This window comes from Novosphingobium lindaniclasticum LE124 (assembly GCF_000445125.1).
Classification (GTDB): domain Bacteria; phylum Pseudomonadota; class Alphaproteobacteria; order Sphingomonadales; family Sphingomonadaceae; genus Novosphingobium; species Novosphingobium lindaniclasticum.
In genome coordinates this window covers 1-107,993 of record NZ_ATHL01000050.1, presented here as the reverse complement: position 1 = coordinate 107,993, position 107,993 = coordinate 1, and the positions used below count along the sequence as shown (strand labels likewise).

The 107,993-nt window shown below is 63.9% G+C and carries 104 protein-coding genes, 1 tRNA gene and 2 pseudogenes; 70 read left to right on the top strand and 37 right to left on the bottom strand.

From position 1 onward, the window contains the following. Positions 1-48: 48 nt before the first annotated feature. From L284_RS31475 to tsaD, 5 genes are all read right to left on the bottom strand, one after another. Positions 49-663, bottom strand: coding sequence for a hypothetical protein (locus tag L284_RS31475; protein WP_021233316.1), 615 nt, complete (start codon positions 661-663; stop codon positions 49-51). A 183-nt stretch (positions 664-846) separates the two neighbouring features. Continuing rightward, positions 847-1,569 (bottom strand): OmpA family protein, encoded by a 723-nt coding sequence (locus tag L284_RS31470; protein ID WP_021233314.1) that lies wholly within the window; start codon positions 1,567-1,569, stop codon positions 847-849. Between the two features lie 88 nt (positions 1,570-1,657). Then, positions 1,658-3,181, bottom strand: coding sequence for a lipopolysaccharide biosynthesis protein (locus L284_RS31465; protein ID WP_021233313.1), 1,524 nt, complete (start codon positions 3,179-3,181; stop codon positions 1,658-1,660). Next, a complete protein-coding gene (locus tag L284_RS31460; RefSeq protein WP_021233312.1) occupies positions 3,178-4,182 on the bottom strand; it encodes an NAD(P)H-dependent glycerol-3-phosphate dehydrogenase in 1,005 nt (334 codons plus the stop codon). The genes L284_RS31465 and L284_RS31460 overlap by 4 nt, the downstream gene beginning before the upstream one ends. After that, positions 4,179-5,213: a tRNA (adenosine(37)-N6)-threonylcarbamoyltransferase complex transferase subunit TsaD gene (tsaD, locus tag L284_RS31455; protein WP_021233311.1), complete on the bottom strand. Its 1,035-nt coding sequence runs from the start codon at positions 5,211-5,213 to the stop codon at positions 4,179-4,181. The genes L284_RS31460 and tsaD overlap by 4 nt, the downstream gene beginning before the upstream one ends. Before the next feature lie 60 nt (positions 5,214-5,273). Here tsaD and hemC point away from each other — a divergent pair, with 60 nt between their 5' ends. Genes hemC through L284_RS31440 form a run of 3 tightly spaced genes read left to right on the top strand, consistent with a single transcriptional unit; the run spans position 5,274 to position 7,916 of the window. Further along, positions 5,274-6,218: a hydroxymethylbilane synthase gene (hemC, locus tag L284_RS31450; RefSeq protein WP_021233310.1), complete on the top strand. Its 945-nt coding sequence runs from the start codon at positions 5,274-5,276 to the stop codon at positions 6,216-6,218. Between the two features lie 8 nt (positions 6,219-6,226). Continuing rightward, complete coding sequence (locus tag L284_RS31445; protein ID WP_021233309.1) at positions 6,227-6,940, top strand: uroporphyrinogen-III synthase; 714 nt, start codon at positions 6,227-6,229, stop codon at positions 6,938-6,940. A gap of 1 nt (position 6,941) precedes the next feature. Next, entirely contained in the window at positions 6,942-7,916 is a 975-nt protein-coding gene (locus L284_RS31440) for a hypothetical protein (RefSeq protein WP_235054320.1), read from the top strand. 104 nt (positions 7,917-8,020) lie between these two features. Here the strand turns inward: L284_RS31440 and L284_RS31435 are convergent, their stop codons facing one another. Next, positions 8,021-9,265 carry an FAD-dependent monooxygenase gene (locus L284_RS31435; RefSeq protein ID WP_021233307.1) on the bottom strand — a complete coding sequence of 415 codons (1,245 nt, stop codon included), beginning with the start codon at positions 9,263-9,265 and terminating at the stop codon, positions 8,021-8,023. Further along, the gene (locus L284_RS31430; RefSeq protein WP_021233306.1) at positions 9,262-10,935 is read right to left on the bottom strand and encodes an alkaline phosphatase family protein; all 1,674 of its coding nucleotides are present in this window, start codon (positions 10,933-10,935) and stop codon (positions 9,262-9,264) included. Before L284_RS31430 ends, L284_RS31435 begins: the two co-directional genes overlap by 4 nt. Positions 10,936-11,032: 97 nt before the next feature. On the opposite strand from L284_RS31430, the gene L284_RS31425 reads away from it, so the two are divergent. Further along, positions 11,033-13,105, top strand: coding sequence for a protein-disulfide reductase DsbD family protein (locus tag L284_RS31425; RefSeq protein WP_031341742.1), 2,073 nt, complete (start codon positions 11,033-11,035; stop codon positions 13,103-13,105). Between the two features lie 103 nt (positions 13,106-13,208). Here the strand turns inward: L284_RS31425 and L284_RS31420 are convergent, their stop codons facing one another. From L284_RS31420 to L284_RS31375, 10 genes are all read right to left on the bottom strand, one after another. Further along, positions 13,209-15,287, bottom strand: coding sequence for an MGH1-like glycoside hydrolase domain-containing protein (locus L284_RS31420; protein ID WP_021233304.1), 2,079 nt, complete (start codon positions 15,285-15,287; stop codon positions 13,209-13,211). Positions 15,288-15,450: 163 nt separating this feature from the next. Continuing rightward, positions 15,451-18,279, bottom strand: a complete 2,829-nt coding sequence (locus L284_RS31415; RefSeq protein ID WP_021233303.1) for a TonB-dependent receptor — start codon at positions 18,277-18,279, stop codon at positions 15,451-15,453. 203 nt (positions 18,280-18,482) lie between these two features. Then, the gene (locus L284_RS31410) at positions 18,483-19,913 is read right to left on the bottom strand and encodes a glycoside hydrolase family 43 protein (protein WP_021233302.1); all 1,431 of its coding nucleotides are present in this window, start codon (positions 19,911-19,913) and stop codon (positions 18,483-18,485) included. Between the two features lie 101 nt (positions 19,914-20,014). Then, complete coding sequence (locus L284_RS31405) at positions 20,015-21,040, bottom strand: arabinan endo-1,5-alpha-L-arabinosidase (protein WP_021233301.1); 1,026 nt, start codon at positions 21,038-21,040, stop codon at positions 20,015-20,017. A 22-nt stretch (positions 21,041-21,062) separates the two neighbouring features. Beyond that, on the bottom strand, positions 21,063-21,695 hold the full coding sequence (locus tag L284_RS31400) for a 2-dehydro-3-deoxy-6-phosphogalactonate aldolase (RefSeq protein ID WP_021233300.1): 633 nt from the start codon (positions 21,693-21,695) through the stop codon (positions 21,063-21,065). Continuing rightward, positions 21,692-22,609 carry a 2-dehydro-3-deoxygalactonokinase gene (locus L284_RS31395; protein WP_031341741.1) on the bottom strand — a complete coding sequence of 306 codons (918 nt, stop codon included), beginning with the start codon at positions 22,607-22,609 and terminating at the stop codon, positions 21,692-21,694. Before L284_RS31395 ends, L284_RS31400 begins: the two co-directional genes overlap by 4 nt. Beyond that, a complete protein-coding gene (locus tag L284_RS31390; protein ID WP_021233298.1) occupies positions 22,606-24,171 on the bottom strand; it encodes an alpha-N-arabinofuranosidase in 1,566 nt (521 codons plus the stop codon). Before L284_RS31390 ends, L284_RS31395 begins: the two co-directional genes overlap by 4 nt. Before the next feature lie 25 nt (positions 24,172-24,196). After that, a complete protein-coding gene (locus L284_RS31385; RefSeq protein ID WP_021233297.1) occupies positions 24,197-25,123 on the bottom strand; it encodes a Gfo/Idh/MocA family protein in 927 nt (308 codons plus the stop codon). A gap of 3 nt (positions 25,124-25,126) precedes the next feature. After that, positions 25,127-26,131: an AraD1 family protein gene (gene araD1, locus L284_RS31380; protein WP_021233296.1), complete on the bottom strand. Its 1,005-nt coding sequence runs from the start codon at positions 26,129-26,131 to the stop codon at positions 25,127-25,129. Positions 26,132-26,212: 81 nt separating this feature from the next. Beyond that, positions 26,213-27,739 (bottom strand): aldehyde dehydrogenase (NADP(+)), encoded by a 1,527-nt coding sequence (locus L284_RS31375; protein WP_021233295.1) that lies wholly within the window; start codon positions 27,737-27,739, stop codon positions 26,213-26,215. Positions 27,740-27,926: 187 nt separating this feature from the next. Between L284_RS31375 and L284_RS31370 the strand changes: the two genes are divergently transcribed. Further along, complete coding sequence (locus L284_RS31370; protein WP_040712793.1) at positions 27,927-28,610, top strand: FadR/GntR family transcriptional regulator; 684 nt, start codon at positions 27,927-27,929, stop codon at positions 28,608-28,610. A gap of 115 nt (positions 28,611-28,725) precedes the next feature. Here L284_RS31370 and L284_RS31365 read toward each other — a convergent pair whose 3' ends face one another. Then, the gene (locus tag L284_RS31365) at positions 28,726-30,042 is read right to left on the bottom strand and encodes a sugar MFS transporter (protein ID WP_031341738.1); all 1,317 of its coding nucleotides are present in this window, start codon (positions 30,040-30,042) and stop codon (positions 28,726-28,728) included. Positions 30,043-30,220: 178 nt separating this feature from the next. Between L284_RS31365 and L284_RS31360 the strand changes: the two genes are divergently transcribed. The 3 genes from L284_RS31360 (at position 30,221) to L284_RS31350 (ending at position 34,176) form a co-directional block, all read left to right on the top strand. Continuing rightward, positions 30,221-31,372, top strand: a complete 1,152-nt coding sequence (locus L284_RS31360) for an aldose epimerase family protein (RefSeq protein ID WP_031341736.1) — start codon at positions 30,221-30,223, stop codon at positions 31,370-31,372. A gap of 21 nt (positions 31,373-31,393) precedes the next feature. After that, positions 31,394-33,193 (top strand): IlvD/Edd family dehydratase, encoded by a 1,800-nt coding sequence (locus L284_RS31355; protein WP_021233291.1) that lies wholly within the window; start codon positions 31,394-31,396, stop codon positions 33,191-33,193. A gap of 128 nt (positions 33,194-33,321) precedes the next feature. Next, positions 33,322-34,176 (top strand): SMP-30/gluconolactonase/LRE family protein, encoded by an 855-nt coding sequence (locus L284_RS31350; protein ID WP_021233290.1) that lies wholly within the window; start codon positions 33,322-33,324, stop codon positions 34,174-34,176. Positions 34,177-34,333: 157 nt separating this feature from the next. Here L284_RS31350 and L284_RS31345 read toward each other — a convergent pair whose 3' ends face one another. From L284_RS31345 to L284_RS31310, 8 genes are all read right to left on the bottom strand, one after another. Then, complete coding sequence (locus L284_RS31345; protein ID WP_021233289.1) at positions 34,334-35,080, bottom strand: sigma-70 family RNA polymerase sigma factor; 747 nt, start codon at positions 35,078-35,080, stop codon at positions 34,334-34,336. Continuing rightward, positions 35,077-37,158, bottom strand: a complete 2,082-nt coding sequence (locus L284_RS31340) for a flagellar biosynthesis protein FlhA (protein WP_052018350.1) — start codon at positions 37,156-37,158, stop codon at positions 35,077-35,079. Before L284_RS31340 ends, L284_RS31345 begins: the two co-directional genes overlap by 4 nt. Before the next feature lie 35 nt (positions 37,159-37,193). Further along, complete coding sequence (locus tag L284_RS31335) at positions 37,194-38,018, bottom strand: hypothetical protein (protein WP_031341732.1); 825 nt, start codon at positions 38,016-38,018, stop codon at positions 37,194-37,196. A gap of 110 nt (positions 38,019-38,128) precedes the next feature. Further along, positions 38,129-38,515, bottom strand: a complete 387-nt coding sequence (locus tag L284_RS31330; protein WP_021233286.1) for a hypothetical protein — start codon at positions 38,513-38,515, stop codon at positions 38,129-38,131. Further along, positions 38,512-38,820 (bottom strand): flagellar biosynthesis anti-sigma factor FlgM, encoded by a 309-nt coding sequence (locus tag L284_RS31325; RefSeq protein WP_021233285.1) that lies wholly within the window; start codon positions 38,818-38,820, stop codon positions 38,512-38,514. The genes L284_RS31330 and L284_RS31325 overlap by 4 nt, the downstream gene beginning before the upstream one ends. 111 nt (positions 38,821-38,931) lie before the next feature. Then, entirely contained in the window at positions 38,932-39,450 is a 519-nt protein-coding gene (locus tag L284_RS31320) for a flagella basal body P-ring formation protein FlgA (protein ID WP_021233284.1), read from the bottom strand. Then, positions 39,447-39,932 carry a hypothetical protein gene (locus L284_RS31315; protein WP_021233283.1) on the bottom strand — a complete coding sequence of 162 codons (486 nt, stop codon included), beginning with the start codon at positions 39,930-39,932 and terminating at the stop codon, positions 39,447-39,449. The genes L284_RS31320 and L284_RS31315 overlap by 4 nt, the downstream gene beginning before the upstream one ends. Beyond that, positions 39,929-40,594, bottom strand: a complete 666-nt coding sequence (locus tag L284_RS31310; RefSeq protein ID WP_021233282.1) for a MotA/TolQ/ExbB proton channel family protein — start codon at positions 40,592-40,594, stop codon at positions 39,929-39,931. Before L284_RS31310 ends, L284_RS31315 begins: the two co-directional genes overlap by 4 nt. A gap of 209 nt (positions 40,595-40,803) precedes the next feature. Here L284_RS31310 and flgB point away from each other — a divergent pair, with 209 nt between their 5' ends. The 13 genes and pseudogenes from flgB to L284_RS31245 all read left to right on the top strand — a co-directional run. Beyond that, positions 40,804-41,151, top strand: coding sequence for a flagellar basal body rod protein FlgB (gene flgB, locus L284_RS31305; RefSeq protein WP_021233281.1), 348 nt, complete (start codon positions 40,804-40,806; stop codon positions 41,149-41,151). Positions 41,152-41,153: 2 nt separating this feature from the next. Then, a complete protein-coding gene (gene flgC, locus L284_RS31300; protein WP_031341728.1) occupies positions 41,154-41,567 on the top strand; it encodes a flagellar basal body rod protein FlgC in 414 nt (137 codons plus the stop codon). Next, positions 41,564-41,872, top strand: a complete 309-nt coding sequence (locus tag L284_RS31295; RefSeq protein WP_021233279.1) for a flagellar hook assembly protein FlgD — start codon at positions 41,564-41,566, stop codon at positions 41,870-41,872. The genes flgC and L284_RS31295 overlap by 4 nt, the downstream gene beginning before the upstream one ends. A 21-nt stretch (positions 41,873-41,893) precedes the next feature. Then, entirely contained in the window at positions 41,894-42,706 is an 813-nt protein-coding gene (locus L284_RS31290) for a flagellar hook-basal body complex protein (protein WP_021233278.1), read from the top strand. 13 nt (positions 42,707-42,719) lie between these two features. Beyond that, positions 42,720-43,475, top strand: coding sequence for a flagellar basal body rod protein FlgF (locus L284_RS31285; protein WP_021233277.1), 756 nt, complete (start codon positions 42,720-42,722; stop codon positions 43,473-43,475). 12 nt (positions 43,476-43,487) lie between these two features. After that, positions 43,488-44,276: a flagellar basal-body rod protein FlgG gene (gene flgG, locus L284_RS31280; protein ID WP_021233276.1), complete on the top strand. Its 789-nt coding sequence runs from the start codon at positions 43,488-43,490 to the stop codon at positions 44,274-44,276. A gap of 2 nt (positions 44,277-44,278) precedes the next feature. Next, positions 44,279-44,950 carry a flagellar basal body L-ring protein FlgH gene (locus L284_RS31275; RefSeq protein ID WP_031341726.1) on the top strand — a complete coding sequence of 224 codons (672 nt, stop codon included), beginning with the start codon at positions 44,279-44,281 and terminating at the stop codon, positions 44,948-44,950. Beyond that, positions 44,950-46,086: a flagellar basal body P-ring protein FlgI gene (locus tag L284_RS31270; protein ID WP_021233274.1), complete on the top strand. Its 1,137-nt coding sequence runs from the start codon at positions 44,950-44,952 to the stop codon at positions 46,084-46,086. The genes L284_RS31275 and L284_RS31270 overlap by 1 nt, the downstream gene beginning before the upstream one ends. Beyond that, the gene (locus L284_RS31265; protein ID WP_031341723.1) at positions 46,083-46,385 is read left to right on the top strand and encodes a rod-binding protein; all 303 of its coding nucleotides are present in this window, start codon (positions 46,083-46,085) and stop codon (positions 46,383-46,385) included. The genes L284_RS31270 and L284_RS31265 overlap by 4 nt, the downstream gene beginning before the upstream one ends. Positions 46,386-46,388: 3 nt before the next feature. Continuing rightward, the gene (gene flgK, locus L284_RS31260; RefSeq protein ID WP_021233272.1) at positions 46,389-47,726 is read left to right on the top strand and encodes a flagellar hook-associated protein FlgK; all 1,338 of its coding nucleotides are present in this window, start codon (positions 46,389-46,391) and stop codon (positions 47,724-47,726) included. Positions 47,727-47,734: 8 nt separating this feature from the next. Next, positions 47,735-48,658 carry a flagellin N-terminal helical domain-containing protein gene (locus L284_RS31255; protein WP_021233271.1) on the top strand — a complete coding sequence of 308 codons (924 nt, stop codon included), beginning with the start codon at positions 47,735-47,737 and terminating at the stop codon, positions 48,656-48,658. 53 nt (positions 48,659-48,711) lie between these two features. Beyond that, positions 48,712-49,575, top strand: a complete 864-nt coding sequence (gene motA / locus L284_RS31250) for a flagellar motor stator protein MotA (protein WP_021233270.1) — start codon at positions 48,712-48,714, stop codon at positions 49,573-49,575. 36 nt (positions 49,576-49,611) lie between these two features. Next, a pseudogene (locus tag L284_RS31245) lies at positions 49,612-50,379 on the top strand (flagellar motor protein MotB); the annotation flags it as partial. Between the two features lie 74 nt (positions 50,380-50,453). Here L284_RS31245 and L284_RS31240 read toward each other — a convergent pair. Continuing rightward, complete coding sequence (locus L284_RS31240; protein ID WP_021233268.1) at positions 50,454-50,807, bottom strand: hypothetical protein; 354 nt, start codon at positions 50,805-50,807, stop codon at positions 50,454-50,456. 229 nt (positions 50,808-51,036) lie between these two features. On the opposite strand from L284_RS31240, the gene ahpC reads away from it, so the two are divergent. Both ahpC and ahpF read left to right on the top strand, forming a co-directional pair. Next, positions 51,037-51,603 (top strand): alkyl hydroperoxide reductase subunit C, encoded by a 567-nt coding sequence (gene ahpC / locus L284_RS31235; RefSeq protein ID WP_021233267.1) that lies wholly within the window; start codon positions 51,037-51,039, stop codon positions 51,601-51,603. Positions 51,604-51,739: 136 nt separating this feature from the next. Next, on the top strand, positions 51,740-53,329 hold the full coding sequence (gene ahpF / locus L284_RS31230; protein WP_021233266.1) for an alkyl hydroperoxide reductase subunit F: 1,590 nt from the start codon (positions 51,740-51,742) through the stop codon (positions 53,327-53,329). Between the two features lie 195 nt (positions 53,330-53,524). Here ahpF and L284_RS31225 read toward each other — a convergent pair whose 3' ends face one another. Continuing rightward, entirely contained in the window at positions 53,525-54,214 is a 690-nt protein-coding gene (locus tag L284_RS31225) for a DUF2490 domain-containing protein (RefSeq protein ID WP_031341720.1), read from the bottom strand. A 176-nt stretch (positions 54,215-54,390) separates the two neighbouring features. Beyond that, positions 54,391-55,212 (bottom strand): flagellin N-terminal helical domain-containing protein, encoded by an 822-nt coding sequence (locus L284_RS31220; RefSeq protein WP_021233264.1) that lies wholly within the window; start codon positions 55,210-55,212, stop codon positions 54,391-54,393. Positions 55,213-55,470: 258 nt separating this feature from the next. Between L284_RS31220 and L284_RS31215 the strand changes: the two genes are divergently transcribed. The 19 genes from L284_RS31215 (at position 55,471) to L284_RS31135 (ending at position 71,636) form a co-directional block, all read left to right on the top strand. After that, complete coding sequence (locus L284_RS31215) at positions 55,471-56,790, top strand: sigma-54 interaction domain-containing protein (protein ID WP_021233263.1); 1,320 nt, start codon at positions 55,471-55,473, stop codon at positions 56,788-56,790. After that, on the top strand, positions 56,787-57,158 hold the full coding sequence (gene fliE / locus L284_RS31210; protein WP_021233262.1) for a flagellar hook-basal body complex protein FliE: 372 nt from the start codon (positions 56,787-56,789) through the stop codon (positions 57,156-57,158). The genes L284_RS31215 and fliE overlap by 4 nt, the downstream gene beginning before the upstream one ends. A 5-nt stretch (positions 57,159-57,163) precedes the next feature. Beyond that, entirely contained in the window at positions 57,164-58,921 is a 1,758-nt protein-coding gene (fliF, locus tag L284_RS31205; RefSeq protein WP_021233261.1) for a flagellar basal-body MS-ring/collar protein FliF, read from the top strand. Next, complete coding sequence (locus tag L284_RS31200; protein WP_021233260.1) at positions 58,918-59,946, top strand: flagellar motor switch protein FliG; 1,029 nt, start codon at positions 58,918-58,920, stop codon at positions 59,944-59,946. Before fliF ends, L284_RS31200 begins: the two co-directional genes overlap by 4 nt. Further along, positions 59,939-60,625 (top strand): FliH/SctL family protein, encoded by a 687-nt coding sequence (locus L284_RS48695; protein WP_031341715.1) that lies wholly within the window; start codon positions 59,939-59,941, stop codon positions 60,623-60,625. Before L284_RS31200 ends, L284_RS48695 begins: the two co-directional genes overlap by 8 nt. Next, the gene (locus tag L284_RS31195) at positions 60,619-61,956 is read left to right on the top strand and encodes a FliI/YscN family ATPase (RefSeq protein WP_021233257.1); all 1,338 of its coding nucleotides are present in this window, start codon (positions 60,619-60,621) and stop codon (positions 61,954-61,956) included. Before L284_RS48695 ends, L284_RS31195 begins: the two co-directional genes overlap by 7 nt. A 3-nt stretch (positions 61,957-61,959) precedes the next feature. Beyond that, positions 61,960-62,385 carry a hypothetical protein gene (locus tag L284_RS31190; RefSeq protein WP_021233256.1) on the top strand — a complete coding sequence of 142 codons (426 nt, stop codon included), beginning with the start codon at positions 61,960-61,962 and terminating at the stop codon, positions 62,383-62,385. Positions 62,386-62,421: 36 nt separating this feature from the next. Next, a complete protein-coding gene (locus tag L284_RS0123895; protein ID WP_152524627.1) occupies positions 62,422-63,810 on the top strand; it encodes a hypothetical protein in 1,389 nt (462 codons plus the stop codon). Positions 63,811-63,834: 24 nt separating this feature from the next. Beyond that, complete coding sequence (locus L284_RS31185) at positions 63,835-64,425, top strand: flagellar basal body-associated FliL family protein (protein ID WP_021233255.1); 591 nt, start codon at positions 63,835-63,837, stop codon at positions 64,423-64,425. Between the two features lie 13 nt (positions 64,426-64,438). Then, complete coding sequence (locus L284_RS31180) at positions 64,439-65,341, top strand: FliM/FliN family flagellar motor switch protein (protein ID WP_021233254.1); 903 nt, start codon at positions 64,439-64,441, stop codon at positions 65,339-65,341. Positions 65,342-65,372: 31 nt separating this feature from the next. After that, positions 65,373-65,684 (top strand): flagellar motor switch protein FliN, encoded by a 312-nt coding sequence (gene fliN, locus L284_RS31175; RefSeq protein ID WP_021233253.1) that lies wholly within the window; start codon positions 65,373-65,375, stop codon positions 65,682-65,684. Continuing rightward, positions 65,684-65,980, top strand: coding sequence for a flagellar biosynthetic protein FliO (locus L284_RS31170; protein WP_021233252.1), 297 nt, complete (start codon positions 65,684-65,686; stop codon positions 65,978-65,980). The genes fliN and L284_RS31170 overlap by 1 nt, the downstream gene beginning before the upstream one ends. 5 nt (positions 65,981-65,985) lie before the next feature. Further along, complete coding sequence (fliP, locus tag L284_RS31165; protein WP_031341712.1) at positions 65,986-66,738, top strand: flagellar type III secretion system pore protein FliP; 753 nt, start codon at positions 65,986-65,988, stop codon at positions 66,736-66,738. Between the two features lie 24 nt (positions 66,739-66,762). Next, on the top strand, positions 66,763-67,053 hold the full coding sequence (locus L284_RS31160) for a flagellar biosynthetic protein FliQ (RefSeq protein WP_021233250.1): 291 nt from the start codon (positions 66,763-66,765) through the stop codon (positions 67,051-67,053). Continuing rightward, positions 67,050-67,832 carry a flagellar biosynthetic protein FliR gene (gene fliR / locus L284_RS31155; RefSeq protein ID WP_021233249.1) on the top strand — a complete coding sequence of 261 codons (783 nt, stop codon included), beginning with the start codon at positions 67,050-67,052 and terminating at the stop codon, positions 67,830-67,832. Before L284_RS31160 ends, fliR begins: the two co-directional genes overlap by 4 nt. Further along, complete coding sequence (locus tag L284_RS31150) at positions 67,829-68,968, top strand: EscU/YscU/HrcU family type III secretion system export apparatus switch protein (protein ID WP_021233248.1); 1,140 nt, start codon at positions 67,829-67,831, stop codon at positions 68,966-68,968. Before fliR ends, L284_RS31150 begins: the two co-directional genes overlap by 4 nt. A gap of 66 nt (positions 68,969-69,034) precedes the next feature. Then, positions 69,035-70,477: a flagellar filament capping protein FliD gene (gene fliD / locus L284_RS31145; RefSeq protein WP_021233247.1), complete on the top strand. Its 1,443-nt coding sequence runs from the start codon at positions 69,035-69,037 to the stop codon at positions 70,475-70,477. Position 70,478: 1 nt separating this feature from the next. Further along, positions 70,479-70,853, top strand: coding sequence for a flagellar protein FliS (locus L284_RS31140; RefSeq protein WP_031341711.1), 375 nt, complete (start codon positions 70,479-70,481; stop codon positions 70,851-70,853). A 180-nt stretch (positions 70,854-71,033) separates the two neighbouring features. Then, positions 71,034-71,636: a response regulator transcription factor gene (locus L284_RS31135; RefSeq protein ID WP_021233245.1), complete on the top strand. Its 603-nt coding sequence runs from the start codon at positions 71,034-71,036 to the stop codon at positions 71,634-71,636. A gap of 248 nt (positions 71,637-71,884) precedes the next feature. On the opposite strand, the gene L284_RS31130 is transcribed toward L284_RS31135, so the two are convergent. Further along, entirely contained in the window at positions 71,885-72,337 is a 453-nt protein-coding gene (locus L284_RS31130) for a hypothetical protein (RefSeq protein WP_052018348.1), read from the bottom strand. Positions 72,338-72,508: 171 nt separating this feature from the next. Then, a complete protein-coding gene (locus L284_RS31125) occupies positions 72,509-73,675 on the bottom strand; it encodes an aminotransferase class I/II-fold pyridoxal phosphate-dependent enzyme (RefSeq protein ID WP_021233243.1) in 1,167 nt (388 codons plus the stop codon). A gap of 741 nt (positions 73,676-74,416) precedes the next feature. On the opposite strand from L284_RS31125, the gene L284_RS31120 reads away from it, so the two are divergent. The 3 genes from L284_RS31120 (at position 74,417) to L284_RS47875 (ending at position 76,596) form a co-directional block, all read left to right on the top strand. Beyond that, positions 74,417-74,492: transfer RNA gene (locus L284_RS31120), tRNA-Thr, on the top strand. A 281-nt stretch (positions 74,493-74,773) separates the two neighbouring features. Further along, entirely contained in the window at positions 74,774-75,979 is a 1,206-nt protein-coding gene (locus tag L284_RS47240) for an HsdM family class I SAM-dependent methyltransferase (protein WP_081673925.1), read from the top strand. Next, positions 75,967-76,596, top strand: coding sequence for a hypothetical protein (locus L284_RS47875; RefSeq protein WP_152524626.1), 630 nt, complete (start codon positions 75,967-75,969; stop codon positions 76,594-76,596). Before L284_RS47240 ends, L284_RS47875 begins: the two co-directional genes overlap by 13 nt. Here L284_RS47875 and L284_RS31115 read toward each other — a convergent pair. Next, positions 76,507-77,349 carry a hypothetical protein gene (locus L284_RS31115; protein WP_021233241.1) on the bottom strand — a complete coding sequence of 281 codons (843 nt, stop codon included), beginning with the start codon at positions 77,347-77,349 and terminating at the stop codon, positions 76,507-76,509. The genes L284_RS47875 and L284_RS31115 overlap by 90 nt on opposite strands. Positions 77,350-77,478: 129 nt before the next feature. After that, on the bottom strand, positions 77,479-77,688 hold the full coding sequence (locus L284_RS31110; RefSeq protein ID WP_021233240.1) for a helix-turn-helix domain-containing protein: 210 nt from the start codon (positions 77,686-77,688) through the stop codon (positions 77,479-77,481). A 127-nt stretch (positions 77,689-77,815) separates the two neighbouring features. Between L284_RS31110 and L284_RS46835 the strand changes: the two genes are divergently transcribed. The 13 genes from L284_RS46835 (at position 77,816) to L284_RS31050 (ending at position 87,445) form a co-directional block, all read left to right on the top strand. Then, positions 77,816-78,121, top strand: a complete 306-nt coding sequence (locus L284_RS46835) for a hypothetical protein (RefSeq protein WP_021233239.1) — start codon at positions 77,816-77,818, stop codon at positions 78,119-78,121. Between the two features lie 3 nt (positions 78,122-78,124). Beyond that, the gene (locus L284_RS31100; protein ID WP_152524625.1) at positions 78,125-78,364 is read left to right on the top strand and encodes a hypothetical protein; all 240 of its coding nucleotides are present in this window, start codon (positions 78,125-78,127) and stop codon (positions 78,362-78,364) included. Positions 78,365-78,542: 178 nt separating this feature from the next. Continuing rightward, positions 78,543-78,935 carry a hypothetical protein gene (locus L284_RS31095; protein WP_031341708.1) on the top strand — a complete coding sequence of 131 codons (393 nt, stop codon included), beginning with the start codon at positions 78,543-78,545 and terminating at the stop codon, positions 78,933-78,935. A gap of 114 nt (positions 78,936-79,049) precedes the next feature. Further along, positions 79,050-79,298 (top strand): hypothetical protein, encoded by a 249-nt coding sequence (locus L284_RS31090; RefSeq protein WP_152524624.1) that lies wholly within the window; start codon positions 79,050-79,052, stop codon positions 79,296-79,298. A 212-nt stretch (positions 79,299-79,510) separates the two neighbouring features. Beyond that, positions 79,511-80,236: a helix-turn-helix transcriptional regulator gene (locus L284_RS47235; RefSeq protein ID WP_081673924.1), complete on the top strand. Its 726-nt coding sequence runs from the start codon at positions 79,511-79,513 to the stop codon at positions 80,234-80,236. Between the two features lie 361 nt (positions 80,237-80,597). After that, positions 80,598-80,939, top strand: a complete 342-nt coding sequence (locus L284_RS31085; RefSeq protein WP_152524623.1) for a hypothetical protein — start codon at positions 80,598-80,600, stop codon at positions 80,937-80,939. A gap of 92 nt (positions 80,940-81,031) precedes the next feature. Beyond that, positions 81,032-81,205, top strand: a complete 174-nt coding sequence (locus L284_RS48195; RefSeq protein WP_160172104.1) for a hypothetical protein — start codon at positions 81,032-81,034, stop codon at positions 81,203-81,205. A gap of 373 nt (positions 81,206-81,578) precedes the next feature. Beyond that, positions 81,579-83,159, top strand: coding sequence for an AAA family ATPase (locus L284_RS31075; RefSeq protein ID WP_021233232.1), 1,581 nt, complete (start codon positions 81,579-81,581; stop codon positions 83,157-83,159). Between the two features lie 172 nt (positions 83,160-83,331). Continuing rightward, positions 83,332-84,483, top strand: a complete 1,152-nt coding sequence (locus L284_RS31070; protein WP_021233231.1) for a tyrosine-type recombinase/integrase — start codon at positions 83,332-83,334, stop codon at positions 84,481-84,483. Next, positions 84,483-84,737 (top strand): hypothetical protein, encoded by a 255-nt coding sequence (locus L284_RS31065; RefSeq protein WP_021233230.1) that lies wholly within the window; start codon positions 84,483-84,485, stop codon positions 84,735-84,737. Before L284_RS31070 ends, L284_RS31065 begins: the two co-directional genes overlap by 1 nt. 116 nt (positions 84,738-84,853) lie before the next feature. Beyond that, entirely contained in the window at positions 84,854-85,240 is a 387-nt protein-coding gene (locus L284_RS31060) for a hypothetical protein (RefSeq protein ID WP_152524622.1), read from the top strand. Positions 85,241-85,373: 133 nt separating this feature from the next. After that, a complete protein-coding gene (locus L284_RS31055; RefSeq protein WP_235054319.1) occupies positions 85,374-86,726 on the top strand; it encodes a diguanylate cyclase in 1,353 nt (450 codons plus the stop codon). Positions 86,727-86,734: 8 nt separating this feature from the next. Next, complete coding sequence (locus L284_RS31050; RefSeq protein ID WP_021233227.1) at positions 86,735-87,445, top strand: hypothetical protein; 711 nt, start codon at positions 86,735-86,737, stop codon at positions 87,443-87,445. On the opposite strand, the gene L284_RS47230 is transcribed toward L284_RS31050, so the two are convergent. Both L284_RS47230 and L284_RS31045 read right to left on the bottom strand, forming a co-directional pair. Next, the gene (locus tag L284_RS47230) at positions 87,432-88,490 is read right to left on the bottom strand and encodes a glycosyltransferase (RefSeq protein WP_268745342.1); all 1,059 of its coding nucleotides are present in this window, start codon (positions 88,488-88,490) and stop codon (positions 87,432-87,434) included. The genes L284_RS31050 and L284_RS47230 overlap by 14 nt on opposite strands. Before the next feature lie 9 nt (positions 88,491-88,499). Continuing rightward, a complete protein-coding gene (locus tag L284_RS31045) occupies positions 88,500-89,627 on the bottom strand; it encodes a radical SAM protein (protein WP_160172103.1) in 1,128 nt (375 codons plus the stop codon). 552 nt (positions 89,628-90,179) lie between these two features. Between L284_RS31045 and L284_RS31040 the strand changes: the two genes are divergently transcribed. The 12 genes from L284_RS31040 to L284_RS46825 all read left to right on the top strand — a co-directional run bounded on the left by L284_RS31040 (position 90,180) and on the right by L284_RS46825 (position 107,063). Then, entirely contained in the window at positions 90,180-91,394 is a 1,215-nt protein-coding gene (locus L284_RS31040; protein WP_021233225.1) for a tyrosine-type recombinase/integrase, read from the top strand. 76 nt (positions 91,395-91,470) lie between these two features. Continuing rightward, positions 91,471-91,884 carry an MbcA/ParS/Xre antitoxin family protein gene (locus L284_RS31035; protein WP_031341705.1) on the top strand — a complete coding sequence of 138 codons (414 nt, stop codon included), beginning with the start codon at positions 91,471-91,473 and terminating at the stop codon, positions 91,882-91,884. A gap of 2 nt (positions 91,885-91,886) precedes the next feature. Further along, on the top strand, positions 91,887-92,597 hold the full coding sequence (locus L284_RS31030; RefSeq protein WP_021233223.1) for an RES family NAD+ phosphorylase: 711 nt from the start codon (positions 91,887-91,889) through the stop codon (positions 92,595-92,597). Continuing rightward, positions 92,587-93,492 (top strand): 3'-5' exonuclease, encoded by a 906-nt coding sequence (locus L284_RS31025; RefSeq protein ID WP_031341704.1) that lies wholly within the window; start codon positions 92,587-92,589, stop codon positions 93,490-93,492. The genes L284_RS31030 and L284_RS31025 overlap by 11 nt, the downstream gene beginning before the upstream one ends. A gap of 295 nt (positions 93,493-93,787) precedes the next feature. Then, positions 93,788-94,723, top strand: a complete 936-nt coding sequence (locus L284_RS31020; RefSeq protein WP_021233221.1) for a bifunctional helix-turn-helix transcriptional regulator/GNAT family N-acetyltransferase — start codon at positions 93,788-93,790, stop codon at positions 94,721-94,723. A 545-nt stretch (positions 94,724-95,268) separates the two neighbouring features. Beyond that, positions 95,269-98,175, top strand: coding sequence for a PAS domain S-box protein (locus tag L284_RS46830; protein WP_152524620.1), 2,907 nt, complete (start codon positions 95,269-95,271; stop codon positions 98,173-98,175). Positions 98,176-98,178: 3 nt separating this feature from the next. Beyond that, positions 98,179-98,544, top strand: coding sequence for a response regulator (locus L284_RS31015; protein ID WP_021233219.1), 366 nt, complete (start codon positions 98,179-98,181; stop codon positions 98,542-98,544). Between the two features lie 315 nt (positions 98,545-98,859). Beyond that, positions 98,860-102,150 (top strand): ATP-binding protein, encoded by a 3,291-nt coding sequence (locus L284_RS0123880; RefSeq protein WP_021233218.1) that lies wholly within the window; start codon positions 98,860-98,862, stop codon positions 102,148-102,150. Next, entirely contained in the window at positions 102,134-102,520 is a 387-nt protein-coding gene (locus tag L284_RS31010) for a response regulator (protein WP_021233217.1), read from the top strand. Before L284_RS0123880 ends, L284_RS31010 begins: the two co-directional genes overlap by 17 nt. Before the next feature lie 1,118 nt (positions 102,521-103,638). After that, on the top strand, positions 103,639-105,081 hold the full coding sequence (locus tag L284_RS31005; RefSeq protein ID WP_021233216.1) for an ATPase domain-containing protein: 1,443 nt from the start codon (positions 103,639-103,641) through the stop codon (positions 105,079-105,081). 37 nt (positions 105,082-105,118) lie between these two features. Beyond that, positions 105,119-105,487, top strand: a complete 369-nt coding sequence (locus L284_RS31000) for a response regulator (RefSeq protein WP_021233215.1) — start codon at positions 105,119-105,121, stop codon at positions 105,485-105,487. A 58-nt stretch (positions 105,488-105,545) separates the two neighbouring features. Beyond that, positions 105,546-107,063: a PAS domain-containing sensor histidine kinase gene (locus tag L284_RS46825; RefSeq protein ID WP_021233214.1), complete on the top strand. Its 1,518-nt coding sequence runs from the start codon at positions 105,546-105,548 to the stop codon at positions 107,061-107,063. A gap of 81 nt (positions 107,064-107,144) precedes the next feature. Here the strand turns inward: L284_RS46825 and L284_RS30990 are convergent, their stop codons facing one another. Then, positions 107,145-107,684, bottom strand: a complete 540-nt coding sequence (locus tag L284_RS30990) for a hemerythrin domain-containing protein (protein ID WP_021233213.1) — start codon at positions 107,682-107,684, stop codon at positions 107,145-107,147. Positions 107,685-107,725: 41 nt separating this feature from the next. Further along, positions 107,726-107,993 (bottom strand): annotated as a pseudogene (locus L284_RS0123870) (hypothetical protein); the annotation flags it as partial.

The following is a 107,993-nucleotide window of genomic DNA, read 5'->3' as shown; positions in this document are numbered from 1 at the left end:
GGAAGTTCACACTTCCCGCCCCTTTTCATATCCGATCGAAAGCCGGGTCTACAGCTTGCCGAACTTGGCCTCGTAAGCGCCGGTATCGCCGCCCGAAAGCAGGCGCGCCTGCTCCACCCAGCTGTCACGGCGGGGGCGGCCCGCAAAGGCACCCAGCTTTCCGTCCAGTTCGTCGAGATCCGCTTCGGTCCAGGCGGCGATCTGCTCGAACCGGTTTATTCCAAGCGCGTGAAGCAGCGTCAGCATCTTGGGGCCGAGACCCTTGATCTTCCGCAAGTCGTCACCCGCTGCCTCGGCAGGAGCAGAAGCAATCGGGGCCGGTGCAGCCGTCTCGGCTTCGGCAGGTTCGGCTGCGATCGTTTGCGGCGGCGTCCCGGCCGCGTCTCCTTCCTCCTGAGCGGCAGCCGCGATCGCTTCGCCGATTCCGGCCATCGCTCCGGCCGTGGTGGGCGGATCGATGACAGAGGGCGCCGCGAATTGAGCCGCCGGCGGGGCATCGTCTATCAGCGCCTGATTGCGCTGAGCCGGTGCGGCGCCTTCGTCCAACACGTCGGGACGGTGCTGGCGCGGCGCCGGCTTCGAAGCGCGCCCGAACAGCCAATAGGCAATCGCGATGCCGACCAGCAACGCGACGACGAATATCAGCCAATTGGCCGAAATCATTTCCACCACAACTTATCCCTTCCGGTTCCACACCAGCCAGCCGATACCGAAGCCGGCCATGTAGGTCAGCAGGACCGAGACGGCCATTTCAAGCCATAGCGGCATCGGCGACTCCTTTCATCGTAATCGGGCCGAGCACCCTCGCGCGCCTCTCGATAGGCGATACCAGAGATCGGCCCGCCATCATTCCGGCCCCGGCGTGTCGATCGGCGTCGGCTTGACCGGCGCGGTGGCGATCACCGAGAACTCGATACGGCGGTTCGCGGGATCGAGCGGGTCGAGCCCCTCGATCGGTGTCTTCGACCCGAGTCCGGCCGCGCGCAAGCCATCGGCGGGAATGCCGCGACCGATCAGCGCCCAGCGCACGGATTCCGCCCGGGCCAGCGAGAGCGCCTTGTTGGCGGCGGGATTGCCGGTGGCATCCGTATGACCGGTCACGGCGATGATACTGCCGACGCAGGGACGCAGTGCCTTGGCCACTTCGTCCAGCAGACGCTCGCTGACCGGATCGATGCGCGCGCTCGCCTCGGTGAAGCGGATGGTGCGGCTGGCGAGAATCGCCTCGACATCGTCCTGGCAGCGCAGCTTGCCGCTATCGCCGTCGCCTTCGCTGGACCAGGTAATGCCACCGATTCCGGGAACCCCCGCGACGGCCGCAGCCACACGCTTGCGTGTCTCGGAATCGAGCGCCTCGCCGCCGGACAGGACCGGGTGGCGGGTCAACCAGCCATAGCGATCCTGGAAGGCGAGATGGACGCCCTTGCCGCCGGCCCGGTCGCGAACGCTTTCGGCCTGCCTTTCCAACTGCCCGATGAATACTGGGCCCTGAACGCGGGTGGTGACGAAAGACAGCGCCAGGCACAGGGCGGCGCCGGCGGCAACGATGGAGGCGCGGCGGGGGTTCATGACATCTGCCTAGGGCATTTCGTGGCCGCGCGGAAACCTCCGCAGGTCCGTCGCAGGAGCGAAATCGACGAAAAAGGGATTTTGGCGCTCACGCTGCCTTGGTCTTCTGGAACAGCTTGCGGTCCTCGGGGCCGAAGGCCTTCTTCCAGATGACGAGGAAATAGGCGCCCAGGATCGCCGGAATACCGAAAGCCAGCTCCGCCCATTCGGGAAGGAACTGCGTCGCCAGATACCCCAGCACGACCGCCGGGGCGGCTGCCCAGACCAGGGCCCAGCGCCAGTTATTGATCGGCTGCTTGAGGAAGCGGGCCAACATCTTCGACTTGACCAGCGAAGCGAAGCCCAGCGCCAGCATCAGCGCGGCCGCCGCCGTGGCGGCCTGGTACAGCGAGTTGTAACCCAGCTTCTGCATCACCAGGATGCCGCCCAGCGTCAGCACCGCCTGAAGCGCGATGGTCAGCACCGATACGACCAGGTTGCGCATGCGGGCCACATAGACGAGTGCGGCCTCGCTCACGACGGCGGTGGCCGCGACGACTTCCGCGGCCAGCAGGAACACGAGAGCCCCGGTGCCGCCCACGAATTCGCGGCCGACAAGGCCCATCACGCCCTCGCCGGGAATGGCCAGCGCCAGGGCGATACCCGCCTGCGCGGCAGTGATCCAGAAGCCGACCTGGCAGACCTGCCGCGCGATGGCGGTATAGTCCTTCTGCTTCAGGTTGCGGGTGATGACCGGCCCCAGCACCGGTTCGAAACTGGTCTTGAGTTTCTGCGGCAGGCTCGCGACCTGTTGCGCGGCGTAGTAGACGCCGACCGCCGATGACGGCGCCAGGAAGCCCAGCAGGAAGATGTCGACGCGGCGGGTCGCCCACTCGATCGTATCGGCCAGCGCGATCGGGGTGGAGCGAAGCGCGAGCTTGCGCATGTCGCGCGGTCGCGGCCGCCAGCCTTGCGGAAAGCCGTACTCGCGAAAGAAGGGGATGAAAGCTGTGATCGACGCCGCAAGCACCGAACCCATGTAGGCGATCGAAAGCCCGCTCTCGGGCGCAACCCAGATCATCGCTGCGGCAAGGATCGAAATGACCCAGGGCTCGACGATCGCGCGCGACCACACGGTCGGCGTCACACGAAGACGATAGGCGAGTGCCGCCAGCCAGATCTCGGTCATGGTCAGCGGCAGGATGGCGATCACCATCAGCCGGTCGATCTGCGTGTAGTGGCCGCCCGGGAACATCGGGGCCGGCACGAACCAGAAGAACAGCGATGCCGCGCAAGAGGCGATCACGGCGATGATCATGCCGTCCGCGATCACGTTGGCGGGGTGGACTTGCCCTTCGGTATCGGACAGGCGCTGCGCAAGACCGCGCTTTTCGCCCATGGTGCAGATCATCGAGGTCAGCTCGATCACTACCAGCGCCGAAGCGAAGCGCCCGAGCGCCGCCGGCCCGTAGACCGAGGCCCGGCCGGCGATGAACAGGAACGGGATGCGCGCGGCAAGTCGCAGGAAGAACCCGAAGAGATTGGTGCGGCCGCCCTTGGCGAGCGCCGCGATATCGTCGTGTTCCTTCTTGGCCTGCTCCGCGGCGGTGCGGCTCACGGTGCCGTCGGTCAAGAAAGCGGCTCCTGCTCGGCGCGCAAGGGGCGGGCGAGGATCTGTGCGACGACCTCACCGGCCGGTGCCTTGCCTTCCAGCAGGCGGCAGACGGCTTCGGCGATGGGCATCTCGATGCCATCGCGGCGGCCGATCTCGGCCAGAACCGGCGCGGTCGCGGCACCTTCGGCCACGGAATTCTTGCCCGAGAGCGCCTCGGCGGCGGTCAGCCCCTGCCCCAGCGCGAGGCCGAGCGAGAAGTTGCGGCTGGATGTTGAGGAACAGGTAAGCACAAGGTCTCCAAGACCGCAAAGGCCGGATAGCGTTTCCGCCCGCGCGCCGCGCGCGAGGCCGAAGCGCAGCATTTCGGCATAGCCGCGCGCGATCAGCGCCGCGCGGGCGTTCTGGCCGAGCTGGAGGCCATCGACGACACCGCAGGCGATGGCCAGCACGTTCTTCACCGCGCCGCCGATCTCGGCCCCGATCACGTCGTCGGAATAATAAGGACGCAGCGATGGCCGCGCTACCACCGGCGAAAGGCGCCGCCACTGCGCCTCACCGCCCGAACAGGCCAGCGTCACGGCTGTCGGCAGACCCGCCGCTACTTCATGGGCGAAAGTCGGGCCGGACAGCACGCCAATGGCCGCACCGGGCACGGCGCTCGCCGCGACTTCGGCCATAAGCCGGCCGCTGCCCGCTTCGATACCCTTGGCGCAGAGCACCAGATCGCCCGCGAAGCCGAGGCCGGGAAGCTGCGCAAGCACGCCGCCGAGGAACTGGGCCGGGACGACGGCCAGCAGCACCGGCAGAGCAGCGAGTTCGGCAAGCTGGGTCGTCGCCCGCACCGTCTCGGCGAGCACGGCGCTGGGCAGATAGGTCGCATTGCGGCGCTCGGCATTGATGCGCTCCACCAGTTCCGGCTCGCGCGCCCAGAGCAGGACTTCGCTGCCGCCCACCGCAAGCGACTGCGCCAGCGCAGTGCCCCAGGCACCCGCACCGATGACGCCAACCTGAGCGCTCATGCTTTTACCCCCGCCCCGCGCACGGTCTCGGCGTCGGGATCCAGCGGCCAGCGCGGGCGCGCGGCGACATCGAGGGGGTCGGACTGGCCCATGGCGAAGCGCTCCACGCCCGCCCAGGCGATCATCGCCGCATTGTCGGTGCAAAGATCCAGCGGCGGCGCCACGAAATCGAGCTCGTAGTCTGCGGCAAGCGCTTCCAGCGCGCCGCGGATCGCCTTGTTGGCCGCGACACCCCCGGCCACGACCAGGGCGTTGACCTTGCCGACCGAATCAAGCGCCCGCCGGGCGCGGTCGATCAGGCAATCGATCGCGGCCTGCTGGAACGAGGCGGCGATATCGGCATCGGCATATTGTCCGGATTGCTTGGCGCGCATGACCGCGCTCTTTAGCCCGGCGAAGGAGAAATGCGGCTCGTCCGAGCCCTTGAGGGGACGAGGCAGCGGCACGGCCTTGGGATCGCCCTCCAACGCCAGCCGCTCCATCGCCGGGCCGCCCGGATAGCCGAGGCCCAGCAGCTTGGCCGACTTGTCGAACGCTTCGCCCAGCGCGTCGTCGATGGTGGTAGCCAGGCGACGGAACTTGCCGACGCCTTCCACCAGCAGGATCTGGCAGTGGCCGCCGGAAACCAGCAACAGGAGATAGGGATATTGCAGATCGCCATCGGCCAGGCGCGGTGACAGTGCGTGGCCTTCGAGGTGATTCACGGCGATCAGCGGTTTGCCGGTCGCCATGGCCAGCGCCTTCGCGGTGACGAGACCGACCATCACCCCGCCGATCAATCCAGGCCCCGCCGTCGCGGCGATGGCGTCGACTTCGTCCAGCGTCATCCCGGCGTCCGCAAGGGTCGCCTCGATCAGCGGCGCGATCCGCTCGGCATGGGCGCGGGCGGCGATTTCGGGCACGACTCCACCATAAGGGCGATGCGCCTCATCCTGCGAAGCGATGCGCTGGGCAAGGATCACGCGCTCGCTGGTGACCAGCGCCGCTGCCGTCTCGTCGCACGAGCTTTCGATGCCCAGTACCGTCCGCATTCTTTCTTTCCCTGAACGACCCTTCCACTGGACGACATTGCCGGGTAGCACAACCCGCCGATGACGACGCAAACAGACACGCAAAAACAAGGCTTCCGCCTCGGTACCCGCCGTTCGCCGCTGGCGATGGCTCAGGCCGAGGAAACGCGCGACCGGCTGGCCGCCGCACACGGAATCGATCCGGCGCATATAGAGATCGTGGCCGTCACCGCCAGCGGCGATCGCATCCAGGATCGCGCTTTGGCGGAAATCGGCGGAAAGGCGCTGTGGACGAAGGAACTCGACGCCTGGCTGGCGAGCGGGGAGATCGACTTTGCGGTCCATTCCGCCAAGGACGTGGAGACGACTCGTCCCGAGAGCTTCGCGATCGGCGCGATCCTCCCGCGCGAGGACGTTCGCGACGTGCTGGTCGGGGCCGACAGCATCCGCGCGCTGCCGCAGGGTGCCGTGGTCGGCACCAGCGCGCCGCGCCGCGCGGCGCAGCTGCTCTATGCCCGGCCGGACTGCAAGGTCGTGACCTTCCGAGGCAATGTCGCCACCCGCCTCGCCAAGCTCGCCGCCGGAGAGGCCGACGCCACCTTCCTCGCGGCTGCCGGGCTGAAGCGCCTGGGCGAGACCGGGACCGGCCATCCGCTGGACGAGCAGGAATGGCTGCCCGCCCCTGCCCAGGCCGCGATCATGGTGGAATGCCGCGCCGGCGACGCGCGCACGCTGGCTTTCCTTGCCGCCGTCGATCACGCGGAAAGCCGCGCCTCGGTGCTTGCCGAACGCGCGCTGCTGGCCGGGCTTGGCGGCAATTGCCACAGCCCGATCGCAGTGCTCACCCGCCACATGGATGCGACGCTCACCATGCGCGCCGCGCTCTACAGCCCCGACGGCGCCGAGCGCGTCGAAGGCGAGGCCCGCTTCGCCACCGACGATCCCGAAGGCCCTGCCCGCCTCGCCGCAGACCTCCTCGCCCGTGCGGTTCCGGCCATCGCCGTGCATTTCTCAGGCCCCGCTTGAGTCCTAGAATGCCGCCGGTCATCGTCATCCGTCCCGAACCCGGCACTTCGGCCACGGTCGCGGCGGCGGAGAAGCTGGGGCTTCGCGCCTTGGGCTTTCCGCTGTTCGGAGTGGCGCCGCTGGCATGGGAGCCCGTCGCGCGCGAAGAGATCGACGCCGTGCTGCTCGGCAGCGCCAATGCCTTGCGGCATGGCGGCGAAGGCCTTGCGCGCTATCGCGGCCTTCCGGCCTATGTGGTGGGCACCCGGACCGCCGAGGCCGCGCGCCAGGCCGGGTTCGAGGTCGTGCAAATCGCAAGCGGCGGGTTGCAGTCGGTTCTGGCGCATCTCGCCCCGGATCATCGCCGCCTCCTGCGCCTGGCCGGTCGCGAGCGGATCGATCTTGCCCTGCCCGCCGGCTACGGCATGACCACCCGCGAGGTCTACGCCAGCACCGCGCGCCCCATGCCGCCCGCGCTGGCCACTCTGGTCGAGTGCCCCGCGATCGTGCTGTTACATTCGGGCGAAGCCGCCGCGCACCTAGCTGCCGAGTGCGCGCGGCTTCAGATCGACCGGCGCCGAATCGCATTGGCCTGCATCGGCCCGCGCGTCGCGGAGCGGGCCGGGAATCATTGGCTTACGATACGCAGCGCCCAGACACCCGACGACATCGCGCTGCTGGCCTTGGCGGCGGAGATGTGCAAAGACTTCCCCTCGGGCCAAGGCTTCCCTTCCGGATCCTAAATTGACAGAACCAGACTTGATGCAGGACTTCACCTCGCCGCAAAATCCTTCCACGATCGGCACGCGTTCACGCGGGGGGCTGTTCTTCGTCGCCTTCATCGCCTTCCTGCTCGGCGGCGCTCTCGTCGTCTGGGCGGCGCAGGACGGGCTGCTGGCCAAGCTCCTGCCCCAGCGCGTCGAGGAACAGGCCCAGAATCAGGAACAGCCGCAAGACGCGCCTGCACCAACGCCGCAACCTGCCCTCGCTGCCGCCACGGCGCCCGCCTCTCCCGAGCAACTGTCGTCGCTCAGTTCGGTCGAAGGACGACTGGCGCTGCTGGAAGACCGTCTCTCGCGGATCGACTTCCAGACCGATGCCGCTTCGGGCAATGCCGCCCGCGCCGAGGGCCTGCTGATCGCCTTTGCCGCCCGCCGCATGGTCGATCGCGGCGAGCCGCTGAGCTACGTCGCCGACCAGCTGCGCCTGCGCTTCACCAATGCCCAGCCGCGCGCGGTACAGACGGTGATCGATTTCTCGAAGAACCCCGTCACCATCGACGAACTTTCCGCGCGCCTCGAAGCGCTTTCACCCGAACTCAGCGAAAACCAAAGCGACGAGAGCCTGTGGCAGAAGGCCCGCCGCGAACTCTCCAGCCTCTTCGTGGTGCGCCGCGAATCCTCGACTCTGCTGACGCCCTCCGCGCGCATCGACCGGGCCCGCCTGATGCTGACCGCGCGCCGCATCGGCAATGCCATCAGCGAAGTCGAGCGCCTGCCCAATGCCCAGGCGGCGCAGACCTGGATCGCCGACGCGCGTCGCTTCCAGGACGTACAGGAAGCGCTGAACCTGCTGGAAACCACGGCCATGCTCGAACCGCGCCGCCTGACGGATGCGGAAGGACATGTCGTCGATCAACCGAGCCCCCTGGCAACGCCTGGCGTCCTGCCGACCGACCTTCCCTCTGCGGATGCTTCGGAAGCGGTGCCTTCGGAGTAAAGTTCAAGGGTGAGCGCGAGGGTCAGCACCCTCGCGCGCCCGGACTATCAACCATTTACCCGGCGCGGCTTCGCTAGCGTCTGCATCGGTGCAGGGACGCCCCCTTACGCCTGCAACAACTCGGGCAGCTTGCCTGACATCCCCCGCGCTTCATCCATGAAGAAGCGCTTCAGGCTGGGCAGGCGCTGTACCGCGCCCATGCCGAGGCGGCGCGCGGCGCTGGGCAGGCGACCGGGGATGCCGAACAGGCGGGTGAGCCCGTCCGTCACCGACATGACCATGAACGTATCGAGGCTGCGCCATTTCTCATAGCGCGCCAGAAGCTGCGCATCGCCCGGCTCCAGCCCCAGGCGCATGCCTTCGGTGAGCACTTCCACCAGGGCGCCGACATCGCGCAGCCCCAGGTTGAGCCCCTGCCCGGCGATCGGATGCATGCCATGGGCTGCGTCTCCGATCACCGCGAGGCGTTCGTCGATGACGTGACCGGCGTGATGGAAGCGCAGCGGATAGCTCATGCGCGGCGCGGAAAGAGTGATCCTGCCGAGCACGCCGTGCATCCGGCTCTCGACTTCGTGCAGGAACATCGCATCCGGCATGGCGATGATCCCCGCCGCGTCCTTTTCCGCGACGGTCCAGACGAGCGCGCTGCGGTGGCGGCCCTGATCGTCGTCGCGCAGTGGCAGCAGCGCGAAAGGGCCGGCCGGGTAGAAGATTTCCCAGGCGGTGTTGTCGTGCGATTTCTCGTGGAACAGGCCCGTCACCATGGCGCGGTGCTTGTAGTCCCACTTGGCGAGGGCAAAGCGGGCCTCGTCGCGGGTAGGCGACTGGCGCCCCTCGGCGGCGACCAGCAGGCTCGCCTTGAGCACGCGCCCATCGAACAGCTCCACCTCCACGCCGTGCGGCCCGCGATCGCGGCGCACCGCCTCGGTGCGGACGTGCCAGGCGATGTTCTTTTCCTCACGGGCCGCCGCGAAGAGGGCGAGGCGCAAGTCGCGGTTGGCAAACATGCGGCCCAGCGAACCTTCCTCGGGCTTGGGCGTGAAGTCGATCCGGCCCGGCTTCATCGAATCGGTGACGGCGATCGAATCAATCGGGCAGCCGAGATCCTTGAGCGCGGGCGCCAGGCCGATGTTGGTGAACAGGTTCCAGCTCGCCGTCGAGATGGCCGAGGCGCGGCCGTCCGCGCCCTCGGCCGTCAGATCGGCCGGATCGGCGCGATCGATGACATGGCTGGTGATCCCGGCCCGGGCCGCGGCGAGCGCCAGCGTCATGCCGACGAGGCCACCGCCCAGGATGATGAGATCGCGGTATTCCGCCTTTTGGTCTTGCGTCGCTACAGAGTCGTTCATCGACCGCAGCTATCGGCCTCTCCGGCCTGGATGTCGAGACACCTTCCGTCCCAGGTGCCGACAGGCGCGGTCAAGCCGACCGTCGCGGCCAGGGTCGGTGCGATATCCACCGTCTCCACCGGGGTCGGCTGCTCGAAGCCGACCATGCCCTTGCGCCAGAACAGCATCGGGACGCGGCGGTCATAGTCCCACGGGCTGCCGTGCGAGGCGACCTTGAACGGCCTGGCCGTGCCGGGAACGACGCCGCGCACCGTCAGCATCTGCACTTCGCCCGAGCGGCCCGGTACGAAGGAGGCGCGGACCTTCTGCTCCATCGTCCAGTCCTGCGGATTGCCCTTCGGCTCGGGCCACTGCATGATCTGGTCCTGGGTGTAGACCGCCGCGATCTGCGGGTTGGCCTTCAGGCGGGCGACGAGCGCCGCCATGACCTTCTGCTTCTGGTCGGGCGTCAGTTCGGACGAGAACCAGACGCTGCCCGCCTCGCCCGCGCCGTAGAACAGCGGCCCGTTCTTCACGGTCACGCCGGTATCCTGCGAGACGGCGGCGGCGAGCTTATCGGCCGAAAGCGCGGGATCGATGCGCATCGCTTCGGGATTGCCGCGGAGCTGCTGGCGCTCGGGCGCGTCGAAGCCGCCGTGGTCGGCGCTGAGCACGACCTCGTAGTCGATCCCGCGCGCGTCGAGCCCGTCGAACAGGGTGGCCAGCGCCTCGTCCAGCACGTTCATCTGGATGCACATTTCCACGCCCTCGGTGCCGAAGGCATGGCCGACCTTGTCGGTGGCGGAGAAGCTGACCGAGAGCACGTCGGGCACGGCATCCTTGCCCATGCCCAGTTCGTCCACCATGCGCACGGCCATCTCGGCGGTGGCGGTGTCGATGCGCGGGCCATTGGCATAGGACTTGAAGTCACCGGCGGCCTGCGGGAAGCGGTAGGTGCCGATGGTGAAATCCTTGATCGGCGTCGCCCGATCGACCCTGCCGCACCAGCCCGGCACCGGCAGATCGCCGTCGCCAGCAGCGACCCGCCTGGCCATGACCGCGTTCTGCGCCTCGGCCGCCTTGCTGATCCTGCGATTCTCGAAAGTGGTGAAGCCCTTGGCGCCGATCCAGTAGACGGCATCGGTATCGTGCCCGCTCATCATCACGGCGGCGCGGTCCTTGGCGGAGACGGCAGCGTTGATGGTCTTCGGATTACGCTTCTTCATGAGATCGCCCAGCGTCGGCGCCTTGAGATGCACCGGGCTGACCACGGGATTGTCGGGCGTGGACTTCGGGTTGGTCTCGTCCTCGACGCAGTAGACTTCCTTGTCGGCGCGGGCGATGCCGGGCTGATACCACGAGTTGGCAGTGATGCCGGTGCGCGCAGGGTGAACCCCGGTCAGCAAGGTGGAGTGGCCGGGGCAAGTCTCGGTCGCCGCGTGCGACTGGAAGCCCGAGGGGAAGACCGCGCCTTGCAGCAACCGGGTGAACCCCTTGGTGAAGTGCTGACGGTACTGCGCGAAGAGATCGGCGGAGAACTGGTCCACCGAGATCGCCACGATCAGCCTGGGTTCGCCCTGGGGCGCCGGAGCGGCTGAGGGCGCTGGTACTTCCTGCGCCAGGGCGGGAGCCGAAACGGCCAGCGCCGCGATCAGGGCCAGCGGAGCAAGCGACAGGGAGCGAAGGCGCATCGGGGGTCTTCCTTGAAATCTGGGTACAATCGGCGCAGATGCAGCGATGTCTGGAATGCGCGTGTGACGCAAGCGCCACCCAACGCACGGGAGTCTCATGGAAAAGCGCCGGTATCGTCTGTTTATGGCACTCATGTGTCAATTGCTGGCGCTCGTGCTGGCCCCCGCAGGGGCCACGGCGCAGGTAGGCCGAGGCGCTCCGCATGTTGCCGCCGAGCTCGTGGCCGGTCCTGCGACCAGGCCCGGTGGCGAGACCACGATCGCCATCCATATGACGCCCGAAAAGGGGTGGCACGGGTACTGGTCCAATCCGGGCGACGCGGGCCTCGGCATGCAACTGGACTGGACTCTGCCGGAGGGTGCGAAGGCGGGCACGCCGCGCTATCCCGTGCCGCAGACGCTGGTCGTCTCCGGGCTGATGAACCACGTCTACGAGAGCGACTATGCCGTGCTGGTGCCTTTCACGGTTCCTGCAGATGCCGCACCGGGAACGCGGGTGCCGGTTCACCTGCGCGCGCAATGGCTGGCCTGTACCGAGCAGATCTGCGTGCCGGAGCAGGCCGATCTGGCCGTGGAAGTGCCGGTAGCGGCCACCGCCGCTACCGATCGCGATCCGCGCTTCGCGGAATGGCAGCGCCGCCTGCCCGCCCCGCTCGACGCGGTGGGAACCTTCAGCCTCGACGACCGCACGGTGCGCCTCGCCATCCCCCTGCCCGCCACCACGCCGCTAGACGCACCGCATGTCTTCGTGGGCGAGGACAAGCTGATAGACTACGTCGGAGCCCAGCAGTTCGCCTGGAAGGGGGACATGCTGATCGTCACCCTGCCCCGCGTCAAACTGGATCCGCGCGGGTCGGACAGCCTGACCGGCGTGCTGCGCCTGAACGGAGCCGGAGACGGCATCGCCTTCTCCGCCCGTCCCGGCACGGTTCCGGCAGGAGCAACGCCGATCGCGGATGGCGGGACAGCGCCCGAGCTGCCCTCGCTGCCCCTGCTCGTGCTGGCCGCCCTGGCGGGCGGGCTGTTGCTCAACATCATGCCCTGCGTCTTCCCGATCCTCAGCCTCAAGGCGCTGAGCCTCGCCCGCGCCGGCGAGAGCGAGCGCCACGCGCGGATCGAAGGCCTGGCCTATGCAGCGGGTGTCATCCTCGCCTGCCTGATCCTCGGCGGCGTACTGCTCGCCTTGCGCGCGGGCGGCGAGCAGGTCGGCTGGGCTTTCCAGTTGCAGGAACCGCTTGTCGTCGTCGGCCTGCTGTTCCTGGCGAGTGCGATCACCGCCAACCTGCTGGGCCTGTTCGAATTCGCCGTGCCGGGCTTCGCAGCGGGCAACTCGCCTTCCAGCTTCACGCGAGGCGCTTTCGCCACCGGGCTGCTCGCGGCCTTCGTGGCGACACCCTGCACCGGCCCCTTCATGGCGAGCGCCATGGGCGCCGCCCTGCTGCTGCCCGTCTTGCCCGCGATGAGCCTGTTCGCGGCGCTGGGGCTGGGGATCGCCCTGCCATTCCTGGCGGTCGCCTTCGTTCCCGCGCTGAGGAAGCGCCTGCCCAGGCCGGGCCGCTGGATGGTCATCTTCCGCCACTGGATGGCGCTGCCCATGGGCCTCACCGCCCTCGCCCTCGCATGGCTGACGTGGAAGGTCGGTGGAACCGGATTTGCGCTCGTCGCCCTGGCCGGACTGCTGCTGGTCCTCTCCGCGCTTCTCGTAGCCGGCATGGCGCAGCGCAGGGGCAAATCCGCCGCGCCAGCCGCGCTGATCGCCGCCGCCTTCGCGGTCCTCGCGCTCGTCCTGCTGCCGGAACCGACGCCGCCTGCCGCCAGCACGGGATCTCTGCTCGCCGCCAAGCCTTTCAGCGAGAAAGCGCTGGCCGAGGCGCGCGCTGCGGGCAAGCCGGTATTCGTATGGATGACGGCCGACTGGTGCCTCACCTGCAAGGTCAACGAACAGGTCGCCATCGAGCGCGAGGACACCCGCGCCGCTTTCGAGAAAGCCGGCGTCGTGGTGCTTCGCGGCGACTGGACGCGGCGCGATCCCGAGATCACGCGCTACCTCACGGCCCAGGGTGCCGCCGGGGTGCCGCTCTATGTGTGGTATGCAGGCAGTTCGGGAAAGGCCGAGCAATTGCCGCAAGTGCTCACGCCCGAACTGCTGGCGGGTAAGGCCGCAGGCTGAGTTCAGCCCGGCCCAACCCTCTCACTTCCGTCATTGCAAGCGCAGCGAAGCAATGACGGAAGGAAGCGGAGGGCAAGAGACTTAGCGCCCCTTCCCCAGTCGCTCAGCGGGCAAACGCCTTGAGTTCGGCCAAGCGGATCGCCTTCCTGCCTGCGGGCGTCATGACCACGCGAATGCGCTCGGCCTGAACCGGCGTCCAGCGCAGCCGCGTCACACCATTGGCAAGCGGCGCAGCCGCAGGTGTGGCCACGACGTGCCAACCACCATCGCGCCATGCCTCGACCCGAACCTTGCGCGGTGCGGCGAACTTGCCGCCGTCCGCGAAGAACGCCAGTTCGGCGGCGCCCAGCGCGACCGTCTTTCCGAAGTCGACGGCGTACCACTGCTCGGCACGGCCGGATGCCGAGTCCCAGCCGTTCGGCAGTTCGGGATAGAACCAGGCGCGGCCGTCGATGCCGTCGTGGAGGTTTTCCGCCTCGGTTCCGGACGAAGCGCTGGCCTTCGGGAAGTTGCCGCGCACGAGCTGCACGGCGAGGTTCGTCTCGCGGATGACCGGCGCATTGGCCTTGCGGGCCAGGGGCACCTCGATACGGCCCAGATCGTCGCGGTGCGCGACGTCTCGGCCGTCCACGGCGATCGTCAGTCCCTTGCGGCCATAGCGCTTGCCGTCCGCGTCCCAGGTCACCGAAACCGCGTGCCCATGGTACGGTACGCGCTCGATGTGGAACCAGCCCAGTGCCTGCGGATCGCCTGCCGCCGGGAGCAGCGGGTTCACTTCCAGCACGTCGTCCGCGCGCGGGCGAATGCCGACGAGGCCGGTCAGGACCAGGTCGAGGTAGCCGGAGTGGAAGTAGTGATGGCTGCGATCCAGCCCGACGATCGGCTTGCCGGTCTCGGGATGATAATCCTCTTCCAGGTCGAGGCGCGCGGTCCTGCCCTCACCCTGATAATGCATCGTCGTATACTGGCGCAGCAGGCGCATGTAGTCGCTGCGCGTCACCGGCCCCTTGCGGTCGTAGTGATCGAGCAGGTTGGCCATGCCGGTGAGGACCTGGGTGGTCTGGTAAGGCCAGATCGGGCCGTTCCACTGGCATTCGGGCGCCGTGCCGAGATAGCGGTACTGGCGCATGTAGTATTCGTAGCTCTGCTCGACGGTCCGCATCCCGGCCTTGCCCGCCAGCGAGTTCGGATCGAGCAGGTGCGCCCAGGCGCCCGCATACTGCGCCTCGTCGGGGACGAGGTCGAACATCCATGGCAGATAGCCGACCAGCTCGCGATTGCGGATCTGGTCCCAGTATTTCACATGCTCGTTCGACACCTGGTAGCGATCGACGAAGTGCCCGAGCTTCGGGCTCCACAGGTCCTCGAGCACGCGTGTGCGCAGCGCCTCGGCGCGGTCGGCATATTCCTTCGCCATGGCGAAATCGCCGGCCATCTCCGCCATGCGCGAGAGCGCGCGGGCATTGGCGAACATGTAGCTGTTGACCGAGGGCCGGAAGGAATCCCCGCCCCGGAACCCGTCCTTGCCGCCCGAGGCGTCGATCGAGGACACGGTGTATTCGGTGGCATCGAGCAACGGCTCCACGAAGTAAAGGCCTTTGGCGAAGTCGAACTTCTCGTCCCACAAACGGTAGACGTGGCGCATCGTCCCCAGATGTGCGAGCACCGCGTCGCGGTCGCCGTCGACGAGGTAGCGACCCCAGACCGAGTCCGCCATGTGATCGGTGAAGTGACGGTCATTGCCGCCCTCGTACATGAAATTGATGTAGTCGTCGGTGAAGCGGCGATCGTTCAGCCAGCGTCCTTCGGCGATATGGAAGCCGCTGGCGTCGTTGAGGCTGGCGAAAGGATGGCGCTGCCAACCGACGTCATCGGCGAATTCGGTGGTGATGTAGCCTTGCGTGCCGAGGTCGCGCTGGTGGGCGCGGAACAGGCCCCAGCGGTAGTAGTAGACCGCATCGATCTGCGGATCGGCGCTCTCGAAGAAAGGAATGCGCTGTTGGTACCAGGCGGCATCGTTGCCGTAGCGGGCCTTGGCGATGGCCGTCGTGTCAAGCCGGGGCAAGGCCGCCGCCGCAGACGGGGCGGACTGGGCAGAATGGGATGACGCGGCGGTGAGCGGACTGGCGCCGCCCGCAAGAAGTGCCGCGGAGGCGAGAATCGTCCGGATATATCCGCGCATCGTTACCCCTTCATGGTCTGGCGAGCGTCAGTAAAGGCAGGAAAATAAAGAGGCGGCCGTCCCTGCCGGGACTGTGTTGGGAGAGGAACCCGGCAAGAAACGGCCGCCCATGGCAACCCTCGACACGGAATGGCGTGTGTCGCGGGTTGCCTTAGTCAGTCTATCAGTCGAACTTGAAGCGGACGCCGACTGCGAAAGTGCGGTCGATCAGCAGCGTGCTGGAGTTGAACTGGGTCGGGTTACCGACGTCGCCGAACTTGTAGTAGTTCTGCTGCTTCGCCTTGGTGAGGTTCACCGCATCGAAGGTCACGCCGATATCGTCGTTGACGTTCCAGGTCAGCTGGAGGTCGAGGCTCTTTTCAGGGGCGCGCCAGAAGCCGATCGGGTTCGCGAAGGAGCGGCCCTCGTTGCTCTGGAGGAAGCCCTTGCGCCAGATGTACGACAGGCGGGCACCGATCGGGCCGTTGTCGTAAGCCAGCGTGGCGTTGTACGAAAGCTTCGAAACGCCGAAGAACGCCGACTTGGTGCTGCCGGTGATCTCGCCCGCCGTGTTGACGACCGGGATCGTCTGCTCGGAGTCGAGGATCGTCGCGCTACCGGTGAAGCCAAGGCCGTTGAGGATGCCAGGCAGATAGGTCGGGAAGTAGGTCAGGCCCAGTTCCAGGCCCTTCAGCACGCCATTCGAGGCGTTGACCGGACGCGTGATGTTGAAGGTCTCGGTGTAGGTCTCGTTGCGCGGCAGGTAGTTGTTCGGGATGATCTCACGAGCCGTGAGCGGAACGACCAGACCATTGATCTCGCGGCGGAAGGCCGTCGCGTAGATCGCGCTGTTGCGTTCGAAGTACCACTCCAGAGCAAGGTCGAAGTTCTTCGAATGCGTCGCACCCAGGCTCGCGTTACCTGCGCTACCCGTGCCAAAGCCGATCCGCGAAAGGTCGCCGGTGAGCGTTACGTTCGGGTTGAGATCGCCGAAAGCCGGACGGCGCAGAGTCTCGCCGTAGTTGAAACGAACGCGCAGGTTGTCCGTGATGCCGTAGCGCAAGGTGAACGACGGCAGGAACCTGGACGAGCCGGTCGAGACCGACGTCTGCGCAAAATTAGCGCCTCGATCGAAATAATCGTAATCGGTATCGATCGCGACGAAACGGACACCGCCCTGGACCTGCAGCGGACGGCCGAACAGTTCGATCTCACCATCGGCCATGATGTAGGCCGCGGTGTTGATCTCGTTGATGCCGAAGACGTGCCCGAAGCTCAGCTGATCCGAAAGCAGCAGGCTTGGGTTGACCGCGCGGTACAGCGAGCGAACCGCATCCCTGTTCATGGTGCGCGGATCAGCCAGAACCCAGCTGGTCGGAATGTCGGCACGGCCATCGAAGAAGCCGCTGTTGGTGAACGGCGTACCTTCGCCGAACTGGTCGAGCGTCACGCCAGGCAAGCCGCCCGCGCCCTGGTCGCGAACGTAGCTGTCGGCCTTGCGATTGTCATAGCGGAAGCCCGCCTTGATACGGCGCAGGAAGCCTTCGTCCCATTCGTACTCACCGTCGAGCATGACAGTCAGTGCGCTGCCGGTGTTCTTCGTACCGCTGTCGAACAGGTTGCCGACCGTCCATGCCGCAGGATCGGTCAGGACGCCCTGATTGCCGAAGCTGTAGGAAGGAAGACCGCCCCCGGCATTGAAGTCGACGTCGATGTCCAGCGGACCACGATCGGTGCGGATTGCGAAGAACGAAGTTTCGTTCTTGCTGTCCTGATATGCGACATCTGCCGAAATCTTGCCGCGATCGGCCACGTCCCACTTGGCATTGAAGGCGTAGACATAGCTGTCGGTCTTGCTGGTGGCCGTATCGCCGCTGTTGAAGCCCGCGACTGCGCCGGCCTGGCGAGACTTGATGATGTTGGTGCCGTCGTAGAGTTCGAAGCTGTTCGCCACGTCTGCGGGCAAGTTGCCCCACCAGTCGACGAAGCTGAAGTTCAGGCTGTTGAAGGTCTTGCCGCGGAAACCGGTGTAGAACACTTCAGCCGTGTAGACCGAGCGATCGTTCGGTGCCCACTGAAGAGCGGCATTGACCGAAGGACGAGTACGCTTGCCGTAGAGGTCCGAGGCGATGACGGCATCGCGCGAGAGGTAATAGGGAGTGTCGACACCGTTGATATTGAGCGTCGAGCCCGGGGCGATCGGCAGGCCCGCGTCGAGGCCGGGCGTCCAGTTCTGATTGCGGTCGCCTGGGAAGATGCGCTCGAGCGGCGTGAGTCCCGAACCTGCCGGGGGCGTTTCCGTGGCGAAGGGCACCATCGCGCCGGCCTGAAGGTTCTGGTTGCGATACTGCGCGCGGGTATAGCTGGCGTTGACCAGGAAGCCGATGTCACCGATGCCGGTTTCCCAGCGATTGCTGACGAGCAGGGCGACGTTCGGATTGAACTTGTCGGCCAGCTCCGAATAGATGCCGCGCGCCAGGCCCGAGATCGTGAAGCCGTCGAAGTCGAGCGGACGGCGGGTCGCCACGTCGATCTGGCCGGCAAGGCCGGTCTCGATCTGGTCGGCCGAGCGGGTCTTGTAGACGTCGACCTTCTTGACGAGGTTGGCCGAGATATCCTGCAGCGCGAACGATGTACCCGCAGCGGTAAAGATATTGCGGCCGTTCAGCGTGGTCAGCGGATCGGTGAGGCCACGGATCGAGATCGTGCCGGCTTCGCCGCCGGCGCGGTCGGTGATCTGGATACCGGTGACGCGCTGGAGCGCTTCGACCACATTGTTGTCGGGCAGCTTGCCGACGTCTTCAGCCACGATCGAGTCGACGATCTGGATGTTGTCCTTGCGGCTGTTGATGGCGCCGACGATCGATGCACGCACGCCCGTGACGATGATGTCCTCGGCAGTCGCCTCCGTGTCGTCGGCGGCCTGCGGAACGGCTTCCTGAGCCTGCGCGACGGAGGCAAGGCTAAGCGCGAATACGGATGCTGTGCAGAAAGCGAATGGCTTGAGTGCCATGGATCAACCCTCCCGTTGGGGCTGGCCCATACCATGCCCCTTCAATTACTCGGACTAATTATTAGTCTGACTATTGCGTTGCAAGGGGAAAAGCGGAGCTTGTGTTAAAAAGCTGCAGGAGGTGTGGCCGATTGGACGCAGAACCGGCCGAAAAGCAAGCTTTCCGGCCGGTTCATCGGTGTTTTGGTCAGACTTGTTGCGTATCAGTCAGCCAGCCAGCTCGTTGCCGGATCGCTCTTGTCGGCCAGCTTGATCGTGTCGCCGGAGAAAGCCAGCGCCTTCGACGAGTCGGCTTTGGAGACGAAGCGTACGGTGTCCTTGGCCTCGCCCGCCTCGCGCAGGAACAGGTCGGCGCTGCCCAGGGCCGAGAGTGCGACTGCGCCGTCCTGGCCGAGCTTGAAGCCCTGGTCGCGCTTGAGAATCGGAGAGAGCTGCACTGCGCCGTCCGCACCGGGGACTTGGCGGAACTGGGTCTGCGGCAGCGGCCTGTTCTTGGCGAGCACCAGCTTCGTGCCGTCATGACCGAGCATCACGTCGCGGCGCACGGCCGGGGTTAACCGCTCGGGCAGCGCGCCGTTGCCGACCGGAACGCCGAAGTCCGGCGTGCCATCGGCGTTGTAGTAGATCCGCTGGACGCGAGTATGGCGATCGGGGTTGAGCAGCGGGTCGCCTTCGATCTTCTCGTAGTCGCGGCCGTGGTAGACGAGGATGTCGTTGCCGTGCTCGTCCACGGTGAAGCTGTTATGGCCGGGGCCGTAGACCGACGTTTCGACATTGGTCGCGAATACCGGCTTCTGCGACTTGGTCCAGGCCTTCGGATCCATGAGGTTGGCGTTCTCGTCGATCGTCAGCATGCCCAGGCAATAGACGGCGCCGGTGCCGCTGGCCGAATAGGTCATGAACAGGCGGCCGTTACGCGCCAGCACCGCCGGAGCTTCGGCCACCTTGTAGGCGCGGGTTTCCCAGTCCAGCGTCGGCACGGTCAGGCGAACGGGCTCTGCCGCAAGGCTCAGAGCGTCCTTCATCGGCGCGAGATAGAGGTTCGAATTGGTGTCGATTCCCTCTTCGCGCTGGGCCCAGGCGAAGTACCGCGTACCCTTGTGCATGAACACGGTCGAATCGAGGTTGAAGCTGTCCCACGGCAGCTTGAACTCGCCGAGGACCGACCACTTGCCGGTCATCGGGTCAGCGCTGTCGCAGACGATCGCATAGGTGCGGATGCGGAACACGTCCTCGCCGCCGCCGCTGGGGCCGGCCGCGAAATACATGACCCACTTGCCGTCGACCAGGTGCAGTTCGGGCGCCCAGAGGAAGCCGGACATGGGGCCGGTCTTTTCGTGACGCCAGAGCACGCGCTCCTCGGCGGTGGCGAGGCCTGCCAGCGTCTTCGAGCGGCGCAGGATCAGGCGGTCGTACTCGGGGACCGATCCGGTAAGGTAGTAGTTGCCGTCCTCGTGCCGGAAGACCTGGGAATCGGCGCGGTTCTTCACCAGCGGGTTGATCGGGCCCTTGAGCGGATTCGATACCGCCGCCTTGTCATCACCGCCGATGGCGCTGTCTCCAGCCTTGGAACAGGCGATGGGAAGGAGGGCGGCACTGGCCGCGAAGGCGCGGCGCGAAAGGGAAAAGTTCATGTCATCCTCTCCGAGTTTCCTGATTCGTGGCGCCGGTATTCTGGCCGGCGATAGGAAAAAAGGGCACCCCGGTCGGGGGACCGGGGTGCCGTCAGGTGGGTTCAGTATTGGGCGACGGGCCAGCCGTCCGCATCCCAGCGGATCGGCGCGATGCGCAAGGTGGGCGCTCCGTTCGCCTGCTTGTCGTAGGCATGGTAGACGACGTAGGTGGTGCCGTCCTTGTCGGTGAAGGCGCCTGCATGGCCGGGGCCGCGGAAGCGCTGCTGCTCTTCGAGGTCGGCGCGCAGGAAGATCGTGCCGCGGCCGTCCATCAGCGAACTGCCGTCCTTGCCGAGGTAGGGCCCGGTGATCTTCTTCGAGCGGCCGACCACGGTGTAATAAGTGCTGTTCACGCCCTTGCAGCAGTAGTCGTAGCTGGCGAGCAGGTAGTAGTAGCCGCCATGCGGGATGATGAACGGCGCCTCGACCGGGGCCGGACCGCCTGCGGGGGCGAGGCGCCGGGCGATCGAATAGGGCTCGGTGCCGGGGGCGACCTTGCCGGTCTTGGCGTCGAGCGGGAACAGCTTCAGGCCGGTCCAGAAGCTGCCGAGCGAGAGCCACTGGCGGCCCTGCGCGTCCTCGACATAGTTGGGGTCGATGGCGTTGAAGTCGTCGTCATGGGTCGACATCACGACGAGGCCCTGGTCCTTCCAGCCGTAGCCCTTGGCCTTCGGGTCCAGCGTCTTGCTGGTTGCCAGGCCGATGGCCGAGCGGTTGGAGCCGAACGTCGAGATCGAATAGTAGAGCCGGTATTCGCCGTTTACATAGGAGATGTCGGGCGCCCAGATGCCGTCGGTGCCGGGGATCGCCTGCTTGGCCCAGGCCGGAATCTCGGCGAAGACCGAACCGGCGTCCTTCCAGGTCTTCAGATCCTTGGAGGTCTTGATGCCGATATAGCGGCCCACGGTGCTGAAGACATAGTAGGTATCGCCTTCCCGGATGATCACCGGATCGTGCACCGTAAGGTCGCCGGTCAGCTGGGAATTGAGCGTGCCCGCCCCCTTTTCACCCACCTGCACTTGCGCATCCGCCGTTCCGGCTACGGCCAGAACGGCAAGGCTGGCAGCGGCGAGGAATTTCCTGAACACGTTAACTCTCCAAAATTCGTTTTTATGCTGCGCAGGCATTCCACGCGGCAACGATCTCGGCCGCCTTGGCGCCGACCGTCGCGGCATCGAAGCCGGGCTTGTAGACACTGCCTCCCACGCCGATGCCGAAGACGCCCGCCGCGCGGTATTCCGCGACATTGGCGGCGCCGACGCCGCCCACGGCCCAGACGCGGCTGTGCTTGGGCAGGACTTCGCGGATCGCCTTGATGTAGCTGCTGCCCAGCACCGAGCCGGGGAACAGCTTGAGGTCGCTGGCGCCTGCCGCGACGGCGGCGAAAGCCTCAGTCGGGGTCAGGAAGCCGGGGAGCACGTCCATGCCGAGTTCGATCGAGCGCCTGATGACTACCGGATCGACATTGGGCGAGACCATGAAGGTGCCGCCGACGCCCGCCAGCGTCTCGGCCAGATCGGTGCCGATCACGGTGCCGCCGCCGATGGCCGCGCGATCGCCCAGGGCCTTCGCCATGGCGCCGATCGAGCCGGCCGGATCCGGCGAATTGAACGGCACTTCGATGATGCGCACGCCGGCCTCGACCAGCGCATGGCCGATCTCGACCGCTTCGTGGGTCTGGATGCCGCGCAGGATCGCGACGACCGGGGCAGCGCCTTCTGCCAGAACCTGTTCGATCTTCATGCCTTCTGTCCTTTCGCGATCGCCAGTCCGGCGAGAACCGCCGCATCGCCATCGATCTTGCGCGAGGTGCAGCCACGGGCCGCCAGCGCGCGATCATAGAGCGCGGAAAGCGCCGGGTCGCCGATCAGCACGACCGGAATGCCGGTCGGCACTTGCGCGGAGACCTCGCCGCCGATCAGCAGTCCCGAGATATACCCGCGCGACCAGTCTTTCGAGCGTCCGTCGAGCATGCGCGCGGCCCGGGCCTCGAACAGGGCGCCGGTCAGCGAATCCTCGCAGCGGTCCAGACCGCGTGCGAAGCCCTCGTCGAAAGTGCCCTCACCCGCCGTACCATCAGGGAGTTTTTCCGGTCCGGTCAGCGTAGACTGGCCCGCCAGCAAGGCGAAGAGTTCGCCGGTCGGATGGGTACGGAAGCCGACGATCGTGCCGTTCACCACCGAGACCCACTTGCAGTGGGTGCCCGGCAGCGCGATCAGGTGTTCGCCGGAACCGAGTTCGGGGTGGAGCGCCAGGGCGCCGAAGACTTGTGCCTCCTCGCCCCGCATCACTTCGGGCACGCCCTCGGAATCCTTGCAGCTCAGCCCCGGCAGGACCGAGACCGGAATGCCCGCAACTTCCAGCCGCGCCCGCGAGGACAGCCACTGGGCCGCGTCCGCCGGGCAGGCCGCATAGCCTGCCGCGACGAGCGCACCGGGCGCCCCGGCCATGCCGCAAAGCACGACTTCGGACAGCGGCCCCTCGGCCTTCCAGAGGTCGAGCCTCTCGGCAAGGGCCGCTTCGGCATCGCCTTCGAGCGCGCCCGGCCCGCTGAGCCGGGCGACCACGTCCTCGCCGTCAAGGCGGAACAGCCGAAGCCGGGTGGTCCCCCAATCTCCCAAAACAAAAGGAGCGGCGGGGACATGGTTCACGCTCATTGCAGTTCGAGCACCACGACCGACTTGGCCGGCAGGGTGACGACGAGGTTGCCGCCCTGCACAGTGGCGCCGGAGAAGGCCTCGGGCTTGACCGCGTTCGGGGTGTCGAAGGTGTTGTGCGAGTTGATCGCCGGTGCCGTCAGGATTCGACCGGTGACCGCCGCAGCGTTCACGCCGTCGAGCTTGATCGTCACCGTGTTCGATTGGTTCGGATCGAGGTTGGACAGGCCGACATGGATCTTGCCGTCCTTCGCCTTCACCGCCGAACCGCTCACCGCCGGCATCGAGTACTGGTCCTTGTTGTACCAGGGCGTCTTGATGTCGAGCGGCAGCACGGTCGCGTCCTGCCAGGGCTTGTACATCTCGAAGACATGGTAGGTGGGCGTGAGCACCATCTTGTTGCCTTCGGTGAAGATCATCGCCTGGAGCACGTTCACCATCTGGGCGATGGCGGTCATGCGCACGCGGTCGGCGTGCTTGGCGAAGATATCCAGGTGGATCGAAGCGATCAGGGCGTCACGCAGGGTGTTCTGCTGGCGCAGGAAGCCCGGATGCGTGCCCGGATCCTGAGCGTACCACGAGCCCCATTCGTCCACGGCCAGGAAGACCCGCTTCTCGGGGTCGTACTTGTCCATGATCGCCGAGTGCTTGGTGATCAGCTCGTCCATCTTGCGGGCGCCGTTCAGCGCATCGGCCCAGCCGTTCTCGTCGAAATCGACGGCGGGCGCACGCGGCGGCCAGCCGCCGGCGGGGTGGACGTAGTAGTGCAGCGAAACGCCGTCGAGCTGCGGCGCCGCGACGCGCATCATCGTCTCCGTCCAGTTGTAGTCGTCGACATTGGCGCCGGCGGCGACCTTCAGGATCTTGGTGCCGGCGGGCGCCTTGACGAAGGTGGCGTAGCGACGGGTCTCGTCGGCCGCGAATTCGGGACGCATGTTGCCACCGCAACCCCAAAGCTCGTTACCCACGCCGAAGTAGGCGACCTTCCAGGGTTCCTTGTGGCCGTTGCGGGCGCGTTCGTCCGCCAGCGAGCCGGCGGGAGAGGTCATGTATTCGACCCACTCGGCCATTTCGCGCGGGGTGCCGTTGCCGACGTTGCCGGCGACATAGGCTTCCGCGCCGACCTGGCGGATCAGTTCGAAGAACTCGTGCGTGCCTACGGTGTTGGGCTCGGTCACGCCGCCCCAGTGGGTGTTGATCTTGACCGGACGCTTGTTCTGCGGACCGATGCCTTCGCGCCAGTTGTACTCGTCGGCGAAGCAACCGCCGGGCCAGCGGATCACCGGCACCGAGAGATTACGCAGCGCGCCGATCACGTCGTTGCGGAAGCCGTTGGTGTTCGGGATCTTGCTGTTCTTGCCGACCCAGAGGCCGCCGTAGATGCCCGTGCCGAGGTGCTCGGCGAACTGGGTGAAGACTTCCTTGTGGTAGACCGGGCCGGGCTTGGCGGCGTCGATCGTTGCCGTGGTCGGCTGGCCGTCGGTGTCGGCGTGTGCCGTGCCTGCGAGCGCGGTGGCGCTCAGCAGGACGGCAGCGGCGGTAAGGCGGATTGCCTTGATCATAACTCAGTCCCCTCCCTTGGGAAAATCAGTCGTGGAATTCTTCGACGAGCTCGCGCTTGCCGCGCAGGAATGCGTCGGCCACGAGGCGCAGCGGCGCGATGTCCACATCGCTGCGGCCGCCGCGGATCAGGTTGGCGAAGCGCGAATAAAGGCCCGGATATTCCAGGTCTTCATTGTGCTCGGTGCCGGTAGGCAGGGTGAGCACGGCGCCGCCGTTCGAAAGCTTCAGCGTGCCCGCATCGGTCTCGACGATGATATCCCACGATTGCGGGCCGGTCTGGCGCCAGTCGAGGTCCATGTGGATCTCGGCCCCGGCAGTGTCGCGGAACTCGATATCGGCGGCGATCGGCGCGGCGCGGTTGGCGGGCAGGCTGAGCGTCGCTTCCTTGAGGAAGAACGGGCGCGGCATGATGTGGGTGGCGATCGAGAGGGCATTGATGCCCGGATCGAACACGCCAAGGCCGCCCGGCTCCCAGATCCAGTCCTGGCCCGGATGCCAGACGCGCACGTCCTCGCGCCAGACGATCTTGGCGCTGCGGATGGTGCGCTCGGCCAGCCAGGCACGCGCCGGAGCGACGCCGGCGGCGTAGCGCGAGTGCCACGAGGCGAACAGGGTCACGCCCACCTTGTCGGCGCGGCTTTCCAGCGCGGCCACTTCGGCCAGCGTGGCGCCCGGCGGCTTTTCGAGGAACACGTGCATGCCCTTCGACAGCGCGAGTGCGGCAAGATCGTAGCGGACCTGCGGCGGGGTGCAGAGGGCCACGGCGTCGATCGCCGGACCGCTCTCGATCAGCTCTTCAAGGCTGCTGAAGTGCGGGATGCCTTCAGGGCCGCGATGATTCGGGCTGACCGTGGCGCCGATGCTGAAGTTCGGATTGCCCTCGATCGCGGGGATGTGCTGGTCGCGGGCGATCTTGCCCACGCCGACGATGGCGATGCGGATCGGATCCATGGCTCAGAGCGCCTTGACGGTCGTGGTCGCCTCTGCCGAAGCGGCAGCGCGGGCGAGCGGGTTGGAAACCGGCAGGGTGAAGGGCGCGGCGTCGATCTCGAACACGTCGCCTTCCTGCGTCGTCACGCCGTCGCTGAACGAGAGCGTGGCAGTGCCGAAGAAGTGGACGTGCACGTCGCCCGAGCGGCGGAACAGATCGTACTTGAAGTGGTGATGTTCCAGGTTCGCAAAAGTGTGCGACATGTTGCCTTCGCCCGAGAGGAACGGCTTTTCCCAGATCGTTTCGCCATTGCGGACGATCTTGCTGGTGCCTTCGATCTTCTCCGGCGGGGTGCCGAGCAGCAGTTCCGGGCCGAGAGCGGCCTGGCGCAGCTTCGAGTGGGCGAGCCAGAGGTAGTTGTGGCGCTCGGTGATGTGGTCCGAGAACTCGTTGGCGAGCGCGAGGCCGAGGCGATAAACGTTACCGTCTTCGCCGACGAGGTAGATGCCCGCGAGTTCGGGCTCTTCGCCGCCATCCTTGGCGAAGGCAGGCATGGTGAGCGCTTCGCCGGGGCCGACAAGCAGCTGGCCGTCGCCCTTGTAGAACCATTCCGGCTGCTGGCCTTCGGTGCCGGCGGCGGGCTTGCCGCCTTCGAGGCCTTCGAGGAACATGCGCATGGAATCGGTGACGTGCTCACCCGAGGCGGCGGCAGCGTGCATCTTGTTGCGGCCTTCGGCCGAACCGAGGTGCGTCAGGCCCGTGCCGGTCATCAGCAGGTGAGCGCTGTCGTCGTGGTCGATCGGGGCGAGCAGGTTGCCCGCCGCGAGTTCGGCCTTGATGTCGACCGCTTCGCCCTGCCCGGCAGCCTTGGCGGCATCGGCCAGCGTCACGCCTTCGGCGATGGCGCGCTGGGCGAGTTCACGCGTGGTGGTGACGCCCTTGAGGAAGTGGGCGGCGTCGCCCTCGGCAAGGATGACGGAGCGCACGCCGTTCGGCGCGCGATGCTGGAGCAGGCGAAGGTAGGTCATGGATCTCTCCCGGAAGGGACTTGGCCCTAACCGCGGCGCGCCTTCTTGGGGGAGCGCGCCGCGGGGATTGGGTTGGACTGGTTAGAGGGTAAGCGCGCCGTCGATCAGGCGGGGCGCGCCGTCACCGTAGGCTGCGTCGCGCAGTTCTGCCGGAAGCAGGCCCTGTGCGAAGTTCTGGTAGCTGACCGGACGCAGGAAGCGGTCGATCGCCATGCTGCCGACCGACGTGGTGCGCGGGTCGGAGGTCGACGGGAACGGGCCGCCGTGAACCATCGCGTGGCACACTTCGACGCCGGTGGGCCAGCCGTTGACGAGGATGCGGCCGACCTTGCGTTCCAGCACCGGGAGAAGACGCGAAGCGGCGGCTTCGTCGGCATCGTCCATGTGCAGGGTGGCGGTCAGCTGGCCTTCCAGGCCTTCGAGCAGGCTGGCGAGTTCGGCTTCGTCCTTGCAGCGCACGACGATAGAGGCAGCGCCGAACACTTCGTGGCCGATCGCCTTGTCCGCCAGGAACTGGGCCGCCGTGGTCTGGAACAGGATCGCACCGCCGGTGGTCTTGCTGCCTGCTTCGCCCTTGGCGAGGATTTCGACACCCGCATTGCCTTCGAGCGCTTCCACGCCCTTGGCATAGGCGGCGGCGATGCCGGTGGTGAGCATGGTCTGCGGCTTGGCTTCCGAGACGCTGCCGGTGGCGGCGGCGACGAAGGCGTCCAGGCCTTCACCCTCGACGGCCAGGATCAGGCCAGGGTTGGTGCAGAACTGGCCGGCGCCCATCGTCAGCGAACCGACGAAAGCGGTGCCGAGCGCTTCGCCGCGCGCCTTGAGCGCCTCGGGAAGCAGCAGAACCGGGTTGATGCTCGACATTTCGGCATAGACCGGGATCGGCACTTCGCGTTCCTGGGCCAGCTTGGCGAGAGCGAGACCGCCACCGCGCGAGCCGGTGAAGCCGACCGCCATGATACGCGGGTCCTGCACGAGGGCGGCGCCGAGTTCGTTCGAGGGGCCGACGAGGTGCTGGAACACGCCCTCGGGAAGACCGGCATCCTTGACGGCCTTGGTGATCGCGGCGGCAATCAGGCTGCCGGTGATCGGGTGGGCCGGGTGGCCCTTGACGACGACCGGGCAACCGGCGGCGAGCGCCGAAGCGGTGTCACCACCGGCGGTCGAGAAGGCCAGCGGGAAGTTCGAGGCGCCGAACACGGCGACCGGGCCGACCGGGATCATGCGCAGGCGCAAGTCGGGACGGGGCAGCGGGGCGCGGTCCGGCAGGGCCGGATCGATGCGCAGCTGCTGCCACTGGCCCTTGCGGACGACGTCCGCGAAGAGACGCAGCTGGCCAACGGTACGGCCACGCTCGCCTTCGCCGCGACCACGGGGCAGGCCGCTCTCGGCCATGTAGGCTTCGATCAGCGAATCACCGATGGCCATGATCTCGTCCGCGATTCGCTCCAGGAAAGCGGCGCGGGTTTCACGATCGGTTGCACGATAGGTATCGAAGGCGGCGGCAGCTGCGGCGCAGGCGGCAGCGACGTCGGCCGGGCCGTTCACGGCCAGCGGTTCACCGTGCGGTTCGCCGGTTTCGGCCACGATGGAACGGAATTCGGTCATTTGGGATCTCCCTATTTACTCCGACATATTCCCAGCGCATCAGAAACGCAATGTTTGTCGTTCCTTCATGTGGGAAGGGCTGTTACGTTTCCTGCGAGAGGTGCCAATAACAGTGTCAGAAGCCAATTTCGTGAACGATGAAGAAAGTGCAAGGCCCGCGGACGAGGCCCGGGGTCCCGGACGACGCCTGCACGGCGCTATCGCCCATAAACTGGGAACGGCCATCTTGTCCGGCAAATATGCACCCGGAGACATTCTTTCTGGCGAAGTGGCCTTCGCGGAGGAGCTGCAAGTCTCGCGCAGCGCCTATCGCGAGGCCATTCAAGTCCTGAGTGCGAAGGGTCTGGTGGCGAGCCGCCCCAAGGCCGGAACGCGAGTGCTCCCGCGTGAGCGCTGGAACCTGCTCGATCCCGAAGTGCTCGGCTGGGCCTTCGCCGGAGAGCCGGACATCGAATTCGTGCGCAGCCTGTTCGAACTGCGTGCCATCGTCGAGCCGGCCGCCGCACGCCTTGCCGCACAGCGCCGCGACAAGAACGACCTCAAGGCGATGAAGGACGCGCTGGCGGCCATGCGCCGCCATACCCTCACCACCGAGGCCGGGCGCGCGGCGGACCGCGATTTCCACAATGCGATCCTCCAGGCGACGCGCAACGACGCCTTGCTGGTGCTCAGCGCCTCGATCGGTGCGGCGGTGAACTGGACCACCCAGTTCAAGCAACGCGCCCGCGCCCTGCCCCGCAACCCGATCCCCGACCATGTGCGCGTCTATGATGCCATTGCCGCCGGAGATGCGGCGGCAGCAGCCGAAGCGATGAACGTCCTTGTGGACCTGGCGCTGGAGGATACCCGCAGCGCGATGGAGAAGAAGTAATAGGGAGACCGTCTTCCCGGACTTGATCCGGGTCGACGGCTTTCCTTACCGCTCCAAAAGAAAAAGCCCCGGCGATCGCTCGCCGGGGCTTTTTTGTTGACGCTGGACCGTCCGATTACTCGGCAGGCTCGGGAACCAGATCCGGCTCGGCGTTGGTCACCTTGCTGCCCCACAGTGCGTAGAACAGCACGTAGAGTTCGCATACCGCCGTCAGGATGAAGGAATTCTGGAGGCCGAAATTATCGGCCAGCCACCCCTGCACGATCACAAGCGCGCCACCGGCAATCGCCATGACCAGCAGGCCCGAGCCTTCCTCGGTCAGCGGGCCGAGGCCCTTGATGCCGAGGGTGAAGATGGTCGGGAACATGATCGAGTGGAACAGGCCGACCAGGATCAGCGACCACATGGCGACCGGGCCGCTGGCGAAGACCGTCACGATCATCACGATGAACGCGCCGACCGAGAAGAACGCCAGGACCTTGCCGGCGTCGAAACGCTGCATGATCGCGGAACCGGCGAAACGGCCGATCATCATGCCGCCCCACAGGAACGTGAGGTACTTACCCGCCTGCTCGTGCGTCAGGTTGGCGATGTCCGGCTGGCTGACGAAGTTCACGAAGAGGTTCGCCACGCCGATCTCGGCGATCAGGTAGATGAAGATCGCCGGAATGCCGAACACGAGGTTGCGGTGGTTCCACAGCGAGAGGTTCTTGCGCTGTTCCTTGGCGAGGCGTGAGTTGGCCGAACCCATGGCGGGCAGGGGGAACTTGGCGATCACCACGGCGAGGATCACCAGCACCACGGCGACCAGGCCATAGGGCAGGATCACCGAATGCGCATCAGCCAGACGCTCGGCATCGGTCAGCACGGTGCCGGCGGCCGACGTACCGCCCTTGGAACGACCGAGGATCAGGTAAGCGCCGAAAAGCGGGGCGAGCATGGTTCCGGCCGAGTTGAGCGCCTGCACCAGGTTGAGGCGCGAGGACGCGGTCTCGGGCTTGCCGACGACGGCGACATAGGGGTTGGCCGCAACCTGAAGCAGGGTGATGCCGCTGGCGATCACGAAGAGCATGAGCAGCGTGACGCCGTAGGACGGAATGCTGGCAGCCAGCATCATGCCCAGCGCGCCCGCCGCCATGATCAGCAGGCCGACGACCAGCGACTTCTGGTAGCCGACGCGCTCGATCAGCTTGGCCGAGGGAATCGAAGCGACGAAATAGGCGATGAACCACACCGATTCGATCAGCGTCGTCTGGGTGTAGCTCAGGTCGAACACGCTGCGCAGGTGCGGCAGCAGCGTGTTGTTGATGACGGTGATGAAGCCCCACATGAAAAACAGGCTGGCCAGCAGCGTCAGCGCCGGTCCGTAGCGGACTCCGGCTGGCTGCGCGTGAAGCACCGGGGCATCTCCAGATGAAACCACTGGGGGCATGACTATCCTCTCTAAACCAGTGAACCGCGCCGTGCCCTGCGGCAAACCGGCTTGCGCTCTTTCTATTTGTCGGACTATATGCGGGAAGCAATATCGTCAATGGGCGTCGTCGATGGGCTGCGTTCCCATCCACGTTGCGGAAACGACTTATTACAGGACAGATATGGGAGCTAGGGCAATGAGGAAACTGCGCAAGGCATTTGTAGCAACGGCGATATCCGCCTCGGCCTTGGCCCTTTCCAATCCGGCACTCGCCGCCGATGCCTCGCAGACTGCGGCAGGCGCGCTTTCCGACGGAACCCAGGTGACGGCGGTCACGCTGAAGGCCGCCAATGGCGTTTCCGCGACGATTCTCACCTATGGCGCCACGCTGTGGAAGATGATGGCCCCCGACCGCGACGGCAAGACGGCCGACATCCTGCTCGGCTACGACGATGTCGCCAGCTATGAAAAGCGCCCGAACTACTGGGGCGCCACCATCGGCCGCTACGGAAACCGTATCGCCGACGGCAAGTTCACGCTCGACGGCAAGACCTACCAGCTCCCCCAGAACGACCACGGCCAGTCGCTGCACGGCGGCGGCAAGGGCTTCGACGTGCAGAACTGGAAGGTCGAATCGATCAAGTCCGGCCCGGTGGCGACAGCGGTGTTCTCGCTCGTCAGCCCCGACGGCGCTTCGGGCTACCCCGGCACCGTGAAGACCAAGGTCACCTACTCGCTGGACGAGAAGGGCAACCTCCAGATCGTGTTCGACGCGACCACCGACAAGCCGACCGTGCTCAACATGACCAACCACGCCATCTTCAACATGGCCGGTGAAGGCAGCCCGCGCGACGCCATGCAGGAAGTGCTGACGATCCCCGCCGGCCACTACACCCCGGTCAACGACAAGCTGATCCCCACCGGCGAACTGCGCGACGTCACCGGCACCGTGTTCGACTTCCGCAAGGGCCGCCTGGTCGGCGAAGGCATCCGCGACGGCAAGGACGAGCAGATCGTCATGGGCCGCGGCTACGACCACAACTTCGCGCTCGACAAGGGCGTCACCAAGACCCCCGAACTGGCCGCCCGCCTCGAAGACCCCGTCTCCGGCCGCGTGCTGGAACTGCTGACGACCGAACCCGGCGTGCAGTTCTACGCAGGCAACTTCCTGGACGGCACGTTCATCGGCAAGAACGGCCACCTCTACCGCATGGGCGACGGGATCGCGCTGGAACCGCAGAAGTTCCCGGACTCGCCGAACCACTCGAATTTCCCGTCCACCCGCGTCGATCCGGGCAAGCCCTACAAGCATGTCATGATCTACCGCGTTTCCACGTCTTCGCGCTGACCTGAAAAGAAACGATCGACCATGACCGACAACAAGACTCCCCCCAAGCTGCGTTCACGCGCCTGGTTCGACAATCCCGACAACATCGACATGACCTCGCTCTACCTGGAGCGTTACCTGAACTTCGGCATCAGCCTTGAAGAGCTTCGCTCGGGCAAGCCGATCATCGGTATCGCCCAGACCGGCAGCGACCTGTCGCCCTGCAATCGCCACCACATCGTGCTGGCCGAGCGCATTCGCGAGGGCATTCGCGAAGCCGGCGGCATCGCGCTGGAATTCCCGGTCCACCCGATCCAGGAAACCGGCAAGCGTCCGACCGCAGGTCTTGACCGCAACCTGGCCTACCTCGGCCTGGTCGAAGCGATCTACGGCTATCCGCTCGACGGCGTGGTGCTGACCACCGGCTGCGACAAGACCACCCCGGCGCTGCTGATGGCGGCCGCTACCGTGAACATCCCGGCGATCGCGCTTTCGGTCGGCCCGATGCTCAACGGCTGGCACAAGGGCGAGCGCACCGGTTCGGGCACGATCGTGTGGAAGGGCCGCGAGATGATGGCGGCAGGCGAACTCGACGCCGACGGCTTCATCAAGCTCGTCGCCTCGTCGGCCCCGTCTACCGGCTACTGCAACACCATGGGCACGGCGACGACGATGAACTCGCTCGCCGAAGCGCTGGGCATGATGCTGCCGGGCTCGGCCGCGATCCCCGCGCCTTACCGCGATCGCCAGGAATGCGCATGGCGCACCGGCAAGCGCATCGTCGACATGGTTCACGAGGACCTCAAGCCCTCGGACATCATGACGCTCGACGCCTTCCATAACGCCATTGCCGTCAACGCCGCCATCGGCGGTTCGACCAATGCCCCGATCCACCTTGCCGCGATCGCCCGCCACATCGGCGTCGACCTGCCGCTGAAGGACTGGGAGCGCATCGGCCACAAGATCCCGCTGCTGGTGAATCTCCAGCCCGCCGGCGAATACCTGGGCGAGGACTACTACCGTGCAGGCGGCGTCCCCGCCGTGGTCGCGCAGCTGATCAAGCAGGGCCTCATCCACGAGGGCGCGATGACGGTCAACGGCAAGACCATGGGCGACAACTGCCGCGATGCCGTGATCGAGGACGAGAAGGTCATCAAGCCTTTCGATCAGCCGCTGGTGGAAGAAGCCGGCTTCCTGGTCCTGTCGGGCAACCTGTTCGACGCCGCGATCATGAAGACGAGCGTGATCTCCAAGGAGTTCCGCGACCGCTATCTCTCGAACCCCGCCGACCCGGACGCCTTCGAAGGCAATGCCGTGGTGTTCGACGGTCCCGAGGACTATCACCACCGCATCGACGATCCGGCCACCGGCATCACCCCCGACACCCTGCTGTTCATGCGCGGCGCCGGTCCGATCGGCTATCCGGGCGCGGCGGAAGTCGTCAACATGCGTCCGCCTTCGTACCTCATCACCGAAGGGGTCCACTCGCTGCCGTGCATCGGTGACGGCCGCCAGTCGGGCACTTCGGGCAGCCCCTCGATCCTCAACGCTTCCCCTGAAGCGGCAGCCATGGGCGGCCTTGCCCTGCTGGAATCGGGTGACCGCGTGCGCATGGACCTCAAGAAGGGCCGCGTGGACGTGCTGATCTCCGACGAGGAACTGGCCGCGCGCCGTGCCGCTCTCGAAGCCAAGGGCGGCTATTCCTACCCGGCCTCGCAGACGCCGTGGCAGGAGATCCAGCGCTCGGTCGTCGGCCAGATGGACACCGGCGCGATCCTCGAAGGCGCCGAGAAGTACCAGCGCATCGCCCAGACCATGGGTCTGCCCAGGGACAACCACTAAGGGCGATAACCACTAAGATCGACATCCTGTCCGACCTAGCCGTCGGATGACCTTTCGGCCCTCGTCCCTTCCTGTCCCCACAAGGGAAAGGACGGGGCGAGGGCCGATTTACTTATAGGGAAAGTTTCATGACGCTTTGGCGCAAGATCGATCGCGACGTGCGCGATACCCTCGGCGAAGGCGCGCTCTGGAGCGCGCGCGACAATGCCTTCTACTGGGTCGATATCCTCGCCCCCGCCCTCAACCGCCTCAGCCTGGCCGACAACACCGTGACCCGCTGGGACATGCCCGCACGTCTCGGCTGGGTCGCGCCGCGCGCGGAAGGCGGCCTGATCGGCGGCTTCCAGGACGGCGTCGCCAACATCACCCTCGATCCCCTGACGATTTCCGAGCGCAACGATCCCGAGCCGCACCTGCCCGGCAACCGCATGAACGACGGCAAGGCCGACCGTCACGGCGCGATCTGGTGCGGCACGATGGACATGGCCGAGGAGGAAGTAACCGGCTCGCTCTACCGCCTCGCTCCTTCGGGCGAATGGCAGGTGATCGACACCGACTATACGGTGCCCAACGGCCCGGCCTTCTCACCCTGCGGCAACTGGATGTACCACGCCGATTCGGGCCGCCGCGTGATCTACCGCTTCGCCGTTGACGAAAACGGTGCGCGCGACCGCGAGGAATTCATCCGCTTCTCCGAGGAAGACGGCTACCCTGACGGCATGACCACGGACGCCGAGGGCTACCTCTGGACCGCCCACTGGGACGGCGGCAAGATCAGCCGCTTCGCCCCCGACGGCACGCGCGAACGCTCGATCGAACTGCCGGCAAAGCGCATCACCAACATCGCCTTCGCCGGCGAGAAGCTGGATCGCATGTTCGTGACCTCGGCGGCGACCGGCCTGCCCGAATCCGAATTCGACGGCGCGCTGTTCGAGGTCGACTCCGGCGTCACCGGCAATCCGGCCGGCATCTACCTCGGATAACGCACGGGGCCGTCTCCCCCGCCCCCGTTCGTCATTGCGAGCGCGGCGAAGCAATCCAGAGCGGCGCAAACCGCCTGGGTTGCCGCGTCGGCTCCGCTTCCTCACAATGACGAACGGAGTGGTGTGAGCGAGTGGAACGGCGCATCAGATTACCCCGTCACAGGATATCGGCCACGCCCTCCAGCCTCTCGCGCAGCTTCGCCAACGCCTGCGCCTTCAACTGGTGAACACGCGGGATCGAGACCTGAAGCACTTGCGCGATTTCCGCGAGGTTAAGCTCCTCCACGAAGTAGAGCTGGACGACCAGCCTCAATCGCTCCGGCAATGCCGTGACTGCTTCCACCACCGCGCCGCGCACTTCCTCGTCGGCCAGCAAAGCATGGCTGTCCGGTCGGTGGTCGGCAAAAGCCATGCTCTGATCCGAATAGGCTTCGTCGATCGGCTCGAAATGCAGCGGCTGGCTCGTGCCGCGCAGAGCCGCGAGTTCGCTTTCGCCGATACCCAGCGCTTCGGCCAGTTCGTGCGGCAGCGGCTCGCGCCCCAGCGTTCCGCGCAGCTCGGTTTCCTTGGCTGCAAGCTGCCGCCGTCGCTCGCTCGCCCCGCGCGACATCGGCACGGTGCGGCGGATCAGGTCGACCATCGCCCCCCTCACCCGCATCTTGGCATAGGCCGCAAATCCGTCTTCGCTCGGCCCCCGATGCTTCTGCGCGCATTCGGTCAGCGCCACGAGACCTGCCTGGATCAGGTCCTCCAACTCCATGCCCGGCCTGCCGCTGCCATGAACATGCCAGGCGAGCCGCCGCACCATGGGCAGGAAGCGCCGCACCCGATCGGCTACCTCGCCCTGGTAAGCACCGGCGACGCGATGCGCCGGAACGCCGAAACCACGCTGATCCTGTTTCATGCTGCCATGCTTTCGGCTTGGTCAGGGTGGGGCAGCCCGGGAACCGATGGCCCCGGCGGAGCCGCGCCGATGACGTCGACGACTTGGATGGGCTGGGTCGGCGGCAGTTCCGCGATGGAAAGCACCAGGCACGACGGAGCCCGGAGGCGCAGCAAACCGGACAAGGCGCGGCGGGCGCGCGGCTGGACGACCAGCGCCAGGGGCACGTCGTCCGAACCCCGCGCATCGCAGAGCATGGCGATCCGCTCTCCGATCATGCGGGCGAGATCCGGCTCGATCACCGGCTGGCCGGTAACCGGATCGGCCATTCCCTGCACGATGGCCGCTTCCAGCCCCGCGTCCAGCGTGAGCACCGGCAGCCGCTCGTAAGGCGGGCACACACGCCCGACGATCAAGGCGCCCAGATCCGCGCGCATGAGTTCGACCAGGCGATCGTGATCGACCGTCTGCTGCACCGCGCGGCTGAGACTCGCCAGGATCGGCAGGGGGTGGGCGATGGATATGCCATCCTCCAGCAAGGCGCGCAGCAGCCAGGTCATCGCCGCCAGCGAGAGCGGTTGGGGATGGACCGTCTCCACCAGGCCCGCCGCGTGCTCCCGGATCCCTTCGAGCAGTGCCTTGACCTCGTCCGGCCCCAGCAGTTCGTGGGCGCGCTCGGACAGGAGTTGATGGAGATGGGTCGCGATCACCGTGCCGGCATCCACCGTCAGGAAGCCCTCGGCCGTGGCATGGTCGCGCGCGGCGGGGTCGATCCACAGGGCCGGGCAGCCGAAGCTGGGATCATGCGTGGCTTCTCCCCGCAGGCCGTGATGGGCCCGCGCTTCTCCGGTATCGATGGCAAGCACCCGATCGGCGCGGATCGTGGCGCTGCCCAGGGTGACGCCGCCCAGCACTACCCGATAGTCGTAGGGCGGCATGTCCAGCGCGTCGCGGACGCGGAACTGCGGCACGATGAAGCCAAACGACTGGCTGAGCTGCTTGCGCACGCCCGTCACCCGGCTGACCAGCGGGGCCCCTCGGCGCTCATCCACCAGTTGCACAAGGCCGTAGCCGAGCTCGATGGTGATCAGGGTATGATCGGAGACCTCCTCCAGCGCGATGCGCGAGGGGTCGGCGACCTGCGGCGCTTCGGGTACGGGCTCGGGCAGGATGCGGCGGCCACGCAGCAGGTGCCAGATCCAGAACGCCAGCGCGGCGGCGGGCAGGAACACAGTCTGCGGCATCGCCGGGATCAGCCCGATCGCCGTCAGCACCACGCCGACCGGCAGCCATGTGCGGGCGTCGGCGAACTGGCCGCCGATCTGCCCTGCCAGATCCCTGCTGTCGGAGACGCGGGTGACGATCACCGCCGCCGCGATCGACAGCAGCAATGCCGGTACCTGGGCTACCAGTGCGTCGCCGATGGCCAGCGTGATGTAGGTCTGCGCGGCTTCGCTTGCCGAGAGGCCGTGGCTGATCATGCCCAGGCAGAAGCCCGCGACGATGTTGACGCCCAGGATCAGCAGGGCAGCGATCGCGTCGCCCTTCACGAACTTGCTGGAGCCGTCCATCGAACCGTAGAAATCGGCCTCGGTCGACACCTCGCGGCGGCGGGCCTTGGCCTCGGCGGCAGTCATCAGCCCGGCCGCGAGGTCGGCATCGATGGCCATCTGCTTGCCCGGCAGCGCATCGAGCGTGAAGCGCGCCGAGACTTCGGAGACCCGGCCCGCGCCTTTCGTCACGACCACCAGATTGATGATGACCAGGATCAGGAAAACGAAGATCCCAACCGCGAAGTTGCCGCCGATCAGGAACTTGCCGAAGGATTCGATGACGACGCCGGCCGCCGCCTCGCCTTCGTGTCCATGGACCAGGACGACGCGGGTGGATGCGACGTTGAGCGCGAGGCGCAGCAAGGTCGCGAACAGCAGGACCGAGGGGAAGGAGGAGAAGTCCAGCGGCTTCTCCGCGTTCATCGCCGCCATCAGGATCGCCAGCGAAAGCGCGATGTTGAGCACGAACGACACGTCCAGCACGAAGGCCGGAACGGGCACGATCATCAGCACGATCAGCGCGAGGATGCCCGCCGGCAGAGCCATGTTGCCGAGGTCGCCGAAGCGGTGCAGCAGCCGGTTCACAGGCCCAGCTCTGCAAGCCGGGCATAGGCCTTGCGGACATGCGCGGGGCCGCCGGCGCCCCCCGCATCGTAGAGGCCGCGCAAGGTTTCGGCCATGGAGTGACGCGGCGGCGCAGCAACGACCTGCGGCGACGAGCGGGCCGCCGCGCGAAATTCATGGGCGACGGGGCCGATCGGATCTTCCCCGCTCCGGCTCCGGTAGGCGTGATCCGACGAGGCGGCCCTCTCCATGGCACCTGCCATTTTCGACCGCATCAGGTCCATCACGCCGCCGAGGCTCCGGGGTGCGCCGCCCTGGTAGAAGATCAAGGGGTTCGCCGCAGCCGCAGCCGGAAGGATCGAAGACGCGGACCGCAGGGGATCGGCGGCAAGGGCGGACAGGAACTCGCCCGCTCCGGCAGCCCCCAGGAAGTGTGCCAGATAGAGCTCGGTCGCGTCCGGCTCTCGCCCGAGCCGGGCGGTCAGTTCCGCCCGATTGTCGTTGGCGAGCTCCGCCGCCATGAGTGCGGAAGCCTGGGCATCGTAGCGCAAGTCCATGATGCGCGCCCGCAGGCCAGGATCGGCAAGCCCGCCGCCGCTGACCACCTGCTGGACCCAGGCCATGCCGTGGTCGGCAGCGTGGCGACCCAGCGTGCCGAGCCAGGTACCCTTGGTGAACTGGAAGAGTCCTGCCGCGCTGGAGGTGGCTGCTCGGGCTGCGGGGTCGAAATTCGACTCCAGGCTTGCCTGGGCCATGAGATACTGGAAATCGATGCCGGTGGCCAAGGCCGCCCTTGCGATGGCCGCCTGTACCGCGCCGCCGGGCGCGGAAGGAGCACTCATGGCGATACCGGTGCTTCGTGCCTCGCTCAAATCGATGTTCCGATCCAATTGCTTCGGCAGAAGACTGAGCAAGCACCGTGCCAGCCCCGTTCCCCGGAGCGCTCAAAGTCTCAGATGCTGCCTCCGCGCCGAGCCGCTGCGCCGCCCGCCGCCACCAGAGCGTACTTTGTCCCGGCGCGATAAAGTTGCGGCGCCCCGGTCAGAGCGCCAAGCCGGCGGGCGACATTGGCGGCTATGATGTTGCGAACCTGCCGGTTTGTCTCGTTGAGCCGCCGTGCGGTTTCCAGCATGCCCCGACATTCCTCGTCGAGCGGGAAGCCATCGCCGCCGACTCCTGCACCGCGATCCAGTACGGCGCAGAGGCGATCCTTGTCGCGCGCCGTGCCCAGGATGGCGGCAAGGTCCAGACCGGCAAGCGCTTGCCGCTCCGCTTCCAGAACGGCAAGCATCTGCCGCAAGGTCTCGTGCAGTTCACCTGCGGCGGCGGGCGCTGTCATTCCCGGTGGCTCGCCAGAAGCACGCCGGCCGCGATCATGGCGTCCGCGATCTGCGTGGGGATCACCGGATAGGTTCCGTTTGCCACCGCACGCCGGATCTCCGCTACGCGCTCGGCGTCGATCGGGGCCGCTCCGGGATCGAGCGCGGAGGAGCCATCGACCACCGGACTTTCCGCCCAGGCCGAGAGGCTGGGCGCGCCCGGTTTCGCGCCGGTAGGCTTCGCCTCGGACGGCCCGGTCGGCCGTGCCAAGCGGCCGTTGATCGCGCCGGTGGCGCTGGTCGATCCCACTTCGATGGGGGGCATTGTCTGGCTCCTCAAGATAAGGTTTCCCTCAAGGACGACGGGGAACGGAGGGCGTTAAGGCTCTCGAACACGAATTTGCGCGAATGCGTGTTCGTCGGCCGCCGAACGAGGTTAAGGCAGCGGAAACGAAACGAGTCCCGGCCGGACGACTTGCGCCCGCATCTCCTCGGCCCGCCCCTTGCCCGGCGACAGCGGGCGTACCCGTATCCAGGCGCCGATGGCGCCGCCTTCCAACGCTTCACCCGGCTGCGAAACCGCGAAGCCGTCTCCCCGGATCGTGATCGCCACGGCATCGCCGCGCCGAACGGCCTGAGGTGCGGGTTGTCCGGGGGCCTCGGTCGGCGCACGCCGTACCGGCACGAAAAGCCGCCAGCCTCCGAGGTCGCCGCACTGGACCACCACGCTGTCCCGCATCGCGGAGCGCCAGGAGAGTGTCAGGCCCGCACCGCAGGGCCGCAGCCGCAGCCGCCGATCCACAGGCAGGGTAGCGCCGCCCTCGCCGCCGATCGGCACGCCCGTGAAAGCCGCGACCTGCCGGTCGATCGCGTCGAGATCGGCGAAACCGCTGTATGCGTGCGCCGGCGTGCTGGCCAGCAAGACAAGGCCGAGGATCGGCATCGCAGCGTTCATGGCCCTGGTATCCCTTCGCTGGAACGGTCGCCACGTTCCAGCAAGCTCCGTGCCACCGCGTCGGCGGGAGCGGGATCGTCGAAGGCCAGAACCGCGCGCGCCGGTCCGCGCCCCGGCTCGACGACGATCCTTGCCCGGATCCCGTGGGAGCCCGCCTGCCGCGCGAGACTGGCGGCTTCGGCAAGCGCGGCGGCAGGAGTTTCCGGGGCGGGACCGTAAAACGCGGTTATCGTCAGCCGCTGCCGCGGATCAGCCGCCTGCTGCGACAGCCAGGGGCCGAGCGGCGGCGCTCCGGGCAAGGCAAGGTAGACGGCCAGCGGCGTTCCCGGCGGGGATGCCGCAGCGTCCCTCGACGAGGGCGCCGGGGTCATCGCGCGCCGCTCGCCCTCCTGCCGGCTCAGGGCCGCCGCGGCTATCATGAACAGGATGAGCGACAGGTCGGCCAGCGAGGTTTGCCAACTGGCCGCGACCCTTGCGCTCATGGCCTCGCTTCCGCGACCCCGCGCAAGTGAGGCTCGGCACGGGGCAGTGCGTCGGCCACTTGCGCCTCGATCCAGTCGATCACGGCCTGCCGGTCTCGCTCCTCGTCGGCGGCGCGGCGGGCCACGACCCGTCCGAGCGGCGTGAAGAACAGGTTGCCGAGCAGCAGGCCGTAGAGCGTCGTCAGCACCGCCATCGAAATCGCCACCGAGAAGTCGCCGCCCGGCCGGTCGAGCGGCGGGAGCTGGTTGAGCGCCACCAGCGTCCCCGCCAGACCGAACACGGGAGCCAGGTCGCCGGCCTGGATGAACGTGCGGACGGCACGCTGACTGCGCTCAACACGGCTGCGCTTGTGTGCGCAGTGGGCAAGCTGGAGCGCGCCGAGCGAGCGGCTGCCGATCAGCATCTCCGTCGCCTCGTCGAACTCGGCATCGCCGGTGTGGGCAGGACGCGACCGGATCACCCCGTCCTGCCGGATCTCCTGGACCTGCACCGCCAGATCCGCCCGCGCGCGCTCGGGATCGAAAGGGCGGTGGAACAGGGCGCCTACCGCTCCCAAGGCCGTGACGCAGTCCCCGAGGCCGCAGCGCAGGACCGTTGCAAGACACGTACCGCCCACGACGATCAGGGCACTGACAGGGTCCAGAAGATGTTCGGGCTGCATGGCGGACTGTTCTCCTTATCACCCGGAGAACGGCAGGTTCGATGGCTTTTCAGCCCCGGTTGCACCTTGCCGGATAGCGGCAAACGCTTGCCGCCCGCACTGCCGAGTGCTGTCCGCTGCGAACCCGGAAACGTGCCGATGCAAAGGCTTCGCAAGATTGGCACGCTGTTTGCGACGATCGCGGCACCCCTAGCTGGAGCCGCAACGCCATGTCACGAGACCTGTTCGGGATACACGCCGCCGCGCTGGAGCTTCGCTCGCAGCGCATGGGCCTGATCGCCTCGAACATCGCCAATGCCGCGACGCCCGGATACAAGGCGCGCGACATCGACTTCACCGCCGCCCTGCGCTCGGCGGAGCGCGGCATCGGCCTTGCCGACGCTGCCAAAAGTGCCGCGCTCTACCGCATGCCGGTGATGCCCTCCCTCGACGGCAACACGGCGGAACTTCAGAACGAGCAGCTCGCCTTTTCCGAGAACGCCGTCGGCTATTCGGCCACGCTCCAGTTCATCCGGGGGCGGGCGGAGACCCTTACCCGCGCGCTGAAAGGCGAGTGACGATGCCGGGCACCCGCCAACCCATGACCCTGTTCACCCTGGCCCAGCGCGGCATGTCCGCGCAGCTCGTGCGGATGAACGCGGCGGCCTCGAACCTCGCGAATGCCGGTACCGTCTCGGCCAGCGAGGACCTGGCCTACAAGCCGATCCGTCCCGTCTTCGCCGAAGACATGGACCGGGCGAGCGGCCTCGCGTCGGTCAGCGTGCAGGGCGTCCTGCGCGAAGGCGCCGCCGCCGTGCGGCAGCACAGCCCCGACCACCCGCTCGCCAATGCCGATGGCGACGTCTGGACCGCTCCCGTCGACGAGAACGCCGAGATGGTCGAGATGCTCGAAGCCTCGCGCCAGTACCAGAACCTGGTCGAGGCCCTCGCCACTGCCAAGCAGCTGATGCTCGACACGATGAGGATGAAATGACCGTTATCACCACCACCGCTGCGAGTTCAGCGGCCAAGAGCGCCACGTCCAGCGGCAAGACCTCACTGGGAGACCTCGACCAGGGCGATTTCCTGAAGCTGATGCTGGCGCAGATGAAGCAGCAGGATCCGTTCAGCCCGATGGATCAGACCGAGATGCTGGCACAGATGGCGCAATTCTCGGCGCTCGCCGGCACGACGGAGATGGCGGGCACGCTCAAGACCATCTCCTCGAAGCTCGACACTCTCGTCAGCGCCCAGACCGCCGCGCAGGCGGCGATCGCTGCTCTGACTGCTCGCGACTAAGCCCTACCCCAGGAGACGCGCATGTCCTTCTACACCTCGCTCACCGGGCTCAAGAGCGCCCAGACCGACCTCAACGTCATCTCGAACAATATCGCCAATGCCGAGACGGCGGGTTTCAAGAAGAGCAACACCGCCTTCGCCGACATCGTTTCCTCCTCGATCCTCACCGATCCCTCGCTCACCACCGGCATCGGCGCCCGTGTCGCGTCGATCCAGCAGAACTTCGGCCTCGGCGCCATGGAGCAGACCGGATCGGCGCTCGACGTAGCGATCAACGGCGAGGGTTTCTTCACTCTCGCCTCGCCGCTCTCCGGCGCCATCGAGTATACCCGCGCCGGAGCCTTCGCGGTGGACGGCCAGGGCTATATCCACAATACCCAGGGATCGCGGCTGCAGGTCTTTCCCGTCAATGCCAGCGGCGGGATCGCCGGGACCACGCCGCAATCGGCGCAGATCCCGCAGACCAATGCCGCCGGCGCGGAGTATGCCGGCATCACCATCGAGCCCACCGGCGACGTCGTGGCGACGTATGCCGATGCCTCGAACGTCACGATCGGGATCGTCGCACTGGCTTCCTTCATTGCGCCGAACGGCCTGAAGCAGCTCGGCAACGCCTCGTGGTCGGCCACCGGCCGCTCCGGCGCGGCCACTTACGGGCAGCCCGATTCCGGCCTCTACGGCAGCCTGCTGTCGGGCAATATCGAACGCTCCAATGTCGATCTTTCCGAGGAACTGGTCAGCCTGATCACCGCGCAGCGCTATTTCCAGGCCAATGCCAAGGCAGTCGATACCGAGACGCAGATCTCGCAGACGATCATCAACCTGCGGACCTGACGAGTTCCCCGCCATGGACCGTCTGATCTACACCGCCGTTTCGGGCATGAACGCCTCGCTCAACCATGAGCGGGTCATCGCCAGCAACATGGCCAATGCCCACACCATCGGCTTCCGTGCGGAGATCCTCCAGGCCACGCCGAATACCCTGGAGGGGCCGCAGATCGAGGTTCGCGCGCTTTCCGGCACCGAAGTGACCGGCGCCTCGATGACATCCGGCACGGTCAACCGCACCGGCCAGCCGCTCGACGTCGCCATGCAGGGCGATACCATGCTCGCGGTGCAGGGGGAGGACGGCGGCGAGGCATATACCCGGCGCGGCGACCTCTCGATTACCCCAACCGGCGTGCTCCAGAACGGCGAGGGCCTGCCGGTGCTGGGCGAGAGCGGGCCGATCACGCTTCCGCCGGGATCCATCCCCACCATCGCGCAGGACGGCGGCATCCTCGTCACCGATCCCGCCACGCCTGGCCAGCCGCCGCAGCGGGTGGATCGGCTCAAGCTGGTGGATCCCACCGGATCGCGCATCGCCAAGGATCTGACCGGAGTGTTCCGGGTCATGGCCCAGGGCGGACCACCCGGCGTCCTGCCCGAAGACGAAAACGCCAGCGTCATCCCCGGCGCGCTCGAAGGATCGAACGTCTCTCCCTCGCAAGTGCTGACCGAGATGATCTCCGCCCAGCGCCTGTTCGAAATGCGAACCAAGCTCGTCGAGACCGCCCGCGAACTCGACGAGGGCAGCGTGCGCCTGATGCGCATCGATAGCTGAGGATCCACGAAGATGCCCACGTCCGCTCTACAGGTCGCCCGCACCGGGCTCGAGGCGCAGGACACGCGCATGCGCGTGATTGCCAACAACCTGGCGAATGTCAGCACCACCGCCTTCAAGCGGGACCGCGCCAACTTCGCGACCCTGGCCTATCAGGATGCGCGCGTGGCGGGGGCGCAATCGTCCAGCGAAACGACTTATGCCACCGGGCTCAATCTGGGCACCGGGGTCGCCGTGCAGTCCACCAGCCGCATGGAGACGCAGGGCTCGCTCCAGACCACCGGCAATACCTTCGATCTCGCGCTGGACGGACAGGGCTATTTCCAGATCGCCCTGCCGGGCGGCGAGTTGGCCTATACCCGCGCGGGCAATTTCACCCGCTCGCCGCAGGGCGAGCTAGTGACTTCGCAAGGCTATCTGCTCCAGCCAGCGATCACCGTGCCCGAAGGCGCGACGGCGATCACGGTCGCCCAGAACGGCACTGTCTCCGCCCAGATCGACGGGCAGAGCGACCCCACCGAACTGGGCCAGATCACCATCGCCAATTTCACCAACCCGGCGGCGCTTCAGGCCGCTTCGGACAACTTCCTGCGCGAGACCGCGGGCAGCGGCCCGGTCCAGCTGGGCGTGGCCGGAGAGGAAGGACGCGGATTTCTGCGGCAGGGGATGCTCGAAGGCTCGAACGTCAACATCGTCGAGGAACTGGTCGACATGATCGAGACGCAGCGCGCCTACGAGATCAACTCGAAGATGATCTCCTCGGTGGACGAGATGCTGCGCAACGCGAACCAGACGCTGTGACGATGGTCGCGCGCAGGATCGTACTGGCCGGGGCCGCGCTGGCAGTGCTCGCCACGCCTGCACTTGCGAAAAAGCCGCCGAGGCCCTCCGGCTTCGAGCCCAGCCTGCCGGAACCGGCGCCCCCGCAAGCCCAACCCGCGACCGGCGGCATCTTCAGCGTCTCTCTCGGCTATGCCCCGCTCCACGGCGGCACTCGCGCCGCCCGCGTCGGGGATTCACTGACCATCCTGCTCGTGGAATCGACCACCGCCGCCAAGACCGCCGGCTCCCGGAGCCAGAAGAGCGGCGGCGCCGCGATCGTGCCGCCGCCTTCGGGGCCGCTGTCCTTTCTCAAGCCCGATGCCCTTAACGCCAGCTCCTCCTCGACGTTCAATGGTCAGGGCAGCGCGACGCAGACCAGTTCGCTGAATTCGGTCCTGTCCGTGACCATCGCCGAAGTGCGGCCCAACGGAACCGCGCTCGTAAAAGGAGAGAAGAAGATGCTCGTCAGCCAGGGAAACGAATGGGTGCGGTTCTCCGGCATCGTCCGCCTTGCCGACATCGACGAGGACAATACCCTCGCCTCCACCCGCGTCGCCGACGCCCGCATCGAATATGCCGGCAAAGGCGCCATCATGCGCAGCGGACGGCAGGGCTGGCTTGGCCAGTTCTTCAACCGAATTTCGCCGTTCTGATGCCGCCGCCCATGCTCTCCAGGCGGGAACGCTGGCTGCCCGCGCTGCTCGCGGCGCTGTTGGCATCGCTGATCGTGTTCCTCGCCCCGCTCGACGCCCATGCCGAGCGGCTACGCGATCTCGGCCAGTTCCAGGGCGTGCGCTCCAACCAGCTCACCGGCTACGGCGTGGTGGTCGGCCTGCCCGGCACCGGGGACGACAATCTCGAATATACGACCCAGGCCATGAAAGGCGTCTCCGGTCGCATGGGCCTGACCCTGCCGCCCGGCATCTCGCCCGGCCTGAAGAACGCCGCCGCCGTCATGATCACGGCGGACCTTCCCGCCTTCGCCAAGCCCGGCCAGCGCATCGACGTGACCGTCTCCACCATCGGCAAGGCCAAGAGCCTGCGCGGCGGCGCGTTGATCCTCACCCCGCTCTACGGGGCGGACGGCCAGATCTATGCCATGGCGCAAGGCAACCTCGCGGTGGGCGGCCTGGGCGTTTCGGCGCGGGACGGCTCCAACGTCACCATCAACATCCCGACCGTCGGCCGCATCGCCGAAGGCGGCAGCGTGGAGCGCGCCGTCTCGACCGGCTTCGAGGGCGGAGAAGCCCTGCGCTGGAACCTGTTCAATTCGGACTTTCTCACCGCCGCCCGCGTGCGCGACGCCATCAATACCCGCCTGCCGGGCACGGCCACGGTGGAGGACGGCGTCACGGTCGCCCTGCGCCTGCCGGGCGATCCCGATACCCGCGCCTCGATGATGGCGGCGATCGAGATGATCGACGTCGATCCCGCCGAGACTCCCGCCCGCGTCATCGTCAACAGCCGCACCGGGACGGTCGTGATCAACTCGGCCGTGCGCCTGTCGCCGGCCGCGATCAGCCACGGCAAGCTCACCGTGCGCATCCAGGAAAACCCCATGGTCGTCCAGCCCGCGCCGTTCAGCCGGGGCCGGACCGAAGTGGAACAGCATTCCGCCATCGACACCGAGGAGGAGAGGCGGTCGGTCGCCCTGTTCAAGGGCGGTGCCTCGCTCTCCCGCGTGGTCGATGCGCTCAATCTGCTGGGCGTCACGCCTTCTGACCTCGTGGCGATCCTCGAAGCGCTCAAGCAGGCCGGCGCCCTGAAAGCGGAGATGGTGGTGATATGAGCGCAATCCCCTCCCATCTCCCCGGCATGACCGTCGCGCCCGGAGCCACCGACCGCGAGAAGTTGGCCGCCACCGCCCGGCAGTTCGAAGCGATCTTCGTGCGCCAGATGCTGGCCGAAGCCCGCAAGACCCATTTCGGAGGCGAGCGGCTCTTCTCCAGCCAGGCGCTGGATACCTTCAACCAGATGCAGGACGAGCACTTCGCCGACGCGACCGCCCAGAGCGGCGTGCTGGGTCTCGCGAAGATCATCGAGGAGCAGATGACGCGATTCCTGCCCGCGCAAAAGGACAGGGACTAAGCCATGGCCGCCGACCTCCTCACCATCGCCCGCTCCGGCACGCGCGCGGCCAAGGCCGCACTGGATGTGACGGCGCAGAACATCACCAATGCCTCTTCGGCGGGCTATGTCCGCCGAAGCGTCTCGCTGGCGGAACTGGGCGTCAACTCTGTCCTTTCCCAGCCCGGCGCGATCAACCTGGCAGGCGTGCGCATCGCCGGGATCGTTCGCAATGCCGACATGTTCCGCCAGTCCGAAGTGCGCCGCACCGGCTCCGACGCCGCACGGGCCGGGGCCGAAGTGCAGGGCCTGCAAAACATCGAGAGCGCGGTTGAGCAGACCGGCGTCTACGATGCCATCGTCGATTTCGAAGCCGCGCTGAAGCAGCTCCTGTCGGACCCGACCGACGGCTCGCTGCGTGCCTCGGCCCTTGAACAGGCCCGCACTCTTGCACAGACCTTCAACACCGCCGCCTCCAGCCTCGATGCCGTGGGCGAGGGCCTGCGCTTCGAGGCGCAGGACGCGGTCGGTTCGGTCAATACCACCGCTGCCGAACTGGCCCGCGTCAACTTGCGCCTGGGCCGCGCATCGGACGCATCGAGCGACCAGACCAGCCTGCTCGACCAACGCGACTCGCTGCTGGAAAAGCTGAGCGGGCAAGTCGATATCTCGACCACATTCGCAGCCGACGGCTCGGTGCAGGTGCGGATCGGCGGATCGGGCGGGCCGAGCCTGGTGAACGGCGGCAGCGCCGCGACGCTGGCCATGACCGTCGACGCCGACGGCACCATCGCCTTCACCCTTGGCGGTGCGGCGGCGACCCTGTCTTCCGGCGCGCTCGCGGGCAAGGGACAGGCCCTCACCGAACTGGCGGGCGTCCGTGAGCAGCTCGATGCGATCGCCGCGGGCGTGATCTCCACGCTCAATACCGCGCAGGTCGCGGGAGCCGACCTCACCGGCGCGGCCGGACAGCCGTTGCTCTCGGGCAGCGCCGCCGCCGACATCGCGCTGGCCCTCACCAGCGGCAGCCAGATCGCCACCGCGCCCGCCGGGTCCGGCGCCAACAGCCGCGACACCTCGAACCTCGTCGCCATGCGCGCCGCGCTTGAAAGCGCCGACCCGGCCGGGGCCATGGACGCCCTGCTCTTCGGCATTTCCAGTGCCGTCGCCGGGCGCACCGTCACCCGCAATGCGCTCGAATCGATCGCCGGCACCGCCAAAGTCGCGCTTCAGGCCCAGGCCGGTGTCGATCTCGACGAGGAAGCGCTCAATCTTACCCGCTTCCAGCAGGCGTTCCAGGCATCCGGCCGGATCATGCAGGTCGCTTCCGACATCTTCGATTCCATCCTCGCCATCAGGTAACCCGCGCCATGCCGATCGTATCCACCAGCACCAGCGCCTTCTTCGAACGCGCCCGCCGCGACATGAAGGACTTGCGCACGCAGGCCGAGAACTACCAGGCGCAGATGTCGAGCGGCAGCAAGCTGGAACGCTCCTCGGACAATCCCGTCGCCGCCTCGCGCCTGCGGGCGCTGGCCCGGCAGGAGAAGCTGTCCGGGATCGACCAGACCAGCGCCCGGCGCGCCAATGCCGATCTGTCGCTGGCCGATGCCGCGATGTCGGACATGGCGGACGCGCTGATCCACGCGCAGGAACTGGCGATGCGCGCCTCCAGCTCCACCCTCACCGACATCCAGCGTGCCTCCATCGGCGAGGAATTGGACCAGATCTTCAACAACCTGCTCTCGCTCGCCAATGCGCGGGATTCGAGCGGGCATGCCCTGTTCGGTGGCGAGAGCGCAGGGGATGCCTATGCGCTCGAGGCCTCGGGCAAGGCGGTCTACGTCGGCACGACCGGTTCCCGCGAACTGCCCCTGGGCGATGGCCAGAGCGTCACCCCCTCGCTGACCGGCCCGACGTTCCTGTCGTTCGGCGCCGCCGACGGCAGCGTAACCGATCTTCTGACCGTGGTTCATACCCTGGCCCAGGCCCTGAAGGGCGGCTCGGCCGATCCGGCCGGGGCGGCGGGCAATGCGCTGGCCGATCTCAGGACCGGGCTGGACACCCTCTCAACCGGGCAGACGGTGATCGGCACCCGCCTCGCCTGGATCGACGTGACCGACGATCGGCGCGTCAACTTGTCGGAATTGCGCTCCTCGGAAGAGGCGGACCTCGGCGGCGTCGATCTCGCCACGGCGCTGGCGCAGCTTCAGGAAACGATGACGGTGCTGGAAGCCAGCCAGGCCAGCTTCACCCGACTCGCCTCGCTCAGCCTGTTCGACAGGATGGGCTGAACCGCGTTTCGCCTCCAGCCTGCCACTGCGACTGAATCCGGGGGACTGCCTGCATGTTCGTGATCATCGGCGTCGTCATCCTGCTGGTGATGGTCTTCGGCGGCTTTGCGATGACCGGCGGGGCGCTCGGCCCGGTCATGGAAGCGATCCCGCACGAGATGCTGATCATCGGCGGCGCCGCGATCGGGGCCATCGTCACCGGCAATTCGATGCACGAGATCAAGGCGCTGGGCGGTGGGCTGGGCAAAGTGTTCAAGGGGCCGCGCCACAACCGGCAGGACCACATCGACGCCATCATCCTGACCACCCGGCTGATGAAGATCCTGCGTTCGGAAGGGCCGGTGGCGCTGGAAAGCCATGTCAACGAACCGGAGACCTCCGCACTCTTCGCGGAGTTTCCGCGCCTGCTCGCCAACAAGCCGCTGGTCCACCTGATCTGCGACACCCTGACCCTGATCGTCGTCTCCTCCGGCACGCTGGAGGTCCACGCGGTGGAGGACGTGATGGACAATGCGATGAAGACCCATTTCCACGAGAGCCACGAACCGCAGCATGCCCTCCAGGGCCTTGCCGACGCCCTTCCGGCGCTGGGTATCGTCGCCGCCGTGCTGGGCGTGGTGAAGACCATGGGTTCGATCGACAAGCCGCCCTCGATCCTGGGCGCGATGATCGGCTCGGCGCTGGTCGGCACCTTCATGGGCGTGCTGCTGGCCTACGGGATCGTCTCGCCGCTGGCCGGAAGGCTGAAACAGGTGCTGGAGCAGGACGAGCAGATCTTCCAGGCGGTTAAGCAGGTGATCATCGCCAGCCTGCACGGCTGGCCGCAGCCGCTGGTGGTGGAATCGGCCCGCTCCGGGCTGGGCCATGCCTTTCGCCCCGGGCTTTCCGAACTGCTCGACGCCATGAGAGGCCGCTGACATGGCCACGAAGAAGACGCCCGAGCCGCCGCGGCCGGACACCATGGCGGCGCCTGGAAGGTGGCCTATGCCGACTTCGTGACGGCTATGATGGCGTTCTTCCTGCTGCTCTGGATCCTGGGCGCGACGACCGAGAAACAGCGGCGCGGCATTGCCGACTACTTCACGCCTACACTGGTCAAGACCAAGCAGGGCAGCGCCGGGTCGGGACAGGGCGTGCTCGGCGGGGCATCCTTGACGCAAGTGGACAACTATCCGTTCAAGGCCGGGCAGACCGGCACCAAGACCCTCACCATCCCGCGCGACGCCACCGGCGGCCCCAAGGAAGGCGGCTCCAGGATCAAGCGCAGTTCGCGTGCCAAGGAAGCGCTCGAGAAGAAGCTCGCCTCGTCCGAACGCCTGCGTCGTCTTGCCCGGCAGGTGCGCATGGTGGACACCACGCAAGGGGTGCGGATCGACATGGTCGACGATGCGGACTTCTCGATGTTCCGCCTGGGCACCACGATCCTGACCCCGCAAGCGGTGGAGCTGCTCTCGGCGATCGCACAGGCCATCGGTCCCACGGGAGGCCCGCTGACGATCAGAGGGCATACCGACGCCTTGCCCTACAAACAGGGCATCGCCGGCAACAACTGGTCGCTTTCAGCCGGGCGCGCGGAAGCAACCCGCCAGCAATTGATTCGCGATGCCGTGGACGGCGCCCGGTTCAAGCGCATCGAAGGCGTGGCCGACATCGAACTGCTGATCCCTGCCGACCCCCACGACCCCCGCAACCGGCGCATCTCTATCACGCTGGCGGATTGAAGAGGGTGCGGGCAAATCGCCAGGGATCCACGACAACGAACGCTTGTTGTGCCGCGATCAGGGGCTCTGCTTCCCTACTGCACCTTTGCATCCGGCAGCGCCGACGTGCGCGCTTCCAGCCGCCCGCCACCGCGATAGACGAGCGCGCAGCTCGAACTCCCGCCGCAGAAACGCTGCACCGGCGCCATCGCGCGGGCGCCATAGCGATAGGTCAGCCCCGCCTCGGTCACTTCCAGTTCGGAGATGTCCCGCATCCGGTGCTCATGAGCGAGGCGGACCGCGCGGCTTCGGGCAACAGGCGACCACGCCGACCATTCGTCGTAAAGCCGGTGATGATAGCGAAATCGCACATCGCCCGCCGCCCGATTGTCCAGCGATGTCGGCCAGCTGTCGCAAGCGCCGAGCGCCGTGCAGGCCGCTAGAAGCATGACAAGTGTTATCTTTCTCATCCGCCGATGTTGCCCGATCCGCCCCGCCGTCGCACGGTTTTTCGCGCCTAAAGGTTGTGGACGGCATTTTATCGACAGAAACGCTCAGTCCATCGCGACTTATCGAGCGAACCGATCAACTCAATCGGATCAACGCCCTACACATCGTCACAGTGTCAGCCTATCTCCCTCCTCGAACTTCAACACCCAATCGAGGGAGATCATATCCATGGGTATCGTCGGCAGCCAGATCAAGCCGTTCAAGAACACCGCCTTCCAGGCAGGCAAGGACTTCTTCGACGTCACCGAAGCGGACATCGCCGGCAAGTGGGCCGTGTTCTTCTTCTACCCCGCTGACTTCACCTTCGTCTGCCCCACCGAACTCGAAGACCTCGGCGAGCAGTACGAAACCCTCCAGGGCCTCGGCGTCGAAGTCTACGGCGTTTCGACCGACACGCACTTCAGCCACAAGGCCTGGCACGACACCTCGGACAAGATCGGCAAGATCAAGTACGCGTTCCTCGGTGACCAGAACCACGCCCTGACCAACAACTTCGGCGTCCTGCGCGAAGGCGTTGGCCTGGCCGACCGCGCCACCTTCGTGGTTGATCCGGACGGCGTGATCCAGCTGGTCGAAATCACCCCCGAGGGCGTGGGCCGCAACGCCGCCGAACTCGTCCGCAAGATCAAGGCCGCCAAGTACTGGCGCGAGCACCCCGGCCAGGTCTGCCCGGCCAAGTGGGAAGAAGGCAGCGAAACCCTCGCTCCCTCGCTCGACCTCGTCGGCAAGCTTTAAGACCAACGCGATCTTCCGGGTCGCGTGCTGAAGGTGCGCGGCTCGGGGATTTCCCTCGTCCCGAGCCGCGCCCTCACGCGGAACAGAAATCCCCGGCCGCCCCTTTACCAAAGATATTCCAAAGGACGCAAAGACCATGCTCGACGCCAACCTGAAGCAACAGCTCTCGCAATATCTCGGCATGCTGCGCGAGCCGATCGAGCTCGTCGCCTCGCTTGGTGACGATGCCAAGTCCACCGAGACCCGCGAGCTGCTGACCGTGATCGCCTCGCTCTCGGACAAGGTCACCGCAACGTTCGACGGCGACGATAAGCGCCGCCCCAGTTTCATCATCCGCCGCGCGAGCGACGCCAGCGCATGGGTGCGCTTCGCGGGGCTGCCGCTCGGCCATGAATTCACCTCGCTGGTTCTCGCCCTGCTCTGGGCCGGCGGCCATCCGCCCAAGGTTTCCGAAGAGGCGCTCGAAATCGCCCGCGCCATCGAGGGCGAGCACGAGTTCGAGATGTATTTCTCGCTCTCCTGCCACAACTGCCCCGACGTGGTGCAGGCGCTGACCCTGCTCGCGCTCAACAATCCGCATGTGAACGCCACCCTGATCGAGGGCGGCACCTTCCAGGCGGAAGTCGAGGAACGCGGCGTCATGGCCGTTCCCGCCGTCTTCCTGAACGGGAAGATGTGGGGTTCGGGCAAGATGAGCATCGAGGAGATCCTCGCCAAGCTCGACACCGGCGCCGATGAGAAGGCCGCCGCCGTGCTGGCAGGCAAGAAGCCGTTCGAAGTGCTCGTCGTCGGCGGCGGACCCGCCGGTGCCTCGGCCGCGATCTATACCGCGCGCAAGGGCTTCTCCACCGGCCTGGTTGCTGAACGCTTCGGCGGCCAGGTGCAGGACACCATGGGCATCGAGAACTTCATCTCGGTTCCCTATACCGAAGGCCCCAAGCTGGCCGCCGCGCTGGAATCGCATGTCGGCGAATACGACATCGACGTGATGAACCTCCAGCGTGCCGAGAAGCTGATCCCGGCCAAGGAGCTGGGCGGCTATCACGAGGTCGTCTTCGCCAACGGCGCTTCGCTCAAGGCGCGTTCGCTGGTGCTGACCACCGGTGCCCGCTGGCGGAACCTCGGCGTGCCGGGCGAGGCCGAGTACAAGAACAAGGGCGTGGCCTACTGCCCGCACTGCGACGGCCCGCTGTTCAAGGGCAAGCGCGTGGCGGTGATCGGCGGCGGCAACTCCGGCGTGGAAGCGGCCATCGACCTGGCCAATATCGTCGGCCATGTCACCCTGATCGAATTCGACTCGCAGCTGCGCGCCGACCAGGTCCTGGTCGACAAGCTGAAGTCGATGAAGAATGTGGTGATCCTCACCAGCGCCCAGACCACGGAGGTCGAAGGCGATGGCGAGAAGGTCAACGCCCTGGTCTACAAGGATCGCGAGACCGGCCAGGAGCACAAGGTCGAACTGGAAGGCGTTTTCGTCCAGATCGGTCTGGTGCCCAATACCGAGTGGCTCAAGGACTCCGGCGTGGAACTCACGGGCCGCGGCGAGATCGTGATCGACGACAAGGCAGCCACCAACCTGCCCGGCATTTTCGCCGCGGGGGACGTGACCACGGTGCCCTACAAGCAGATCATCATCGCCATGGGCGAAGGCTCGAAGGCGGCGCTGTCGGCCTTCGACTACCTGATCCGCAACACCGCCCCCGAAGAGATCGCCGAGGCTGCGTAAACCGCCTGATCGAAACGCCCTCGGAATGGACATGGGCGGGAGTCGCGAGGCTCCCGCCCGTTCATCATACGCCATTTCGGCCCGCAAACCTGCATGCAGCTTCCGTTTGCCGACATCGTCATCCTGAACTTGTTTCAGGATGACGATGCGCGTCGAGACGGCGATTACAGACAGAACGGCCGCGAAACCCCGCGCTCAATGCCGGAAGAACAGCGAGACCGAAGCGACGTGGTTCACCCGCGTCCGCCCTCGCGTCTGATCGATCACCTGGTTGAGATAGCCCAGTTCCACCGTCGTCGCGTCCTTGACCCCGAGTTCCAAGCCGACGAAAGAGCGCAATTGATCGAAGCCGCCTCGCGCGCCCCAATCGGTATCGTTGAGCGCCAGGAAACCTTCCGCATAGACGAGCGCGTTGACCGTGTTGGTGCCGGGCTTCAGCGGCTTTTCATAACGCAGCATCTCGCGCAGGCGCCAGCCCGTGTCGCCGCCGTCCGAACGCCAGCGCTGTTCCAGACGCGTGCGCGAGGTCAGTTCGCCGCCCCAGGGCTTGCCCATCGCCCAGTTGAGCTGCTGGAAGCTACGCTCTTCATTCACGTCCTTGCCGCCCTCGGTGGGAACGACGACATGGGCATAGCCCTGATAGACCGTCACCGAAGGCGAAAGCTTCAGGCCCACCGCGCCGCGCAGGAGAAGCTGGTCGAGCCGCGACACCCCGTCACCCATGCGCGGCTGGATCTCCGCGAAATAGACGACATCGCCCGCAATCGCCCCCATCGCGGTGAGGTTCACCCAGACCTGCTCATCTTCGCGGGTTTCGGCCGCAGCCGGCGAAGCAGCGACGAGAACAAGGGCGTAGGCGATACAGCAGGCTAAGGCGCGGCGCATGCGATTGTCCGGGATGAGGAAAGATCCGGCTCCATTATGAACCGCCCGTTTCTGCAGCATGTCTTGCTTGTATTCGCTGATGACCGAGTATTGAGGAATACAAGAACGGGCCCGGCGCTCTGGGGGATAGCGCCGGGCCCGGACGACAGCCGATCGGCTGCCGATCGCGCGTGGTTTTAGCGCAGCAGCGACAGCACGTTCTGCTGGCTCTGGTTCGCCTGGGCGAGCATCGCCGTCGAGGCCTGGCTGAGGATCTGCGCCTTGGCCATCTGGGTGGTTTCGGCCGAATAGTCGGCATCCTCGATCCGTGAGCGCGCGTCCGACAGGTTCGTCACGTTGTTGGTCAGGTTGTTGATCGCCGATTCGAGCCGATTCTGACCGGCGCCGAGCGAGGCGCGGGCCTGGTTCACGTCTTCCAGCGCGTCGTCGATGCTGTCGAGCGTGTCGGACGCCGCCGAAGCCGTCGAGACGTCGAGGGCAGAGGCATTGAGGTTGGCGCCGTCGATCGTCTTCGAGGTCAGCGTGACCGTCTCGCCCGAATTCGCGCCGGTCTGGATGTCGAAGGTCACGTCGCTGCCGGTGGTGGCGAACAGGGTGTTTCCGTTGAAGGTGGTCTGCGAAAGGATGTCGTCGATCTGGCCGGTCAGCGCCGTCACTTCGAGCTGCATCGCATCGCGGTCGGTGTCCTGATAGGTGCCCGAGGAGGACTGGATCGCCAGTTCGCGAACGCGCTGGAGCATGTTCGACACTTCCGAAAGCGCACCTTCGGCGGTCTGGGCGAGCGAGATGCCGTCGTTGGCATTGCGGATGCCCTGGCTCATGCCGCGGACCTGGGCGGTCATCGAGGTGGAGATGGCAAGGCCCGCCGCGTCGTCCTTGGCGGAATTGATGCGCTTGCCGGTCGACAGGCGCTCCATGGCGGTGCCCAGCAGCTTGTTGGCCGAATTCGATGCGTTCGAAGCACGAATCGCGCTGATATTGGTGTTGATGACGGACATCTTTGGCTCCCGTTAGGTGTATCGATGAGGAAACAGCTCTTGCCGGCTCATCCGGCGCTGCTGTCGAAGCCAAGACCGGCAGGTCGGAAGCGAAATTAAGCCCGCCGCTGCCATTGCTCTTCCCGTCAAGCGGGCGCAGATCCCAGGAAATTCAGATACTACTAAGGGTCGCTACGTGGCCTTAAATTTTCCAAAGATTCGCCGTTAGGCATCCATATCGAGCCCCTGGAACCGTTAATTCCACTGGGGACGCAAGGTATGGCCGAACTGGTTTTCGAAACGGAATTCAACCGCCGGCACGGGCCGATCGCCCACCGCGCCGCCGCCATTGCAGGATCGCTGTTCGATTGTTCGGCGATGGAATTGCACGATGCCGACGCCCCATTCACGGGAACCGCTTCCACTTCACGAGTCCTCAAGCGCATCGTGCGGCTCGCTCGCGGAACGCAGCCGGCTCTTGTTCGCAGCGCTTCCGGGACCATCGACGTGACTTACGCCGATCCGGTCTCGGAAGCCTCGCTGGCGATGCTGCTGGCGGCGATGGCCGGGCCGGACGAACCCATTGCCGCCGATCCCGAGAGCCTCTCGGTCTTCGCTCTGGCGGATCGGCTGGCCAAAAGCGACATTCCGGTGCTGATCAATGGGCCTACCGGCACCGGCAAGGAAGTGCTCAGCCGGTTCATCCACGCGCGCAGTCCCCGCCGCGATGGTCCGTTCATCGCCGTCAATTGCGCCGCCATGCCGGAAACCATGCTGGAAGCCATGCTGTTCGGCCATCAGAAGGGCGCCTTCACCGGCGCGACCCAGGCGAGCGAAGGCTTCATGCGCGCGGCCGATGGCGGCACGCTCCTGCTGGATGAAATCGCGGAGCTTCCCCTGGCGCTCCAGGCCAAGCTGCTGCGCGCGCTGCAGGAGCAGGAAGTCGTACCGATCGGCGCGTCCCGGTCGATCAAGGTGGACTTGCGCGTCATCGCCTGCGCCAATCGCGACCTGCCTATCGAAGTCGCCCAGGGCCGTTTCCGTGCCGACCTCTATTATCGGCTCAACGTCTTTCCGCTTACCCTGCGCCCGCTGCGCGAACGCGCCGACGATATCGCGCCTCTCGCGTTTGCCATGGCTCTGCGTCACGCGCCGGATCCGTCGGACGTCCCCTGCCTCGGCAATGCCGCGCTGGCCATGCTCAAGCTTCACGCCTGGCCCGGCAACGTGCGCGAACTGGAGAACGTCCTGCGCCGCGCGCTGCTGCTGGCTCAGGCAAAGGCGATCATCACGCCCGAACATATCGTTTTCGACAGCCCGGCGCGGCTGATCCCCGCGACCCTGCCGAGCGGCCGCTTTCCTCCGCTGGACCCCGCCGCCCCGTTCGACGTCGAAGGCACCCGCAAGCTGTCGAGCATCGTCCAGAACTCCGAGGCCCGCGCGATCGTCGAAACCCTGGAGGCCTGCGGCGGCAATCGCCTGCGTGCCGCGCGCGAACTCGGCATCTCGGAACGCACCCTGCGCTATCGCCTCGCCTCCATGCGCGAGGCCGGTATTCCCATCGGCCCACCGCGCGGCGCGATGGGAGGTCTGCGATGAGCGCGCCAGCAAGCCTTGCAGGCAATCCGGGCGGCATCCAGCAGATCATGGCCATGCGCCAGCAGATCATCCAGCGCAGCGACCTGCTCCAGCAAATCCACGCGGCGCAGGACAGTGCCAGGGACGGCATCGGCGTTCAGCCGCCCCGCCCGGATTTCGCCGATACGCTCCAGTCGGCGCTGCACGGCGTCAACGCCGTGCAGGCCCGGGCCGAAGGCCTTACCCAAGCCTACCAGAAAGGCGAAGTCACCGACGTCGCCAAAGTCATGCTCGCCCGGCAGGAAGCCGGCATCGCCTTCGAGGCGACTCTGCAAGTCCGCAACAAGCTGCTGGCCGCCTACCAAGACATCATGCGGATGGGAGTCTGAGCTAAATGGCCGATCTCGTTCCCGCCCATGCCGATGGCACCGCGCCGTTCCCCAGGCCCTCGCTCTTCGCGCCTCTTACCGATCGTTCCGGCGCGCCTGTGCTGACGCGGCTACGTGCCTTCACGGCCCAGCCCGCAGTCCGCAAAATGCTGCCTGCCTTCGTCGGGCTCGCCGCCGTGGGCGGGGCGCTGCTGGCCTGGGCCACGCTCGCCCCCTCACCCCAGCGCGTGCTCTATGCCCAGCTTGACGACGCGGAGCGCGCCGGGGTGGTCGCCGCGCTCGACCAGGCCGGCATAGCCTACCGCATCGACAGCGGCAGCGGCGCTCTCACCGTGGCGGAAGGCGACTTCTACAAGGCCCGCATGCTGGTGGCGTCCGACGGCGCCCTGGCAAGCCCCGAAAGCGGCGACCAGATGCTCGACAAACTGCCGATGGGCGCCAGCCGCACGCTGGAAGGAGAACGGCTGCGCTCGGCCCGCGAGCACGACCTGCAAATGACCATAGCGGAGATCGACGGGGTCGACGCCGTCCGCGTGCACATTGCCGAGGGCGAGAAGTCGGTCTTCGTGCGCGAAGACGTGCCGCCCACGGCGTCGGTCATGGTCCGGCTCAAGGCCGGGCGCCAGCTTTCCGAAAGCCAGGTCTCGGCGGTGGTCAACCTCGTCGCCGGCTCGGTGCCGGGCCTTGCACCGGATGCCGTGAAAGTGGTGGACCAGCACGGCCGTCTGCTCTCGCCGCTCGGCGGGGCGGAGGCGGACCGGCTCGACCTGCAATCGCGGCTGGAAGCCAAGATCCGCGATCAGGTCTCCAGCCTGCTCACCCCCGTGCTCGGCCCCGACAACTTCACCACCCAAGCCCAGGTCGCGCTCGACATGGACGAAGTGACTTCCGCGCGCGAAAGCTACGACAAGGACGGCGTCGTGCGCAGCGAGACGCAGGAACAGTCGCAATCGACCGGTACCGGCCCGGCTGCCGGCGTTCCGGGCGTGCTGTCCAACACGCCGCCACCGGCCGCACAGGCACGCCCGGGCTCGCCACAGGGTACTCAGCCCGCCCCCGGCGGCACCCCGCCGAGCAATGGCGAATCCTCGTCGAGCCGCACCTATGAGCTGGGCCGCCAGGTCTCGGTGGCCAACACGCGCCCCGGCGGGATCAGGCGCGTCTCGGTAGCGGTGGCGATCAAGGCGGATAGCGTGAAAGGCGCGAAGGCGCAGGCCGTCGCGGACATCCAGTCGCTGGTGAGCGCCGCCGTCGGCGCCGATCCGGGGCGCGGAGACCAGGTGAACGTCGTCGTGCGCAAGTTCGAGCCGGTCAACGACAACGCCCTCCCCTTCTACGAAACGCCGTGGTTCGCGATGGCCGTGCGCAATGGCGCCGCGCTGATGGCGGTGCTTCTGGTCCTGCTGCTGGCGGTGCGGCCGCTGATCAAGATGGTGCGCGGCGAAAGGAGCGCTTCGAAGGGCAGCAAGGGCCGCGGCGGAGCAAATGACGATCCCCTCCAGATCGCCCTCGAACGCGCGCTGGAAAGCACCTCCGGGCATGTGCTCGCGGCGCCGTCGCCGGCGGGCGCCTTGCCCCATCGGCCGGACATTCCGGGCGCCGATGGCCTCGACATCGACTTGCGCCGCGCCGATCTGCTCTCGCGTCAGGTCAGTCTCGCCCAGCGCCTCGTCTCGGAAAAGCCCGACAGCGCCGTCGCGGCACTGCGCCAGATGATCAACGATCCGCAGGACGGCGAGCCGGACAAGGTGAGGGCCGCATGATGAACGAGGTAGCTTCCCCCCCGCCGCCCACCCCCCTTCCCGGCGGCGACAATGCCGCAATCATGATGATGCTGCTCGACGAGGAGCAGACCAGCCGCATCCTCTCGGAACTGGAACCCGAGGAACTGCGCCGCCTGGGCGAGAAGATGTGCGCTCTGGGTGAAATCGGCCCAGACGTGATCGCGGACGCCATCGCCGGATTCGTCGCCCGCACAGAAGCGCTCGGCCTCGTCGCGCACGACCGCCCCGGACAGGTCCGGGGGATGTTCGCGCGCGCTGTGGGCGAGGTGAAGGCCGACAACATGATGCGCCGCATCCTGCCCGCTGCTCCGCAGCATCGGGCGCTGGAACTCGCCCGCTGGCTCACGCCGGATTCGCTGGCGCCCCTGGTGCGCGGCGAGCATCCGCAGGCCATCGCGGTGCTGCTCGTGCAACTCGATCCCGAAGTGGCCGCCGCCGTGCTCCATGCCCTTCCCGCCGAGGAGCAGCCGGGCATCGTCCACCGCGTCGCCACGCTCGGTCCGGTCGCCCCGGAGGCCATCATGATGCTGGAGGAACTGCTCGCACGCCGCATCACCGAGTGCCATGGCCAGCGACCGCTCCTGATCGGCGGCGCCCGCGAGGCGGCCGAGATCATCAACGGCGCCGGCAAAGTCGTTGAAAAGCGCGTGCTGGGCGAACTGACCCGCCGCGACAAGGTTCTGGCCCGCCGCATCGAGGACGAGATGTTCAAGTTCGAGCATCTCTTCACACTCGATCCCAAGTCGATGGGCTCGCTGCTGCGCGACGTTCCCAACGACACGCTGATCGATGCGCTCAAGGGCGTGAGCGAGGACGAGCGCGAGCCCTTCTTCCGCGCCATGTCGAGCCGGGCTGCGGATGGCGTGAAGGATGAGATCCTGGCGCGTGGCCGCACCCGCCTGGCCGATGCCCTTGCAGCCCAGAAGGAGGTCGTGGGAATTGCCCGCCGCCTTGCCGCCGACGGCACGATCGCTTTCGGCTCGGGAGACGACGACTATGTCTGACCTCGGTTTCTCGCGGCGCAGGACCAGGGAGCCTTTGGCAAGCCCGGATTTCACGGGCAGGACGGAAGGGGGCCTACTCGACAGGCTGGCCCAGCCTTCCTGTTTCCAGCCGGATGCGCGGTTCATCGCACCGCCTCCTGGCGACCAGGCCGAAGCGCGCGCCCCCTTGCCGGATCCCGCCGCGCCAGCCGCGCCCGAAAGTGAAGCCGGCGATCCCATTGCCGAAGCGTTTGGCCACGGCTTCGCCATGGGCCACGAACAGGCCGCGCACGAAGCGCGGATCCACGCCGATACCGAAGCGGCGACCTACCGAAAGCTGACCCTGGCCTTTTCCAAGCTCGACGAAGTCCGCGAGGAAGAATTGCGGCTGCGCCTGCGCGACACCGTGTCGGCCTTGTGCGAGTCCGCGATCATGCCCTTGGCGATCGAACCGGACGCGCTGCTCCGCCGCATCAGTGTAGCGGTCGCGATGCTCAGGCGTGCAGAGGACGAGCGGCTGATCCGGCTCCATCCCGAAGACTTGCGGCTGGTATCGCCTCGGCTCAGCGCCGAATGGCAGGTCCAGCCCGATACCACGCTCGAACGCGGGACCGTCCGCATCGAGACCGCGACCGGCGGCGTCGAGGACGGCCCTGCCAATTGGCGACGTGCGATCGCCGAGGCGCTCCAGCGTTGCTGAAGCTCTGGGAGCCGATCCTGGCCGATCTCGCGGCGCAGCCGCTGGATCTTGCCCCGCGCCGCTTCGGTCTTGTCGCCGCCTGCGATGGCGGATTGCTGGAGGTCAGCGGCCTGTCGGTGCCGGTCGGGGCCATGTGCCGGGTCTCGCACGCACCGGGCAAGTCGCTGGCCGCCGAAGTGATCGGCTTTCGCAACGGCCGCACGATGACGATGCTCTTGGGCGACATGATCCTGCTGCGCCCGGGCGCCCGGGTTTGGGCCGAGGGTCGCCCCGGACTGCTGCCGGTGGGAGAACCGTTCCTGGGCCGCGCGATCGACGGCGAGGGTCTTCCCATAGACGGCGGCTTTCCGATCCACAGCCGCCGGGAATGGCCCTCCGGCGGCGTGCGAACCGCCGCGCTGGACCGCAGCCCGGTACGCCTGCCCTTCGATACCGGCGTGCAGGCGCTCAATGCACTGACGACCTTCGGCGTCGGCCAGCGGATCGGCGTGATGGCGGGCTCGGGCGTCGGCAAGTCGGTCCTGATCGACATGATCGCGCGCGGGGCGACCGAGACTATGGGCACCGATGTCGTGGTGGTCGGCCTCATCGGCGAGCGCGCACGCGAAGTCTCCGACTTCGTCGAGCGGCATATGCAGGCCGAAAAGAAGGACAGGACGATCGTCGTCGCCGTTCCCGCCGACCATGCCCCCAACCTGCGCCTGCGCGGCGCGATGCTGGCGACCGCGATGGCCGAGCATTTCCGTGCGCGCGGGCAACGGGTTCTGCTGATCCTGGACAGCCTCACCCGTGTCGCCCATGCCGCGCGCGAGATCGGCCTGCTGCTGGGCGAGCCGGGTTCCGCGCGCGGCTACCCCCCGTCCGCGCTGGCCACGATCACCAAGCTGGTCGAACGCGCGGGCAATTCGGCGGAAAGCGGCGGATCGATCACCGGCCTCTACACCGTGCTCGCGGATGGCGACAACCAGGACGACCCGGTCGTCGACACGGCCCGCTCGATCCTCGACGGGCACGTCGTGCTTTCGCGCGAACTGGCGCAGCGCGGGCAATATCCCGCCGTGGACATCGCGGCCTCACTCAGCCGGGTGATGAACGACATCGTCCCGGCCGAGCACCAGCAGGCCGCCCGGCAATTCCGCGCCCTCGCCGCGAGCTATGAAGCCAACCGCGACCTGGTGCTGATGGGCGCCTACCGCGCCGGCGCCGATCCGCAGCTCGACCGTGCCATCGCCATGCACGAGCATCTGACGTCCTTCCTCAGCCAGCCCCAGGACGAGATCGTGAACCTCGAAGCCAGCGCCGCGCAGCTTGCCGCCCTGCTGGCGGCCTGACCGATGAAGCAGGAACGCCAGCGTCTGGTCCGGTTGCGCCGCCTGGAAAAGATTCGCGCCATCGCGCGCCAGACGGCCGCCGTGGAGGCCGCACAGGCCGAGAGCACTCTATCGAAGCTTCGCGACGTGTCCGAACGCACGCACCGCATGACTCAGGACTACGGCAGCCGCCGCGGGATGAACGATGCCGCCGCGCTCCATCAGGTCGGCCGCTTCCTCGATGGGCTGCGGGCGATCCATCGCACGGCCGAAGGGGACGCCTCGCGCGCCCGATCCATCGCCGACGCCAAGCAAAAGATCCTGGCCGAAGCCGAGCGGCGCCGCGCCGCCATCGAGGATCGCGCCGACCGCCAGGAGCGCGCGATCGCCAGAGCCGCCGAAATGCCGTCGCTTAGCGGCCGCAAACGGTCTGGCACGGGTCTTGAATAGCCTGCCGGACATGATCGCCACGAGGACACGCCAGGCATGATCCCGTTTTCCGCCCCAGCCCCTGCAAGTCCTGTCGCGTCGCCAGCCGCTCCGGTGATCGCCGCAGCCTCCATTCCGGCCGGAGGCGCCGCTAACCCTGCAGACAGGGCCGTCGCCGACGGCTTCGCCGCGCTCCTCGACACACTTGCCAGCCTTGGGCTTCCTGCTGCTGAAGGCAGGCTGCCAAGCGGCAACATCGGCAAGCTATCCGGCAAGATCCTGCCGCTCGAACCTGTCGAAGCGGCGCTTCAGGATGACGCACCCGAACCGGCCGTAGAGAGTGAAGGCGGTGAGGCCGAAGCGGCCTTGGCGCTACTTCTGATCGACCCGATGCCTCTGGCCGGACTTGTGATGATGCCCGTCCCCGCTGCCACACGCGCCCTGGAGCCGACCGCGCCCGCCGCAGCAGGCCATGTCACGAGCCAAACAACCGGACATCCCGCGCCGCCGCCCGGTCCCACCGTTCGTGCCGGCCCATGGTCCGCTCCCGCTCTGCCGACGGGAGTGATGCAACTTGCCTTGGCGCGCGTCGAAGTGATCGACACAGCCCAAGCTCCGCCCGCCATCCAGCAGGGCGCAGAACCGACCGACAGCATGCTCGCCGGCCCAAGCGAGAAGTCGCAGGTTCTGCCGACGAACCTGCCTCCGGCGCTGCCGGTAACTGCCTCGCGGCACGATGTCGCTCCGACCAAGCTGGAGCTTCTCCCGCTCACGCGCACGCCCTCGGAACGCGCGGCCCCAGGATCCGGCGCGCCAAGTCCTCGACCCAGCCTCAAGCCAGGTCCAACCTTGAAAGCTCCCGGCGAAACGGCCCTGCCTTCGCCCGCCGCGATAGCGCCGGCGCTGCTCGGCCAGACGCCGCTCTTGCAACCCTTCGTCGCCGCGACGGCTCCCATCGGCGTCGCCCTATCCCCCCGTCCCGGAAACACTCCGGCCGAATTGCCGCAGGACTTCGCCGCCCTTGTCGGCCGACTTTCCCAAGCACGTGAGGAAGCCAGCCCTCACCTCGTCCGCACGGCGCTGCACCACGGACAGTTCGGCCCGGTGTCACTGGAGTTTCGCCACGAGGAACGCGGCCTGGCGGTGACAATGGCGGCCGCCGCGCCTGGATTCGGTGGATCGGTGCAGACCGCCATCGCCGCCACTTTGGCCAATGCTTCCCAAAATGGCGATTTGCCGCGCGAGGGCGGCCATCAAGCATCGGCTCATCAGCAGACGCCCTCGGGGAACTTCGGGGGCAGTGCCGGGACCGATCAGCGCCAGCATAGTGCCGGAAGCGATCGGCCGGCGCCGAGCGGATGGCAAGGGCAGGGCCAGAAGCAGGAGGACGCCGAGGACCGAGGACTGAGTACGCGCGGCGCCGGGCGCAGCGACATCTACGCCTGATCCGAAATCCATGGGGGAACGCGCGTGAGCGAAAAGGCAGCACCGGACGACGGCGCCGGCGGGAAAAAGAAAGGCAAGCTGGGCCTCGTGCTCGCGGTGGCGGGATTGCTCCTGGTCGGCGGCGGCGCAGTGGCGGCGCTGGTGATGAGCGGGCTGATCGGCGGCAGCCATGCCTCCAGCCGCGAGGACAACCAGCCCAAGCTCGTGCGCAAGGGAGAGGAAGATCCCTACATGCCCGTCGCCGAGGGCGAAGGCGAAGAAGCTGCGCCGGACGTGGAGGGCGAGGGCGGCGACCCCTACCGCACCGCCTATTTCACGTTCAGCGACGACTTCACCTCGAACCTCAAGGATTCCGACGCCCTGGTCCAGCTCAGCCTGGCCTGCTCGACCCGGCGCGACGGGCGCGTACTGATCTGGATGAAGAAGCACGAACTGGCGATCCGTTCCGCGCTTCTCGAAATCCTCGCCGATACGCCCGAGAACGACGTCTATACGATGCCCGGCAAGGACCGGCTCGAAAAGCGGATGACGAAGGCGATCAACGATGTCCTGCTCCGCAAGGAGGGGTTCGGCGGCGTCGACGGCGTCTACTTCCGCACCTTCATCATCCAGTGAGGCGGCCGTGACAATGCCTGCCGATCCTCGCGCCCCCGCAAGCCACTGCCCCGAACTGATAGGCGCCGAACCGTCGGTGGCGGAGCTGGAGCCTGTCCTGGCGCGGATAGGCGATCGGCTGGCCCGTACCTTGCCGGCCGGCCTGGCAAGGCTGTCGGGCGGAGACATCCCGCTGGTGAAAGCGGCACCGCCGCAGCGCGCTTCTCTGGACTCGCTTCGTGAGGAGGGAGAGGCTCTCTCGGCCTACTGTCTTATGAACGTCGACCGCGATCCCGACAGCTTGCCGCTGCTGGCCGTGTTCGATGCGGCTCCGCTGTTCCGGCTGGTGGACCGCGCATTCGGCGGCCCCGGCGACGTTCCCGAGCCGCTTCCCGATACATTCCCGCTCTCGGCCGAACTCCTGCTCGCCCGCCTCGAAACAGGCCTGGCCGAGGCGCTGGGGGTGGCGCTGAGCGCTCTGGACGGTCATGATGACGACGGACGGCGCCGCGTCGTCCCGGTCCGCCGCGACACCAGCCTGCGCCATCTCGATCCCTTCCCGGCAGATGCGGACCTGCTGGCGCTTGCGCTGCAAGTCGAAGCGCCGGATGGGGGGCCCTGGTCTGTTACGCTGGCCTTGCCGATCGCCACGCTGGCCGCCATCACCGCGCCCCGCCGCGCTCCTGCGCGTCACCGCCGGGCCTTGCCCGCCCGGCCGGAGCAGGAGCCCTTCGCCTCCATGCCGCTGGAAGTGACGGCGGTGCTGGTGGACATGCCGCTCAGCATGGCGCGTCTCTCGGGCCTGCGCCCCGGCGAGATCCTGCCCGTGGCCGTGGCCCGCAGTGTGCCGCTGAGGATCGACGGACGGACGCTTGCCAGCGGCACCATCGGCGAGATCGACGACCGGGTGGCCGTTCAGGTCACGCACGCATTCTGATGCCTTCCCCGCGACAGGAAACCTACCGACGATGAGCATCCATCCCCGCGGCCTCGACTTTTTTCGCGACGTCGACGTGCGCCTGACCGTGGAACTCGGCCGCACCCAGATGAAGCTGAAGGACGTGCTTTCGCTCGGCCCGGAAAGCCTGGTCGTGCTGGACAGGCTGACCGACGAGTTGCTGGACGTGCTGGTAAACGGCAAGCCGATCGCCCGCGGCGAAGTCGTCTCGCACAACGGCCGCTTCGGCTTGAGGATTGTCGAGATCGTCGGACACGAGGGAGAGGCCGAGGACGGGGCGCTTGCGCCGACCCTGACCGACGGCGAGGAAGGCCGCGCCTGATGCTGTGGTATCTGGTCAAGCTGCTCGTGCTGCTGCCGGTGATCGGTCTGCTGGCCTGGGCCTGCCTCGTGCTGACCCGCAAGATGCAGGAGCGGGCGACGCTCAGCCTTGGCAGCCGCTCGCTGCGGATCGTCGAGACCCTGATGCTGTCGCCTACGCAGCGGCTGGCGGTGATCGCCTTTCACGACCGCGAGATACTCGTCGTCGCCAACCGGCAAGGGCTGACCCGGCTGGCCGAAGCGCCCGCGCGGCCCGCGTTGGACACGATCGTCGCCGCGAAGGCATCCGAGCCATGAAACGCATGCTGGCGTCGGCAGTGTTGTTGGCGGTGCTCGCCCCTGATGGCGCGGGGGCGCAGGCGGCGATCCCCGGCGCGCTGGACCGGGCCCTTGGCTCGCTCTCCGCGGGTGCGGGCGGGACCGGGCCGGGGTTGGGCCTATCGCTGCAACTCCTGCTGGTCATGGGGCTGCTGACGATCCTGCCCAGCCTGATCCTGATGATGACCAGCTTCACGCGCATCCTGGTGGTGCTGGCCATCCTGCGGCAGGCCCTGGGCCTCCAGCAGTCGCCGCCCAACCAGGTGCTGATCGGCCTTGCCCTGTTCCTCTCGCTCTTCGTCATGGCCCCCACGCTGGAGCGGGTGAACGCCGAGGCAGTCGCCCCCTACGCCGAGGGCCGCATCAATGCCGAGCAGGGCATCGCCGCAGGCGGGCGGGCGTTCCGCGCCTTCATGATCCGCCAGACCCGCGACCGCGACCTCGCCATGTTCGCGGACATGGCGCACCTGCCCAAGTTCCGCAGCGCTGCCGAGGTGCCGTTCTCGATCCTGCTTCCCGCCTTCGTCACCAGCGAACTCAAGACCGCCTTCCAGATCGGTTTCATGCTGTTCCTGCCTTTCCTGGTGATCGACCTGGTGGTCTCCTCGGTCCTGATGAGCCTGGGCATGATGATGATGAGCCCGATGGTGGTGTCGCTGCCCTTCAAGCTGCTGCTGTTCGTCCTGGTCGACGGCTGGGCCCTGCTGATGGGCTCGCTGGCGGCAAGTTTCGCGTGAAACATCGCTGAGGGAGGCCCTGCCATGGAGGACATCACCGCTCTGCTCGCGCTGGCCGATCGCATGCTCTGGGTCACCGCACTCGTCGCCGCGCCGGTGCTCCTCGCCTCGCTGGCGGTGGGCCTGGCGGTAGGCGTGGTGCAGGCGGCCACATCGGTGAACGAGCAGACCCTGACCTTCGTGCCCAAGCTGGCGGTGACGGCCGTGGTGCTGGTGGTGTTCGGCAGTTCGATGATGATGCTGGTCAGCGAGTTCGCGCAGGACGTTTTCGCGCAGATCGCCCGCACCGGGCAAGCCGCTCAGGTGGCGCGTTGACTCAGCTCGACTTCGGCTTCGGCGCGCTGGAGCAGGAGTTCTGGCGGCTGGTCTTCGTGATGACCCGCATCGGCGCCGCCCTCGTCGCCGCCCCCCTGTTCGGGATCGCGGGCGTGCCGCCGCAAGTCCGGGTGATCGGCGCCGGAGCGATCGCCGTGCTGGTCTGCGCCTGGACGCCGGTGGCGGCGCCGCCCGTGCTTTTCTCGCCACCGGGCCTGCTCGCCGTCATGGGCGAGGTGCTGGTGGGCCTTTCGCTCGGTTTCGTGCTGCAGCTGTCCTTCGCCGCCCCGATCCTCGCCGCGGAACTGATCGGCGGATCGATGGGCATGAACGTGGCCACTGCCGTCGATCCCAATTCCGGCGCGCAGTCTCCCGCACTCGGGCAATATTTCGCGGTCGTGCTCTCGCTGGTGTTCCTGGCGCTCGGCGCGCACCTGCAATGGTTTGCGCTGATCGTCGAGAGCTACCGCGCCCTGCCCCCGGGCCAGACCTGGCTCGGTGCGGAGCGATTCGCCCTGATCGGTGCTTTCGCCGCGCGCATGTTCGCGACCGCCGTGACCATCGCTCTGCCCGCCTGCCTGATCCTGCTGATAGTGCAGATCGTGACCGGCGTGCTCGGCCGCTCCGCACCCTCGCTCAACTTGTTCTCGCTGGGGCTTCCGGCCGGAGTGCTGGGGGGCATCGCCGCCCTGCTGGTGGGAGCGCCGGTGCTGACCGACCTGGTGGCGCGCCTCTCGGCGGAGGCCATCGAACAGACGGCGGAGCTTATCCTGCCATGAGCGAGCAGGAAGGCGAAAAGAGCTTCGCTCCCTCCGAGAAGCGCAAGCGCGAGGCGGCCCGGCGCGGCGACGTCATCCGCTCGCGCGAACTCGCCACGGCCGCGTCGGTGGCTCTCGGCGCGGTCTGGCTCATGGTGGCGGGGCCGTGGATGCTCGGCCTGCTGGCCGGCATGCTGCGCGCCGGCTTCACCTGGGACAGGGCCGCGCTCGACGACTTCGCACCCGCCCGCCTGTTGATGGCGGCGCTCATGGCCGTGCTGCCGCCGATCCTTGCGCTGGGCGCGGCGGTGATCTTCGCCTCGCTCCTGTCTCAGCTGAGCTTTGGCGAGGGGCGCTGGCTCGGCGGCAATCTTGCGCCGAAAGGCTCGCGGATCGATCCCATGGCGGGCCTCAAGCGCATGTTCGGGCCGACCGGCCTGATCGAGATGGCCAAGGGCGTGGCCAAAGTCGCCCTGCTGGGCACGATCGCCTGGGTCTGGGCGCATGGGCAGCTGGAGACTTTCGCCCGCCTCGGACGCGGCAACCTGTTCGGGGAACTCGCTTATGGCTGGGAAGCCCTGATCGAACTGCTGTTCTGGCTGGCGGCGGGCCTGCTCGCGATCGCTTTGGCCGACCTGCCGGTGCAGTTCGTGCGCCGCATGCTTCGCCTGAAGATGACGCTTCAGGACGTGCGGGACGAGGCCAAGGAAAGCCAGGGCTCTCCCGAGAAGAACGGCGCCATCCGGGAGCGCCAGCGCAAGATCGCCATGGGCGGGCTGGTGCCGGCTCTGAAGGAAGCCCAGTTCATCGTCGCCAACCCGTCCCACTTCGCGGTGGCGCTGGCCTACGATCCTGCGAAGGCTCCGGCACCCGTGGTGATCGCAAAGGGGCGTGGAGACAGGGCGCTGGCCATGCGGCAACTGGCGCCCGAGTTCGCCGTACCGGTGATGTCCTATCCTGCCCTGGCGCGGTCGGTCTACTTCACCACGCGTGAGAAGCAGATGATCCGCGAGGATCACTATATCGCGGTCGCCGCCATCCTCGCATTCGTGCTGGCGCTCAAGCGCGGCGAAAACCGCCATGCCCCGCAAGTCTCCGTGCCGGTGACCGTCCGCTTCGATGCGGAAGGGCGGCTCGATCCCAGGCAGGAGGGATAGCGCCCCTTTTTCGCCGCCGAGGCAACCGCTCCTTAACGATCCGCCGCTGCTGCCGTTCTGCGCATCATGGCTATCACCCCCACATCGACCGCGTCGACTTCGCTGCTGACCACCTCCTCGCTGGTGACCGCGCTGGGCGGCGGCAGCGGCGTGGACATGACAGCCCTGGCCAACAACCTGGCGGTGGCCCAGTTCGCCAGCCGCAACGACCGGCTGACCTCTCGCTCCGACCAGCTCGATACGCAGATCTCGACGGCGTCCAACATCAGGTCGATGCTGCTGGGGCTGAACACCTCGTTGGGCACGCTGGTTCGTTCCGGCGATCTGGCGCGAAAGCCTGCCGTCGCCAATGTCGCCGTGGCCAGCGCCAGCCTTACCGGCAGCGCGACGCCGAAGGGCACGTATTCGCTCGAAGTCACGCAGCTCGCGAAAGGCCAGCAGCTTGCCGGCAATGCCTACGGTGCCGCTACCGACAAAGTCGGCGCCGGCACGTTGACGCTGCGGTTCGGCACCGTTTCGGGCACCGGCTTCTCCCCGGATGTCGCTCATGCTCCGGTCGATGTGACGATTGTCGCGGGCTCGTCGCTTGCCGATGTCGCCAGGGCCATCAATGCTGCCAATGCCGGTGTCAGCGCCTATGTCGCGCAGACTGTGGACGGTGCCCAGCTCGTGCTGAAGGGCCAGGAAGGGGCGGCCAACGGCTTCGTGCTGGAAGCAGCGGAGGATCCGGCTACGCCCGGCCTCTCCGGCCTTGCCTGGAATCCTTCGTCCGGCACCGGCCAGCTTCTGGCGGCCGCGCAGGACGCCGCCTTCAAGGTGGACGGCCTGGCGATGTCCGCGAAATCCAACACGATCGGCGATGCCATCCCCGGCGTGAAGCTCCAGCTTTCCGCAACCAACCTGGGCACGCCGACGATGGTGAGCTTCGCCAACCCGGCCATGTCCATCGCCGCCGCCATGCAGGATTTCACCGACGCGCTCAACGAAGTGATGTCGGCTCTCAACGCCGCCACCGCCATCGGCGCCGAACTCGCCAGCGACGGCGGCGCACGGGCGCTCAAGCGCGCCCTGTCCGGTCTCGCGGGTTCGACGATCATGCCGGGCGCCACCGGCATGGCCAAGACCCTGGCCGACCTCGGTCTCAAGACCCAGCGGGACGGCAGTTTCGCACTCGACACCGAACGCCTGAACGCCGTCCTTGCCGCCGATCCCGAAGGCGTGACGGCCATGTTCACCAACGGCCTCAACGGGGTCTATGCCAGCTACGACAGGATCTACCGCGCGGCCACATCCGCCACCGACGGCGGTTCCCTGGGAGGATCGATCGCGCGCTACACCAAGATGCGCAGCCAGATCGCGCAAGACAGGACCGACCTTGCCGAACAGCAGGAGAAGCTGCGGGCCAGGCTGACGTCGCAGTTCTCGGCATCGGAGGCGCGCATCGGCGTGTCGAAGTCCACGCTGACGATGCTCCAGAACCAGATCGCCCAGTGGAACAAGAGCCGTTGAGATGCGGCGCCGGCTATCTCCGGTGGAAGCCTATCGCCGGGTAGACTTCGATGCACGGATCAGTGGAGCCCGCCCGGCCGAACTCGTGCACTTGTGCTACGAGCATCTCGTCGCTGCCCTCGGCACCGCCATCCATGCCGACCGCAGCGGCGACAATGGCCTGAAAAGCCGGTCCCTCACGCGTGCCCTCACCGCGATCACCGCGCTGCACCTCGGGGTGACCGGCGACAGCGGCGTGGCCGCCGCGCTCAACCAGCTCTACGACGCCGCCCGGCGCACGGTTCTGGACAGCGCGATCGCCTTCGATCCTGCCGCCATGGAAGCCCTGCGCGCCGACTTCGCGGAAATCGGGCAGGCGCTGCTCGCGCATCGCTAAGGAATGCCCGGCGTCGGAAGGTTAAGCAATTGTTGCCGTTTCGGTTGGCGAAAAGCCTCGGCCGGGCGACTTCCCCGCCCGTTTCTCCCGTTCAAAGGTCGATTTCGGAGCATGTCCGGCGCGCATGCAGACGATCATGCGAATATCTCCCTAGGCACAAGCCGAAGAGGGAGAATAGACATGGAACGGATATCCAATCTCATCCTGATCGACAACAACCTGCGGCGCCGTGCCGCCATAAGCCATGCCCTTTCGGCAGGACATATCCATGTCGAACCGTTCGAGAACATTTCGGAGCTAGCCAGCGCCTGGCCGCGTTCGGGCGTAGTCCTCATCCATGACGAAGCCGGCGCAATCGACGATCTGATCGACAACATGGCGCGTCATGGCGACTGGTTTCCGATCATCGCCTTCAGCGAACATCCCAGCGCGAACCGCATCGTGCAGGCCATTCTCGACGGCGCGATAGACTATATCGCCTGGCCCATCGTCGCCGACGAACTGAACGCCACGCTCGCCCGCGCCATCGACCGCGCCGAGCACGTCGGCAACGCGAAGCTGCGCGAAGTCATGGCCCGCGCCCGGATCGACCGCCTCACCCGCCGCGAGCGGGAAGTGCTGGGCGGTGTCGCCAGCGGCCTCTCCAACCGCCTTATCGGCGAACGCCTGGCCATCAGCCCGCGCACCGTGGAGATCCACCGCGCGAACATGCTCAACAAGCTGGGCGCCAATCACACTTCCGATGCCATCCGCATCGCCATCGAGGCGGCGCTGGTCAACTAGCTGGAACGCTTCGGCAACGCGTATCCGCGGGCATGACCTTAGGGCCGGTTCCACCCGTGATTAGGTCAAGATGTGCAAAAGGGTTTCAGCCGGCGCGCCACTCCAACAGCACCGGCCTCCGCGCTGTACCGGACGGTCCATATTCCCCTCCTGGCCGAAGCACGCGGAAACCGACCTGGCGGCGCTTCGCACGGAACTGCGACCCATGCGGAGTGCCGCCTCCGTCTTCGCGCCGCGCAAGATCGCAATCAGTGCAAACGTGCGCCGGAAGGCAGCGCGACCACGCCCTTTTCCTGGTTTCTACGCTCGATCCCCGTCAGGAGTTTGGACACATAGGCAGCGAGCAGGGCGAGGGAGAGCGTCGCCGCCTCGATCATCTCCTCCGACCCGTCCGGCATGACCAGAGTGGCAAGGCAGGTGCCGTTCACACCGCGAGACAGCATGAACGTATCGTCCGGGCCGATCAGCGCCAGAACTGCACTTTCGGCCGCCCCGCAGGCCAGCATCGCCTCGATGCCGCTCGAGTTGAGATCCGCCCACCGGGTCGCCTGGCCGTCCCGCAATCCGGGCTCATGGACGAACAGCAGCCACGCCTCGCGAATGCGGTCATGTTCCTGGGACGGCGCGCTGGCCGCACAGTCGTGCAGGAAATCCTGCAGCCGCGCGGTCCACACTTCCTTACTGCATACGAGATGGGTCAAGGGACTCGCCACCGTGCTGTTGATCGATAGCCGCCAAAGTCCCCAAGCGGCGCGCACTGTCAATCCGCACAACCCGGCCTGTCCGGCCATGCGTCCCAGGTTGTTACAGTCGTGCGATCAATCGTGAAAAGCCGGCTTCAATCGGCACCGCGTCGACAGGAGACTGCGATATCAGACGCTTGCCTCGGTAGACTTGGCGGTGCAAGCCGCGAACCAGGGCACCATCCGCGCAATCGCTTCCTCGACGAGCGGGGTGGAAACCGCAAAACTGAAACGGATGAAGCGGTGGCCGTCCACGGGATCGAAGTCCACGCCCGGTGCCGTGGCCACGCCGGTATCGCGCAACAATTGCTGGCAGAACGCCAGGCTGTCGTCGGTCAGGTGCGCGATGTCGGCGTAGATGTAGAAAGCGCCGTCCGGCGGGGCGATCCTTTCGAGCCCAAGGCTCGGCAGCGCTGCAAGCAGGCGTTCACGGTTGCGGGCATAGGTCCTGACGTGGCTTTCCAGTTCGGCCGTCTCGTCCATGGCGACAAGCCCGGCGTGCTGCGCGAGCACCGAAGGCGTGAGGAACAGATTGTTCATTCGCGCGCGGGCCGCCGCGACGCGATCGGGCGGGACCACCAGCCAGCCAAGCCGCCATCCCGCCATCGAATAGTATTTCGAAAAGCTGTTGACGACCACCGCATCGGGCAAGTGCTGCAAGGTGGACTGCGCCGCGCCCTCGTAGGTGAGGCCGTGATAGATCTCGTCCGAAACCACGCGGATGTTCTTGCGCCGGCAGACTTCGGCTATAGCCGCGAGTTCCCGGGGCGCGATCACGGTTCCCGTGGGATTGGCCGGGCTCGCCAGGATCAGTCCATCCGGCGCCGGATCGAGCGCATCCAGCGCTGCCGCGGTGACCTGATAACGCTCGGCCGGGCCGCAGGCGATTTCCACGGGCTCAAGGTAGAGCGTCTTGAGTGAGTTTCGATAGGCGACATATCCAGGGCGAGCCAGCGCCACACGCGCGCCCGGCACGAACAGACTCGACAGCGCCAGCACGAAGGCCGGCGAGGCGCCGCACGTCAGGATGACCTGCTCGCGGTCGATGTCGACCTGGTAGGCCTCGCAGTAGTGCCGTGCGATACGGTCGAGCAGCGCGGTGCTTTCCCAGTAGCCGCCGGGATCACTGTCCAGCACACGGTGCGCGGTGGCGATCGCGGCGGCCGGGGCTCCGGTGGAAGGCTGCCCGTATTCCATGTGGATCACGTCGCGCCCCTCGCCCGCCAGTTCGTATGCGAGACGGCCGATGGCCATGGCGTGGAACGGGTCCACTTGCGCGATTTCGGGAGCATCCATGCCGGAGTTGCTAGAGCATTTTCCTGCCGAGTGGAATTACCCGATGCAGCGACAATGAACGCCGGCAAAGGCCCGAAGCGTGATCTGTCTCACAGCGCGATCGATCGGGATCTGCGATAACCGCCTGGTTCGAATTGAACGCCGCCGTGAACCGGCCGACCCGTGATGCGACCGCGCGGAAAGGGCGATCGGCAAGTGAATTCGCATAACGCGGCATCCGTCCGGACGATACTGGTTGAACCGCCTCCTTTCGGTACCTGCGGTTCTCGCCATCGCTCGGTTCACGCCGGGCTTTGTTCCGCTTCCAACATCCGGCTGGACCGGATCGCGGCGCCGGTTCCCATTCGCCCAGAGCGATATTCCCGGGGGGGAAGATGTCGCACGGGGGTGACTTCCTTAAGGAAGTTGGCGGATGAGCAGACCGGCGCCGCGCTTAGGAAACGGCTCTTATGCCTCCGCCCGCGCCGTTCCGCACGGTCCTGCCCGAAAAGGAGATGCAAGAGCCACCGTACATCGCAACATCACAATCCCGTAAGCCGCTTCGTCCCTGGCAAAGTAGAGTGCGGCCCTCACAATGCTTTCGGCTAATTCCTGCCCCGCACCCACGATATGATTCATAGGTATTCGCTGGCGAGACGGACATAGTGGCCGATGAATCAGAAACCCCCTTGCACGCGCCTTCAGTCCTCGGTAAAGGCGCCCCCTGCCCCGGCCGGTCTCGAACCGCACCGATCTAGGCAAGCCGCTTTAGCTCAGTTGGTAGAGCACATCATTCGTAATGATGGGGTCACGTGTTCGAGTCACGTAAGCGGCACCACCTTCCTAAAGGCACTTCCACCCAGACATCGGCGGTTTCCCAGCCAAAGCGGCTTTCCCCTTGGGTGGCGCTTGGGTCAAGGCTGGGGCGTGTTTGGTGCTCGACCTGTTCAATCTCTTCAAAAATTTGAATTCCGAGCTGAGGTAAGAGGCGTTGTGTGTCTCGGCGTTCGAGGCGCCAGATGGAATTCGTCCAAAAAGCTCCTGCTGAGCTTGCTCACGGTATGTTCTATGTTATGACGAGTGACATACGAACACAGCCCGTCACTCGTCAGGATATGTATGGCAAAAAGGCATCAATTTGGAGCGGATTTCGTTTCCCGCATTAAGCGTTTGCAGGAAATTATCATGGCAAACAGTGGGGTGGACGAATTTTACGAGATCATTCGCCTAATTTTGGCAAAATATTTTGCCGAAGGCGAAGGCTATGAAGACCTTCCCGATAAGCGCAAGTGCGACTTATTGCTTAGAGAGCATGGTGCCGAAGTTGCATTTATTCTTGATGGCGCCTTAGAAATTCAAACACCTGACTCGATATTCAAAGAGGTCAGAAGAATCTTTGGAAGCACTAACATAACGGGGCAGGATTTTACTGCTCTAGATCAGGCGTTTGAGCAATTGACGTCGAGATCCTACAAATCTGAAAAAGGGCAATATTTCACACCACGCCATGTTATAGATATGTGCGTCGAAGCAGTCGACCCGAAGCCAGGCGAATTAATATGCGACCCAGCATGTGGAAGCGCAGCCTTCTTGAAATCAGCACATACTCATACGCTGAAGAATTATGGCGAGACCGCCAAATTATATGGTTTTGATTATTCTCATAGAGCTTGCCAAGTGGCGAAGGTTGTATCGTTAATTGGAGCAAGAGGTGAGATTAAAGTCGAGCAAATGGACAGCCTGCGTTTACCAGCGCCAACGCTTCTAGATGAGGAACAGGAAACCATCGAACACATGATGGGCCCGAGCTTCGAAGGGTTTGATGTTATTGTTACAAACCCCCCGTTCGCTGGTGATATATCCGTCGAAGGATATGCCAACGGCTATGACGTGGCTAGAACAAGCAGTAAAAGGCTAGAACGAGATGTACTGTTTATTGAGCGGTGCATTCGGCTTTTAAAAGTGGGCGGTCGGCTTGCGATTGTTTTGCCTGATAATAAAGTTAGCGGGAAGGCATTCAGAGCTGTACGCCTCTGGTTGGGCAAAAATAGTGAAATAAAGGCCGTAGTTAGCCTGCATAGATATACCTTTCTGCCTTACACCTCTCAAAAAGCTGCAGTCATATTTGCTGTAAAAAGGCAACCAGCACTCTCCCCTTATGAAAGCGAAATCACTTTCTTTCGTTCGGATGCAGCTGGAAAAGCTAGTAATGGAACGCCTGTTTACAGAGATAATGCTGACGTTGATCATCCGGCCTACATAGCGCTAGACCATGATCTTGATGAGATTGCCCCTCAGATTAGGAGCGTAATATGCGCAGCATAACCCGCTCGTTCTACGAGCTTGGAGCGGATTTTAATCTGTCACCAGAGCATTGGATTGCTACTCAGGCATCAAGTAATCTGGTCGCGGGCACTCGGCTTAGCGAGATTGTAGACGTTGTTTCTCAACAGCAGACGCCGCCAGAAAATGCACGCTTTGTTCTAGATACCGGCAATGCACGCGAAGGTTTGCTCGACGTGACAGTCTTAGGCAACCCAGTTTCGGGACGCACAAGCTCAAAAAAGATCGTACAAGATGGTGATGTAATAATCTCTCGCTTGCGCCCTTATCTTAGGCAAGTGGCCCTTATCCCTGAAGGTACTTGTGAACTTTTGGGCGTCGATAGGCTTTATTGCTCAACGGAGTTCTTCATTTTTAGGGCGAAGAAAGAAAATTCTAATATTGCTGGAATTGTGGCTTGGCTTTTAAGTGAGCCAATACAAGAGATGGTGAGCAGTGCCGCCACCGGCGGACATCACCCCCGTATCGGGGTTGACTTACTGCTCAACGCACCTGTTGAAGATTGCTACTTAGACGTCGACTTCGGCAACGAGATCGCCAGCCTCCTCCGCCGCCACATCGAGGGTCAACGCAAGCTTAATGTCATCCTTCGACATTGACCACTTCTCAGGATATACTCCCTTAGGAGCAAATTGACAGCCATTATCGCGCAAGAACTCTTGAAGCGGTCGGTAAGGTATTCTCTTCAGTTTCCCGAAATTCGTATCTTCGTTGAAGTCTCTACCTTCTTCCTTCTTGCGGCCATAGACTGTGACATCCAGCGCTGCGCCAGCCCTGATCTTACCCTTTCCAATGCCGCTGGGAATGGTGGGCGTTTGGTAGTCCCCGAACCAACGCCCGCCCGCCGCTTCCATACGGGCATCCCGCGCTCTGACGCACTCAATTGCGGGAAAGAGCCCTACATTTACAATTACCGGCGACAGAAGCGTAGGATCATCCTTTCTCTGCTCAAGCTGATAAATCAGTACGAGAAGCGCGTCTTCCTCGGGCTTCACGTTCTTGACAGTAACTTTTTGAGTTAGTCGCGCTGAGGGCTCCCTTGGCGTAGGAGGCTTCTTCATTTTGACGTCTTTGTTATCGCGAAATGCGCCTTTTAGTTCGACCCGATAGCCTGCGTCATGCTGAAAATCGGGATAGCCTTCTCGTTCGCCTAATGTGCCATCGAAAGAAACAGCTTTCTTCAAGCCGATGCCTTTTTCCAATGCGATACGCGGAAGAAGCAAATCAGTGAGCGTTCCTACGATCGTGCCGATCTGGGAGGGCTCTATTTCTTCTCCTAGCTCTAAAGGCAATTTGAGGTGGTCCACCGTAACGCCACATAACGGTTGGAGCGCAGCCTCCAGTTCGCTCAATGCATGTGAATCTGTGATGGGTCCCCATTTCATAGAACGAATCTTCCTCATCAAAAAGGAAGATAGATTCCGCCTCATTACAAGCCTGTCAAATCAGACGGTTATACAGCCCGCGCAATTCTCGCCATCTTATATGGAGAGCAGCAATTCGTGTGGTGCGATGCCAAGTGCGTCCGCCAATCGACCAAGAGCCCGAACAGACGGGTTCCTCGTGCCGCGCTCCAAGTCGCTGACATAGCTGCGCTCCATGCCCGCCTCTAACGCAAGTTGCTCTTGGGACATTCCCTTCAGCTTACGATGACGGCGGACGTTTGCGCCAAGGAGCAGAACCACGTCCATGCGGCGATTTGCCCGCAACCAATGGATGAGGTCTGTAGACCAAACGTGTCATTTTTACTGGCAATAGGCTGACGTTCCGATAATTGCATCGGCGCGGTCAGTTTTTCGTGGTTAAAGGAAATTCAGTATGAAGAAGCTCGCACTTCTCGCGACGCTTACCCTGCTCAGCGCCTGCAACAGCAACCGTAGTGCAGCTGAAGATGCTGTCCGTGAAAGCCTCAAAGATCCTGATTCTGCTAAGTTTGGCGATTTCTCATTTAACGAGAAGACCCAAAAGGGCTGCCTGACGGTTAACGCCAAGAACGAAATGGGCGGGTACACGGGCGATCAGCAGGCGCACGTGATGAAGACTGAGGAGGGCTGGGTCACCGTTGCGATAGCCGACATACCCGCATCACTGTGTAGGAAAGCTCAAGATACCGTAACGGAATAGCCCATGGGCCGCTTGCTCTTAGCACTTGTGGCGTTCGCCCTTGTCGCCGCCGTGGCCAAAATGGTGATCGTGGCGCTTGTCATCGGCGGGCTGATCTTCCGAACCAAGGAGACGATCGGCCTGTTGCTGCTCGGTGGGCTGTTCACGCTCATGTCCAAGCATCCGGCAATCGGCATCCCGCTTGTGATTGGCCTCCTCGTGATCGGCTTCATGGCCAAGAAAGCAGAGGAAACAGCCGAATGATCGGCAAAATCATCGCCACACTCATCATGGTGGGCGGCGGCATTCTGGGCCTTCTCTGCATTGGCAGAGCGCTCTTCATGCTCCCGATGCTGTTCCTTTAACAGCGCACCACATTCCCAAAAGCCAAGGGCTCTTCCGCATCAACGCGGGAGGGCTTTTTTTGTTGGAAAACAGAATCATGTTTCTAATCCGCACCCATGAGGAAATGTCCGATGTTTCGGCTATCCTCGAAGGCAACGAAATCCACACCTTGCTGGAAGCTCATCTGGACCGGCTGGCAGAGTACGATGGTTTCGACCTCGAAGACCTTGCCATGTTCGCCATCGTCATGCCCGGAGATGCCCTGGACGGGATCGAGGATGACCTTGGCCGGTCACTCATCGATAGCGCAGGAACCTTCATCCAGCCGCCCGAGATCATCCACCGACATGCCGGCTGGTTCGAAGTCGCCTTCATCCTGTCCGACGACGGCTTCGGGCTGGTCCTCTTCGTGCCGATCGACAGCAACACCGACGTAAAACTGATGGCTGCAACTGAAACGGCCTTCGCGGAAGCAACGCCAATCCACTGACGGTCAACGGCCTCAGGGCACATCACATACAGCATAGTGGCCTTGGGGCCGCCGTTTCTTCGCGTCTGTGCAATCCGCATGGGCGCTTTTTTCATGTCCAGAAAGGGCAGCACCATGAAAGTCATCGGTTACCTGCTCGCAGGCTTCCTGATCCTCGGCCTGATCGGCGCAGCGGTCAAATTGCTGGTCATCCTCGCCGTTGCCGGAGTGATTATCGGCTTTATCGTCAATCCGCGTGAATCAATCGGCATGATCGCACTGCTGGCCATCATCGGATTGGTCACCCGCTTTCCACTGCCGGGGGCCTTGCTGATATTGGCCCTTTGCATTGTGGCCGCCATACCAAAATCCGAAAGTACGTAATCGGCGATTTCGGACGCGCAGGATTTCAGCGTTGCGGTGAGAGCGGCGGGGATGCGGAGGCGTGAGGGGCTGAAAACCTGGCAAGCTGAAAATCGGCTGCAAGTTTTCTCGCGGCATCTTGATTCAATGGAGGAGAAAGATCACCTGCTGCCTCGGCTAATATTTACCAACGCTTGCCGACACTTCCACTGCAAGAGGCGACACAGATCGACATGGAGCGCTTTATCAATCCGGAGACCCTGAGAACTCTCCGCAAGAAGAAAGGCTGGTCGCAACTCAGGCTTGCAGAAGAGGCAAATGTCGAGCGACGTACGATTGTCAAAAATGAGCAGAGTGATCCAGTACGGTCTAGAATTTACGTTGTGCAGCAGATTGCGCAAGCACTCGGCGTATCAGAGGATGTTTTAACAACTCCATTGCCTGATAGTGAAATAAATAAAGATTCTCAAATTTTTCTAGACCTTGATGAGGCTATCCGCACTAGAGACCGTCGATCTTCGATGCGTATTATCGAATACTTGAGCTGCAAGTTGGCATCAGCCTTGCACCAATGCCATCTAGAATTGACAGACGACTGGATTGAAAAATTACGAACGATATCCGCACCGATACCACAGAATATACCACGCTGGCAATCATACTATACTTTGTCAGAAAATGACGATGCAGTATTTTTTCAGTTTCTAAAGGAATGTTATAAGCGCTTTGAAGGTGCACCATTCTCTATAGACCATATCTTGAGACTAGATAAGGATTCTGAAGTGGGGGCGGCGCTCCGCTCTTTGCCTGTAATGGAAAGTGGCAAGGTCAATCCTTATCGTCTCGAGGCCTACCTTCGTATGAAAAACAAAGTCACTGCAGGTGATTTCAGACTGCTGCTGATTTCAAATCTCAAAGGACATCTTTGGTGTGTCAGCCCTTCGCCCGTGCCCGGATAAAGCGGACGCGCAGGAGCTGTCGAAAAGCGACACACAAGCGACTTTTCTCTGACGAACCATGAGAGCATCTGAGGCGTACCGCATCACTTTGAAAGGATTTACGCGGATGCCCAAGGTTAAGCTCTATGTCACCTTCTGCACTTCCGCCCGCTCTCGGCCTGACCGGAAACGCCACGACAAATTAGCCTCTCCAGGGTTTGGTATCGAATGCCGCCCCGACGGAAGCAAGACTTACTTCTACAGCCCTTTACGGGATGCCTGACATAAGGGCAGGCCGAACTTCAAACGGCCAACCATTGCTAGGCGCTGCTCCTAACGCAGGGGCATTTCCAAAAATAAAAAATCGAAGGAATCGACGACGATGAACCATTCATCTTCGAATAGGGTAGCTGTGCCACCTGCAGCGGGCGAAGTTCCAGATGTGAGCAGTACCATTGCGCCCATTGAAATCTGGGAAATCGAAAATCGCATTCAGGCGCAGCGGGCAGCATGGGAGCAAAACACGTTCGGCTCGAATACGATCAACGCCATCTACGACATCGCTGAGGATTTGCATGACGCCTCGGAAGCGGACCTCCAATCCCTTTGTGCAGAGCTTTTCACGGGCAATCCAAAAGACATTGGCGTCATAAGGGCCATATGGGCTTTAAGACCGGGCGAGTTTGGCTGGCTTCAGGCGTGGGCAAATATGGCTCCAGCCTAAGCCCTCAGCACTTTATTCAAATTACCCGCCAGATAATGGGCATCAACCAAACATAGCTGGCAATAACACTACATTTCAAGGATTTAACGACGATGATCCACTCACCGGCGAACGGCGAAGCCACGCCAAATGCGACAGTGCTGGCCAGATCTTTTCGGTTGGAACCCGTCTGGAAGGCAGCACCGACCGCCGGGAAAACGTTCCTTCAGGATTTGTTTGACTGGCGCGAGCCGAGCGCCGACAAACTTGGGGCGTTTCGGACATGACGGGTCCATCGGTAGAACAACCAGCAAACCCTGCGCAGGCGATCTTGCAAAGGGAGCCCTTGATGCCTTGGGACGAAGAGGACTTCGGCTGGATCATATCGCATGGCATTGCCAAGCTTTCTGCCAAGATATGCATGGCATCGCCGAAAGATCTAGGCGAGCTCTCCTTGGTCCTGGCTGCATCGCCTCCAGAGATTGTGTCTATCGTACGCACCCTTTGCGACCTCAGCCAACGTGAAGTCGATTGGACCGAGCTTTGGGCATCACTCCAGCCAATCTAACGTTTCTTGCTGGCTGACGATACGGCTGGCTTCGCTGGCGAAGCAAATTTCGAACCAGTGTAAGACACTCTAATTTAAAGGATTTAACGACGATGAACCCTTCACCGGCGAACGGCGAAGCCATGCCTAAAATCAGCGACACCGGAACGAGCCGGGCGCCGTCAACAGCCACGATCGCGATCACGCCAAACGAAACCGACATGGCAACCAGTATGCAAATCGTCGGGTTCGAGCCAGACACCGACATCCCCGGTGCGTTCGTCATTCCTGCCGGTGTTCTGGTTCTGGAATGGCCGCCTGATACAGACGGAGGGCTGCCATTGCACTTGCCCGGTCCGCCAGTGCTGATCACGGACACGGAAGGCAGTCGCTACTATGTCTACCGGATTGCACCCGGTTTCCAGCCCATCAATACAGCACAGCTGCCTCATGGGCGAATCCTTCGTGCTGGCGATCGCCTGCCGATAAGGCCGGATGTATCCATAAAGCGCAAGGTCCAAAGCCCAGCCGACATTCCGGAGCTGCTGGAGGGTTGCCATTTGATCGAGCCTGTCCCGCCTGAGGTCGTTCCAAGCCCGCTCGCCCCCTACAGCCTGCGTGGAAAGGCCCAGGACTTCATGGACAACGTAGTCATGCCCCAGCCGCTTCTGGGCAACATCTGCTACTCGGGACAGGCTACCGTCTGGTACGCCCCGCCAAATGCCGGGAAGACTCTGCTCGTTATGTCGCTGCTCAATGAGGCGGTTCAGGACAAGCGCGTTCAACCGGGGAACGTCTACTACATCAACGCCGACGACAGCTCCGCTGGTTTCGCAACGAAGATGGCGCTGATGGACGAACTGAAAGTGCATACCCTTGCCCCCGGCCATCAAGGGTTCGAGACTGGCGAGCTCATTAAACAGCTCAAGCGTATGGCAGAAACGGCTACGGCGAAGGGGGTCTTCATCGTTGTCGATACGCTCAAAAAGTTCGTGGACCTGATGCACAAGGCGCAGGCCAGCGAATTTGGCGATGCGTGTAGGCGCTTCGTCATGGCAGGCGGCTCTATTCTCGCATTGGCGCACACAAACAAGAATGCCAGCGTAAAGGGCAGACTGGTCTATGCTGGAACCGCCGATCTCATTCAGGACTTCGACGCCGTCTATGTCATGACACCCGCCGAGGACGCCCCAGATTCTACCGATCGGCTTGTAGGAATCAGGGCTGAAAAGCGCCGGGGCTGTGGCGCGGAAGAATGCGGCTTCCGATACACCCGCGAGAACGACATTTCCTATGAACAGCGCATGCTTTCGGTTCAGATGCTTGATGCGTCGTGGGAATCAGCGTTCGAGCGGGATGAGGCCGAGCAGACCGAGGCTAAAGTCATCGAAGCCATCAAGGACGTGATCGGCCAAGGCGTAAATCAGAAAATGAAGCTCTCGAAGACTGTGGCCAAGCGGTTGAATGTCTCGGCGCGTCAGGTCGTGCGTATCCTTGAGAAAGGCACCGGGACCGATCCTGGACAGCACCACTGGACCTTGGAGATCGTGGCCCGAGGGGCGAATGCCTTTACCGTGCTAGAGCCGGAACCGCTCGAAGTCTCGGACGAGCATTCCAGCATTTCACGATTTCAGGCTCCCGCCGGGGCCACGGGGGATGTGCCGGGCTGCGAAAGTGAAATTCTGGCAGCCTGACCCGCCCGGAGGGGGCTAAAACAGGCCTCCTCCACCGTCCGAACTACCCAAAATTTGCCGCTGTAGCCACTCTGGGAGCCGAAATCTGGCTCCCGGCCCCGCGCCCTTGCGTTCGCGCTGCGGTGCCCAGCGGCGTCTTCATTTATACCACTTGCAGAAGGAATCCTGAATTATGCCAAAGGCTAAGCTTGATGCTGCCCTGTGCCTCACTGCCCGATGCGTTCCGGGCAAGAAACGCACTGATTACTACGACACCTCGATTACAGGCTTCACGCTGGAATGCCGTGCTAGCGGCTCCAAGGCCTTTATCCTGCGCTACACCAACGAATACGGTAAGCAGTGCCAGCGGACGATCGGCATGTACGGCGACATCACGTTCGATCAGGCCCGGCGCGTTGCCCAGCGGTGGCGCTCCGAGGTTGTGCTGGGCGGTGATCCAGCCGCCAAGAAAGCCGAAAGGAAAGCAATCCCGACATATGCCGAGGTGGCCCGTCAGCACATCGAGCACAACGAGACGTACCAGAAGACGCCCCATAACACCGAGCGGGTAATTCGATGCCACCTGCTGCCTCGCTGGGGCAAACTGCGCCTCAACGAGATTACCTCGCAGGCGATAGCGTCATGGCTAGCGGAACTGCGCAAGACCCTCGCACCGGCCACAACTGAGAAAATCCGGGTGACGTTCAACCGTTCGTTCGAGCTGGCTGCGAAATGGAACATCCCCGGCGCTCAGGTAAATCCGGTGAGAGCCGTCCCGAGGCCGAGATTTAACAATAAGAAGGAGCGCTTTCTCACAGCCCAAGAGGCCGAACGGCTGGTGGCTGCCTGCAAAGAATCGGCCAATACCCAGCTTGCCTCTATCGTTCAATTACTCCTGCTTACCGGGGCCCGTAAAACGGAAATCCTTACTGCGCGGTGGTCGAACGTCGATCTTGAACGGCGTGCTCTTTACCTGCCGGACACGAAGACCGGGAAGCCACGGTATGTCCCGCTTTCCGCCGATGCCGTCGAAGTCATCAAGGGTCTGCGACGATGGGAAAATTGTGATTGGCTGGTGCCAAGTCCTGTTACCCGCAAGCCCTTTACGGATTTGAAGCGCCCGTGGGATTCGGCTCGCGAGAAGGCAGGGCTTCCCGATGTTCGCATCCATGACCTTCGCCATAGTGCCGCGAGCTTCATGGTGAACAGTGGTGTTGATTTGTATGCTGTCGGACGCATCCTTGGGCATTCCAGCCCAGATACGACTCAACGCTACTCACACCTTGCAAACGACACCTTGCTGTCTGCCGTTGAGGCCGGGGCCGCCAAGATGAAGGCCGCCTGATGTACGCGGACGAATTGCAGCAGGAGCTTTTGGCGCTCGACACGGTCCTCCAGGATCGCGAGGTCAACCGAAACGAACGCGCCACCATCTTGATCGCGGAATGCCTTGGGTCGGGGCCTATTCTTGGACCAGAGATACTCGATCGCCTGCATCAACTCGGCTTCGATCGAAGGCATGTCGGCATCAGGCTCGAACGGGACAAGGGCGGACCTTGGCGACGCACCGATGACGGCCACTACCATCTGAATCCGTAACCACTTCTCCCCGGACTTGCTGCCTGCAGGTTCGGGGATTTCTCTGACATCCGCCGACGCCCTTGCGTGCCTATTTTCTAGGCATGGATCGTCGCGGCTTTTCTCAAGGAATCGATATGACACAGCAGCAATTCGCCGGTCGGACATGCACCGAGTGGAACCGAGACTGGAAGCCTCTGAAGGGCGGCCTCGGTCAACGCCATGCCGATCTACGCGGATCAGTCGGTGTTTTCCGTCTCCGCCTTGGCAAAGAGGTCGTCTACATCGGCTGTGGCCGGGAATATTCCAAAGGCGGCCTGATGAAGCGCCTGTTCGATTTCAGCCGGGAAAGCGACAGCGGGCGTAAGCATCATGCAGGCCAGAAGATATACGAACACCGCGCAACTCTTGAGGTCGATGTGATCGTAACCGGCACCGACTATTCCGCCGGGGTAATCGCCCAGCGCCTGAAGGGAGCCTTGCTTGGCATGAAGAAGCCCGCTTGGAACGTCGCTCGCACCTGAACCTACCGCCCCGGATTTGCCATGCGCAGGTCTGGGGCATTCCCTTATTATTTTTGTGATTTTACCGATGCTACAGCGCCGATTTCCATGTTCCGCTTTATCCTCTATGGGCGGTGACCTACGGAACGCCCCTTTGAAGGAGGCAGATGAAGATTCAGGAGATGGCTTGGTGACCGCGTTAAAAAACATTGTGGAGGCTAATGCCGATGATCTGGTCGCCCTTTTCTACAAAACCCTACTGCAGGATGACGAAGCAAAGCATTTCCTGAATTACTCAGTCGTCGAAACGCGGCTGACCTCTTCTTTGCGGGCATGGCTGGTTGAGTTGCTCGGCCCTAGCGACATTCGCGAGTCACCGGACATCCAGGACAGGCAGAGGATTGTCGGCGAAGCCCATGCAAGAATCAAAATTCCTGTCCATCTTGTGATGGAAGGAGCCCTTGTTATCAAATCGCGCCTCGCTGAACTGATCGCCGTGGACATTGACGATGCAGCGGCAGCGATAGCCAATGTGCAACTGGTCAATGACCGCATCGACACGGCGATCATGCTCATGAGCAAGGCATACATGCGTGATGCAACAGCGCGCGCCAGATTGGACGAAGCCTATCGGTTGTTTTCGCTCGACCAGGATATCGGCATTGAAAAGGAAGCGCAGCGAGCATCCCTGATGCAATGGAGTCAGGAAACGCTGTTTGCATTGTTGGGAGGCTCTTTGAGTCTGTCAAAACTATCGACATCTCAGTTCGGGCTGTGGGTACGCCACCGTGCAGGACTAATGTTTGAACGCTCGCCTGCTTTTGAGAACCTCACAGCGGAAATTGGTAGGATTGACAATATACTTCTCCCTAAGATTGAATCTGGTAATGGGAGAAGTGGCGACAATGATGCTCTGCATCAATTACATTCTGCTGTTAACGAAATACTATTCATAATGAATGACCTCTTTCAGGTCCTGAACTCGATGGAAAATGGTCGAGATCCATTGACACGTGCCCTTAACAGGCGATTTTTGCCTTCCATATTGGGACGAGAGATCACCATTGCTAATCAGAACAAAAGCGCCCTAACCATTTTGATGGTGGATGTTGATCATTTCAAGAGCATTAATGATCGCTTCGGCCATCAGATAGGCGACGTTGTTCTGAAGCAAGTTGCACAGGTTGTGATGGAGAACGTCAGGCCCAGTGATTTCGTATTCAGATATGGTGGGGAGGAGTTTTTGATAATTTTATCGGAAACGCATCTCAATGAAGCTAAAGGAATAGCTGAAAGAATTCGCACTGATCTTTGCGATAGGGAGCTTGACGCTGAAGTACCTCAGGTATTGAAGGTTTCTGCATCGATCGGCATTGCCGAGCATTTGGGGCACCCTGATCAGAACTATCTGATAAAGGCTGCCGACGAGGCTTTGTATCAAGCGAAAGCAAACGGCAGGAACAGAGTTGAAATCGCAGTTGCAATGGCGCTGTCCGAAAATCGGTAGAGGCGGTCATGATCGAATTCGTCGCCCCGGCGCATGAAGACTCGGCCCTTGCCCAATCACCCCTGCTGCGCGGTGCGTTGCTGACCCTCGGCTATATCGTCGAGCATGGCCCTATCGGTCTGACGCAGAGCAAAGCGCTGAAGCGGTATTTCGTGACGTGGGCTGCCGAAACGTTCGACTGGCCGTATTACACCGCCGATGACCTTTACGGGGTCAACAAGGTGCTGAACGAACAGGACTTCCCGCCGCTGATGGTGCTGCATGACCTGCTGGTGAGTGCCAAGCTAGCTCAGCATCGCAAGGGCTTCCTCCATATCACGAAGATGGGCAAGGATCTGTTACAGCATCCCGGCAACCTCTGGATCGCCTTGGCCCATCATATCCTCTTCGTCCTCGATCACTCCCGATACACGCGGTATGGCGACGAACTCGCCGGGGATTGGCTGCTGTTCCTCAACATCATCAACGTCGAGGCCCATACTGGCCTGACCTACGAGCGTTTTGCAGAGGTGCTGTTCGGCGCTGGGCCGGAAGATCATTGGGCCTATGCGCTGGCCTACATCCACATTCTGCGCCCGTTGTGCTGGCTGGGACTTCTGGACGAAACCCGCCACGGCGAGCCCTATCCGACAGAGAAGCTGTTCACGAAGACCGCGCTTTGGCCTCGGGTCATTCAGGCGGAATCCGACAAGGTGTTGCCGGACGTCACCCGCCATTGACCCCCGTTCGCGCCTCGGACGGTGCTCCCAGCCTATGATAGAGGCCAAGCAATGGTAGTGCCCGTTGGGCCAGTGAGAAATGCTCGGCACGGGCAAGTGCGGCGTTTCGTAACTGTAATCGCAATCCCGGTTGGTTGATAAGCTGTTCCACCGCAGAGGCAATTGCCGCTGGGTTGCGGCGGGCGATAAGAACCCCAGCGTCACCAAGCAAATTTCGCACCCCGCCCACATCGGTCGCGATGCAGGGAAGGCCTGTCGCCAGCGCCTCGATCAGAGCTAATGGTGTGCCTTCATGATCGGACGGCAGAACGAATGCATCGAGCCGTTTCAGCCATGTGGCAATGTCGCTGACGTCACCACTGAACTCAACGTTCAACCCTTTAGCGGCGCTTCGTAGACTTACTTCCTCCGGGCCTTGACCTGCGACCAGCAGACGGCATGGCACTCCCCGGTCTTGCAGAAGCCTTAGAGCCTCGAAAACATCCCGATGACGCTTCACCGGATGCAGCCTTGCCGCTATGCCAAGGGTGATTGGCTGACAAAGGTTGCGGCTCCCGGGCGGGCGATATTGGCGTAAGTCGATGCCGGGTGGCACGACCATGATGGGTTTGTTCGACCATGGGCGGAATCGCCGAGCCAAATCATCTGATACGGCAGTCACACTCTGAGCACGCCGCAATCCTCGGACGATCGAAGGAAGCCACCGCCATCCTTGCCCTAGTGCGATGTGAAGCGTGACGATGGACGGCACTTCTTTCATCGCATGTGCCGCCAGCGCGCCAGCAATGTGCCCCTGCGCATGAAGGACGTCGACCTTTTCGTCCGAAAGTAGCTTGCTCAGATCCGCGCTGAAGTTTTTGCTCCGCCGGTCGATGTGGTGCTGCGCGATACCCGGGAGTGCTATCTGCCGACCTTGAGCGGCTGGATCGTAGGCGATGACCATGGGCTCAATCCCATGGTGGGGACTGATCCCGCACAAATCTGCGACCATGCGCTCCCGCCCTCCCGTAATGAGGTTGGGGAGCAAATGAGCAACCCGCAGCACGATCGGAATCTAGCCCGCAAGCCGACTTGCCGCATCCTTGGTGTACTTCCTCAAGGAAGGAGCATGTTTTTCCACGCGTGAGGCCGCTTCGCAGTGACAGTTAGGACAATTCAGCTTGAAGGCATCCCTTGCGGCCTCATGGTGCTGATCGGTGTAGAGTATCTCGCTAAGCCGCTTCTCGTGCAGATTGCCGAGCGGGAAGGTGACGTAGCACAGCATAACCGACCCATCGGCTCCGACCCACAGTAGTTTGCGGGCGTCGCAAGGAATACGCATATTCTCCTGCTCCAGCGCCCAGTCGGCAAACGAGGCCAGCGCAACTTCGCTTTCGGTCAGCAGGTTTGGTCGTGCGCGCTTCAGCTTGAGAAGGTGAGTGATGACGCGATCGACGGCGGGCTTGTCTTCGGGACGGAACTGAAGCTCACGCTCAGGGCCTTCCTGGAAGTAGGGCAACGAGTAATGCACGACATCGACATGGATGCTGGCCTGGAAACGATCGGCGAAGGCGACCATTTCGTCCACGGCTTCGATATTCGCAGACCGCCGGCTAAGCAGAAAGTTGAACTGAATATCCAACTGGTCCGGACCAAATTTCTTTCGTGTGTTGGTCAGGCTCTCGACCAGCCGGTCAAATCGGCCTGGACGCTGCACATATTCGTCGAAGGCCCCGTTCTCGCCATAATAGCCGATGGTCACTTTCCTCAGACCAGCGGCATGCAGCGCTTCAATCTTACGATCGAGGATCAGGCCATTCGTCGTCATGTAGCAGCCAACACCAAGCTCTTTCGAAATCTTGACCATTTCCACGACGTCGGGGTGCAACAGAGGCTCACCGCCATATAGGCGCACCGCTGGAACCTTGGCAGCGGCGGCGTCTTCCAGCAACTCCCGAACGGTCTGCAGCGGCAGTTGGGAGCCCGGCATGAAGTCGCGACCGTACTTGCAGCCTTGGCAGCGCAGATTGCAATGCGCGGTGATCGCGATCGTGATCTTCTCAGTGTTGGCGCGAAGCAACGAGGGCCACGCAGAAGCGGCGCTGCTGATCATGCGCTCCTTGGCGCGATAGCCGAACTTCAAAGCCGGAGCAGTTGCCGGAATGGTTCTGGCCAGCGTCCTAGCCATACTGTCGATCGTCATAATTGCCCGCCTGTTCGTCATGGTGGCGCTCGAACGCGCTCATCGTTAGCGCCATCCCCCGATGTTCTTTTGATATCAAAGGGAAAGGGAGAGGTGTATCATATGTGGACAATGACACATAGGAGCGTGAGCGGGCCTACATAGCGGTGTGTGCGAGGGAACATATCCGGGTTCTGCCCGGGTCGAAATTCGAACTTTCACCGAGCCAAAGTGCTTTCGGTAGGAAGACGCCCAGTTCGGATTTCGGCACAATCTGGGTATCGCTTGGGCGCCCCGGAGAATTGGGCGATTTCCGGCATCAAGAGCCTCGGAAACCTTGGATTTCTGCCGTTCTATCGCTCGTGTTCGTAATGATGGGGTCACGTGTTCGAGTCACGTAAGCGGCACCATGACACCCCCTTGTCAAGCGTTTTTTCGCTCCAAAAACCCCCAGAAATCAGGCATAATTGGTCATCGGCTTTCCGGTGACGTCCCCCTTTGTCCACCTCCGTCCAGGTGAATTGGGGGCCCCGAATCGGGGGCCTTTCCGACACTATCGAGTCGAGGCCCCCAATGCTGACCACGATCCAGATCAACGCCCTGAAACCGCGCGAAAAACCGTACAAGGTTGCGGATGGAAAGGGGCTCTATATCCTCGTCAACCCGAACGGGTCCTTGCTCTGGCGGGTCAAGTTCCGGTTCCATGGCATCGAGAAGAAGATGGCGCTTGGGCGCTATCCTGATGTCGGCCTGAAGGAGGCGCGTCAGAAGCGCGATGAGGCGCGCGAACAGCTTGAAGGTGGCGTTGACCCTCTGGCAGCTCGAATCCTGGCCAAGATCGAGGCCGAAGCTGCGGCACGCACCACATTCCGTGTCGTCACAGACGAATTCATCGAGAAGATGGAAAGGGAAGGGAAGGCCCCCGCCACGCTTAAGAAAATGCGCTGGTTTCGAGACGAACTGCAGCCCTCCATTGGTCATCGCCCCATTGCCGAAATATCAGCGCACGAACTCCTTAAGGCTCTCAAGCGCTTTGAACGCAAGGAGCACTTTGAATCCGCCATCCGAGCGAGGTCGTTCTCGGGCCGCGTGTTTCGCTACGCGGTGGCTACCCTTCGCGCCCAGCACAATCCGGCGGACATCCTGCGTGGCGCCCTGATTACGCCGAAGGTGAAGCATCACGCGGCATTGCTTGAACCGGCAAAGGTCGGCGAACTCCTGCGCGCGATCGATGGCTATGGAGGCAAAATCGAAACGCGTATCGCCTTGCAACTTGCTCCCCACGTCTATCTTCGTCCCGGCGAATTGCGCAAGGCGGAGTGGAGCGAGATTGATTTTGATGCGGCCGTTTGGCGGGTGCCCGCCGAACGTACGAAGATGCGCAAGCCCCACGCCGTGCCGCTCTCGACCCAGGTGGTCACACTGCTTCGAGAGCTGCGGGCAATGGGCAACCTTGGCAGCTACCTGTTTCCTGCCAATTCCACCTTTCTCAAGCCAATCTGCGAAAACACGTTGAATGTCGCATTGCGCCGCCTCGGCTTCACGCGGGATGAGATGACATCTCACGGCTTTCGTTCCATCGCGAGTACATTGCTGAATGAAAGTGGGCTTTGGCACCCCGACGCGATCGAGCGCTCGCTTGCACACCGAGAGCGGGACAGCGTTCGTGCAGCCTACCATCGAGGGGCGCATTGGGAGGAACGAGTCCGCATGGCGCAATGGTGGTCCGATTATCTTTGCAAGCTGCGGGACGGCGCCGAGATCATCCGCCCCAAGTTCGGAACCTGACCCGCCCAGCAAACCCGCTCGCTTACTCTTGCCATTTGGCACGGAAATAGTAATATCGTGCCATATGGAGGATCAAATGACGCTGCTGCAAGCTATCGATACAGCTCCTACGCCGTTCCGGCCGGAGCCGATTACGCAGGAAGAAGGTGGTGCACTCTTCCGTGCAGCACTCAATCTGTTTTCTCGCTGGGGCATAACGGACGAGCAGGCGGCAGTGCTGACAGACATGCCGGTGCGCACCTTTCGTCGTTGGAAAGCTGAAGGGCCAGGACGTATCTCACGTGATGGACTGGCGCGGCTGTCCAACCTTATCGGAATTCACAAGGCGCTGAGGATCATCTTTCAGGAGCCTCAGCGGGGTTATGACTGGGTCAAGGCTACCAACGCCGCCTTTGACGGAGCCAGCGCGCTGCAGGTGATGCTCGGCGGTGAACTCACGGACATCATGCGGGTCCGGCGTTATCTCGATGCGGAGCGCGGCGGCTGGTGACAATGAAGGGCATGCCCTTGGTCAGCAAGGTCGAGTGGGCGGGGGCGGTCAGGATCATTCGCAGCGTCTTTCCTCCGATAGACCTCTTCGAAGACATCGCGGATCCTGCGGATTGGCCTCTTCTTCTCTCGGCCGAGCAGAAGACAAACCCGCGTATCATGGCAACGATCGGGAACATCGACCTTGTCCCGCCCAAGCGTAGGGTCGGCGGACCCGGGGCTTCCTATCTCATGGCGTCGTTCACCCATGTCAGCACGGATCGGCCGAGCCGGTTCTCTGCCGGGCATTATGGCGTGCTCTACGTCGCACGCAGTTATGAAACGGCCCTGTTCGAGACGATCCACCATCACGCACGCTTCATGGCCAAGACCGCTGAGCCAGCGGGATGGACGTCGCAATTTCGAGAGATCATCCTGGCAGTCCACGCAGATCTCCATGACTTGCGAGGTGAAACCTCAAGTGCTGCCTTGGATCCGAACGATTACTCTGCAGCCCAGCAACTAGCGACCAACCTTCGGAGCGCCGGTTCGGATGGAATTGCCTATCCCAGCGTCCGGCATCCCGGCGGCGAATGCGTAGCGCTATTCCACCCTGACTGCGCCTCGCACCCCCTTCAAGGGCGCCATCTTGATTACCACTGGGACGGCCAGAGAGTTGATCTTGTCCGGGACGCCGGCAAGGGCACTGTGTTCCGGGTCATCGATGCTTCGTGAGGAAAGAGCTTATCGGACGAATGTCGCAGTGACTGAGCGCCATGACAAGATGATCGCGGAATTGGACGGTCATCCTGACTTCAAGGTGCTGCGAAAGCTTCGCCCGGTGGCTGCCTTTCATCAAGCCGATCCTGGGGCGGGCAGCCGGATCGGTGTGGCGATTGATGTGGAAACAACGGGGCTAGATCGCGAGGTCGATCGCATCATCGAACTTGCCGCCCAGCGGTTCCGGTTCGACGTGCGAGGGCGCGTTATTCAGGTGGGTCTTCCGCGAGTGTGGCGCGAGGACCCTGGCATTCCACTAGACCCGAAGATCACCAAGCTTACCGGCCTGACCGATAGCGACCTAGCGGGACAAGCGATCGATGAGGCGGCGGCGGTGGAAATTCTTTCATCGGCCGACATCATTATCGCACACAATGCCGCATTTGACCGGCCCTTCGTCGACCGCCGGCTCCCGGCAGTCGCCGGCCAGCCTTGGGCGTGCTCAATGGCCGAACTGGACTGGCTGGAGCTGGGCTTCGATGGTCGGGCGCTCGCCCATCTCCTTTCGCAATGCGGTTGGTTCTACGACGGCCACCGGGCGGAGAATGATATTCTCGCCTTGATCTACCTTCTTTCCCATGCCGCACCCGATGGTGAAACGATCCTCTCCCACCTTGTCACATGTTCGCAGAAGATGACCTATCAGGTGAATGCCATCGATGCGCCATTTGACGCCAAGGATCGCCTGAAGTCGCGTGGCTATCGCTGGAACGCCGAAATGCGGTTCTGGTGGAGAGCGGTTTCCGAGGAAGAAAGCGAGCCTGAACGCACTTGGCTTATGAGCGAGGTCTATGCGGGCTACGGTGAGCCGGCCTTCATCCCGATCAGCGCACATGAGAGGCACCGCTGATCCGTGGCGGTCAGTGTAGCCGCCGGATCTCGGACAGAGCCGCTATTCCCAATAGCGCTTCCGAATGGCTAAGTAGGCCATAAACCGTCAATGGTCTGTTGACACTAGATCGGTGGGACGAACGTCCGTTCCCAGGTTAGCGATTCGTGCCCTGAAAAGGCTGACGCGCGTGCATAGCGCATCGATAGCTTATACAGGCTGTGAAGTATTGTTAGCGCAAAGACACACAGGATGTTGACTCAGTCAACACTAGGCCGTTACATGTTGACAGAATCAACATGTAACGGAGTGACGCATGAATGAGAGCGACGCCGATGAGGTAAACCAGCTTAGAAGCTTCAATCGAGTTTATACCGCCCATCTCGGACTGCTCGAGGCGCACCTCGCCAACAGCAGGTTCTCGTTGAGCGAAGGGCGCATCCTATATGAATTGGCTCATCGCCAGGAGCCCACTGCCGCTGACATTGGACGGGCGCTGCGCCTGGACCGGTCGCAAATAAGCCGCACACTAAAACGGTTTACGGAGCAAGGGCTAATAGTCTCGCGAGAAGACCCCTCCCATGGCCGCAACCAATTGCTGTCGCTCACCGCCGAAGGCAGAGCGGCGTTCGAAAAGGCAGATCAGGGCGCGCGTGACGGCGTTGCAAGGCTGTTGGATGCGCTACCGTTTTCGCGCCGCGCGGAGTTGCTCCAGGCAGTTTCGTCGGTCAAAAAGCTTTTGGAAGCGAAGAACCCGCCTGTGCTCACCCTGCGGGAGCTTCGGACAGGCGATCTCGGGATGATCGTTCATCGCCAGGCCGTCCTCTACGCCGCGGAGTATGGCTATGATGGGAGCTACGAGATCCTGATCGCACAGATAATCGCAGACTTCCGCCGCGCCTTCGATCCGAGTCAGGAAGCCGCATGGGTTGCCGAACTGGACGGCAGGATGGCGGGGTCGATCTTCCTCATGCGCTCGCAAGAGGCAAGGACTGGCAGGCTCCGATTGCTCTACGTCGAACCGCACGCGCGAGGTACCGGTGTGGGCGGTCAGTTGGTAGAGGCTTGCGTAGAACGGGCCCGGACTGCCGGCTACGATCACCTGGAGTTATGGACCGACAGCCAGTTGGCTTCGGCACGTCGGCTTTACGCCCGCTCTGGTTTCACGCTGCGTGATACCAAGACCGAACGGCATTTCGGCCAGGACATCGGAAGCGAAACCTGGGTGATGGATCTGCGAACCGGTTCGTAAGAAGAGCCTGTGCTATGGGGTGGGTTCAACGAGTAGAATCCGCGGTGATCTGGGACAAATCTGCCGTTCCTTACGGGTCACCTGTATGGCGGCTACAGCGCCTGACCTGCCGGTCGGTTGCGATCCAATGTTGGTCGTTCGACTACTAGGGCGATCCGCCTGGAAACGGCGGCCTGACCCGTGCTTGGCCGCAAACCATAGCACCCGCCGACATCGCCAGCTACCGACGTGCACTACCGGGTCGCCGTCGCTCGTCCTTCACGAACTCGGCTCGGCAGTTCTCTCTTGGTCACAGCAATGGGCATGTTGCGTTACCACTGGTGAATGGTTCCACCAAGTCCGATACTTTCTGGTTTTGTGACGCGTTACCATTCGGCAGTATGCGAGCCGAACCGGATGAAGCGATCTGGATGAGGCTGGTGAAGGGATTGGGCGTATGATGGGCTGGCCGGCTGATGATGCCGAGATGGGCGCGCGCATTCGGGTGAGCGGCGCTCAAGCGAGTGCGCGCCGCTCCCGTTTTCTTGAGGCGCCGGGGGATTGCAGTGACCAGCCCTTCTGATCCCTTTCCTTTGGGCGCCGGAGTCGAAGACGTCCTGACCACCGCCGAGCTGGCGAGCCGACCCTCCCGAGTTCCAGACTACGAAGCAGAGAGTCGAGCGCTCGGCCTGCTGGCCCATGAGATGGCCACAAATCCGCGGGGCGTGCTCCAGAAATGCGCCGAGATGGTCATGGATCTGTGCCGCGCGGATTCAGCCGGAATTAGCATCCTGGAGCCCGGCGGAACGAGCGGCATGTTCCGCTGGCACGCCGCGGCAGGAGCGTTTGCGCCCAACCTTTTTGGCATGATGCCCCGGGAGGCGAGCCCCTGTGGGACGGTGATGGAACGCGACCGGGTCCTCCTGTTCAAAGAGGCCGAGCGGGTCTTCCCCGCCCTTCGAGATGTCGAGCCACGCATCTACGAGAATTTGCTCGCTCCGTGGCATGTGAAGGGCGAGGCGGTTGGAACTCTTTGGGTCATCAAACATACTCCGCAAGGTCGGTTCGATGCAGAGGATGCACGCGTCCTGCAAAGCCTAGCCCGTTTCGCCGCAGCCGCGCTCCAGATGATCTCGGCGATCGATGCGGCGACTGTCCGACAGGCGGAACTGGAGCAGCGCACCGACGCTTTGAGCGAGATCGAGGAGCGGCAGACGTTCCTGTTGAGGCTCTCCGACGCCGTCCGCCCGCTGGCTACTCCCGCCGACATACAGGGCGCAATCACCGACCTGCTTCGTGAACGGTTGAACGCGGATTGGTGCTACTACGTCGACTGGGACTCGGATACAAATGCCGGTCTGGTGCTTCGCGGCAGCGTGCGCGAAGGGCTTCCGACACTCGCGGGTGTGCATGACGTGTCCGACGCGCCTGAATTCCTCGAGCTCCTGACGGGCGGCGCCGTGCTTATGGTTCGCGACTACGCAAGCTATGAAAAGCTGCCCAGGCGTTTACGTCAGAAGTTCACTGCCTTCGGCTTTCGGTCAATGATCGTGGCTCCTCTGTTCGCCCGAGGGCGTCTGGTAGCCTCTTTGCTGGTTGGCGACACTAAAGTTCGAGAATGGTCCGCGAGCGATTCGTCCCTCCTGGTTGAGGTCGCCGAACGCACTTGGGCCGCGATCGAGCGCGCGTGCGCTGAAGAGACGCTGCGCGGTAGTGAAGAGCGCTTCCGCCTGATTGTCGAGAATGCGCGCGATTATGCCATCTTCACCCTTGATGCCGACGGGCGCATTGCCGATTTGTTCCCGGGCGCAGAGCAGGTGTTCGGCTGGAGCCAGGCCGAGGCACGAGGGCAGGCCGCTGACATCACCTTCACCGCCGAGGACCGCGCGGCGGGCGTGCCGGCGCAGGAGCAGGCGACTGCGCGTGACAACGGCATGGCCCCGGATGTGCGATGGCACGTGCGCAAGGATGGTTCACGTGTCTTCATCGAAGGTACTACGAACGCCATTCGCGACCCTACTGGCAAGCTGCGCGGGTACCTTAAGATCGGCCAGGATGTCACGGAGCGCCGAGCTGCCGAGCAGGCGCTTCGCGAGAGCGAGGAGCGCTTCCGGCAGTTCAGCGAGGCCTCGTCCGACATTATCTGGGTCCGCAACGCAGAAACCATGGCTTTCGAGTACGTCAGCCCGGCATTTGAGACGATCTACGGCCGCACGCGGGCATTGGTCGGGGACGAGCTTGAACGTTGGGCGAGCACCCTTCACCCTGACGACCGAGACCGCGTGCTCGCCAACCTCGACCGGGTCCGGGCCGGAGAGCGCGTCGATTACGAGTTTCGCATTGTGCGTCCCGATGGCGAAGAGCGTTGGATCGAGGACGTCGATTTCCCGTTGCGTGACTCTGACGGTCGCATCACCCGCATCGGCGGCATCGGCCATGATGCGACTATCGGCAAGCAAGCGGCCGGCGCGCTGGAGGAAAGCGAGCGCCGCGCCCGCACTTTGATGGAGGGCATTCCTCAGCTCGTCTGGCGCTCAGAGGACGAGGGCCGCTGGACCTGGTCGAGCCCGCAATGGCAGGACTGTACGGGACAAACGCAAGAGGAGAGCCTCGGTCTCGGTTGGCTCGAGGCATTGCATCCGGACGATCGTGAAACGGCGGTGCAGGCGTGGGGCGCAGCGCGCCAGAACGGCATCATCGACATTGATTTTCGTGTGCGCCGCGCTCGAGACGCCGCCTTTATCTGGCATCATACTCGCTCCGTGCCGGTCCGTGACGAGCAGGGCCGCATCGTCGAGTGGCTGGGCACTTCCACCGACGTTCACGTCCTGCGGGAGATGCAGGAGCGCCAGCGCGTGCTCGTAGCTGAACTGCAGCACCGCACCTTCAACCTTATGGGCATGGTTCGCTCTACGGCGGACGCAACTATCCGCTCGAGCGCCAGCCTGGATGAGTTCAAGGCGATGTTCCGCGAACGGATTGCGGCGCTAGCACGTGTGCAGCGCCTTTTGTCGCGACTGAGCGAAGCTGACCGGGTTACATTCGACGAGCTGATCCGGACAGAGCTGGAGGCGGCTGGCGCGCTGGAGCCGGACAGTCGTGTCACGCTGGCGGGACCGGAAGGTGTAGCGCTGCGATCCAGCACCGTGCAAACCTTCGCTATGGCTCTTCACGAGCTGACCACCAACGCGGTCAAGTACGGCGCCCTAAAGCAGCCTGGAGCTCACCTGAGTGTGCGGTGGCATATCGAGCGCCGGAATGCCGATCAGCCCTGGCTGCACGTCGATTGGCAGGAAACTGGCGTTGTTATGGCTTCGACAAGCGCGAAACCGCAGGGCACAGGTCAGGGGCGTCGCCTCATCGAAGAGGCACTGCCTTATCAGCTCAACGCCGAGACCACCTATGTTATGGCAGACGATGGCGTCCGCTGCTCTATCGCGCTGCCCGTATCGGCGCGTAACCTGCGGAGTTGAAACATGACGCTCAGTCACCGACGTATCCTTGTTGTCGAAGACGAGTACATGCTGGCGATGGACCTTCGACGCGACCTCGAAGACGCCGGCGCGGAAGTGATCGGTCCTGAGCCTTCGGTAGCCCGCGCGCTCTCTCGGATCCCTAGCGAAACGAAGATCGACGCTGCCGTGCTCGACGTGAATCTTGGTGATGAGGAGGCGTTTCCGGTCGCTGACGAACTCACGGCTCGGGGCATCCCGTTCGTATTCGCCACCGGATATGGCGACGATGCGGTTGCATTACGCTTCCCTGGTGTGACGACATGCAGCAAGCCGTTGGACGTGCAGGCTATGCTCCGAGTTTTGGAAACGCTGACGCGCGACGCCTGAGCTCGATCGAACTGCAGATCGCGCCAACTTGCCTACCCGGAACGTTTCGCTGACAAGGTGAAGAACGGGCGAGATGTTGTTTCAGTCGCAGCCGATCAATTGTATGGCACCTGGTCGCCCGAATGGCGTCTCCTGCCAGGTCCAGACATTACCGGCGGTTCTGGTGAACGACGAGCTCTGGTCGAGATCGTCAAATCTGGCAGGTCCGGGAAACGATCTACGTATTTTTGCACACTTCTGAAATTCTGCGATCGAAAATTATTCTGCGGCAATAAGGCACTTTTTGATGGAGGGGACGTTGATGGCACGCCATCAATGCCGAACCTCGTCCCGACAGTCCTTCCTGAAAGCCTGCAATTGCCTCTTATCGATACGCCGGGCGAGCCTTCGGCACAGCAACTTTTCACCGGCTCCGGCGAAATCCGCTCAATAGGTCGGGATCTGAATTGGGCACAAACGCCTTTGGGGTCGGTCGACAGTTGGCCGCAGAGCCTTCGCTCGACGGTAAGGACGTTGCTGTCGTCACAGTATCCGATGGTTCTGACTTGGGGCGGCGAATTCACCCAGATCTATAACGATGCCTATTCCAAGCTGATCGGAGACAGACATCCTGCCGGACTTGGCGCCGACATTCGGATAACGCTTGCAGAGGCATGGGGGACGCTTGGCCCGATGATCGAGCGTGTGATGGCGACGGGCGATGCGAACTGGACACCGGCCTTACCCCTGGAGATGCATCGTTCTGGATATAGGGAAGAGGCCTATTTTTCGGTGAGCCACGCTCCGGCGGAGGATGACAATGGTGTGATCACCGGAATGCTTGCGGTGTGTTCGGAGGTGACTGAGCAGATAGTGGGGGAGCGCCGCCTGAAGCTGCTTCGCGAACTCGCTGCCCGGGCAGCCAGCGCGGTGCAGACGAGGCAAGCCGCGCTCGACATCATGGGCGCGCTTGCGGACGATCCGCTCGACATACCTTATGCTGCGCTGCTGCTGCGCACTGCAACCGGTCTTGAGGTCGCCGCGTCCTTTGGTCTTGCGTCCGATATTCTCAGACAGATGGAAGACGAAGGCGATCCTTGGGGAATATCCGTTGGATTGAATGGCTCAAGCTTCGTCATCGACGCGGCCGACACCCACGTATCCGTGCATGGCGGCACTTACCTTGACCCTGTAGTCTCAGCCATTTGCCTGCCCGTGCTGGGTGAGCAGAATACGGTCGATGGTCTATTGGTGTGCGCAATTTCGCCCAACCGGGCTCTCGACGAGGCGTACCGGTCCTTCTTCGAGCTGGTAGGTGGGCAGGTCTCCGTTGCAATCCGCAATGCCCGGGCTCGTGAACACGAGCAGCGCCGTGCGGCCGAAATGGCCGAACTCGATCGGGCCAAGACGGCGTTCTTCTCCAACGTCTCGCATGAATTCCGAACCCCGCTCACGCTGATACTCGGCCCCCTTGAGGAAGCGCTGAGCGACAAGCCCACCTCCATGACGGCGCATCGCGATGCGCTTGAACTTGCGCATCGCAATGCGCTTCGCATGCTGCGTCTCGTGAACACCCTTCTCGATTTCTCCCGAGTGGAGGCGAGCCGGATGGCAGCGGCGCCCGAGCCTGTCGATCTGGCTGCGCTGACGGTTGACCTAGCCTCGAACTTTCGGGCGGCGATCGAAAAGGCCGGTCTGAATTTTCGTGTCAAGGCGCGGCCGCTATCGCGGCATGCCCGCGTTGATCGCGAGATGTATGAGAAGATCGTGCTCAACCTCGTTTCCAACGCCTTCAAGTTCACCAACGAAGGGTCGATCGAGGTCCGTCTAAGTGAGACAGACAATGCTGCCGTACTGAAGGTCAGTGACACCGGCGCTGGTATTGCCCCCCACGAACTTGATAACGTGTTTGTTCGGTTTCATCGCATCGCCGGGCAGAAGTCTCGCAGCCACGAAGGCTCAGGCATCGGCTTGGCGCTGGTCAAGCAGCTGGTCGAACTCCAGGGCGGATCCATCGTGGCTGAGAGCGCGGGTGAAGGGCGCGGCGCAGCATTCACGGTTACGCTCCCTCTTACGCAGCCGGGAACGGGCTCCGCTCCCGTCGGCACAGGTGAACTTGAAACAACCTCCGTTCGCGCGAGTGCTTACGTCGAGGAGGCATTGCGATGGCTACCTGAGGAGTCACCCCCTCTGTCAGAGGCCGCGCCAAAGCGCCCACGGATCCTGCTGGCCGATGACAACGCCGACATGCGCGCCTATGTCCGCCGACTGTTGACACCGCATTTCAACGTCACCGTCGCCGCTGACGGCGCTCAGGCTCTGGCTTTGGCCCGCGAGACGAGGCCGGATCTTGTGCTGTCGGATATCATGATGCCGCACTTGGATGGATTCGGGCTCCTTCGCGCGCTTCGAGACGACCCGGCAACGCAAACCATCCCCGTCATTTTCCTCTCCGCCAAGGCGGGTGAGGACGCCCGGATCGAAAGCCTCGAGGCAGGCGCAGACGATCATCTTGTTAAGCCTTTCAGCGCTCTCGAACTACGCGCGCGTATCGGCGGGGCGCTCGACCTTGCCGAGTTGCGTGGCGAAAAGGCGGCCCGTGAGCGGGTTTCCCAGGCGCGCGAGCAAACCGACCTTGCGCAGGCTGCGCGGTGGCGGAGCGAGCAGCACCTTCAGGCGCTTACCGACGCCCTGCCTGTGCTGATCTCGCATGTAGATCGCGACTTGCGCTATCGATTTGTAAACCGCGCGTACGAAGGATGGCTGGGCCGCCCCATCGACGAAATCGTCGGATCGAGGGTCGAGGACATGATTGGCTCGGAAGCGTTCGGCCACGTTCAACAGCATATTGACGCCGCGCTGGCTGGCACGGAGATCCAGTTTGAGACCTTCATGCCGTACTCCGGCATCAGGCCGAGACATATTCGCGTGGATTATATCCCGCAACGCGGGCCTGACGCCTCGATTGAGGGCTTCTATGGGCTTGTTCAGGATATAACCGAGCGCAAGCTTGCTGAGCGGCATCGCGAACTGTTGGTCGATGAGTTGAACCACCGCGTGAAAAATACGCTTGCCGTGGTACAGTCAATTGCCGCGCAATCCTTCAAGGGGGATCGCGAGCCTGCCGAGGCGCGCGCAGCATTCGAGGGCCGCCTGCTCGCGCTGTCTGACGCCCATAACCTGCTGACGCAGGAAAGCTGGGATTATGCCATGCTGGCGGATGTCATCGTCAATGCGATCCGACCATTTGGTGAGGCCCGTTTTGATGTCGCTGGACCGGCAATCGCCCTCGAACCGAAGGCCGCTGTGAATATAGCGCTTGCCCTTCACGAGCTTTGCACCAACGCCGCCAAGTACGGCGCTCTATCAACGGCGAAGGGGCGCGTGAGCGCTTCCTGGTTTCTGGAGGAAGGGCCGGATCCCAAACTCCATCTGGCTTGGGAGGAGCACGACGGTCCGCCAGTTACCGCGAGATCGAGGCAAGGCTTCGGCTCGCGGCTTATCGAGCGCGGCCTTGCAGCCGAGCTTGGTGGCACTGCAGGCATGTCTTTCGCACCCGCCGGCTTGAAATGCCTCATCACAGCGCCTCTGGCCAACCTGGGGGGCCGCAATGTCTCTCGCGGGTAAGCGCGTGTTGGTCGTTGAGGACGAGATGCTCGTAGCCATGAACATCGAAGACACGTTGACCGAACTAGGCGCAATCGTCGTCGGCCCGGCCATGCGCCTGGATACCGCGCTGGATTTGGCTGGACGAGAAGACTTCGACTTGGCCATGCTGGATGTGAACATCCACGGCGGTCGGTCCTACCCGGTTGCCACGTTGCTGAAATCGCGCGGCGTGCCCTTCATATTCGCCACGGGCTATGGTCACGCGGCCGATGCGGACGAGTTCAGCGACATCGCCACGTTGGCAAAGCCCTTTCGTGCCACAGATCTTGAGCTAGCCCTCTGCAACGCTCTTCACTCATCGTCGAAACCTCCAATTTCGTGGCCATAACAGCCTGATGGGGGGGCGGCGCGAAAGGTGGCTTTCGATAGCGTGCAATTGCGCGCATCCCGCAAGTTGCACCAGCATAAAAACGACGTCCATGCTCATGGCAGCCGCGGCGCTGGCCTGCACGATTGCTGCTTGTGACGGTCGAGGGAGAAGGCAGGTGCCGCAAGGGATGAGGCCGCGAGTTTGCGCCCATCGCCGTTCCTCTGACATGGGATGAACTGCGCGATCGACCCGCCTTCGCACTAGCATATCGGTGGCAGCGCCGAAATGCTGAAGCGAGCGTCATCCAAGAACCTCGCACACTGGGGCGGGCAGACCAGGTTTTGGCGGATCTGCAGCAACGGACAAACCCTAGCCTCAATTCAAAAGAAAAGGCCGGCAAAGCCGGCCTTTGAGTTTGGGAGAGGATGCCTGAAAGGCGGAGTCATACTGCATCTGCGAACACCTTTGTGCAAGTGCGAAATCAAACCGTCGTTATCGGTCTCGCGGGTCACTATGGGATGTTCATGCTTGCCTTTGTTCTGGGACGGTGCGCGGGATCGCCGCCGCCTCCCACGTTTTTGGCCTACACCACGCGCACATAGACTTTGGGTGCGCACTCCGCTGCCGCTAGCATGGAGGATCTTCCTGTCCGGAAGTGGGAAAACTCGCACTAAGTACGTCGGGGACAACCTATATCATCTCCTGCTTCGGTGACTTGACTTACCCAAACTGCCGGTTGCCTTCTAACCACCGGGCAACGGATTCAATAGGTCGCGAGAGATCACATTGGCTCCTTTGGAAGTACTGGTGCAGCGCCTCAGAGGGCTGCAGTTTGAAATGCCGGGCATCGACATATCAGAGCCCTGGCAAACTCCTTTCACCGCAGAGCGCCACAACTGGACGTGTTCGTCCTGTGAATGAGGCCGAGACCCGACACGGGACTCGTTGACGCTCTGAACCGGATTGAAGACTTGAAGCATGATCTGGCGCTGGTGAAATGGGGCGCGAAGCGACCGCCCTCCCGTAGCAGGCGGCGGTAATCTCAAAAAAGTCCTCGACCATCCTGACGGTGGCTTTGCAGGCTGCTATCAGCGCGAGACGGCCTACTGGCCACTACGCGCTGATGAGGTTATTTCGTGACGCAGACCCTTCCCCGCTTTTCGACCGGGATCCCTGGCCTAGACACCGTTTTTGGCGGCGGCTTTGTCGAGGGGGCCTCCTACATCGTGCAGGGTCAACCCGGGGCCGGCAAGACGATCCTGGGCAATCAGATCGCCTTCGCGACGGCAGCGGCCGGCAAGAAGGTGCTCTATGTCACTCTCCTCGCCGAGACGCATGATCGTCTATTCCAGTCGCTTTCGACGCTGAACTTCTTCGAAAAGGATCAGCTTGGTAGCAACATCGTGTATGTCAGCGTTTTCCAGACCCTCGCCAAGGAGGGGTTGGGGGCCGTCGTCGATTTGCTGCGCAAGGAAACCAAGCGCCAAGGCGCTTCGCTGATCGTCTTCGATGGCCTTCTCAACGCGCGTGACCGCGCGGAGACAGACCTCGACGTCAAGACCTTTGTGGCGGAGGTTCAGAGCCAAGCCGCGTTTGTCGGTTGCACCGTCCTCTTCCTGACCAGCGCCGGGATGCACGACGATAGCCCGGAGCACACCATGGTAGACGGTGTGCTCGAGTTGCATGACGAACTTGTGGGTGTCCGTACCGTACGCCGCCTCCGCGCCCGTAAGTCAAGGGGCAGCGCTGCTTTAGGGGGTTATCATCAGTACGAAATTGGCAACGAGGGTATTTCGGTATTCCCGCGGATCGAAGCCGCGTTTCATATACCCTCTGCGACCGACAATCCGGATCCAAAGCCGCTACGTTCTGGAATTCAGGGCTTCGATGAGATCACCGGCGGCGGACTTCCGCGAGGCTCGATCACGTTGCTCATCGGTCCTTCGGGATGCGGTAAAACATCTTTTGGCCTGAATTTCCTTTCGGCCTCCTCCCGACAGGAACCCGGCCTGCATTTCGGCTTTTACGAAACGCCGGAACGTCTGTTGCTCAAGGCGAGCGCACTGGGCCTTGATCTCAAGGGAAATGTCCAGAGGGAAGAGGTCGATATCTTGTGGCAGCCGTTAACGGAGAACCTCATCGACAAGATGGCCTATCGCCTCCTCGATGCCGTCTCGGCCCGAGGCGTAAAGCGGTTGTTCCTCGACTCTTTTGGCGGATTTGAGCGTGCAGCCGTCCACCGGCCTCGCCTGGTGGAATTCTTTGCAGCCCTGACGAACGAATTGCGGGCTATGGGTGTTACGACTGTTGGCACGTGGGAGTTGCGTGACCTCTTCGCGTCCGAGGTTGCAGCGCCAGGACCGGAGATTTCCAGCCTGCTCGATAACCTCATAATGATGCGCCAAGTCGAAATCCGCTCCGAGTACAAACGGGTGTTGTCCGTCCTGAAGATTCGCGACCAGTCGTTCCAGGCTGCTCCCCAGGAGGTCTATATCGATGGGCAGGGCCTTGCGATCAGGGGACAGTTTGAACAAGCCACCGGAATTTCGACCGGGTTGGCCAAGCCCCTCGAAGCATGACGACTGTCATGGACAAAACCCCGCAGCGGAGTTCTCCATGAAGATAGTCGTTGCCGAAGACGAGTTCCTGATTGCCGATTTGCTGGTGGTCAGCCTGGAAGATGCTGGCCACGAAGTGCATGACGCCGCCCACGGCGCAGATGCGCTGAAGCTGGTACGCACCGTAAAGCCCGATTTGGTCATCACGGACTTCATGATGCCACTGATGACCGGTCTCGAATTGGCCGAAACGATGAAGGCTGACAGCTCCCTGCAAGGCATTCCCATCATCTTGGTGAGCGGAGCACAGGGTGCCATAGCCAGATCGCGTACCGATCTCTTTGACCTGGTTTTCGACAAGCCGTATGCAATGGACTGCTTGCTCACTGCTGTCGCTGGCCTAGGTAAGGAAAGGGGACAGCCTTAATGCTGCGGAAGTCGTTACGGGTATGGACGGGGAAGAAGGATCTGAACAGCGACGGGCATTGAGCGCTGCCGATCGGCTCGCAGCCATCATTGAGTCTTCCGACGACGCCATCATCGGCAAGACCCTCGATGGCATCATTACGGACTGGAATGCCGGCGCCGAGCGGATTTTTGGCTATGCTCCCAGTGAGATTGTAGGCGCCTCAATCCTCACCCTGATCCCGGAGTATCGCAGGTCTGAAGAAGACGAGATCATCGCGCGTCTCAAGAACGGGGAGCGTGTTGAGCATTTCGAAACCCTGGGGCAGCGCAAGGACGGATCACTGATCCATATTTCGCTTACCGCGTCTCCGATTAAGACGGCCGACGGGCGGGTTATCGGTGCCTCAAAAATCGCCCGCGACATCACCGCGCGCAAACAGACCGAGGCCCTGGTTACGCAGCAATCCGACCGCCTGCAAACCCTCTACCGTGTAGCCAGCGAAATCTCCCGCGATCTCGATCTTGATCGCATCGTCCAGTCGGTCACCGACATTGGCACCGAACTAAGCGGCGCCAAATTCGGCGCGTTCTTTTACAATGTCACGAATGCTGCCGGTGAATCTTACCAGCTCTATACCCTTTCGGGCGCAGCGCGGGAGGACTTCAATTTCGGCATGCCTCGAAATACGGCAGTTTTCGGCCCAACCTTTGCAGGCGAAGGCGTAATCCGCTCCGATGATATCCGGAAAGATCCACGCTACGGGCACAGTGCCCCGCACTACGGCATGCCGGCGGGGCACCTTCCCGTCGTCAGCTATCTCGCGGTGCCTGTGACGTCAGTGTCGGGCGAAGTGCTCGGCGGGTTGTTTTTTGCTCATGATGAGCCCAGGAAGTTCACCGCTGACACGGAAAACCTTGTCTCCGCGATTGCAGCCCAGACCGCTGTCGCCATGGACAATGCACGGCTGCACAAGGCTGCCCAGCAGGAAATCGAGCAGCGCAGGCGTGCAGAGGAAGCAAATGAACTGCTCCTTCATGAACTGAAGCACCGAGTCAAAAACACGCTGGCGACGATCCAGGCGGTGGCCATGCAGACGTTTCGCGAGGCCCCAAACGCGGAGAAGGAGGCATTCAACGCGCGCCTTTTCGCCCTGTCTGAAGCTCATGATCTGCTCACCCAGCGGGATTGGGAGCCGGTCGCCGCCACCCATATCGTTCAGCGGGCGGTATCGCCGTTCGCAGCTGAGGCCGATAAGCGGTTTGAACTTAGCGGGCCGGAAGTGGAAATCTCAGCTGACCGCGCGCTTCAGCTTGCCATGGTGCTTCACGAACTGGCGACGAACGCAGCGAAGTACGGGGCCCTTTCCAATCTAACCGGAACGGTGAGTATTGCCTGGGAGCTTCATGTTGAGGGCAATATCGAGTTCCTGAAGATCCGATGGCTTGAGACGGGCGGGCCTGAAGTAGCCTCCCCAGATCGAAGAGGTTTCGGCTCGCGGATGATCTCACGCGCCCTTCGCGGCGAGGGCTGCGGGGCCGAGTTCGATTTTCGCCCCGATGGCTTATTCGTCCGACTCCGGTTTTCTCTTACCTGAGCTGCCTTGAGATATGGTGGAAAGGGCGCGTCGCAATGCAGCGCACCCTTGTAGAGAGCCGTCGGGCTCACCTCCATGGTCTTAGGGGTGGCTGCCCATGTATCGTGCATATTCCTCACTGTAGCGGGCCGTGACCAGCGCCAGCTCCTCAGGCGAGGCGGATTCTGCCAGTGTGGTGAACCACGTGCCCTCCTCCGAATAGACGTGGTGGGCCACCGCGCTTTCAATGTGTTCAAGTTTGTCGATATAATCCTGGCTCATGGGATCGACACGCTCCAGCAGGCCCATTTCCATTTTGGCGGCAGACTGTTCCTGATACGCCAGTTCCGCGTGACCAACCTGATGGTCGGCTGCGAGAGCCGGGTAGACGGCCGCCTCTTCGGCGAGCGAATGGGCGGTCAGTAACAGCCCGAGCTTCTTCTGCTCGGCGCGCCGGGACGCCGGATCGTTCGCCGCTTTGACCGCCGCAAACTGTGCCTCGATCTCTCGATGATGTGTAAGAATCTGCGAGAGCCAGTCGCCCGTCAGGGCCGCTGCCTCGGCTTTCTCACGGGCTTTAGCACGTGCTTCAGCGCTCTCGGGTGGTGTGATGGCCGCTATGGCCTTGTCGATGATGGACATGATCGTCTCCGTTCGAGGGCGTGGCGTTCGATGGCCAGATTTCAGGCAACAGGAGCCCCAAGCTCGACCTCGACAGGACCGAATGTCCGCGTGGTCGGCGTGGGCAGGCCGTTGGCTTCGAACTGCGCTTGTAGCTCGGCCTTTCGCTCGGCCATCTGAGCGCCGAGTGCATCCAGATCTACGTCAGCCGCGCGCGCCTGCGCGAACATGCCCTCCTTGGGCATCTCTTCTTCATGAACGTGATGTTTGATTTCCTCGGTGTCAACCGGCGCGCAAAACTGACCCCCTATCGGCGCCCAATATTGACCC

Bases quoted from the DNA above. Each gene is read 5' to 3' on its own strand.
- L284_RS31100 (WP_152524625.1), top strand. From the start codon at position 78,125: ATGGGCCGCTTGCTCTTAGCACTTGTGGCGTTCGCCCTTGTCGCCGCC.
- L284_RS31045 (WP_160172103.1), bottom strand. From the start codon at position 89,627: ATGACGATCGACAGTATGGCTAGGACGCTGGCCAGAACCATTCCGGCA.
- tsaD (WP_021233311.1), bottom strand. From the start codon at position 5,213: ATGCGGACGGTACTGGGCATCGAAAGCTCGTGCGACGAGACGGCAGCG.
- L284_RS31215 (WP_021233263.1), top strand. From the start codon at position 55,471: ATGGCCGAACTGGTTTTCGAAACGGAATTCAACCGCCGGCACGGGCCG.
- L284_RS31385 (WP_021233297.1), bottom strand. From the start codon at position 25,123: ATGGATCCGATCCGCATCGCCATCGTCGGCGTGGGCAAGATCGCCCGC.
- fliD (WP_021233247.1), top strand. From the start codon at position 69,035: ATGGCTATCACCCCCACATCGACCGCGTCGACTTCGCTGCTGACCACC.
- L284_RS31200 (WP_021233260.1), top strand. From the start codon at position 58,918: ATGATGAACGAGGTAGCTTCCCCCCCGCCGCCCACCCCCCTTCCCGGC.
- L284_RS31160 (WP_021233250.1), top strand. From the start codon at position 66,763: ATGGAGGACATCACCGCTCTGCTCGCGCTGGCCGATCGCATGCTCTGG.
- L284_RS31425 (WP_031341742.1), top strand. From the start codon at position 11,033: ATGGAAAAGCGCCGGTATCGTCTGTTTATGGCACTCATGTGTCAATTG.
- L284_RS31315 (WP_021233283.1), bottom strand. From the start codon at position 39,932: ATGAGCGCAAGGGTCGCGGCCAGTTGGCAAACCTCGCTGGCCGACCTG.
- L284_RS31400 (WP_021233300.1), bottom strand. From the start codon at position 21,695: ATGAAGATCGAACAGGTTCTGGCAGAAGGCGCTGCCCCGGTCGTCGCG.
- L284_RS0123895 (WP_152524627.1), top strand. From the start codon at position 62,422: ATGATCCCGTTTTCCGCCCCAGCCCCTGCAAGTCCTGTCGCGTCGCCA.
- L284_RS31050 (WP_021233227.1), top strand. From the start codon at position 86,735: ATGATCGAATTCGTCGCCCCGGCGCATGAAGACTCGGCCCTTGCCCAA.
- flgK (WP_021233272.1), top strand. From the start codon at position 46,389: ATGGCCGCCGACCTCCTCACCATCGCCCGCTCCGGCACGCGCGCGGCC.
- araD1 (WP_021233296.1), bottom strand. From the start codon at position 26,131: ATGACCTACCTTCGCCTGCTCCAGCATCGCGCGCCGAACGGCGTGCGC.
- L284_RS31275 (WP_031341726.1), top strand. From the start codon at position 44,279: ATGGTCGCGCGCAGGATCGTACTGGCCGGGGCCGCGCTGGCAGTGCTC.
- L284_RS31410 (WP_021233302.1), bottom strand. From the start codon at position 19,913: ATGAACTTTTCCCTTTCGCGCCGCGCCTTCGCGGCCAGTGCCGCCCTC.
- L284_RS31030 (WP_021233223.1), top strand. From the start codon at position 91,887: ATGAAGGGCATGCCCTTGGTCAGCAAGGTCGAGTGGGCGGGGGCGGTC.
- L284_RS31065 (WP_021233230.1), top strand. From the start codon at position 84,483: ATGTACGCGGACGAATTGCAGCAGGAGCTTTTGGCGCTCGACACGGTC.
- L284_RS31075 (WP_021233232.1), top strand. From the start codon at position 81,579: ATGAACCCTTCACCGGCGAACGGCGAAGCCATGCCTAAAATCAGCGAC.
- fliN (WP_021233253.1), top strand. From the start codon at position 65,373: ATGAGCATCCATCCCCGCGGCCTCGACTTTTTTCGCGACGTCGACGTG.
- L284_RS31345 (WP_021233289.1), bottom strand. From the start codon at position 35,080: ATGAAACAGGATCAGCGTGGTTTCGGCGTTCCGGCGCATCGCGTCGCC.
- L284_RS47875 (WP_152524626.1), top strand. From the start codon at position 75,967: ATGCGCAGCATAACCCGCTCGTTCTACGAGCTTGGAGCGGATTTTAAT.
- L284_RS31090 (WP_152524624.1), top strand. From the start codon at position 79,050: ATGAAAGTCATCGGTTACCTGCTCGCAGGCTTCCTGATCCTCGGCCTG.
- ahpC (WP_021233267.1), top strand. From the start codon at position 51,037: ATGGGTATCGTCGGCAGCCAGATCAAGCCGTTCAAGAACACCGCCTTC.
- L284_RS31340 (WP_052018350.1), bottom strand. From the start codon at position 37,158: ATGGCTCTGCCGGCGGGCATCCTCGCGCTGATCGTGCTGATGATCGTG.
- L284_RS31265 (WP_031341723.1), top strand. From the start codon at position 46,083: ATGAGCGCAATCCCCTCCCATCTCCCCGGCATGACCGTCGCGCCCGGA.
- L284_RS31390 (WP_021233298.1), bottom strand. From the start codon at position 24,171: ATGATCAAGGCAATCCGCCTTACCGCCGCTGCCGTCCTGCTGAGCGCC.
- L284_RS31240 (WP_021233268.1), bottom strand. From the start codon at position 50,807: ATGCTTCTAGCGGCCTGCACGGCGCTCGGCGCTTGCGACAGCTGGCCG.
- hemC (WP_021233310.1), top strand. From the start codon at position 5,274: ATGACGACGCAAACAGACACGCAAAAACAAGGCTTCCGCCTCGGTACC.
- L284_RS31470 (WP_021233314.1), bottom strand. From the start codon at position 1,569: ATGAACCCCCGCCGCGCCTCCATCGTTGCCGCCGGCGCCGCCCTGTGC.
- L284_RS31360 (WP_031341736.1), top strand. From the start codon at position 30,221: ATGAGGAAACTGCGCAAGGCATTTGTAGCAACGGCGATATCCGCCTCG.
- L284_RS31180 (WP_021233254.1), top strand. From the start codon at position 64,439: ATGCCTGCCGATCCTCGCGCCCCCGCAAGCCACTGCCCCGAACTGATA.
- L284_RS31035 (WP_031341705.1), top strand. From the start codon at position 91,471: ATGACGCTGCTGCAAGCTATCGATACAGCTCCTACGCCGTTCCGGCCG.
- fliP (WP_031341712.1), top strand. From the start codon at position 65,986: ATGCTGGCGTCGGCAGTGTTGTTGGCGGTGCTCGCCCCTGATGGCGCG.
- flgB (WP_021233281.1), top strand. From the start codon at position 40,804: ATGTCACGAGACCTGTTCGGGATACACGCCGCCGCGCTGGAGCTTCGC.
- L284_RS48195 (WP_160172104.1), top strand. From the start codon at position 81,032: ATGATCCACTCACCGGCGAACGGCGAAGCCACGCCAAATGCGACAGTG.
- L284_RS31420 (WP_021233304.1), bottom strand. From the start codon at position 15,287: ATGCGCGGATATATCCGGACGATTCTCGCCTCCGCGGCACTTCTTGCG.
- L284_RS31285 (WP_021233277.1), top strand. From the start codon at position 42,720: ATGGACCGTCTGATCTACACCGCCGTTTCGGGCATGAACGCCTCGCTC.
- flgC (WP_031341728.1), top strand. From the start codon at position 41,154: ATGCCGGGCACCCGCCAACCCATGACCCTGTTCACCCTGGCCCAGCGC.
- L284_RS31110 (WP_021233240.1), bottom strand. From the start codon at position 77,688: ATGGACGTGGTTCTGCTCCTTGGCGCAAACGTCCGCCGTCATCGTAAG.
- L284_RS31435 (WP_021233307.1), bottom strand. From the start codon at position 9,265: ATGAACGACTCTGTAGCGACGCAAGACCAAAAGGCGGAATACCGCGAT.
- L284_RS31255 (WP_021233271.1), top strand. From the start codon at position 47,735: ATGCCGATCGTATCCACCAGCACCAGCGCCTTCTTCGAACGCGCCCGC.
- L284_RS31445 (WP_021233309.1), top strand. From the start codon at position 6,227: ATGCCGCCGGTCATCGTCATCCGTCCCGAACCCGGCACTTCGGCCACG.
- L284_RS30990 (WP_021233213.1), bottom strand. From the start codon at position 107,684: ATGTCCATCATCGACAAGGCCATAGCGGCCATCACACCACCCGAGAGC.
- ahpF (WP_021233266.1), top strand. From the start codon at position 51,740: ATGCTCGACGCCAACCTGAAGCAACAGCTCTCGCAATATCTCGGCATG.
- L284_RS31040 (WP_021233225.1), top strand. From the start codon at position 90,180: ATGCTGACCACGATCCAGATCAACGCCCTGAAACCGCGCGAAAAACCG.
- L284_RS31355 (WP_021233291.1), top strand. From the start codon at position 31,394: ATGACCGACAACAAGACTCCCCCCAAGCTGCGTTCACGCGCCTGGTTC.
- L284_RS31010 (WP_021233217.1), top strand. From the start codon at position 102,134: ATGTCTCTCGCGGGTAAGCGCGTGTTGGTCGTTGAGGACGAGATGCTC.
- L284_RS31125 (WP_021233243.1), bottom strand. From the start codon at position 73,675: ATGGATGCTCCCGAAATCGCGCAAGTGGACCCGTTCCACGCCATGGCC.
- L284_RS31375 (WP_021233295.1), bottom strand. From the start codon at position 27,739: ATGACCGAATTCCGTTCCATCGTGGCCGAAACCGGCGAACCGCACGGT.
- L284_RS47240 (WP_081673925.1), top strand. From the start codon at position 74,774: ATGGCAAAAAGGCATCAATTTGGAGCGGATTTCGTTTCCCGCATTAAG.
- L284_RS31325 (WP_021233285.1), bottom strand. From the start codon at position 38,820: ATGCCCCCCATCGAAGTGGGATCGACCAGCGCCACCGGCGCGATCAAC.
- L284_RS31095 (WP_031341708.1), top strand. From the start codon at position 78,543: ATGTTTCTAATCCGCACCCATGAGGAAATGTCCGATGTTTCGGCTATC.
- L284_RS31290 (WP_021233278.1), top strand. From the start codon at position 41,894: ATGTCCTTCTACACCTCGCTCACCGGGCTCAAGAGCGCCCAGACCGAC.
- L284_RS31000 (WP_021233215.1), top strand. From the start codon at position 105,119: ATGAAGATAGTCGTTGCCGAAGACGAGTTCCTGATTGCCGATTTGCTG.
- L284_RS46835 (WP_021233239.1), top strand. From the start codon at position 77,816: ATGAAGAAGCTCGCACTTCTCGCGACGCTTACCCTGCTCAGCGCCTGC.
- L284_RS31070 (WP_021233231.1), top strand. From the start codon at position 83,332: ATGCCAAAGGCTAAGCTTGATGCTGCCCTGTGCCTCACTGCCCGATGC.
- L284_RS31415 (WP_021233303.1), bottom strand. From the start codon at position 18,279: ATGGCACTCAAGCCATTCGCTTTCTGCACAGCATCCGTATTCGCGCTT.
- L284_RS31060 (WP_152524622.1), top strand. From the start codon at position 84,854: ATGACACAGCAGCAATTCGCCGGTCGGACATGCACCGAGTGGAACCGA.
- L284_RS31460 (WP_021233312.1), bottom strand. From the start codon at position 4,182: ATGAGCGCTCAGGTTGGCGTCATCGGTGCGGGTGCCTGGGGCACTGCG.
- L284_RS31320 (WP_021233284.1), bottom strand. From the start codon at position 39,450: ATGAACGCTGCGATGCCGATCCTCGGCCTTGTCTTGCTGGCCAGCACG.
- fliF (WP_021233261.1), top strand. From the start codon at position 57,164: ATGGCCGATCTCGTTCCCGCCCATGCCGATGGCACCGCGCCGTTCCCC.
- L284_RS31395 (WP_031341741.1), bottom strand. From the start codon at position 22,609: ATGAGCGTGAACCATGTCCCCGCCGCTCCTTTTGTTTTGGGAGATTGG.
- L284_RS31170 (WP_021233252.1), top strand. From the start codon at position 65,684: ATGCTGTGGTATCTGGTCAAGCTGCTCGTGCTGCTGCCGGTGATCGGT.
- L284_RS31430 (WP_021233306.1), bottom strand. From the start codon at position 10,935: ATGCGCCTTCGCTCCCTGTCGCTTGCTCCGCTGGCCCTGATCGCGGCG.
- L284_RS31270 (WP_021233274.1), top strand. From the start codon at position 44,950: ATGCCGCCGCCCATGCTCTCCAGGCGGGAACGCTGGCTGCCCGCGCTG.
- L284_RS31025 (WP_031341704.1), top strand. From the start codon at position 92,587: ATGCTTCGTGAGGAAAGAGCTTATCGGACGAATGTCGCAGTGACTGAG.
- L284_RS31220 (WP_021233264.1), bottom strand. From the start codon at position 55,212: ATGTCCGTCATCAACACCAATATCAGCGCGATTCGTGCTTCGAACGCA.
- L284_RS31475 (WP_021233316.1), bottom strand. From the start codon at position 663: ATGATTTCGGCCAATTGGCTGATATTCGTCGTCGCGTTGCTGGTCGGC.
- L284_RS31190 (WP_021233256.1), top strand. From the start codon at position 61,960: ATGAAGCAGGAACGCCAGCGTCTGGTCCGGTTGCGCCGCCTGGAAAAG.
- L284_RS31365 (WP_031341738.1), bottom strand. From the start codon at position 30,042: ATGCCCCCAGTGGTTTCATCTGGAGATGCCCCGGTGCTTCACGCGCAG.
- L284_RS31020 (WP_021233221.1), top strand. From the start codon at position 93,788: ATGAATGAGAGCGACGCCGATGAGGTAAACCAGCTTAGAAGCTTCAAT.
- L284_RS31350 (WP_021233290.1), top strand. From the start codon at position 33,322: ATGACGCTTTGGCGCAAGATCGATCGCGACGTGCGCGATACCCTCGGC.
- flgG (WP_021233276.1), top strand. From the start codon at position 43,488: ATGCCCACGTCCGCTCTACAGGTCGCCCGCACCGGGCTCGAGGCGCAG.
- L284_RS31140 (WP_031341711.1), top strand. From the start codon at position 70,479: ATGCGGCGCCGGCTATCTCCGGTGGAAGCCTATCGCCGGGTAGACTTC.
- L284_RS31085 (WP_152524623.1), top strand. From the start codon at position 80,598: ATGAACCATTCATCTTCGAATAGGGTAGCTGTGCCACCTGCAGCGGGC.
- motA (WP_021233270.1), top strand. From the start codon at position 48,712: ATGTTCGTGATCATCGGCGTCGTCATCCTGCTGGTGATGGTCTTCGGC.
- L284_RS31335 (WP_031341732.1), bottom strand. From the start codon at position 38,018: ATGAGTGCTCCTTCCGCGCCCGGCGGCGCGGTACAGGCGGCCATCGCA.
- L284_RS31135 (WP_021233245.1), top strand. From the start codon at position 71,034: ATGGAACGGATATCCAATCTCATCCTGATCGACAACAACCTGCGGCGC.
- L284_RS31225 (WP_031341720.1), bottom strand. From the start codon at position 54,214: ATGCGCCGCGCCTTAGCCTGCTGTATCGCCTACGCCCTTGTTCTCGTC.
- fliE (WP_021233262.1), top strand. From the start codon at position 56,787: ATGAGCGCGCCAGCAAGCCTTGCAGGCAATCCGGGCGGCATCCAGCAG.
- L284_RS31015 (WP_021233219.1), top strand. From the start codon at position 98,179: ATGACGCTCAGTCACCGACGTATCCTTGTTGTCGAAGACGAGTACATG.
- L284_RS47235 (WP_081673924.1), top strand. From the start codon at position 79,511: ATGGAGCGCTTTATCAATCCGGAGACCCTGAGAACTCTCCGCAAGAAG.
- L284_RS48695 (WP_031341715.1), top strand. From the start codon at position 59,939: ATGTCTGACCTCGGTTTCTCGCGGCGCAGGACCAGGGAGCCTTTGGCA.
- L284_RS31310 (WP_021233282.1), bottom strand. From the start codon at position 40,594: ATGCAGCCCGAACATCTTCTGGACCCTGTCAGTGCCCTGATCGTCGTG.
- L284_RS31330 (WP_021233286.1), bottom strand. From the start codon at position 38,515: ATGACAGCGCCCGCCGCCGCAGGTGAACTGCACGAGACCTTGCGGCAG.
- L284_RS31150 (WP_021233248.1), top strand. From the start codon at position 67,829: ATGAGCGAGCAGGAAGGCGAAAAGAGCTTCGCTCCCTCCGAGAAGCGC.
- L284_RS0123880 (WP_021233218.1), top strand. From the start codon at position 98,860: ATGCCGAACCTCGTCCCGACAGTCCTTCCTGAAAGCCTGCAATTGCCT.
- L284_RS31295 (WP_021233279.1), top strand. From the start codon at position 41,564: ATGACCGTTATCACCACCACCGCTGCGAGTTCAGCGGCCAAGAGCGCC.